Consider the following 111,180-nt stretch of genomic DNA (forward strand, 5'->3'; position numbering starts at 1 on the left):
GGACGGCTGACCCCCGCCTGCGCGGGGAGGACTCTTTCCGACCTGCAGCGTTGTGGCGAGTTTGCAATTCCTTGGCCGGCTAGGGCGCCTGCTCCCGTTAGCGCCGGACGGGCTGGCCAGAAGCAGCCTCGCCGCGGGACCCAGGTTACGGGCAGGGCCCGCTTCCCGTCCGGCGTGATGGGGGATTCGGGCAGGCCGGACGGTCGAGGTGATGGATTGTCAGTGGCGGCTGATAGCTACTTCTCCATGACTGAGAACGACCGCAGCACTACCGAGAGTGGCGGCTTGGCCTTGGATGCCAGGCTGTGGGGCAAGAGTCGGGGGTTGTCGCGCGAGTATCCGGTGGTCTGTCATCTGCTGGACACTGCGGCCGTCGTCGGGGTGCTGTGGGACGACCTGGTCGGGCCTGTGATGCGGCGGAGGGTCGCCCAGGAGATGGGGTTGCCGGAGGATGCCTGCCGCAGGGTGATCTGCCTCTGGGCCGGCCTGCACGACATCGGCAAGATCACGGCGTCCTTCCAGGCTCAGGTGCCGGAAGCGTTCGCCGGAGTTGCCGCGGATCCGGCGTACGTGGGCTCGGCACAGGGGCTGCGGCACGAGGTCGCAACCCACTGGGCGCTGCCGGGCCTGCTGGCCGCCTGGGGCTATCCGCAGGACGAGTTGGTGCGGTATTCGACCAGCCATCAGGTCGCGCAGCTGCTCGGTGGGCACCACGGGTGTTTCGGGCAGGCGCTCCAGCAGAGGGAGCTGGCCGATCCGGTCGGCTACCAGCCGGGCCTGGGGGCGGGTGGTTGGCACGCGCAGCGGGTGGTTCATGCCGAGGCGGTGCGCAGGTTGACGGGTGCGGTGGACGTGCCGGAGGGCGTGTTGTCGGCCGGAGCGGCCGTTGTGGTGGCGGGGTTGGTGGTGGTGGCCGACTGGCTGGCCAGTCAGGAGGAGACGATCGAGGCGCGGTTGCCGTTGCCGGGCTGGTCGGGGACGGAGGGGGAGTTGGCGGTGCACTGGGGCGGGGCTGTTGCGATGGCTCCGGAGTTGGTGCGGGGGGCGGGGCTCGGCAGGGCGTCGTTCCCGGTGAAGTCGTTCGCGGAGCAGTTCCCGTTCCCGGCGAATCCGTTGCAGGCGGATCTGGCGGAGCGGCTGCCGGGGTTGGTCCTTGGTCCTGGGTTGTTGCTGGTGACGGCGCCGACGGGGGACGGGAAGACCGAGGCGGCGCTGCATGCGGCGTCGGTGGTGGCGAGGGCGGCGGGTGCGGGTGGGGTGTACTTCGCATTGCCCACGATGGCGACGGCGGACGCGATGTTCGGGCGGGTCAGGCGGTTCGCGGAGGCGAATGTCACCGGTGAGCGTGCGCTGACGCTGTTGCACAGCATGGCGTGGCTGAGTCCGGCGTACGAGGAGGTGGCCGGCGGGGAGTCGCGGGTGCTGTCGGACGGCGCGACGAGTACCGAGGCGGGCCGGTGGCTGCGGACGGGTCGGCGCGGTCTGCTGGCACCGTTGAGCGCGGGGACGATCGACCAGGCGCTGACCGGTGTGCTGCCGGTGCGGTACAACGTGCTGCGCCTGTTGGGGCTGTCGGGCAAGGTGCTGGTGGTGGATGAGGCGCATGCATACGGGCCGTGGATGCACAGTCTGCTGGTGCGGCTGCTCGAGTGGTTGGGGGCGTTGCGGTCGCCGGTGGTGCTGTTGTCGGCGACGCTGACCGGTGTGGCGGCGAGCTCGTTGGTGGAGGCGTACCGGCGGGGTGCGGGGTTCCGGGATCCGGTGACGGTGGAGCCGTGTTACCCGGGTTGGCTGTGGGTGGACGCGGTGAGCGGCCGGGTCTCGGTGGCGAGGAAGGTGGGAACGGCCAGGCCACGGACACTGGTGGCGCAGACGCGGAGGGTGCGTTGGGATGTGCGGGACGATCCGGCGTCCGCGCCGGTCGTCGGGGGTCGCCGGGAGTCGCTGCGCCGGCTGTTGGCTCCTGTGGTGGAGCGCGGCGGCTGCGTGGTGGTGTGCTGCACGACGGTCGACGAGGCGCAACGGACGTTCCTCGATCTGCAGGCTGCGCTACCGGAGTTGGCCGAGGTCGAGGGTGGGCTGCGGTTGCTGCATTCGCGGTTCCCGGCCTGGCGGCGGCAGGAGATCTCGGAGGCCTGTGAGGTCCAGTACGGGAAGCCGGCGGCCGGGGTCGCGGCGACGGTGCGGCCGGGCTCGGTGCTGGTGGCGACACAGATCGTCGAGCAGTCGCTGGATCTGGATTTCGACCTGGTCGTGAGTGATCTGGCACCGTTGGCCCAGTTGCTGCAGCGTGCGGGGCGGGGGAAGCGGCACGCGCGTGTGGGCGGCCGGCCGGTGTGGGCCGGGGCTGATGACGAGGTGCGGCTGGTGGTGCTGGAGCCGCGGGGTTCCGAGGGCGGGGTGGAGGCTCCGGGGTCGTGGGGTTCGGTGTACGACGCCTCGTTGCTGGCCCGGACAGGCGGGCTGCTGGATCGCCGGGCGGGCGCGGGGATCGCGGTTCCGGGGGATGTGCAGGGCTTGGTGGACGAGGTGTATTCCGCGGATTTCGGCGACGGACTCAAGTCGGCGGCCGAGCGGGACCTGCTGGCGGGGCTGGACGCGTACCGGATCGCCGGAGAGACGGCCGAGAAGCAGCTGGCCGCGCTGGTGGCGGTGCCCGCGCCGCGCGACGTGAGTGATCTGTCCCGCCTGAGCAGTGTCGATCTGGGGGTGACTGAGGAGTTGTTGACGACGCGGCTCGGTGCGGACAGTGGCCGGGCGGTGTGCGTGTTCGTGCAGGCCGACGGGCGGCGGTGCCTGGATGCCGCCGGGACCGTGCTGTTGCCGGTGGGTGGGGTGCCGTCGAAGGAGCACGTGGCGCTGGTGGTGCGGCACACGGTGCCGCTGCCGGGCCGTTGGCTGGTCAGCCGGGGTGAGGAGCACCAGGTGCCCGTGTCCTGGCGGTCCCGGCCGGTCCTCGAAGAGCTGGTGCTGCTTCCGGTGCGGCTGGGCGCGGATGGGCGGTGGACGTGCAGGCTCGGGGAGCGGGAGATCGAGATCTCCAGCATTGGCATTTCCGTCAAGTAGCCCTCTGTGCGCCGCACTTGTGTGTAGCGTGAGATGCGTTGGTCCCGGCTGGACGGACGTCCTGCCGGGACCGGAGCGCCCCCGCTTGCGCGGGGAGATGTGGACCAGCCGGGAGATCTGTGTGCCCCGCACGGTTCACCCCCGCTCGGTGCGGGGATCCGCCGCAGCCTACCCAGGCACGGCCGTTCACACCCAGCCCTTGACCGGAGGCAGGATGCTGCCCGGAACCACCCGGCCGGACCCGTTCAACCTGTTCGACACATCCTGGATCCCCGTCGCGTGGACCCCGGACGCCCGTGCCGCCACCGCCAACTCTCCGTTGCCGGCCGAGGTCGGCCTGCGAGACCTCCTGCTGCGCAGCCACGAGATCGAGCGGATCACCGTGTCGATTCCGCCTGCCCTGTCCGCCCTGTACCGGCTGCTGTACGCGCTGACCGCCCGGGTCACCGGCCTGGACGAGGCCGAGCCGCCGGGTTCGTCGCAGCCATGGGCGCGTCGTCGGCGCAGGATCGTGAAGCAGGGGCATCTCGATCCGAACGGTATCGAGGAGTACGTGGCAAAGGTCCACGACAGGTTCGGTCTCTTCGACGCGGCGCGCCCGTTTCTGCAGGATCCCCGGCTGGCCGCCGAGTGCGACCCGGCGAGCAGCGCCGGGGTGAACAAGCTGGTCGTGAACCGGCCCTCGGGCAACAACCATGCCTGGTTCCGGCATGTCTCCGCGCGGCATCCGGACCTGCCGACGGCGGCGGAGGCTGTTCTGCATCTGCTGGTCTGGCACTACTACGGGCCGTCCGGTCGGTGCTCGAGCCGGACCTCCGGGGCGGTGACGGCCGCGAACGCGCTGGCAGGCCCGCTGCGCAGCACGCTGTCGTACCACCCGGAGGGTGACACGCTGTTCGAGACGCTGTTGGCCGGTCTGCCGGAGCCGCAGGACGCGGTGCGCCGCGGCGAGGATCTGTGTCCCTGGGAGTGGCCGGAGTTGCCGGACCCGGCGGGGGCGCCGCCGGCGGTGAGCGGGCCGTGCTCCCGGTTGACGGCCCGTTCGCAGCACGCGCTGCTTCTGGTGCCGGATGCGTCGGGGGAGCGGGTGGCGGACGCGTTCATCACGTGGGCGTGGCGGCCGAAGATCTCCCGGGGTGAGGATCCGTTCCTGATCTGGCAGGTCAGCAAGGAGGGCAACCCGTATCCGCGGCAGGCCGACTCGCAGCGGGCGCTGTGGCGGGATCTGGACGCGCTGCTGCTGAAGAAGCCGGCCGGCAGTGCGCAGGCGGCCCGGCCCTCGGTGTTCGGGACGGCGTCGGAGGTGTCGGAGTTCCTGCGGGTGCGGGCGTTGGGGTTCGAGCAGGACGGTCAGGCCAAGGACGTGCAGTTCGTGGACGCGTCGACGCCGCCGGTGCTCGGGCTGGTGGAGGAGGCGGATCTCGCGGCCGCATTGGAGGTCGGGCGGCTGCGGGTGCTGGGGGAGCGGTATGGGACCCGGTTGGACCGGGCGGTGAAGAAGGCCTGGGCCGAGTTCACGGACGCGCCGAAGATCCGTGACTGCACGTGGGCCGTCGACGCCGGCGCCCGGTACTGGCCGGCCGCCGGGGACGAGTTCTGGCGCCGCTTGGAGGGCCGGACCTTCGAGGACGCGGCCACGTCGTTCCGGCGGATCGCCGAGCGGGTCTACGACGAGGTCACGGCCAGTGCGCTCGGCACGATGCGTGGCGCGCAGGCCTGCTCGAAGGCGCGGACCGAACTGTACGGGGGGCCTGCGAAGGCGAAGGCCCCGGTCAAGGCCGGCGCTGCCGGTCGTGGTGGCACGACGGAGGACAAGTGAGCGATGTCAGCACAGCAGTTGTTCCCGCTCCGCGGGAGGAGCCGGCCAAGGACGTCCAGGCGCTGGCAGACGAGCGGGACCTCTCAGGAGCCGGCAACCGCAGCGCGGCCGAGCGCCACAAGGCCAGAGCGTTCATCCGCTGGGTCGACCGGCTGAGCTTCGAGGATCCCGGCGCGCGCTCCGCGCTGCGCCGCGGCCGAGGAAAGGACCTGGACGCAGTCCCGTTCATGCACCGCTTCGTGGCCGGCTGGCTGACGGAGGAGCAGCTGCGTGACCCGGATGTCGAGCGGGCGTACTACACGATGGCCTCGCTGATCGCCTCGCAGCGGCGGGAGCAGTACGCGGCGGCCAAGGGCATCGCGGACGGTGACGGGGCGGCGCCGCCGGTTGGCGGCCGGCACGGGCGCAGCCTCGGGGTGGCGTTCGCGGACGCGGTCGCCAAGGGTGATGCGGGGCTGCGGGAGTCGTCGGCGCAGACGCGGCTGAATCTGCTGGCGCGGCAGAGCGTGGACGGTCTGCACCGGCACCTGCCGGGTGCGGTGCGGCAGCTGCGCGACCGGCAGGTCGAGGTCGACTGGGCACAGCTGCTGGTGGACCTCAGCTGTTGGCGCCGGCACGCGGGGGCGGTGAAGCGGCGGTGGTTGCAGGACTACTACCGGGCGCGGCTGGCCTCCGAGTACAAGGCCGCGTTGGAGGCCGACCAGGAGCTCGCCGCGTTGCAGGCGGCCGGCGACGAGCAGTCGGACACTCCGGCGACAGAGAGCTGAACGGGCGGCCCGTCGCCGGGCCGCCACACATCCGCATCGACACACCACTTCTCGGGAGAAGAGCCATCATGGCGTCGACCAGCAGCAAGGCCGCGCGATTCATCGACATCCACGTCGTGCAGAGCGTGCCGTTCGCGAACCTGAACCGCGACGACAACAACTCCGTCAAGACCGTCCGCTACGGCGACACCGACCGCACCCGGGTCAGCAGCCAGTCCTGGAAGCGGGCGGTACGCACGTACTTCCAGCAGACCGCTGGCGAGCAGGCGTTGCGGACGAGGCGGATTGGTGCGCGGGTCGCCCGGCTGTTGGAGGAGCGTGGCTGGGAGGCCGCACTGGCGCAGCGGGCGGGCCAACACGTGGCGGCCGGCAGCAGCATCAAGTTCGAAGTGGGCAAGGACTCCGCGGCCGTGTCGACCAACGCCATGGTGTACGTGCCGGAGACGGCGGTGGCCGAGCTCGCCGATCTGGCCCAGGAGCACCGGGTCGCGCTGGAGGCGGCGAAGGACATCAAGAAGGCGGCCGACAAGAGCGTCCTGCCGCAGGACCGGATCGACAAGGTGCTGCGCTCGCGCAACGGTGTGATCAACCTGTTCGGCCGGATGCTCGCGGAGGTCGACGGCGCCGGCGTGGACGGGGCGGTGCAGGTCGCGCACGCGCTGACGACGCACGGTACCGACGTCGAGCTGGACTACTTCTCGGCCGTCGACGACGTCACGTCCGCCTGGGGTGACACGGCGGGCAGCGCGCACATGGGGCACGCCGAGTTCAGCGCCGGCGTGTTCTACCGGTACGCGACCGTCGACCTGGCCGACCTGCTGCGCAACCTCGGCGGCGACAGCGCTTCGGCGCGGGAGCTGGCGGCCGGCTTCGTGGAGGCGTTCATCCTGTCCCTGCCGCAGGCGAAGAAGACCGCGACGGCCCCGCACACCATCCCCGACCTGGTGCACGTCTCGGTCCGCTCGGACCGGCCCCTGTCCTACGCCGCCGCGTTCGAGAAGCCGGTGCGCTCCGACCGCGAGGACGGCGGCTACGCGGCGGCATCCCGAGGGGAGCTGGCCCGGTACGCGAGCGCCGCCGGCAAGCTGCTCGGCGGACGCGGAGTCGTACGAGCCGGCTGGGCCAGCCTGGAGGAGAAGGACCTGGACGGCCTCGGTACGCGCAGCGACTCCTTCGCCCACCTCATCGACGCCGCGCTGGACGCCGCGCTCGGCGAGGCGACCGCGTGAGCACCACACCCGCGGACGGGCCCGGGCTGCTGCTGCACCTGGCCGGGCCCCTGCAGTCCTGGGGCGAGCGCAGCCAGTTCAACGAGCGCGACACCGCACCGTTCCCGACCCGCTCCGGGGTCATCGGCCTGCTCGCCTCCGCCCTCGGCCGTCGCCGCGGCGAGAGCATCGACGACCTCGCCGAGCTGTCCCTGACGGTTCGCGCGGACCGCCCCGGCGTCCTGCTGCGCGACCTGCACACCGTCGGCGGCGGACTCAGCGGCCGCGACACCGTCACCACCGCGGAGGGCAAGAAGCGACCGGGCGCAGCCGCGACGCTGCTGTCCCACCGTTACTACCTGGCGGACGCGGCGTTCACCGCCGCCCTCACCGGAGACCCGGACCTCCTGGCGACCTGCGCACAGGCTCTGCGGGAGCCGGTGTGGCCACCCTTCCTTGGGCGCAGGTCGTGCCCGCCCGAAGGACCCCTGACGCTCGGCCTTCTCGAGCAACCGATGCACCACCTCGTACACCTGCCGCTCGCCACCCGCCGCCGAACCGGACCGGACACCGTGCAGATCATCTTCCACGGCGACCGGCCGCTCGACCAACTGGCCCCGCCAACGTCGAGCACGCCCGCCGCCTTCGACGGCAGCACACCCGCAGGCCAGATCAACGACGACCCGCTCACCTTCCACCCCCGCCGCCGCGCCCACCGCACCCGGCCCCGCTACCAGCGCACCCTCGCCGTGCCCGCCGAACGCTGCGCCGGCCACGGCACCGCGTACCTCGAGGCCCTCGGCGACTACCTCGACCAGCACGCCCTCCACCCCGAAAGGGGCCTTACGTGAACCTGTGGCTCACCCGGATCCTGCCCGACCCCAGGAGTCGCGACGCCCGCAAGGACGCCGGCAGTGCCGTCGAGACGCACCACCGCCTCATGGCCCTGTTCCCCGACGACGTGCCCAACACCGAAGCCCGCCGCGCACTCGGCGTCCTCTTCCGCACCGAACCGGCGCCCACCGGCCACCAGATCCTCCTCCAGAGCACCCACCAGCCGGACCTCACCCGGCTACCACCCGGCTACGGTCACTCACTGACCAAGGACATCACCCCCCTGCTCGCGGCACTGCGCACCGACCTGACGGTCCGCTACCGGATCGCCGCCAATCCGATCCGCAAGCCCGGGCGCACCACCCGCGAGCTCTACAACCTGAGTTCCGTGGTGCCCCTGTCCGGACCAGCGGCCGAGGAATGGTGGCTGCGCCAGGCCGAAGCCTCCGGCCTCAAGGCGATCACCGTCCACGCCCTCCCCCTGGACGCGGCCGGCGGATCCCGCCGACAGGACGGACACCGCATCAAGCACAACCGCACCCAGTTCGACGGCACCGCGATCGTCACCGACCCCGACCAGCTGCGAACCCGCATCGTCGAGGGCATCGGCAAGGGCAAGGCCTACGGCTGCGGGCTGCTCAGCCTTGCCCCGACCCGGGGCGGCGTGTGAACAGCGCGGCCGGCCGGCCGTCGGCGGCCCGCCGAAGACTGACCTCACCGACCGTGGCGATGCTGCCGAGGGTCGCGGACTCGCTGTCCTTCCTGTACCTGGACGTCGTACGGATCGTCCAGGACGACACCGGGGTCTGCGCAGAGGTGACCAGCCCTCAACGAGGTACCGAGACGGTCTACCTTCCGACCGCGGCCATCAGCTGCGTTCTGCTCGGCCCCGGTACTTCCATCACCGCACGGGCGCTGGCCACCTTCGCCCGCCACGGCACCACCGTCGTCATCGCAGGCTCCGGCGGTGTCCGCTGCTACGCCGGGGCCGTGCCCGAGTCGCTCAGCACCACCTGGCTCGAACGCCAAGCCCGGGCCTGGGCCGACGACGAACGGCGGGCGTCGGTGGCAACGGCCATGTACGAGCAGCGCTTCGGAGCCGGCACCGTTCCACACGGCACCGGCATCGAAAAACTCCGCGGAATGGAAGGACAGCGGGTCAAGGCCCACTACCGCCTCCTCGCCCAGCAGTACCGAATCGGCCGCTTCCGCCGCGCCTACGACCCGGCCTCCTGGGACACCCAGGACCCTGTCAACCTCGCACTCTCCGCCGCCAACACCTGCCTCTACGGCATCGTGCACGCAGCCATCGTGGCGCTCGGCTGCTCGCCGGCGCTCGGCTTCGTACACAGCGGCAACCAGCAGGCCTTCGTCTACGACATCGCGGACCTCTTCAAGGCAGAGCTCACCATTCCGCTCGCGTTCTCGCTGCACAGCTCCGCGACTCCGGAGCAGGATGCCCGGCGCGGCTTCCGCGAAGGGTTGCGGCTCTTCCGCCTGCTTCCTCGCATCGTCACGGATGTCCAACGACTGCTGGCTCCGGACGCCGAGATCGATCTCCCCGACCCGACGCAGCGCATGGTCGACCTCTGGGATCCGATCTCCGGTGCCATCCCAGGGGGAGTCAACTACTCCACCGAGGGCGGCAGCTGAGATGGCCTCGATGATCGCGCTCTCGGTCAGTGCAGTTCCTGAGCACCTGCGAGGTGCACTGACCCGGTGGCTCTTGGAGGTCTCCCCGCAGCTGTACGTCGGAACGGTCTCCGCCAAAGTCCGGGACGAGCTCTGGACCACCGTTGTCGGCTGCATCGACAGCGGAGTCGCGGTGCTCACGTACCCGGCAGCCAACGAGCAAGGCTTCGAGCTCCGCACGGCGGGCACACAGCGGAGACGTCCCGTTGATCTCGATGGCCTTACCTTGATCGCCTTCTCCCCAGGCGGAGAATCAGGTCAAGCAGTTGCAAAGTAGGTGCAACGCCCCAGCTCAAAAAGGGTCCTCCCCGCGCCAGCGGGGGTCAGCCGTACGAGGGCACCTCGTCCATGACTCTGCCGGCGTCCTCCCCGCGCCAGCGGGGGTCAGCCAGCCTGGCGCTGCACCCGGACGACGTCCAGACCGTCCTCCCCGCGCCAGCGGGGGTCAGCCACTGCAGGATGGCCCGCGCCGTTGGCTCGGGCTGTCCTCCCCGCGCCAGCGGGGGTCAGCCGGCGGATCTCACGCTCGGCGCGACCACCGACATGTCCTCCCCGCGCCAGCGGGGGTCAGCCGGCGGCGGACGCCGCGCAGCCGCCGGCGGAGATGTCCTCCCCGCGCCAGCGGGGGTCAGCCGGCGCTCGCTCCGATCGCCGGCCCGGTGCTCGGGTCCTCCCCGCGCCAGCGGGGGTCAGCCGCTGTCCGAGTCCAGCCAGAAGGCGGCGCCGAAGTCCTCCCCGCGCCAGCGGGGGTCAGCCGCAGCTGGCTTCCCAGACGGTCCCGACCACCGGGTCCTCCCCGCGCCAGCGGGGGTCAGCCGCCGACGGATGGTCCGGTGGAGGTGATCCCTCCGTCCTCCCCGCGCCAGCGGGGGTCAGCCGTCGACCAGGGCCGCCAGACCCCGCACCGTAAAGTCCTCCCCGCGCCAGCGGGGGTCAGCCGACATCGCCGGTGGCGATCGCGCTGACGATGACGTCCTCCCCGCGCCAGCGGGGGTCAGCCGCGCAGCACTTCGCCCCCTTCGAGTCGGGAGCCGTCCTCCCCGCGCCAGCGGGGGTCAGCCGATCCCCGGCGGCGCCGAAGGCATCGTCAACCAGTCCTCCCCGCGCCAGCGGGGGTCAGCCGGGCGGGGACCCGGCGAAGCTCGCCGAGGAGATGTCCTCCCCGCGCCAGCGGGGGTCAGCCGGAACGGCTGCAGCGCGGCGATCCGGTGCAACAGTCCTCCCCGCGCCAGCGGGGGTCAGCCGCGCTCCGAGGCCCAGTCCCAGTTCGCCCTCGCGTCCTCCCCGCGCCAGCGGGGGTCAGCCGCCCACCGCCGCCTGTACTGGTCCGTAGCCCCGGTCCTCCCCGCGCCAGCGGGGGTCAGCCGCGCGTCAAAACGATTGACGCCATGCGTCAAGAGTCCTCCCCGCGCCAGCGGGGGTCAGCCGGCGGCCTGAGTGCACACCGGCTACTACCTCGGGTCCTCCCCGCGCCAGCGGGGGTCAGCCGGCGCTCCGACGCCCCGGGCGCCTTCAACAGCGGTCCTCCCCGCGCCAGCGGGGGTCAGCCGGTCGACGCTCTGGCGAAGCAGGTCGCGGCGCTGTCCTCCCCGCGCCAGCGGGGGTCAGCCGCCGTCACCGTCGCGGGCGCGAGCGTCGTCCTGGTCCTCCCCGCGCCAGCGGGGGTCAGCCTCCACCAGCGGGAACGCCGCCCCGCAGTCCGCGGTCCTCCCCGCGCCAGCGGGGGTCAGCCGTAGCCGACGGGGACCGGCCGGAGTCGGGCCACGTCCTCCCCGCGCCAGCGGGGGTCAGCCGGCCGTCAAGGTCCAGAGCTTCCGCGACGGCACGTCCTCCCCGCGCCAGCGGGGGTCAGCCGCGGATCCGGGATCTTGTGACCGACCCCACCCCGTCCTCCCCCGCGCCAGCGGGGGTCAGCCGCCCGGCCCCGGGCTCGCCGCGTACCTGGAGGCGTCCTCCCCGCGCCAGCGGGGGTCAGCCGACATGGAGCACGGACACTGGACCCCGCCCAACGTCCTCCCCGCGCCAGCGGGGGTCAGCCGCACTTGCTGGTCTCTCATGACCTCTCCTCAGTGTCCTCCCCGCGCCAGCGGGGGTCAGCCGCCCCAGTGCCTCGACCGCGGAGGCGGTCAGCAGTCCTCCCCGCGCCAGCGGGGGTCAGCTGGCCGACATGACCACCGACGACTCCGCGTACACGTCCTCCCCGCGCCAGCGGGGGTCAGCCGCTCAAGGCGCGCGAGTTCATGAAGCGCGACAAGTCCTCCCCGCGCCAGCGGGGGTCAGCCGACGAACGTGCGGATCGGCACCATCGACAGCATGTCCTCCCCGCGCCAGCGGGGGTCAGCCTTCATAAGGCTCCCTCCCCCAGGTCATCTCATCGTCCTCCCCGCGCCAGCGGGGGTCAGCCGGGGGCCCATGGCCGACATGTCCACGGCACTCGTCCTCCCCGCGCCAGCGGGGGTCAGCCGTTGGGCACGTGGTACAGACCCATGTCGCTCGGGTCCTCCCCGCGCCAGCGGGGGTCAGCCGTCTCCGACGACGACAGTGGTCGCGGCCTGCTGGTCCTCACCGCGGCCGAACGGGATGACCTCGCGTCCTCCCCGCGCCGGCGGGGGGCAGCCGGGGAGCCCGGCGTTCGAGGCGTTCCTGGACTAGTCCTCCCCACGTCAGCGGGGGTCAGCCGTGACGGTGCGGCAGGCCTGCGTCATGAAGGAGGTCCTCCCCGCGCCAGCGGGGTCAGCCGTACAGGCGTCGCAGCAGCTGGGCCGCCTCGGGGGTCAGCTGTGACCGTTCGCGACAGATGGCGGAGCCGCCGAGACCATCACCGCCTCGCAAGCTGTCACCGAGATCGGTACGGCGTGGAGCGGCCACGGGGATGGCTGCTTGGCGCCTGCGTGCCGGTGCGGTGGTCCCGGTGGCGGGCTGCGGCCGGCGAAGTGGGCCGTGCGGGCTGATGGAAGATCAGCCCGCACGGCGGCCGACCGTGGTGCTGCACCCGCTCTCAAGCTGGTGCGGCCTGCCAGGTGGGCGGGAAGCAGCGGAATTCGGATCCTCTTCGCGGATCGGGACCTACGCGCCGGCCGTCTCCAGGGTGGCGAGCCAGAGCGGGCTGTCGACGTAGTGGTTGTCATACAGCTCGGAGGATTCCTTGATCTCCTGCGGGCTCGCCTCGCCGCGCATGACCCGGCCGAGCAGGCGCAGGTAGTCGAAGCGCGGCATGCCGGGTGTGAAGGTGAACAGCACATCGGCGGTGGAGCCGGGGGCCGCGGCGAAGGCGTGGGGGGTGTGCGGGGGGACGAGCAGGAAGTCGCCCTCGTTCAGGGTCTTCACCTCGTCGTCCACCAGTACCTGGAGCGCGCCGTCGATGACGAAGAACAGCTCTGAGGCTCGGGTGTGGAAGTGGGCCGGGGCGCCGACCGCTCCCTTGGCGAAGGTGGAGCGGTAGCTGGTGATCGGGCTGCCGTCGGTGCCGCAGTCGGCGAGCAGGGTCATCGTGCTGCTCGGGTCGCTGGTGGTCTCGGCCTCGGCGGCGCGGGTCAGGACGGGCTTCGGGGTGTTGGTGGTCATGGTGGTTTCTTCCCTGGTCGGAGGCCGTTTCGGTGTTCCGTTCCGGCCTTGTGTCCACATCTCTTCGGAGGCATTCATGGGTCGCTTGGAGAGCGCGGGTGGGGCCCGGGCTGTCGTCTGCGGGCGCTTCACGCGGCGGCGGGCTGGAGTTGGTGGGTCACCAGGGGGCGGACCTTGCGTAGGCGGCGTGCCGTTCGGCGGTCCAGGTCCGTGTGTCGGCGCCCATCGCTTGGACGGTGGCGAGTTCCTTTCGCTTTCCAGCGGCGTCCGGGCGGCCGAGCAGCGCGTGGTGGGCGGGTGGCCGGCGCCGGAGCGGCGCAGGGTCTTGCCGGTGCCGCGCATGTCCCAGCGCGCGATCGTGAAGTGCGTCTCCCAGGTCCGGGTGCGGGGTCCGTGGATGGCGTTCGAGGCGCCGGGGCCGCCGATAACCGAGGAGCAGCAGCGGGCCACCCGCGTCACGCGGCGCTGATGGCTGCGGTGACCGGCGCGGATCCGAGCGACGAGGGTGCGGCGTAGTCGCGCAGCCGGATGGGGCTGGTGCGGGTGTTCTCGGGGGATTGGGCGGCCAGCATGTCCAGGATCTCCTGGGTGGGGGCGGGCATGAAGAACCGCTCCGCGCCCTCACGCCCCAGGCGCTGATGCTCCGTCACGTAACCGCGCATCTCGCGCTCGTACGCGGCGAAGGCCGTGGTGTGGTCGCCTCCGGAGGCGGCGAGTTCGCCGGCCAGGATGTAGGCGCCGATCAGGGCCTGGGAGGTGCCGCGGCCGGAGGTCGGGCCGGCGCAGTAACCGGCGTCGCCGAGCAGCACGATCCGCCCCCTGGACCAGGTGTCCATCTCCACCTGGGCGTTGGCGTCGAAGAAGAAGTCGGGTGCCTGCGCCATCTCGTCGAGCAGGCGCGGGATCTCCCAGCCGTCGGCGGCGAAGCGTTCGGCGATGATCCGCTGCTGCCCGGCGCGGTCGTGGCGGTCGTACTCCAGGTGCTCGGCGGCGAGGTGGAAAGCGGCGCGGGCCTCGGTGTTGGAGCGGGCGGTGAAGATGTTGGCGGCCTTGCCCGGGGCGGCGTAGAGCCGGCCGGTGTTCTTGAGGCCGAGGTAGTTGTCCAGGCTGAAGATGGCGGTGTAGATGCCGAGGTGGCGGACGAACTGCTCCTCGGGGCCGAAGGTGAGCGCGCGGGTCCGCGAGTGCAGTCCGTCGGCGCCGACGACCAGATCGAAGCGGCGGGGGGCGCCGCGCTCGAAGGTGACCTCGACGCCGTGCTCGTCCTGGGTCAGGCTCGCGATGGAGTCCGCGAAGATGTACTCGACGTCGTCGCGGGTGGCCTCGTACAGCATCCTGGTCAGATCGCCCTTGAGGACCTCCAGGTCACCGGCGAAGATCACGGCGGGAAGGGTCGCGTACTGGCGGCCGTCGGCGTCCACCAGCGCCGCGTCGCCCATCGCGGTGTCCAGTGCGCGGATGCGCTCCAGCAGGCCCATCCGCTCCAGCACGTCCAGCGCCTCTCCGCGGAAGTCCACCGCGTAGCCGCCCTCGCGTACCGCTTCGGCACGCTCCACCACGGTGGGGGTGAAGCCGTGGCGGCGCAGCCAGTAGGCGAGCGCGGGGCCGGCCACGCTGGCGCCGGAGATCAGCACGGTGCGGGCGGCGGTGGGGGTGGTGGTCATCTCTGGTTCCTCTCTCAGGGGCTATGCGTACAACGTACGAGCGACAGGATCCCTTGTGAAGTGGGAAATTGAGGAAGGAGTCCTAGTGCACTAGGCTTCGCGTACTAGTACACCAAGGAGTGCCTCGTGTCCGCTCAGCCGCCGTACGCCAAGATCGCCGCCGAACTGCGGAACCGCATCGAGACCGGCGAGCTGCGCCCGGGCGACCGGGTGCCCTCCACCAGGGCGCTCACCCAGCGGTGGGGGGTCGCCATGGCCACGGCGACCAAGGCGCTGGCCGTCCTGCGGCAGGAGGGTCTGGTGCGAGGGGTGCCCGGGGTCGGCACCGTGGTCTGCGCCGTTCCCCGTGCGTCGCGGACGGACGGGCCGCCGTCGGGCCGGCGGACGGACGGTCCGGCGGAGGAGTCGACCGCGCGCCGGCGCCTGGTGCGGGCGGGGATCGCGATCGCCGACGCGGAGGGCGCGGCCGCGCTCACCATGCGGCGCCTGGCCGCCGAACTCGGCACCTCGGCGATGTCGCTGTACCGGCACGTGCAGAACCGGGACCAACTCCTCGCATTGATGGTCGACGCGGCCTACGCACGGGCACCCCTGCCCACTCCCGCCCCGCCCCACTGGCGGTCCCGCCTGGAGCTCTCGGCCCGGGCCCAGTGGCGGCTCTACCAGGAGCACCCCTGGCTCGCGGCCACGATGAACCTCGCCCGCCCGCTGCTCGCACCCAACGGCATGCGCCATGTCGAGTGGGCTCTGGCGGCCCTGGAGGGCCTCGGCCTCGACGCCGACACCCGGATGCACGCGGCAGTTTCGCTCTTCGGGTTCGTCCGGGGCTGCGCGGTCGACCTCGCCGCCGAGCAGGAAGTCGGCCGTACCAGCGGAGTCACCGGCGACCAGTGGATGCAGGTCCAGGAGGCCCGGATGGCCGCGCTGCTGTCGGACGGCACCTACCCCGCGTTCACCGCCGCCCGCGCCGACCCCGGCCTGGACCTGTCCGGCGAATCCCTGTTCACCTTCGGGCTCGACCGCCATCTCGACGGCTTGGCTGCTCTGATCGCCGCCGTGGAAGACGGCGGCCGCCGCTGACCGTAGCCGAGCGCGTGTCCAAGCGATGTCCCATCAGGTGACCGCCCATGGGGGAAGCTAACCGGCCGCTGACACCCGGGGCTGCCAGCCAGCATGAACAGGCCCCGCCAACTGCCTTGCACAGAAGTACCGTGAACTGCGCGGATTCCCCAGGCGATCCGCCAACTATCGCGAACGGTCACATCAGCCGGTAGCGGCTTGGAGGTGGACCGGGCCGGCGACGTTGAAGCCTCGTCGAGGACCACCGCGAGAGCCGGTGCGTCCGGCCCGGTCAGAACCGGTGCTGGCGGCTCGGTCGAGCGGCGACGAACTCGGCGATCTGCTCCTCGTCGGCGCTCTCGTTCTGTGCCCGGAAGAGCGCGGCGGCGTGCTCCGGCGTCTGCAACAGCCCGGAGATCAGGCTGACCTGCTCGCCGACAGCCCCCGCCCCGATCAGGCGCTGAGCGGTCGGTCCGTGCTGGGGCTGGGGCTGAGGACGTGGGCGTGGAAGAGGTCGGGGCGGGTGAGGTTGATGAAGTGGTCGGCGCCCTCGACCACGCGTCGGCGGGCGTCCGGTACGCCGGCGGAGATCCGGGCGGCGCAGCGGTGGGTGTAGGGGGTGTCGTGTTCGCCGACCAGGATCAGGGTGGGCGCCTGCACCTCGGTCAGGTGGGTGATGGCCGGGCGGGCGGGCTCCAGCGGTTCGGCGGGGTGCCCGAGGAGGAAGTCGGGGGAGCCGGCGTAGATCCGGGCGAGCCAGGCACGTTGGGCGGGGGTGGCGCGGGCGGCCCAGACGTCGAGGTCAGCGGTGATGGCGGCAGCGAGGTCGCCTCGGGCAACGGCTTCGCTGCGGGGCGCGAGGGCGTTCAGGAGGGCGTCCATGGCGGCCCGCTCGACGGGATCCGGGTCGGGGAGGTGGAGGGCGCAGCCGACCAGGACCAACCGGTCGACCCGGTCCGGGTGTTGGACGGCGAAGTCGAGAGCCTTGCGGCCTCCGTCGGACGAGCCGACCAGGGTGGCGCGGGGGATGCCCCAGGCGTCGAGAACGGCGAGCAGGTCGGCGGTGCAGGACCAGGGTTCGGTGGCGCGGGAGGAGTGGTGTCCCACGCCGCGGTCGTCGTAGCGGGTGACGCGGTGCCGGGCGGTCAGGGTGGGGAGATTGGGCTCCCACATCCGTAGGTCCATCGAGCCGGCGTTGAGCAGGACCAGGTCCGGGCCGGCGCCGGTGCGGGTGGTGTGGATCCGCCCGCCCGGTACCTTGACGTGCTGGTGGTGATCGGCACCCATCGTCTACTCCGCTCCGTGGCACGGGCCGTGTGCCCGGGCAGCAGAGCATGCGGCTGTTCCCGCGTTCAACCGACTTACGGGATCAGCCGGTGGCGGCCTGGAGGTGGACCAGGCCGGCCACGTTGAAGATGACGATGGTGTCGACGGCGGTGCCGGGCGTGGTGGGGGAGGCGGTGTTCGCGCCGGCGGGGAAGAGGATCCGCGGCCCGTCGCCGCCGAAGGTCGCATGCTCGCCCGGGTTGATCAGGATGCCCGCGGTGGAGAGGGCGTTCTCCGGCCCCTTGCTGCCTTGGAGGGTGGCCCGTCCGTACTCGGTCGTGCTGATCAGGTTCAGGTGCTCCGGGACGCTGCCCTCGTTGCGGACGGTGAGCGTCAACTCGGCCGCCCCGGAGGCCGGGTCGCGGTGCAGCACCGCGTCGGTCAGCTCCAGGTGGGCCCGGGAGCCGCGAACGGAGAGCGAGCCGATCGGCGCCGACGACGCCTGGGTGGACCCGTCCGGGGAGGCGGTGCCGGAGCTGCACGCCGTCAGCAGGGCGAGCAGCGCGGCTGCCAGCGGGAGGGCGCCGGGCTCGGGTCGCCCTGGGCAGGGCGGAATTGCGTTCCATGCCTGCATTATTGGCGTTCCTTATGCCGGGCACGGCAGCGCCGGGCCGGTATCAGGCTTCGCCGAATTCGCCGGTGGCGGTGGCGTGGACGAAGCGGGCCCAGGTGGTGGTGGGGAAGTGCAGGGCGGGGCCGTCGGGGTTCTTGGAGTCGCGGACGGGGACGGTGTCGCCGAGGTTGTAGGCCACCTCGACGCACTGGCCACCGTCGCCGCCGCTGTAGCTGCTCTTGAACCATCGTGGAGTGGACCGGCCGGTGGGCTGGGGGCTCATGTTGAGGAAACCTTCCATCGCGCGCCGGATCAGGAGTGCCGATTCGCGGGGCGAGAGTGCGTCGGCCGACAACCGATCATAGACCCCGGAGCGCTCCGCCAACTGGACCGGATCACGCGAGAAATGGCCCTTCCCGATGCTCTCGGTGTAGAGCCATTGGGTCGCATCCTCCAGTGTCACCAGGGTGAATGTCGAAGTGGAACGAGTCCGCTCTCCGAGGCTGAACGGCGCCACCTGCACGATGATGTTGGGACGTCTCGCGACCCGCAGCAAGTGGGCCAGTTGGCGGTGCATCACCTGCGGGCCGCCGACCACGCGCCGGATCGCCGCCTCGTCGAGCACCACCACGAGCGACGGGGGGTTGTCGGAACTCAGGAAACGGTGCTGCCGACTCAGCCGTGCGGCCACCCGCTCTGCGATCACGCTGTCGTCGGCGTCCTCGTCCTGGGCGCGGAACAGCGCGGCTGCGTACTCCGGCGTTTGCAACAAGCCTGAGATCAGGGTCATCTGATACTCGCGGAGCAGTGTCGCCTCGGCCTCCATCGCCGCGTACCGCCGGAACCAGTCGGGATGCTCCACCTCCGCGTACCAGGCCACCTCGTCCCAGGCGCGGGCGAGTCGGCCGCCGGTGTCGAGGATGGCGTCGCAGCGCTCGGCGAAGTCGCGTTGCGGCACTCGGTCCATGCTCTCGATCCGGGAGATCAGCGACGGGTGGCAGGGGACCCGGCGGGCCACCGACGTCGCCGTCTCGCCGGCTCCGGCGATCAGGTCGCGCAGGAGCCAGGAGAAGCTCTCCGGCCGCAGGGTGCCCCGACTGCGCACCTGCTGACGGTTCCTCATGGTGTGACCCCCTCGTCAACGCCACTGTTCGTGCGTCACCCTACTACTCCGTGTAAGCACTTGGTGGCGGAATGCTATGAAGCGGCGGCGGCGGAGGGGCGGCCCAGCTGCCACGCCCCGGCGAGGTGGAGGGCGGCGCCGACCGTGGCGCCGATGGCCATCCCGGGGTTGCCGTGGGCCGCTCCGATCGCGACATCGCCCAGCTGTGCGAGCCCCGAGATCGCCAGCAGTGGCGGCAGTCCACGCTGCCGGCCGGTGGCCACCATGGTCAGAACGGCTCCGCTGAGCGGCAGTTGGCGCGCGGCGTAGGCCTGGGCGTAGAAGTCGGCCCCCGCTCCGGCGTCGTGCAGCAGGAGGGTGGGCGAGGCGACGGCGAGCAGACAGGCGACGGCCGAGACGGCGGCGAACGCGGCATTGGCGACGAGCAGCGCGCGGCCCTGGCGGGCCTGGATGGCGACTGACATTTGGTCTCTCCATGAATCATTCGAGCTATGAACGATTCCTGAAGAGTAGCGTTGCCGCCATGGACGATGTCAATGCCAATGCGCTGACCGACACGCTCTCCTTCCGGCTCGGCGTGCTCGGTCCGCTGGTCTCGGCGCGGTTCGCCGGCGCCGTGGAGCCACTGGGCGTCAAGCCCAAGCACGTCGGGCTGATGGCCGTGCTCAGTGCCGGGGCGCCGGCCTCCCAGCAGGAGTTGGCGCGGGTGATGAGCGTGGTGCCGAGCCTGGTGGTGGGCCTGGCCGACCAGTTGGAGGAGCTCGGCGCCATCGAGCGGGTGCGGGATCCGGCGGACCGCCGGCGCCACCGGCTCTCGCTCACGGACGCCGGCCGGGAGCTGTTGGCCGCCTGCCTGGCCGCCGCGGCCGCCCTCGACGCCGAACTGACGGCATCCCTCGGGGTGCGGGACCGCGAGGTGCTGCTACGCCTGCTGGGCGTGCTGGCCCGCGAGGCGGGGCTGCCCGCCTGAGGGGTGCCCCCGACGCGCTACGGCCGTGCTGCCCGGGCCAGTTCGAGCTCGGCGGCCGGGAACGGCGTCCGCTTGCTCTCGGTGAGCAGGCGGCGGCGGAATTCGCCCATCAGGACGGCGGTGCGGGCATGCCGGTCGATGATCTCGGCGATCGCGCGCGGGATGCCGTCGGGCCGCCGGCCGGTGATCCACCCGTGCAGGAAGGCCTCGTGCTCCGTGCCGCCGCGCAGACCGTCGGGCAGGTGGTGGCGGAGCAGGTGGCTGGTGGTGTGGCAGTGGTCGTACCCGAGGTGGTCCGAGAGGAACTGCGCCTCGGTCGCCGACAGTTCGAAGCCGGCACTCAGGGCGAGCCCGAAGTCCGCGAAGTAGAGCAGTCGTCCGTCGGTCAGGACGTTGGCGAAGTGGGCGTCGAAGTGGACGAGTCCCTGCGCGCTCATGAAGGCGGCCCCGCGCGTCAGCGCCTCCTCCACCCACGGGTACGGCGAGTCCGCCGTGCTCCCGGGCGCGGTGGTCCGGCGGTCGTGCAGCCAGTCGGCGAGGGTCTGCGGGACGTGTTCGAGGAAGAGCACCAGACTGGACGAGGACCGGCCGATGGCCTCCAGTCGCTCGCGCACGGCCGGTGAGCCCTCCCAGTGCGCGACCGCCCCGTCGATGCCCCCGAAGTGGTCGGTGAACCCCTCCGGCGGGGAGTCCGGCAGGATGCGCCAGTGGTACATCAGCGGAAAGCCCTCGTAGGCGTTCCCGAGGACCCAGTTGGTGGTCATCACGTGCACGGCCAGCTCGCGCCAGGCCCCGAAACCGGCCGAGCCCACCCCGTACTGGTAGCACATCGGCAGCCCGAACAGGTTGGCCGTCGATCGCAGGTTCTCCGGCCGCAACTCGGTGTCCGTCAGGGGCACCCGCTTGACGAAGACCCGCGTGCCGTCGACGGCCAGCTCCGCCGACCTGCCGCCGATGCCTGCCCCCAACTGGTCGGCGGCCGAGACGAGTTCGCCGAGCCGGCGGTCGCTCAGCAGGGACAGGTGCGTGGCCACGGTCCCGTAGCTGGCGAGCCGCGCGGCGTGCCGCCGGTCCGGGTGGTGCATCGACGACTCCTCCGGGTCGGGACCAGAGCCCCGATGATCTCGTGAACGAGGCCCCTCGGAAAGTGCTATTCCTCGCCTTCCGCGTTCGCGGGTTCGGTGGAGGCCGCGACGAGGTTCTGCTCCAGGCGCTCCAGGGTTTCCAGGGCCGCGGTGCGCTCCTCGGCGGTCAGGCCCGCGGCGACGAGGTCCTCCAGCTGGCTCCAGCTCTGCTCGACCTCGCGGCGCAGGGCGTGGCTGGCCGCGGTGGGTTCGATCAGGGAGGCGCGCTTGTCGGTGGGGGAGGGGCGGCGGCGGACGAAGCCGGCCTGCTCCAGGCGCTGGACGGTGCGGGTCATGGTGGCGGCGTCGGAGTCCATCAGCCGCACCAGGTCGGTCTGGCGCTGGGCACCGAGTTCCCACAGGTGCATCATGACCAGCTCCTGGCCGGGGTGCAGGCCGATGCGGCGGAGCAGTTGTCCGGCGTACATGCGGTGCAGGCGGGCGAGCCGGAAGATCGCGTGGCTGATCGGCCCGCCGGCGGCGGCGGCCGGTACCGGGACGCTCGCCCCCGGCCCCGGTGTGGATGGTGTCATCATTCCTCGCTTCCCTGGTTGGGCAGCTAACGCTATCGCGCACCTGTGGGTCCTCCCTGGCGCTTCTGCCACGCCCGGACAAGTTTCCTGGTGAAGGCATGTGTCGTGCGTCACATGATGGCCAGGGAATGGCTCTCGGATATTTACTTGTTCGAGCAGGTAACTGTGACGGTGGATGGGTCGAGGCCACCGTGCGCCACTCCTCACGAGGGAAGAGATCATGACCACTGCTTTCGATCCGATCGTCCTGGGCGGCCGCCGCCTGGCCAGCCGTATCGCCATGGCACCGATGACCCGCAGCCGCGCCTTCGGGCCGGGCGCGGAGCCGACGGAGCTGATGGCGACGTACTACGCGCAGCGCGCCGGCGCCGGGCTGATCGTCACCGAGGGCATCCAGCCCTCGCCGGTCGGCCAGGGCTACCCGAACACTCCCGGTCTGCACACGCCCGGGCAGGTCGCGGCCTGGCGGACGGTGACCGACGCCGTGCACCGCGAGGGCGGGGTGATCTTCGCGCAGCTGATGCACACCGGCCGGATCGGCCACCCCAGCCTGCTGCCCGAGGGCTTGGTGCCGGTGGCGCCGTCGGCGGTGGCCGCCGAGGGCCAGGTGTTCACCGCCGAGGGCCCGAAGGACTTCGTGACGCCGAAGGAACTGGGCGAGACGGAGATCCGGCAGACGATCGACGACTTCGTCGAGGCGGCGAAGGGCGCCGTCGACGCCGGGTTCGACGGTGTGGAGATCCACGGCGCCAACGGCTACCTGGTCCACCAGTTCCTCGCGCCGAACACCAACCGGCGCGCCGACGCCTGGGGTGGCGACGTCGAGGGCCGGATCCGCTTCGCGGTCGAGCTCACCACCGCCGTGGCCGAGGCGATCGGCGGTCACCGGGTGGGCCTGCGGATCTCGCCCGGCAATCCGTACAACGACATCGCCGAGAGCGAGCCGGCCGAGGTGTACGAGGCGCTGCTGGAGCGGCTCGCCGGCTCGGACCTGGCCTACCTGCACCTGCTGGAGGGCCCGGACCGCGACCTGACCGCGCGGCTGCGCAAGGCCTGGCCGGGCACCCTCGTCCTCAACCCGTTCACCTACCCCGAGGCCACCGGCCCCGACGCCCTGGCGCTGATCGAGGACGGGGTCGCGGACATGATCGCTTACGGGGCGCTCTTCCTGGCCAACCCGGACCTGCCGGCCCGCCTGGCCGCCGGCGGCCCGTTCAACCCGCCGGACCCGGCCACCTTCTACGGCGGCGACCACCGCGGCTACACCGACTACCCCACCCTCTCCGCCTGAGCGGCGTGCCCACCGGTGCGGCCGAGGTCGTGACCGCACCGGTGGGTCACAGCGTGCCGTTCCCTTCCCCATCCGTCCCCACCCTTCCCTACCTGGGAGTTCCCGATGTCCACTGCGATCACCTTCTCCGAGTACGGCCTGCCCGAGGTGCTGCGGCCGACCGAGGTCACCCCGCCGGAGCCGGGTCCGGGCCAGGTCCGGATCCGGGTGCGGGCCGCCTCGGTGAACCCGCTCGACCTGAAGATCCGCTCCGGTCTGATGGCCCGGGTCGCCCCCGCGAACTTCCCGGTGATCCCCGGCCTGGACGCGGCCGGTGTTGTCGACGCCGTCGGTGCGGGAGCCGACGTGGCCGTGGGTGACGAGGTCCTCGGCGCCACCGTCGGCGGCAGCTACGGCGAGTACGCCCTGCTGGAGCGGCCGGTGGCCAAGCCCGGGGCGATGCCCTGGGAGGTCGCCGCCTCCCTGGTCACGGTCGGCCGCACCGCGCACCGGGTCCTCGGGCAGCTCGGTGTGCGGTCTGGGCAGACCGTGCTCGTGCACGGCGCGGCCGGCAGCGTGGGCTTCATCGCCGTGCAGCTGGCCGTCGCCCGCGGTATCACCGTCATCGGCACCGCCGCCGAGCGCGACCTGGAGCGCGTCACCGCCCTCGGGGGGACCGCCGTCCGCTACGGCGACGGCTGGCCGGAGCGGGTGGGTGCCGCCGCGCCGGGTGGCGTGGACTTCGTGTTCGACGCCTCCGGTGCCGGGGTGCTCGCCGACTCCGTCGCGCTGACCGGCGATGCGGGGAGGGTCATCACCATCGCCGACATGGCCGCCCAGCAGTACGGCGTCCGGTTCAGCGCCGGCAGTGGCGAGCAGGGCGACCAAGGCCTGTCGGAGCTGGTGCGGCTCGCGGTCGCCGGGGAGCTCACCGTGCCGATCTGGCGCACCTACCCCCTGGCGGAGGCCGCCCGGGCCCACGCCGACCTGGAAGCCCACCGCAACCAGGGCAAGGCGGTCCTGCTGCCCTGACCCCGGCTGCTGCGGGGAAGGCGCAAGGGGTCGATGCGCGCCCTGCCCGAAGCCACCTACGCCCGCACCGTCCTGGGCCCCGGCCCGGGCCTCGCCGCCGGGCACACGGTCGTCGGCGTCGACTACCCCGGCAGCGGTGACACCCCGCGCTCCACCTCGCCGCTGTCCTTGGACGACCTGGCCACCCTGGCCATCTGCACCATCCAGGACCGGTTCACCTCCACCCGCCTGTACCGCCAGCCGGCCGACGGCATCCCCGACGCCCGGCTCGTGGAGCTCCGCACCGGCCACCTGCCCATGGTGGAGCGGCCCGCGGAATGGCAGGAGCTGAGCACCGACTTCCTCGCCCAGCACAACGCCTGACGTCCCGGGAGTCCGATCGGCACGACTGCCGCGACTGCCGCGACCGCCGCCGCCGTCCGCGGTGGGTCTGGTCATGCCGTCGTTGCGAAGCGGACCGGCAGTCCGTATGCTCCCAGCTATGCGGACCGCCGGTCCGTTTCAGTGTGGCCGGCCCCGCGCGAGCAGAACGGAAGTCTTGACCATGACCGAGTCGATGGCACCCGCGGAGCTGTACCGCCACGGACTGCGCCTGCTGCTGGAGAAGGACATCCCCGCCTGGGTGGACCTCTGGGACGAGGATGGCGTCCTGGAGTTCCCGTTCGCGCCCGAGGGCTGGCCCGGGCGGCTGGAGGGCAAGGCCGCGGTCGCGGACTACATGCGCCACTACCCCGACCACATTGACCTGCACGACTTCCCCGAGGTGACGATCCATCAGACCACCGCCCCTGGGACGATCGTGGTGGAGATGCGGGGGGTCGGCCGCCTGGTGGGGACCGGCGCTCCGTTCGACCTGAGCTACATCGCCGTGGTCGCGGTGGAGGACGGGTTGATCACCTCCTACCGCGACTACTGGAACCCGCTCGCCGTCGAGCAGCCCGGCGCCGACTTCGCGGGAGCAACGGGAGCAACGGCAGCAACGGGAGCAACGGGGGCGGACCGATGAACGGCGACTCCGCCGCCACCTTGGTCATCGGTGCCACCGGCACCACCGGCCGCCGGGTCGCCGCCGGACTGATCGCCGAGGGCCACCGCGTCCGGGCCGCCGGCCGGCGCGCCACTCCGGTGACGGGCGCCCGGGCCGTCCGCTTCGACTGGGACGAGCCCGCGACCTGGGCGGGGGCCCTCGATGCGGTCGACCGGGTCTACCTCGTCCCGCCGATCGGCTCCTCGGACCCGGCCGCGGTCATGCTGCCGTTCCTACGCCGGGCCCGTGCGGCGGGCGTGCACCGGGCGGTGCTGCTCAGCTCGTCCGCGATCCCGGCCGGCGGTCCGGCGGTGGGCCAGGTCCACCGGGCGCTGCCCGGGCTGTTCGAGCAGTGGGCGGTGCTGCGGCCCTCCTGGTTCATGCAGAACTTCACCGGCTCCACCCCGCACGCGCTCAGCATCCGCGAGGAGGGCGCCGTCCTGACGGCCACGGGGGACGGCCGGGTCGGGTTCGTCGACGCCGGGGACATCGCCGCGGTCGCCGTCCGCGCCCTGATCGACGAGCCGGCCCCCAACACCGACCTGGTCCTCACCGGGCCGCAGTCGCTGAGCTACGCCGAGGCCGTCGCGATCATCGCCGAGGTCACCGGCCGGCCCGTGGTGCACCGGAAGCTGACGTTCGAGGAGCTGCGCGACCGCTGGGCGGCCGAGATACCGCTGGAGTTCGCCACCATGCTGGCCGGTATGGACCGCGCCATCGCCGAGGGCGCCGAGGACCGCACCACGGACACCGTGCAGCGCGTCACCGGCCGGCCGGCGGTCGCGCTCCGCACGTTCGCTGAGCGGGAGTTGGGGTGAGGCGGCCGCTGCCTGCGCGGGCCCGGCGCTGCGGCCCGGGGCCACGGGAGGCATGAGCCGACCCGTCGGGCGCCGTACCCGCCGGATAGCATGAGCCGTTCCAGAGGCCCTGGATCGACCGACGACCGGGGAGGACCCGTGGCCCAGCGGGCAGAGCGTACGGAGCGCGCCGACGCCCTGCGCAACCGGGAGGCGGTGCTCGCCGCGGCGGACGCCCTGTTCGCCGCCAGCAGCAGCCCCCACGGCGTGTCGATGGACGAGATCGCCGCAGCCGCGGGGGTGGGCAAGGGCACGCTGTTCCGCCGCTTCGGCGACCGGAACGGCCTGATCGGCGCGGTGATCGCCGCCCGTCTGGAGCCCGTGCGACAAGCCGTGCTGGAGGCGCAGCGCGCGGTCGGGGCCTCGCCGCGGCAGCGGGTGCTGGACCTGCTCGACGCCTCGCTGCGGTTCAAGATCGAGCATCGGCACCTGATGTCGGCCGCGGAGGAGGCCGGGCTCAGCAGCCCCTACCTGGCCGAGCACTACGGCTGGTGGCACGGCACCCTGCGGGCGGCGCTGGATCAGGTGCCCGGCGTCCACCATGCGGATTTCACCGCGCACGCCCTGCTGGCCGCCGTCCGCGCCGACCTGGTGGCGTACCTGATCGACGATCGGAAGATGACGCCCGGAGCCCTGCGGGAGGCGCTCGCGGCCCATCTCGACAACGTCCTCGGCGCCACCTGAGCGGGGCCCTGAGCGGGGCCCTGAGCGGGGCCCTCCGCGGAGCCCTGAGCGGCGGTGTCATGGCGCGGGCCGGGCGCCGGGGGCTCGAACCCCGGCGCCCGGCCCGCGTGCGCGCCCCTCAGTCGAGCGGTGAGATCACCGCGGCCGTGCCGTAGGCGCAGATCTCGGTGCCCAGGTCGGCGGCCTCGGTGACGTCGAAGCGCATCATCAGCACGGCGTTGGCGCCCCGGGCGCCGGCCTGCTCGACCAGCCGTTCCATCGCCTGGTTGCGGCTCTCCACCAGGGTCTTGGTCAGGCCCTTCAGCTCCCCGCCCACCAGCGACTTCAGGCCCGCGCCGATCTGCGAGCCGAGGTGCCGGCTGCGTACCGTCAGCCCGAACACCTCGCCGATGACCCGCTCCACGCGGTAGCCCGGCACGTCGTTGGTGGTGACCACCAGCACACTGTCGGACGGGCGCTGCCCGCCGCCGTAGTCGTCAAGATTGCTCATCCCACCACCCTCGCCGATGAACTCCGCGGCGCCCGGCTGACGCGCCGGGACGCCCACCGCCCCGCGGCACGGCGGGGTGGCGCGAAGAACCCGGCCCGCACCGGTGAACCCGGGCCCCGAGGGCCGTACTGTAGGCGCATGGGCGAGCGAAGCGATCATCCGCAGGGGCCGGGCGCGGCGGAGGAGTCCAACGCGCAGGACATCGAGGCCACCGTGGTCCTCGGCATCCGGATCACCGACTGGCCGGCCCTGCGAGCCGCCGCGCAGGCCGCGGTCGCGGAGCTGGACTTCGCCGGGATCGATCCCGCCCAGCAGCGGGCCGACCTGCTGCGCGAGGTGTCGGAGGATCCGAACGCGGCGCTCGGCGCGCTGCTGCACCCGGACCGGCTGGTGGCGGCCATCCCCGGCATCGAGGCGCTCGGCGGGACGCTGGAGATCAGCATCACCGACGACTTCGCCCCCGACTTCGCCGAGCTCTTCCCGCTGGACTCCGAGGAGGGCGACAGCGGCGACTGGACGCTCACCCCGCGCACCGCCTGCCTGCTGCACACCCAGCTGATCGCGCTGGCGGACGCCGGCTACGACGACCTCGACGAGCACCACGACGACCCGGTCACCGACGGCGACGAGGGCGACTGGACGGTCTTCTCCCGCCTCCCGCAACGCACTTGGGGCCTGCACCGGGCCTGGCGGCGCAGCCTGGCGCGGACCTTCGACGACCTGGCCGACGATCTGGCGCTCGGCGAGTGGCCGCTGCCGCGCTGCCTGGCCGAGGAACTGGCGCTGCGGATGGCGCTGTCCGACGCCCGGGCCCTGCTCGGTGCGCAGCCGGAGTCGGTCGCGGACATGATGGGCGACCTCCCGGCGGACCTGTACGACTACGACTGGGACGGCTGCGCGGACGAGCTGTTCGGCGTGTTCGGCCCGGACGACGGCGATCCGGAGCTGGACTCGCTGGAGCGCACCGAGCACCTGCTGGCCGCCACCCACCCCGAGGGCTGGTTCCTCGGTTACGAGGACGCCGAGGAGCGCGACCCCGGCCGGGGCCACCGCCGCTGAGCCCGCGCCGGGGCGCGGCTGGCATCCTGGTGGGGTGAGTTCACCTTTCGACGCCCCGAGCACCCCCGAAGAGCAGGCCGACCGCGACAGCCGGGAGCAGTACGTGCTCCCGCTGGTGGTGCGCCTGGAGCGGACCGATCCGCCGGCCAGGACGGACGCGCTGGAGACCTCGGCCCGGGCGGTGCTGACCCTGCTCGCCGACCCCCGGGTGACCGATGCCGACGGCGAGTGGGCCGAGCGGGTCGCGGCCTGGGAGGACGCCCGGATCCGCAAGGTGGTCCGGCGGGCCCGGGGCGGGGAGTGGCGCAAGGCCGGTGAGCTGCCGGGGATCACCGTCACCGGCGCGGGCGGTGCCGAGGTGCGGGTGTTCCCGCCGGTGCCGCTGGACGGCTGGCCCAAGGAGCTGGCCAAGCTCCAGGTCTCCGGCACCGACCTGGACGACGCCGAGCCGCCGGCCGCGGCCGCGCCGGGGCTGCCGGTGCTCTGGCTGAACCCCGGGCTGGAGATGAGCGCCGGCAAGACCATGGCGCAGACCGGCCACGCCGCCCAGCTCGCCTGGTGGCGGCTGGACGGCGCGCAGCGCAAGGAGTGGGCGGAGTCCGGCTTCGCGCTGGCCGTCCGCACCGCCGCCCCCGTGGCCTGGGCCGGGCTGACCACGGGCGGTCTGCCGCTGGTCCGCGACGCGGGCTTCACCGAGATCGCTCCCGGCAGTTGCACCGTGGTCGCGGACCACCCGGCGCTGCGGCAGGCCTGACCCGCTGCGCCGGTCCCGGCGCCGGTGCCTCAGGCCGGGCGGGTGGCCCGGACGGCGAGCCTGGCCTCGGCCAGGGCCAGGCCGGTGACGGAGAGCAGCAGCAGGCAGGTGCCCGCGGCGGTGGCCGGGGTGAGCCGCTCGCCGAGCAGCAGCACCGCGATGACGGTGGCGCTGACCGGCTCGATCAGCGCCACCACTGAGGCGGTGGTGGCCCGCACCACGGCCGCCCCGGCGAAGTACAGCCCGTACGCGAGTGCGGTCGGCACGGCGGCCAGGTAGGCCAGCAGACCGAGGGTGCGGCCGAGACCGGCCGGGTCGGGCCACAGGCCCTCGGCGGCCGCGAACGGCAGCAGGCACAGCGCGCAGACGGTGAAGGACCACAGCGTGGTGGCGTACGGGCTGCCGCCGTCGCCGGCCCGGCCGAGCCGCCGGGTGTGGATCGTGACGCAGGCGTAGCCGGTGGCCGACAGCAGCGCCCAGAGCACGCCGGCCGGCCGGACCTGGCCGCTGCCGCCGTCCCCGAGGACCAGGACGGCGAGGCCGCCGAGCGCGCCGGCGACCGCCACCGCCCCGGCGCCGCCGAGCCGTTCGCCCATGCCGAGGCGGGCGCCCAGGGCGATCAGTACGGGCGCGGCGCCGAGGGTGACGACGGTGGCCACGGCCAGGCCGGTCCGCTGGACGGCGAGGAAGTAGGCGGCCTGGAAGAGGGTGAGCCCGAGGCCGTTGACCAGGATCCGGCGCAGCCGGGTGCGGCGCGGCGCCGGCCGGCCGACGGGGCGCCGCTGCGGGCGGCCGCCGAGCAGCCGGGCGACCAGCAGCAGGACCCCGCCCGCCGAGCGCCAGAAGGTCAGGGCCATCGGGCCGAGGCCGCTGCGGCCGTAGAGCAGTGCGGCGGCCGCGCCGGCGGTGCCCCAGGCGGTGGCGGACAGCACGAGGTAGAGCAGGGCCCGCCCGACGGGCAGGGCGCGGTACTGGGACATGGGTGTTCTCCCACCGAAGACATGAGGTCGGTCGTGTGATCGCGTACGCGGGCAGCACCGACCGGCCCGGGGGTGATGATCACCCGGGAGCGGTCCTCAGTGGCCTTGCCGCCCGCTCAGGCGGCGGGAGGTGGCAGAACGGTCTGCGGCATGCCGGCCAGCCTAGGCCATGTCGCACCGTTCCCGCCGGGCGCGCGGCCTCTCCCGGATTGACAGCATGCTGCTGATTTGACAGGATGCTGTCCATGGATACCGGAGCGAACGAACCGAGCACGGTCTACCTCGCGGTGTACGACACGCTGGCCGACTGGGAGGTCGGGCACACCGTCGCGCACCTCAACTCACCCCGGTGGCAGCGCAGTCCGGGCAGCCTGGCGGTACGGACGGTGGGGCCGGATCCGGATCCGGTCACCACCATGGGCGGGGTGCGGATCCTGCCGGACACCACCCGGGCCGAGGTGTCGACCGAGGGCGCCGCGCTGCTGATCCTGCCGGGCGCCACCCTGTGGGACACCGGCGACCGGCTGGCCGGCTTCGGGAAGCTGGCGCGGCGGTTCGTCGAGGCCGGGGTGCCGGTCGCGGCGATCTGCGGGGCGACGGCGGGGCTGGCCCGGGAGGGCCTGCTCGACGACCGGGCGCACACCTCCGCCGCGGCCGGCTACCTGGCCGCCACCGGCTACGCGGGCGGCGGGCACTACCGGGAGGCCGACGCGGTGGCCGACCGCGGTGTGATCACGGCGGGGCCGACCGAGCCGGTGGCCTTCGCCCGCGAGGTCTTCGCGCAGCTCGGCCTGTACGAGCCCGAGGTGCTGGACGCCTGGTACCGGCTGTTCGCGCACTCGGACGCGAGCGCCTTCGAGGTGCTCGCGGCGGCCGGGCATGAGTGACGGCGAGCTGCTGTCCGGCACCGCGCTGACGGTCTTCCGGCTCAACGGCCAGCTCTTGGAGGTCTCCGAACGGCTGGCCCGCCCGGCCGGGCTGACCGCCGCCTGGTGGCAGGTGCTCGGCGCCGTGCTCCCCGAGCCGCTGCCGGTGGCGGGCATCGCGCGGGCCATGGGCATCACCCGGCAGAGCGTGCAGCGGATCGCCGACCTGCTGGTGGCCAAGGGGCTCGCCGGCTACCTGCCGAACCCGGCCCACCGCACCGCCAAGCTGCTCACCCCGACCGAGCTCGGGCGCGAGGCCGTCGGCCGGATCGGCCCCGCGCACGCGGACCTGGCCGGCCGGCTGGCCGCCGAGCTCGGCCCGGAGGGGTTCGCCGACACGCTCCGGGTGCTGCGCCGGCTGTCCGAGGCGATGGAGGCGGTCGAGGCGGGCTGAACCATCCGCCGACCGCCTCCGTGGCCGTTCTCCGGCGCCGTCGGGCGTCCCGGCCGGTCCGGTCGGGCAGGAACCTCGTCGCCGTCCGTGCGCCCGGGCGGATCGGCAGCGGCAGCGGCAGCGGGTGGTGGAGCACGGCGGCGACGATGCCGCGGGCGGACGGCGCCACCCGACCCCGGCCGCGGCCACCGCGAGGTGGCAGCCGGCCACCGACACCAGCCCGACCAGCAGGCCGGGCGCCCGGAGGAGCCTTGTCAAGCTCTTGTGAAGATCGCTAGCATCCTGATGGATCGACAGATCGACGGATCGACCCGACGGATCGGCAGCCCCGGCCGGCCGGTCCCTGGGGGCGCCGGAGAGGGGCAGCGGTGTCAGCGGCTTCGGCGTTACCCGGACGGCAGGAGGAGCTCGCCACCATCGCGCGGGCCGTCGAGGAGCTCTGCGCCGGCCGCGGCGCGGTGCTGGAGATCGCGGGCGATCCCGGCAGCGGGAAGACCGGCCTGCTGAACCGGCTGGCCCGGGTGGCGGCCGAGCGCGGCGCCACCGTGCTGCGGGCCCGGGCGCACGCCGAGGACGCCAAGCCGTACCAGGTGTTCCGCGATGCCTGGGATTCCGGCGACCCGACCGACCCGACCGACCTGGCCCACCCGGGAGGCCCGGCCGGCCCGGGCGGGCCCTGGTGGGACACCGCCGCCGACCGCGATCTGGTGCGCGCCCTGCGCGAGCGCTGCGGGCGGGCGGAGGGCCGGCCCGGTACGGTGCTGGCCCTGGACGACTTCCACCGGTGCGACCCGGCCTCGGTCCGGCTGGCCGAACGCCTGGTCGGCGACCCGTCGCCGCGGCCGTTCCTGCTGGCCCTCGCGCACCGGCCGCGGCAGACCCCGCCGGCGCTGCTCGCGGCGCTCGACGAGGCCAACCACGCGGGCACCCTGCACCGGATCGAACCCGGGCCACTGGACGCCGCCGCGGTCGCCGCCCTGCTCGCCGAGCTGACCGGCGAGGAGCGCGGCGCCCGGGGCGCGGAGCAGGCCGAGCGGCTGCGCGCGGCCTCCGGCGGGAACCCCCGCCTGCTGCGCGTCCTGCTGGCCGCCGGCGCAGACCCGGAGCTGTGGCCCGAACGCTCGGCCGTGGCCGCGGGCCCGCTGGTGCGTGCCGCGGCGCCGCTGATCGCCGAGTTCGAGGCCCTGTCGCCCGGTGCCGCCGAGCTGCTCGCCGCCGCCGCCGTCCTGGGCGAAACGTTTCGCCTGGGCGACCTCGCCCAGGTGGCCGGCCACAGCCTGGACAGCGCCGCCGACGCCGTCGCCGAACTCTCCCGCGCCGACCTGCTCCGACCCGGCGGCCCGGTCGGCGGCCCGGTCGGCGGCCTGGTCTTCCGGCACCCGGTCCTCGGCCACCTGGTGCACCACCGGATCGGCCCCGGGCCGCGGCTGACCCTCCACCGGCGGGCCCTGGCCCTGCTGGAATCCCGGGCCGCCGGGGCCGCCGCCCGGGCCCGGCACGCCGAGCACGCCCTGCTCGGCGGCGACCGGCCCGACCTGCTGCCGGTGCTCGTCGAGGGCGCCGCCGAGGTGTACGCGTCGGCGCCCGCGACCGCCGCCCGCTGGCTGGGGGTCGCGATGGAGTCCGTACCGGCCGGCGGCCCCGGCGGCGAGGCCCGGGTGGCGCTGGCGCTGGACCGCTGCCGGGCGCTCACCGCCGCCGGCCGGCTCGACGAGGCCCGCGCACTCGGCCACGAACTGCTGCGCACCCCGGGCGGGTTGACCGAGCGGCGGCGCACCGCCGCGCTGGCGGTCTGCGTCGAGGTGGAGCGCCTGCTCGGCCGCTACGCGGAGGCGGACGCGATGGCCCGTACCGTGGTCGACGCCCTGCCCCGGCCGCTGCCCGCCCCGCTGCCCGCCGAGACGGTGCAACTGGTCTTCGACCACGGCCTGGTGCACGCCCTGCGCGGCACCGCGGCCGAGGTCCGTGAGCTGGCCCACGAGGCCGCCGGGGCGGCCTCGGGCGGGGATCCGGACGGCCGGACCGCGCTGCGCGTGCTGGCCGCCTTCTGCGACAGCTACGCCGGCGACTTCATCCAGGTCGAGCCCGAGGTGGCGCGGTGCGGGCGGCTGGTCGACTCCCGGCCCGACACGGTGGCGGGCCGGGCCCCCGAGGTGCTCGCCCTGCTCGGCTGCGCCGAGCTCTACCTGGAGCGCTTCACCGATGCCCACCGCCACCTCAGCCGGGGCCTGGCCACCGCCGGCGGCGGCGCGCACAAGCACGTCGCGGTCAACCAGCTGATCGGCCTGTCCACGCTGGAGCAGTGGGCGGGCCGGCTGGACCTGGCGCAGCGCCACGCCCGCGAGGCCGAGCGGCTCGGCACCGAGATCGGCGCGCCGGACGCCGTCGGGCTGGCGATGGCGATGCGCGCCTCGGCGCTGATCTGGGCCGCTCCCCGGCGCCGGACCGCGGAGGCCGTCGCGCTGGCCGAACGGGGCCTGCGGCACACCGTCCCCGGCACCGGCTGGTGGGCCGGGTCGGCGCTCGGACTGCTGGCCCTGGCCCGCCTGGTCGGCGGGGACCCGCAGGACTGCCTGCGGACCTTGCTGGAGGGCGGCGGCGAGGACCTCGCGCGGCTCCAACCTCCCTCCCGGCCCTCGCTGTTCGCGCTGATGACCACGGCGGCGGCGCAGTGCGGCGAGCTCGGCCTCGCCCGCCGCAGCGCCCACGCCGCCGACGCGGCCGCGGACCGGCTCGGACGCCCGGCGTTCCAGCAGGCCCAGGCCGACCGGGCGGGCGCCGTGCTGGCCCTGCTCGACGGTGAGCACGCGCGCTCGGCCGAGCTGGCCATGGCGGCCGCGGGCGCCTTCCGCTCGCTCGGGATGCCGATCCTGCACGCGTGGACGGTGCTCGCCGCGACCCCGGCGCTTGCGCTGGCACACGGCCCGGCGGCGGCGCTCGGGCCGCTCGACGAGGCGCTCGGCGCGGCCCGGCGCTGCGGGGCGCTGCGGCTGTGCGAGGACGGGGCCCGGATCCGCAGCGCGCTGGCGGTCGGCGCGCCCGCCGCGCCGGCCCCGAGCCCGGTCGCCGCGCTCAGCACGCGGGAGCGCGAGGTGGCCGAACTCGCCGCCGCCGGACTGCCCTCACGGCTGATCGCCGAGCGGCTGGTGCTCAGCCCCCGCACGGTCGACACCCATCTCGGCAGCGCCTACCGCAAGCTCGGCGTGGGCTCCCGGCTGGCGCTGGCCCGGCTGCTGCAACGCCGCGCCGACCCCGGCGACGTGGCCTGAGAGCGGTGGTCGGTGCGGCTCGGGTGTGGTGGGTGGTCGGTCAGTGGGATGCCGTGCGGCGTCCGGTGCCGCGGCGTCCGAAGGCGAACCAGGCGAGGCTGCCGAGGAAGGGGGCGAACAGGACGATCGCCAGCCACAGGATCTTCGTGGCGTTGCAGAGCCGGGAGCGTAGGACGCTCACCAGGGCCGCGACCGCGAGGAGGAGGGCGGCGAGCGCGGCGGCCAGAGCCATGGTCATCACTCCTCCGGCCAGGACGAGTCGGCCGGTGTCCCCGATGGCCTGGAGCTGGACGGGTACTGGGGCGGAGGGCGCGTTCATCGGCGTGTTCCTTGCTCGGGTGCGGTGTCGGTCGGTTCCGTTCGACCACCCGAATCGTCGCCCGGTGCTGCCTCCGGTCACGTCCGTCTTTCCGCTCGTCGCGGGTTACCCGAAAGTCGTACCGGGCCTGCCCGGTGGTGTGATGTGTCGCCCCACGGGTGGGGCGCAGCCTGGAGACCGCTCGTCCGACGGGGACGAGAACCGGTGGAAGGGAGACGCCATGATCCAGGTACAGGGGTTGCGGAAGCGGTACGGCGACACGCTCGCCGTGGACGGGCTGTCGTTCACGGTGCGGCCGGGGGTGGTCACGGGTTTCCTCGGGCCGAACGGCGCCGGCAAGTCGACCACGATGCGTCTGATGCTCGGTCTGGACGCGGGGGAGGGGAGCACCACCTTCGGCGGTGTCCGGTACTCGGAGCTCGGATCTCCGGTCGCGACGGTCGGTTCGCTGCTGGATGCGGGCGCCGTGCACCCGGCCCGCAGCGTCCACCACCACCTGCGGATGGTGGCCGCCGGCGCGGGCCTGCCGGATCGGCGGGTGCGGGAGGTGGTGTCCCTGGTGGGTCTCGACGATGTGCGTCACCGCCGCACCGGTGGCCTCAGCCTGGGTATGCGGCAGCGGCTGGGTCTGGCCACGGCGCTCCTGGGGGATCCGGAGTACCTGATCCTGGACGAGCCGACCAACGGCCTCGACCCGGAGGGCGTGCTCTGGATGCGTGGCCTGCTCGTCAGGCTCGCCGAGGAGGGGCGGGTGGTGTTCGCCTCCTCGCACCTGTTGTCGGAGATGGCCCGGCTCGCCGAGGACCTGGTGGTGATCGGACGGGGTCGGCTGATCGCCGCGCAACCGGTCGGGGACTTCGTCGCCGCCCACACCCGCTCCGAGGTCGTCGTGCGCGCCGACCGCGCGGTCGAACTGGCCGCCCTGCTGCGGCAGGAGGGCGCGCAGGTGTGGGCGGACGAGTCCGACGTGCTGGTCGTGGTCGGGGTCGACGCCGATCGCGTCGGCGCGGTCGCCGCTGGGTGTGGGCTGGCGGTACGCGAGTTGCGTACGCGGCGCAGCAGCCTGGAGGACGCCTTCCTCGCGGCGACCGCCGACCTGACCCAGTTCCGGGGGGTGGCCGCATGACCGCCCGGAGTGCGGCCGCCCCCGTTGCGGTCCCGCCGCCCGTTGCCGCGGCCGGCCGGGGCGGTGCGTTCGGTCGGGCCCTGTCCTACGAGTGGGTTGCCCTGCGTTCGCTGCGCACACCGTGGCTGCTGTGCGGTGCGGCGGTGGCGGCGCAGGTACTGGTGGACCTGGCGGTGGGCCGGGACGGGGTGTCCGGGGTCCGGCAGTTCGCCGGCGGCATGGTGGGGGTGACCCTCGTCGGGTTCGCGCTCCTGGCCGCGCTCGGCGTCACCGTGCTGGGCGGGGAGTACCGGCACCGCACCATCACCCGGACCGTGCTGACGCTGGGTGACCGCCGCGGGATCCTGCTGGCGAAGGCGACGCTGACCGGCGCGGTCACCGCGTCCGTCGCCGCGGTCATGGTGCTGGTGAACGCGCTGAGCGTGCCGTTGCTCGGAAAGGCCTCGCTCCCCGTGGCCCGGGTGGTCGCGCTGGGCGGCGCAGCGGTCCTGTACGCGGTGCTGGGCGCGCTGGTGGGCCTGGCGCTCGCCGGGCTGACCCGGAACTCGACGCTGTCGATCGCCGTGGTGATCCTCTGGCCGGTCCTGCTGGAGAACCTGGTGGTCGTCACCACCGGTGTCAGCCAGGACCTGGTCCCGTTCGGCGCGGCCGCGGCGCAGGTCCAGGCGGGCGACGGCACGGGGCCGCAGTGGCTGCTGATGCTGCCGCTGGCCGCCCTCACCACGGTGCTGCTGACCGCCGCCGGCGTCCTGTTCGGCCGGCGGGACGTGTGACGGACCGGCGTCCCACTAGGATCCGGCCGGTGACGTTCTTCCTACCCCGGCCGGACCGCCGCTGGTTGTCCTGGTGGGAGAGCAGGCCCGGGTATCTCGCCGTCGATGTCGCGGTGACGGCCGTGTGCGTGCTGCCGGCTCTCTCCACCGAGGGCATCTCCTGGAGGCTCCTGGCCTTCCTCGTCGCTCTGCCGACCCTGCTGGTACGCCGTCGGTTCCCGTGGCTGCCCCTGGTGGCCACGCCGTTGTTCTGCTGGGGCTGGGGAGTCCTCCCGGTCATGGTGATCTGCTACACGGTGGCCCGGCAGTGGGGGCTGCGCCGGCGCACCCTGCTGGCGTTCCTCCTCGCTGCCGGCCTCACGGTGGTCTCGTCCTGGGATCCGGGGCCGAACGACGGTGTCCTGTACCAGCTCCTCGTCCCGCCCGCCTGGTTGGCGGTACCGGTCCTGGCCGGGCTGTGGATGCGCCAGCGGCACACCTTGGTGGACGCGCTGCGTGAACGCGCCCGGCAGGCCGAGCGGGAGCGGGACCTGCTCGCCGAGCGGGCGGTCGCCGCCGAGCGGCGGCGGATCGCCCGGGAGATGCACGACGTGGTCGCCCACCGCGTCAGCACCATCGCCCTGCAGGCGGGCGCGCTGAGCGTGACCGCCCCGGACGAGCGCACGATCGAGACGGCCGAGATCATCCGGTCCGTCAGCGCCCGGGCCCTGACGGAACTGCGCGAGATCCTGGACGTCCTGCGCCACGATCAGCAGGAGCCGGCGGACGGCGTGCACGGCGTCCCGTCGGACGGCTCCGTGCGGGCGGACGTGGCCGAGCTGGTGCGCGATTGCGTCGCTGCCGGCGGCAACATCCACCTGCACGCTCCCGCCGAACTCCCCGTGGTCGCCGGGGCCGTGCGCCGGGCCGTGTACCGGGTGGCCCAGGAGGCCCTCACCAACGCGGCCAAGCACGCCCCGCACGCCCGGGTCGACATCCGTCTCGCCGACGAGCAGGGCGAGCTGCAGCTCACCGTGAGCAACCGGCGCGGCGGCAGGCGCCCGTCCGGCCACGCGGTCCCCGGATCCGGGTACGGCCTGCTCGGCATGCGGGAACGCGTCACGCTCGTCCAGGGCACCCTCGTCACCGGCCCGACCCTGGAGGGCGGCTACCGTGTGCACGCAGCCTTTCCGCTCGTGCCCGCCGTGTCCAAGGAGCCCGCGTGATCGATGACCGCCCCGACTCCCTGGTGAAGGTCGTCGTGCTGGAGGACGAGGAACTCGTCCGCAGTGGCGTGCGGATGATCCTCGAAGCCGACCCGGGGATCGAGGTGGTCGCCGAGGGCGGCGACGGGGACGTCGCGGTGGACCTGGTCACCCGGCACCGCCCGCACGTGCTGCTCACCGACATCCAGATGCCCCGCGTCGACGGCCTGGAGGTCACCAGGCGAGTGCTCGCCACGCCCGACCCGCCCGTGGTTGCCGTGCTCACCACCTTCGACCTCGACGAGTACGTGCACGCGGCGCTGCGCGCGGGCGCGGCGGGTTTCCTGCTCAAGGACACCCCGCCCCGGGAACTGGCCCGTGCCGTGCACGTCCTGGCCCGCGGGGAGGCGATGCTGTCGCCGCGGGTCACCAAGCGACTGCTCAGTACCTTCTCCGCCGGTGACAGCGCGCAGGCGGCCCGCCGTCTGCTGACCCGGCTCACCGACCGGGAGCGTGAGGTCGCCGCCGCGGTCGCGCGGGGCCTGAGCAACGCCGAGATCGCCGGCGACCTCTACCTGAGCGCGTCGACGGTGAAGGTCCACATCGGACGGATCATGGCCAAGCTCGAGGCGGCCAACCGCACCCAGGTCGCCATCATCGCCCACGACGCCCGGCTCGCCTGACCGCGCCTGAGGTGGCCGCCGCGAGCGCCGCCGGGCCGGGAGTGTGCTCCTGGCCGGGTCGAGGCCCTGGTCGGGGGCCGATTCGGTAGTCCGATTGCGTAGGTCCACGGATGTCCGCAGGGTCGGGGCCGGGCGAGACTCGTCCGCGGCGGGGCGGCCCTGGTGCCGAGCCCCGGACCCTCGAACTACCCACCGTGGAGTCACCCATGAAGCTCAAGCAGGCCTTCGGTGCCGTCGCCCTCGGCGTCACCGTGCTCACCGCCGTCCCGGCGATCGCCCTGCCGCAGGCCGCCTTCGCCAGCGACTGCTACACCTCCTGCGACCCCTGGAACGACAGCAACCTCAACGACCCGATCGTGATCGGCCCCGTGCCGGAGGGCCCCGGCCCCGGCTTCCACGGTGGCATCGGCGGCGGCAGCACCGGCGGCGGGACGGGCGGCCCCGGCGCGTCCTCGGCGGTGGTCTACTCCGAGGGCCAGACCTGGGAGGAGAAGGAGTTCTGCCGCCGCAACACCAACAACATCCCCGAGAAGCTGACCACCTCGGTGCAGTACACCACCTCGTTCAAGGTCACCGCGACCCTCTCCTCCGAGGCGCTCGGTGTCCTCAAGACCTCGATCGGCGCCGAGCTCAACACCTCGCGGACCTCGACGCACAGCGTGGACGTCACGCTCGCCCCGGGCCAGAGCTACGGCGTGTTCGTGGAGTTCCAGACCAACGTCTACCAGATCACCACCTACGACGCGTCCGGCCAGCAGCACGTCGACTACATCAACGTGACCGCACCGACCGGCGTGGTCACCGACCACGCCTGCTGATGACCTCCGCACCAGCGGCGGCGGTGCGACGGGTGCGCCCCGTGGTGCCGCCGCCGGGCGCCGAGGCCGTGCCCGCCGGGGCCCGGGCGCGGGCGCTCGCCGCGCTGGCCGAACTGCGCGCCGCCGCCGGGTACCTCGGCGATCCCGACCTGTTCCACCGCCCGCGGCCGCGCGCGCGGCTGCACCACGGCCTGGTCGCCGCCACGGACCGGGCGCGGCTGGCCGAGCAGGTCGCCGCGGCCGCCGAACAGCGGGCCGCCGCCGGCCTGCTGGCGGTCGGATCGGTGCGCGCCGAGCTGATCGAGCGGCCCGGGCGCCGGCCGTGCTTCACCCCGGACGCGCTCGCCGAGCTGCACCGGCTGCTGGTGGCGGCCGACCCCGACATCCCCGGCGCGGGCGGCCTGCGGCGCACCACCGCCCGGGTCACCTGGCCGGACGGCAGCCGCTTCGTCATCGCGGTGGCACCCGGCCGCGCCCTGCACGGCCACCTGGAGCGCTGGTACCGCTGGACCGTCGCCGGCACCTCACCGGCCCTGGACGCCGCGGCGTTCGGGATGCTGCGGCTGTTCACCATCCACCCGTTCCCCGACGGCAACGGCCGGATCGCCCGGCTGCTGGCCCAGTGCGACCTGGTGGGCGCCGGGCTGCTGCCCGGCCTGCTGCTCGACCTGGACGGCTGGGCCGAGGCCCACCACACGGCCCAGGACGAGGCGGTCGTGGCGGCGGCCGAGGGCGACTGGGCCCGCTGGGGCGAGCTGTTCGCCCGGGCGGTGACCGAGACCGCCCGGCACCGGACCGGGACCCTCACGGCCTACCGGACGCTGCTCGAAGCCGCCGTGGAGCGGGCCGCCGGGGACGAGGCGGCCGTCGCGGTGCTCCGGCAGCTGCGCTGCTCCCCGGCGGTGTCCGCCGAGTGGCTGCGCGAGCGGATCCCGTACGATCCGCGGCCCGCCCTGGCCGCGCTGCGGGCGGCGCGGATCCTGGTCGCGCACCCGCGGTTGCCCGGCGCGCTGATCCACCCGGGGCTGCTGGCCGTCCTGGACGCGCCCTACCCGGGCGCGGTGACCGGCGCGGTCGGTCAGGCCGGGTAGGCGTGGGTCTGGGCCGCCTTGACGGAGGCCCAGACCCCGGCGCCCGGCGCGAGGTCGAGCTCGGCGACGGCGGCCGGGGTGAGGTCCGCCGCGAGCGGGAGCGGCCCGGTCAGGTCGACCCTGACCTGGTCGCCGTGCAGGTCGAGGCCGGCCACCGTGAGCTGCCAGACGTTACGGGCGCTGGACTCGGGCCGCTCCCGGTGCAGCGTGACGGCGGACGGCGGGAAGGCCACGAAGGCGTCGCCGGCGAGCTCCTCGGTGGTGGTCAGCACCGGTCCGCCGTCCGGGAGTTCGACCTGGTGGCCGCGGGCCGTGCCGCGGTAGAGGTTGAGCCCGACCAGCCGGGCGATGTAGTCGGTGCGCGGTCGGCGGGCGATCTCGGCCGGGGTGCCGGCCTGCACCTGGTGTCCGTCCTCGATCACCACCAGCCGGTCCGCCAGCACCATCGCGTCCAGCGGATCGTGCGTCACCAGCACCGCGACCGCCTCGAACTCGGCCAGATGCCGGCGCAGTTGGGCGCGTACCTCGAGCCGGGTGCGGGCGTCCAGCGCGGCCAGCGGCTCGTCCAGCAGCAGCAGCCGGGGGCGGACGGCCAGCGCGCGGGCCAGTGCGACCCGCTGGGCCTGGCCGCCGGAGAGCGTGCCGGGCTTGGCCGCGAGGTGCTCGGCCAGGCCCATCCGCTCCAGCCAGGGCTGCGCCTCGGCGCGGGCCGCGGCCTTGCGGCGGCCGTGGCAGCGCAGCCCGAAGGCGACGTTGTCGAGCGCGCTGAGGTGCGGGAAGAGCAGGTAGTCCTGGAAGACCACGCCGACCGGCCGCTCCTCGGCGGGGGTGTGCAGGCCGGCGGCCGGATCCTCCAGGGTGGTGCCGTCCAGCCGGAGGTGGCCGGAGGTCAGCGGGAGCAGCCCGGCCAGGGCCCGCAGCGCGGTGGACTTGCCGGCGCCGTTGGGCCCGAGCAGGGCCAGCACCTCGCCGGGTGCGGCGCTCAGGCCGAGGTCGAGGCGGAAGCCGGTGCGGTCCACCCGCAGGTGGGCGTCGAGGGCGGGTGCGGTCATCGGGCCGGCTCCTGGCGGGACGGGGGCCGGTGGCCCGGCGGACGGTGCGTCACACGGCGCTGCTTCACGTGGTGGTGCCTCAGGTGGTGGACAGCCAGCGCTCGCGCAGCCCGGCCAGCACGGCCACCGAGACCGCGAGCAGCACCAGGCTGAGGGCGATCGCCGCCTCCGGGTCGCGCTCCATGGCGAGGTACACGGCGAGCGGCATGGTCTGGGTGCGGCCGGGGAAGTTGCCCGCGAAGGTGATGGTGGCGCCGAACTCGCCGAGCGCCCGGGCCCAGGCCAGCACGGCGCCGGCGCCGATGCCCGGGGCGATCAGCGGCAGGGTGACCCGGCGGAAGGCGGTCAGCCGGGACGCCCCGAGGGTGGCGGCGGCCTCCTCGTACCGGGGGTCGGCGGCCCGCAGCGCGCCCTCCACGCTGATCACCAGGAACGGCATCGCGACGAAGGCCTCGGCGATCACCACACCGGTGGTGGTGAACGGCAGCGTGATGCCGAAGGCCGAGTCCAGCCAGCGCCCGACGATGCCGTTGCGGCCCAGCACCAGCAGCAGGGCCACACCGCCCACCACCGGCGGCAGCACCAGTGGCAGCGTGACCAGGGCGCGCACCAGCCGCCGCCCGGGGATCTCGGTGCGGGCCAGCAGCCAGGCCAGCGGCACCCCGAACACCAGCGACAGCGCGGTCGCCGAGGTCGCGCAGATCAGCGAGAGCCGCAACGCCTGCCACACCTCGGGGCTGGCGAGCTGCTCGGGCAGCGAGCTCCAGGGCGCCCGTACCAGCAGTCCGACCAGCGGCAGGACCAGGAAGGCCAGGCCGATCAGCGCGGGCACCAGCAGCGGGTACGGCACCCGGCGGGCGCGCCGGCGGCGGGTGGCCGTCGGCGCGCCGTCGGTGGGCGGTGCGGGTGCGGTCACGGGGCCTGGAAGCCCGCCGCGGTCAGCAGCTGCTTGGCCTCGTCCGACTGGATGTAGGCGACGAAGGCCGCCGCGCCCGAGGCGTTGGGGGCCTTGGTCAGCGCGGCGATCGGGTAGTCGTTGACGGCCTTGGCGGCCTCGGGGAAGTCCACGCCGTCGATCTTCGCAGCGTCGGCCTGCACATCGGTCTTGTACACCAGGGAGGCGTCCACCTCGCCCAGCTCGACCTTGGTGAGGGCGCCCTTGACGTCCTGCTCCAGGGTGACCGGGGTCAGGGCGACGGCGCCGGCCGCGAGCGCGGTGACGGCGGCCGAGCCGCAGGGCACCTCCTTGGCGCACAGCGCGACCTTCACACCGGCGAGGTCCTTCAGCCCGGTGATGTGCTTGGGGTTGCCCTTGGGCACCGCGATCGCCAGCGTGTTGCGGACGAAGACCTTGGAGCTCTCGGCGCCCTTGGCGTCGGTCACGGTCTTCATGGTCGCCGGGCTGGCGGCGGCGAAGACGTCGGCCGGCGCGCCGGAGTTGATGCTCTGGGCCAGCGCCGAGCTGCCGCCGAAGTTGAAGGTCACCTTGGCGCCGGGGTTGGCGGCCTCGAACGTCTTGCCGAGCGCCGTGAAGGACTCCTTGAGCGAGGCGGCGGCGAAGACCGTGACGGCGCCGGTGGCCTTGGGGGCCGCCGCGGCGGAGCCGGCGGCCGACGGCGCGGAGGAGGCGGCCGGGGTGGCGGCGTCGCTGCCGCAGGCGGTGAGCCCGGCGGCCAGGGCCAGCGCGGCGGCGGCGAGAGCGGTGCGACGTCTGATGGAGCTCATGGGATTTCCCCTTCTGCCGCGCCGACGGATACGGCGCGGAGGTGTGGCGGCAACGCTGATCATACTGTCGCAAATACGGCTGAAAAATCCGTTGTTTCATCGCACAGGCCAGGCACCGGACCGCCGGATGATCGCATGTGCGATAGCTCAACCGGAAAATCCCTGGCCATGCCGGGCGGCCGGCGGCGAGAGTGTCCGCACGACGCGGCCGAGCGGGCTCGCGCGGATGGGGGAGGAGCACCCGACATGTCGACCCTGCGGGTCACCGCCGAACGGCTGACGATCCATGAGCACCCGAACGCCGACGCCCTGGAGCTCGCCCAGGTCGGGCTCTACCGCGCGGTCGTCGCCAAGGGCGCCTTCCGGACCGGGGATCTCGCCGTCTACATCCCGGAGCAGGCCGTGCTGCCCGCCGCGCTGATCGAGGAGCTCGGCCTGACCGGCCGGCTAGCGGGCAGCGGGGCGGACCGGGTCAGGGCCGTGCGGCTGCGCGGCGAGCTCTCCCAGGGCATCGTCTGCCGCCCGGGCGCGCTGGCCGGTACGGACCTGGTGGCCGCCGCCGAGACGGGCCTGGACTTCGCGGAGCTGCTCGGGGTGACCAAGTGGACGCCGCCGATCCCGACCGCGATGAGCGGCGAGGTGGAGCACGCGCCGGACCTGCTGCCCTGGGTGGACATCGAGAACCTCAAGCGCTTCCCCGGCGTCTTCGAGCCGGGCGAGCCGGTGGTGGTCACCGAGAAGCTGCACGGCAGCTGCTGCCTGCTCACCTTCCACGCCGACACCGGCCGGGTGCAGGTGTCCTCCAAGGGCATCGGCGCCCAGGGGCTGGCGCTGAAGGAGGACGGGCGCAACCTCTACTGGCGGGCGGTCCGCGCGCACGGTGTGCCGCAGGTGGCGGCCCGGCTGGCCGAGCGGCTCGGCGCGAGCCGGGTGGGCGTCTTCGGCGAGGTCTTCGGCTCGGGCGTGCAGGACCTCGGCTACGGCGCCGCGGGTGCCGGTGAGCTGCCCGGGTACGCGGCCTTCGACGTCTGCGCGCTGATCGACGGGCAGTCGCGCTGGCTGGACGCGGCCGAACTGCTGGCGGGCGAGCTGCCGTTGGCGCCCCGGCTGTGGAGCGGGCCGTACGACGCCGGGAAGGTGCTGGAGCTGGCCGAGGGGCGGGAGACCGTCTCCGGGCGCGCGCTGCACATCCGGGAGGGCGTGGTGGTGCGGCCGGCGGTCGAGCGGTACAGCCCGGTGCTGGGCGGCCGGGCGATCGCCAAGGTGGTGAGCGGGGCGTACCTGACCCGCAAGGGCGGCACCGAGTTCGAGTGACCCGGGCCGGGCCGGCCGGCGCGCCCTTCTGCGGTGACGGTCCGTCAGTTAGCGTGGTGCGGATACGTACGTACGTTCCCACCTCGGAGGTGTCATGCCGGCCACCCGGACCCCGGGCCCCAGCGGGCTCCCGCTCCTCGGGTCGATGCTCGACCTGAAGCGGGACCCGCTGCGGGCCTATCTGGACGCCCAGCGGCAGCACGGTGACGTGGTCCGTTTCTCGGCCGGCCCGCCGGGGCTGCGGGCCGAGTTCTACATGGTCTTCTCCCCGGAGGGCGCCCAGCAGGTGCTGGCCACCCAGGCGGCCAACTTCCGCAAGGAGAACGTCTTCTACGAGGAGATCCGGCACACCTTCGGCAACGGCCTGCTGACCTCGCAGGACACCGACTACCAGCGCCAGCGCCGGCTGGTGCAGCCGCTGTTCACCCGGCGCCGGGTGGACGGCTACGCGGAGGCGATCGGCGCCGAGGCCGCGGCACTGGTCGAGCGCTGGTCGGCGGTGCCCGGCGGGGTGGTGGACGCGGTCGACGAGATGTCCCGGTTCGCCCTGCGGGCCGTCGCCCGGATCCTGTTCGGTGCCGACGTGGAGGCCGCGATCGCGGTCGTCCGCGAGCAGTTCCCGGTGCTCGGCCGCTACGTCCGCGGTCGGGGCTTCTCCCCGCTGCGGCTGCCCCGCAGCTGGCCGACCCCGGGCAACCGGGAGGCCGCCGCCGCGGAGCGGGCGCTCTACGGCGTCTGCGACGAGATCATCGCCCGGCGGGCCGGGCGCAGCTCGGACGACCTGCTCGGACTGCTCGCGGACGCCCGGGGCGAGGGCGGTGAGGCGCTGGACGCCACCGAGCTGCGCGAGCAGGTGCTGATCTTCCTGCTGGCCGGCCACGAGACCACCGCCACCTCGCTCACCTTCGCCCTGTACCTGCTGGGCCGGCACCCCGAACTCCAGGCCCGGGCCCGGGCCGAGGTGCGCTCGGTGCTCGGCGACGGGCGCCCGCCCCGGGCCGAGGACCTGGCGGCGCTGCCGTACCTGACCCAGGTGCTCAAGGAGGCGATGCGGCTGTACCCGGCGGCCCCGGCGATCGGCCGGCGGGCGGCCGCCGCCTGCGTGGTGGACGGGGTGCCGATACCCGCCGGCGCCGATGTGCTGGTGGCGCCGTACGTGACCCAGCGCCACCCGGAGCACTGGGTGGACCCGGAGCGCTTCGACCCGGACCGGTTCACCCCGGAGCGGGAGGCGCGGCGGCACCGCTACGCCTGGTTCCCGTTCGGCGGCGGCCCGCGGGCCTGCATCGGCCAGCACTTCTCGATGCTGGAGTCGGTGCTCGGTCTGGCCGTGCTGCTGCGGGCCTTCGAGGTGGCACCGGTGGACACCGAGGTCCGGCTGACCCAGGGGATCACGCTGGGCGTCGAGGGCTCGCTCCGGATCGGGCTGACCAGGCAGGAGTAGTGCGGTCGGGGCGTGCGGTGAGCTCTCCGCACGCCCCGACTGCCCCTGTGCGCTCTGGACATGACGGACCATCAGATGCTTGACGGCCGCACGGGTGCACCATTCGAGCACATCCCACCCTTGGCGTGGGCAGCTTTTCACATCTTCGCGTGACCGATTGCGGACTCTCGGTAGCGTCCAGCGCATCCGAGATCCCGAGCGCACATGCGGCAGGCATATGACCGGTCGCGCGGAGGCCCCGAATGGGAACGATCGACCACCTGAGTTTCGGCTGGCTCACCCCGACGCTCTCCTACCTGATGGCCTGCGTCGGCGCCGCGCTCGGCCTGCGCTGCACCCTGCGCGCCCTGGCCGCCGCCGGCCCCTCCCGGCGGAACTGGCTGCTCACCGCCGCCGCCGCGATCGGCACCGGCATCTGGACCATGCACTTCGTCGCCATGTTCGGCTTCGCGGTCGACGGCACCGAGCTGCGCTACCAGGTGCCGCTCACCCTGCTCAGCCTGCTGGTCGCGGTGCTGGTGGTCGGCCTCGGCGTCTTCATCGTCGGGTACGGCGCGCACCGCGGCCGCAGCCTGCTGCTCGGCGGCACCGCCACCGGCCTCGGCGTCGCCGCCATGCACTACCTGGGCATGGCCGCCGTCCGGATGCACGGCACCCTCTCCTACTCGGCCGGCACCGTCGGGCTGTCCGTGCTGATCGCCGTCGGCGCCGCCACGGCCGCGCTCTGGGCCACCGTCACCATCCGCACCCTGCCCGCGGCGGGCGGCGCCGCCCTGATCATGGGTGTGGCGGTCAGCTGCATGCACTACACCGGCATGGCGGCGGTGCACGTCCACATGCACCCGGCCCGGACCGAGCTGGGCGGCGCCACCCCGATGGAGTTCATCTTCCCGCTCGCGGTCGGCCTCGGCTCCTTCCTCTTCCTCACCTCCGCCTTCGTCGCGCTCTCCCCGACCGCGCACGAGCGGGCCGCCTACCGGGAGGCCGGCGAGATCGCCGTCGAGGACCTGCGCGCCACGGCACTCGACCGGGCGGCCTGACCACACCCCCTCCGCCGACCCCACCCCGAAAGGCAGTCACCCCATGCGCGTACGCCGCGGCACCTCCCGCAGTGCGCCGACGGCCGCGCCGAGCGCCGCCCGCGGCCCCGTCCGCCCCGGCGCGGGCGGGCAGCGCCGGGGCGCCCACGCCGGGCCGCCCGCCCGCGAGGAGGCACTCCCCGCACCGGCCCCACCGCGGCCGCCGCAGCTCGGCCGGCTGCGCCCCCGCACCGTCCGGGCCAAGATCCTCGCGCTGCTGATGGTCCCGGTGGTCTCGGTGATCGCCCTCTGGTCCTTCGCCACCGTCACCACCGCCCGCGACCTCGCCGCCCTGCGCCGCACCCAGGCCGTCGACCGCGAGCTGCGCGCCCCGGTGGCCGCCGCCGTCACCGCCCTGCAGGCCGAACGGGTCGCCGCCGCCGAGCTGCTGGCGCTGCCCGGCCCGGCCCGGGAGGCGGCGCTGCGGGAGGCCGCCGCCACCACCGACCGGGCGGTGGCCCCGCTCGCCCTCGCCCCCGGCTACAACCGGGCGGACGCCGAGGGGCTCGGCGCCCGGGCCGCCGACCGCGTCGACGCGCTCACCCGCGCCGTCGCCGGCCTCGCCGACCTGCGCGCCGGGCTGCTCGCCCGCACCGTCGCCTTCACCGACGGCTACGCCGCGTACGGCGCCGCCCTCGACCGCGCGCTGGAGGTCACCGGCGCCGTGGCCGCCCAGCAGGACCACGGCACCGGCTCCGACGCCCGGGTGCTGCTGGAACTCGACCGCTCCCGCGAACTCCTGGCGCGCGAGGACGTGCTGCTGCGCACCGGCCAGGCCGCCGGCCGGCTCACCGACGACCAGGCCCGCGAGTTCGGTGCCGCCGTGTACGCCCGGCGGCTGTTCGAGCAGGGCGTCGCACCCGACCTGCGCCCCGCCGACCGGGCCGCACTGCAGGCCGTCCTGGACGGCACCGACCACCACGACCTGGTCCGCTACGAGGACGCGGTGCGCGGCGCGGCCGACGGCCGGGCGGCCGCCGCGGCGGTCGGCCCCGAGCGGTGGGCGGTCGCCGCCGACGGCGCGGCCCGCGACCTGCGCTCGGTGCAGAGCGCGGCCGGCGCGGCCGCGGCCGAACGCTCCGACCCGTACGCGGACGGCCTGTTCACCTCCGCCGGGGCCGCCGTGCTGCTCGGCCTGCTGGCCGTGGTCGCCTCGCTGCTGATCTCGGTGCGGATCGGCCGCGACCTGGTCACCGAGCTGATCGGCCTGCGGAACTCCGCCCTGGAGCTGGCCGGGCGCCAACTCCCGGACACCATGCGGCGGCTGCGGGCCGGCGAGGAGATCGACGTGGCGGCCGAGGCTCCGCTGCGCCCGCACGGCGAGGACGAGATCGGCCAGGTGCACGGCGCGCTGGGCAGCGTCCGGCGGGCGGCGGTCACCGCCGCCGTCGAGCGGGCCGAGGTGCTCTCCGGGGTGTCCGGGGTGTTCGTCAACCTGGCCCGCCGCAGCCAGGTCCTGGTGCACCGCCAGCTGACCCTGCTGGACGCCATGGAGCGCCGCACCGAGGACCCGGCCGAGCTGGACGACCTGTTCCGGCTGGACCACCTGACCACCCGGATGCGCCGCCACGCGGAGGGCCTGATCATCCTCTCCGGGGCCGCCCCCGGCCGGGCCTGGCGCCGGCCCGTGCCGCTGATGGACGTGGTGCGGGCCGCCGTCGCCGAGGTCGAGGAGTACGCCCGGGTCGACGTGCACCGGCTGCCGTTCGCGGCGGTGGCCGGCCCCGCCGTCGCCGACCTCACCCACCTGGTGGCCGAACTGGTGGAGAACGCCACCGGGTTCTCGCCCCCGCACACCAAGGTGCACATCCGCGGTGAGCAGGTCGGCAACGGCTACGCGCTGGAGATCGAGGACCGGGGCCTGGGGATGGGCCCCGAGGCGCTCGCGGACGCCAACCGGCGGATCGCGGCCACCGAGCAGGTCGACCTGTTCGACAGCGACCGGCTCGGACTCTTCGTGGTCAGCCGGCTCGCCAAGCGGCACGAGGTGCGGGTCGCGCTGCGGCCCTCCGCGTACGGCGGCACCACCGCGGTGGTACTGCTGCCCACCGCGCTGCTGGCCGACCCCGACCCGGAGCCCCGGCCCGATCCCCGGTCGGAGAACCGGTCGGAGCCCCGCTCGGAGAACCGGTCGGACCGGGAGCCGCGTGCCCTGACCGGCGCCCGCCGGGCCCCGTCCCCGGCCGCCGTCCCGCCGCCGCCCGTGCGGCCCCCGCGGCCGGCCTTCCCCCCACAGGTACCCGCTGCCCGCCCGCCGGCCACCGCCGTGCCGTTCGGCGCCCGGGGCACCGACCCGGGGGTGCTGCGGCCCACGCCCTTCCGGGCCGCCGACGACGGGCCGGGCCGGGCACTGTCGCCCAGGCAGCCGCAGCCGCAGCCGCAGTCGCAGTCGCAGTCGCAGCCGCAGCCCCCGGCCCCCGAGACCCCCGCGGCCGCCATGACGGCGGAGGAGGCCGAGGCCGAGCTGCCCCGCCGGGTCCGCCAGGCCAGCCTCGCCCCGCAGCTGCGGGAGGCACCGGCCCCGCGGCCACGGACCAGGGTGGGCGCCCCGGCGCCGGCCGGCCGGGGGCCGGAGGAGGCCCGCGCCGCGATGGCCGCCTACCAGCGCGGCTGGGCCCGCGGCAACGCCACCGGCGCCACCGGAAGCACCGGGACCTCCAGCACCACCGGCACCACCGGCCATGAAGGAGAACGTCGATGATCGGCACCACCCACCACGCCGGAGAGCTCAACTGGCTGCTCGACGAGCTGGTCTCCCGGGTCGCCCGGGTCAGATTCGCCGTGATGCTCTCCTCCGACGGTCTGGCGATGGGCACTTCGGCCGGCATCGGCCGCGAGGACGGCGAGCACCTGGCCGCCGTCGCCTCCGGCTTCCACAGCCTCGCCAAGGGCGCCGGCCGCCACTTCGACGCCGGCGAGGTCCGCCAGACGATGGTCGAGCTGGAGCACGGCTTCCTGTTCGTGGCGGCCGCCGGCGAGGGCAGCTGCCTGGCGGTCTTCGCCGGGGCCGACGCCGATCTCGGCCTGGTCGCCTACGAGATGGCCCGGCTGGTCCGCCGGGTGGGGGAGCACCTGTACACGCCCTCGCGCAGCTCGGCGGGGGGCTGAGGCCGGTGCCGTACCCGCCGCGCTCCTACCCGCCCGGCTCCCCGTTCGGTCTGCCGACCAGCCGTACGCCCGACCACTGGTACGACGACGCGGCCGGCCCGATGGTGCGCCCGTACGCCGTGACCAAGGGCCGGACCAGGCCCAGCGGCCAGGAGTTCGACCTGATCGCCCTGGTGGTGAGCAACCTGCCGGCCGGCGCCGACCCGCCGGTCGGCCCGGAACAGGCCGTGATCCTCGACCGCTGCCGGGGCAACGCGCTCTCCGTCGCCGAGGTCGCCGCCGAGGTGGACCTCCCGCTCGGCGTGGTCCGGGTGCTGTTGGGCGACCTGTTGGACGCCGAGTACATCCGGGTCAGCCGCCCCGTCCCACCGGCCCTGCTCCCCGACGAGCACATCCTCCAGGAGATCATCCATGGCCTCCGCGCCCTCTGACCCGCTGTCACCGGACTCCCCGGTGCTGGCCCTGAAGATCCTGGTGGCGGGCGGCTTCGGGGTGGGCAAGACCACCCTGGTCGGCTCGGTCAGCGAGATCCGCCCGCTGCGCACCGAGGAACAACTCACCGCCGCCGGCGAGGGGGTGGACGACCTCGGCGGGGTCGAGCGGAAGACCACCACCACGGTCGCGATGGACTTCGGCCGGATCACCATCCGGGACGGGCTCTCGGTCTACCTGTTCGGCACCCCCGGGCAGGACCGGTTCTGGTTCCTCTGGGACGAGTTGGCCCAGGGCGCGCTCGGGGCCGTGGTGCTGGCCGACACCCGCCGGCTGACCGACTGCTTCCCGGCGGTGGACTTCTTCGAGCACCGGGGCATCCCGTTCGTGGTCGCCGTCAACCAGTTCGCCGGCAGCCGGACCTTCCACCCGCGGGAGGTCTCCCGCGCCCTCGACCTGGACGGGGCGACACCGGTGGTGCTCTGCGACGCCCGGCGGCGCAGCTCCGGCAAGGACGTGCTGATCAGCCTGGTGGAACACGCCGGCCGGGTGCACGCGGCCCGGCTGCTGGCCGAGGTCACCGGGTAGCCTCCGAAACCGAACTGACGCGGTGTCGGCGGGCGGCGGCGACGCAAAAGCTGTACGGACAACCCTGTTTGTTCCGGAGCCGTCCGCCCCGTGTTCGTCCGATGTCCCCCTCCCCGTGCGGCGTTGCCGTTTGGCTGGCGGCCGAGCGAGCGCGGTCCCGCGCCGCGGTGGTTGCGACGAGGGCGGGAAGCATGAGCAGGGGCACCGTTGCACCCGGAGGCGACAGCTCCGGGAGCCGGCGGGCGGCGGCAGGCCCGCCCCCGCGACGCCGGACGGCGGCCGCGGCCGCCGCGGCCCTGCTCCCGGTGGTGCTGGCGGCCTCCGCCTGCGGCGGCCCGGCCGGCGCCTCGGGCGCCGAGAGCGGTCCGCTGACGGTGATGACCTGGGCCCCCGACGGCACCGGATCGGTCGACCGGCCCGGGGTGACGGCGCTGGCCGAGCAGCTCGGCCGGGAGGTCAACGCCAAGGGCGGCCGGGCCGGCCGGCAGTTGAAGGTGCTCACCTGCAACGAGCACAACACCGCGGCCGGCGTCACCGACTGCGCCCACCGGGCGGTCGAGGCGCACGCCATCGCGGTGGTCGGCTCGTACAGCCAGTTCGGCGACACCTTCATGCCGCTGCTGGAGGCCGCCGGCATCCCGTACCTGGGCGGATTCGGGGTCTCCGGCGCCGAGTTCAGCAGCCCGCTGTCCTACCCGGTGGCGGGCGGCACGCCCACCCTGATCGCGGGCAGCGGCCGCCAGCTGATCGCCGCCGGCTGCCGGACGATCGCGCTGGTCCGCCCGGACAACGGCAACGGCGACACCCTCACCCGCTACCTCTCCGGTGCGGTGGCGCAGTCCGGGGTCAAGGTGACCGACGTCAAGGTGCCGGAGAAGGGTCTCGACGCGGGCGGGCTGGCACCGCTGGTGCAGAAGGCCGTCGGCGAGGACCGCGCGGGCGGCTGCGTGACGATGGCGCTGGGCCCCGAGCAGACCCTGCTGCTGCTGGACGCCTACCGCGCGCTGGCGCCCCGACGCACCCAGCTGGCCTCGGTGGTCGGCAGTGTCCAGCAGGCCGCGATCGACTCCACCGGCGGCGCCAAGAGCCCGCTCAACGGCTCCTACGCGACCGGCTGGTTCCCACCCGCCTCCGCCAAGGTCTGGGACGACCTGCGCACCACCGCGGGCGACGCGGCCGGCAGCGGCGGCAAGCCGATCGACACCTCGGACCTGGCGGTGCAGACCACCTGGGTCGCCTACCAGACCTTCCTGCAGGCCGTGGACCGGGTCTCCTCGGCCGGGCAGCCACTGACCGCCAAGGGCCTGCGGGCCCAGCTGGACAGTGGCGACACCATCGACACCGGGGCCACGCCCCCGCTCAGCTGGGGCCAGAGCGACATGCTGCCCAGCGCCGAGTCGCCCCGGCTGACCAACACCTGGGTGACCTTCCAGCAGGTGAAGGCCGGCAAGCTGACCGAGCAGCAGAGCGGCTTCATCGACGTGCGGTGGGTGCTGACCGGGGGCAAGCCGCCGCAGTGAGCCCGGGACGCTCCGTGGGCGACGCACCGAGCCGGCTCGCTGTCGGCCGATGCGGTCGGCGGCGTCGTACGCTCAAAATGTGATCACCTATCAGCACCGCAGGCTGGCCGAGCTCGCCGACGAGGGCCGCTGGGCGGAGCTGCTCGGCGCCTACCGGCGGACCCGAGCGGCCGCCGTGGCCCTGCACGGCCCGGCGGTGGGGATCGCCGAGGCGGCGCCGTTCGGGCACCTGATCGCCTACGGGGCACCGCCGGAGCTGGCCGCCCGGCTGTTCGACCCGGACGGCGGCCCGGACACCGCGGCCGGCCCCGGTGACCACGACGCCGGCCCGCTCTGGGAGGTGCTGGCGACCCGGCACTCCTGGCGGCGGCTGGCGCCGCTGCTCGACCCGGAGCCGGTCCGCCGGCTGGTCGCGCACACCCGGGTGCTGCTCGGTGAGGACCTCACCGCCGAGGCCGCCCCCGATCCGGAGGGCGTCCCGCTGGTGCTCGCGGCCTGGGAAGCGGCCGGCCGGCAGGAGGGCGGCCTGGTGCCCGAGTACCTGCGCGGCGGCGGCGCCCTGCGGGTGCCGGTGGCGCTGCCCGCCACCCGGGAGGGGCTCGGCCCGCTCGAACTGCCGTCCCCCGGCGAGCTGGTCCCCGGGCTGGTGGCCAGCCGGCTGCTGGCCGCGCTGGCGCCCTGGGCCACCGTCTCCTGCGTCCGCGGCACCGGGCCGGACGCCGCGGCCCGGACGGCGCCGCCCGGGCGGGTCGTCGGAGGCCACCTGCCCTTCACCGCGGCCTACCCGGTGCTGATCCGGGTCGGCTCCGAGCACCCCGCCCAGGGGGCGGCGGCCGGCCGGCTGGCGCTGTGGCGGGTGCTCGCCGCGATGGCCGGGGCGGACCGCCCGGAGCGCGCCGAGATCGAGGCCCTGGTGGCCCGGCTGCGCTGCTTCACCTGGCGCGAGGCCTCCGACGAACTCCGCTACCTGCACCTCACGCTGGAGGATCCGGCCACCGGGCTCGCCTGGGCGGTCAGCGGCCGCGCCGAACTCTGAGGGCTCCCACCGGTCCGGCGGCCCCGCCGTCCCGGTCAGCTGCCCCCGCCGGCCCGGAGCTCGGCGGCCCTGAGCCGGGCGGCGCGGCGGTCGGACTCGTGCGGCAGGGTCTGCGCCATCGCCTCCAGGGTCGCGGCCATCGCCTGCCGCCACTCGGCGAGCGCGGCCGACCCGGCGGAGCCGTCCGGGCGCCGCGCGCGAACCCGGTTCAGCTGCCGGGACGCCCGGGTCAGCGCCGGATCCACGGCCGGGCCGTCGGGGGCGGCCCCGGTCCGTTCGGCGACGGCCAGGTAGCGCTCCTCGGTGTCGGTGAAGGCGGTCAGCCGCCAGCCGCAGCCGGCCAGCAGCGGGCGCAGGTTCGGCTCGGCGCGCAGGTCGTCCGGGGTGATCGCGCGGCCGTGCCGGGCGGCCAACGCGGCCCGGCCGACCGGGTGGTAGAGGGCCAGCCGCCCGCCGGGGCGGGTCACCCTGGCCAGCTCGCGCAGGCCGGCGGCGGGGCCGGGCAGGTGGGAGATCAGTCCGGCGCCGAGGACCAGGTCGACGGCGGCATCGGGGAGCGGCAGCCGGGCGCAGTCCGCCACCACGAGGTCGGCGGCGGCCCGGTGCGCCCGGGCCCGGTCGATCATCTCGGGGGTGAGGTCCACCCCCAGCACGGTGCCGCGCGGCCCGACCGCCGCCCGCAGCAGCGGCAGCGCCCGCCCGGTGCCGCAGCCCGCGTCCAGGACGAAGTCGCCTTCCTTCGGCCCGAGTTCGGCGATCGCGCCGGCATAGCGCGGGCCGTCGTCGGGGAACTTGGCATCCCAGCCCGCCGCCCGGGCGGCGAAGAACTCGCGGGTGCGGGCCTGCTCTGCTGCGTCCGACATGGTGTGCTCTCCCTGGGGTCGTCCGAGGGCAGCCTAACGAGAGCCGCCCACCGGCCGTGTCCGGCGCCGGGTCCGGTCGTTGAGCGGGAGGGCGGGGCGCAGGGCGTCGGCGTCACCCGGTCGGGTGGAGTTCGGGTGGCGGTGCGCGGCGCCGGCCGGGGGTGGCATTAAGTTAGGGTTACCTAACTCAAAGGGAGCCCGCCGTGACCCGCACCGTCGACACCGCCGTACCCGCCGGCGACGCGATCCTGCGCCGCCAGCGCATCCGCGAGTCGGCCGCCCGCACCTACGCCCGGTCGTTCCCGATCGTCCCGGTGCGCGCGAACGGGATGACCGTCGAGGGCGCGGACGGCCGCCGCTACCTGGACTGCCTGTCCGGGGCCGGCACGCTGGCGCTCGGCCACAACCACCCGGTGGTGCTGGAGGCGATCCGCCGCACCCTGGACAGCGGTGCGCCGCTGCACCTGCTGGACCTCGCCACCGCCGAGAAGGACGACTTCACCACCGCCCTGTTCGCCAGCCTGCCGCGCGAGTTCGCGGCCGGGGCCAGGGTGCACTTCTGCGGCCCGGCCGGCACCGACGCGGTGGAGGCGGCGCTCAAGCTGATGCAGACCGCGACCGGCCGGCGCGGCGCGCTCGCCTTCACCGGCGCGTACCACGGCATGACCGCCGGCGCGCTGGCCGTCACCGGCAGCGTCGCCGTCAAGTCCCCGCTGCCCGCTGGCGGCGAGGTCACCCGGCTGCCGTACCCGTACCCGTACCGCTGCCCGTTCGGGGTCGGCGAGCGCGGCGCCGAGCTGTCCGCCGCGTACATCGAGCGGCTGCTGGACGACCCTTCGGGCGGGGTGGTGCCGCCCGCCGCGATGATCCTGGAGGCCGTCCAGGGCGAGGGCGGGGTGGTGCCGGCGCCGGACGGCTGGCTGCGCGAGATGCGCCGGATCACCGCCGAGCGCGGCATCCCGCTGATCGTCGACGAGGTGCAGACCGGGGTCGGCCGGACCGGGGCGATGTGGGCCGTCGAGCACAGCGGGGTGCTGCCGGACGCGATGGTGCTCTCCAAGGCCATCGGCGGCAGCCTGCCGCTCGCCGTGGTGGTCTACCGCGAGCAGTACGACGGCTGGCAGCCCGGCGCGCACACCGGCACCTTCCGCGGCAACACGCTGGCGATGGCGGCCGGCGCGGCCACCCTGCGGTACGTCGCCGCGCACGGCCTGGTCGCCCGGGCCGACCTGCTCGGCGCCCGGATGACCGCCCGGCTGGACGGTCTGAAGAGCAGGGTCGCGGCCGTCGGTGACGTCCGCGGTCGCGGCCTGATGATCGGGATCGAACTGGTCGACCCGGCCGGGGAGCCGGACAGCTGCGGGGCCCTGCCGCCGGATCCGGCGCTCGCCGTCCGGGTCCGCCAGGCCTGCCTGGAGCGCGGCCTGATCGTCGAACTCGGCGGCCGGCACGACGCGGTGCTGCGGCTGCTGCCCCCGCTCACCATCAGCGACGAGCAGACCGAGGCGGTGCTCGACCGCCTCTGCGACGCGATCGGGTCGGCGGCCGCCAGGTCCGGGCGGTGAGCCTGCCGCCCGGCGCCGAGCTCGCCGGCGGCGCCGCCGGCCCCGACGCGCTGCGCCCGCTGCTGGAGCTGGTGCTCACCGGGCTGGCCGTCGGTGCCGAGCAGCGCTCCGGCCCGATCCCGGCCGGTCTCCCGGGCCCGCTGGCCGAGCAGTTCGCCGGGGTGCTCCGGTACGGGCGCGGCGAGCCGGACCGGGACGCCCTGCTGCGGCTGACCGTCCACCTCGCCCAGGGCAGCGCCGACCCGGCCGACCCGGCCTGCGCCGCCCACCTGCACTGCCCGCCGCTGGCCGTGGCGGTGGCCGCGGACCTCGCGGTCGGCGCGCTCAACCCCTCCCAGGACTCCTGGGACCAGGCCCCGGCCGCCACCGCCTTCGAGACCGAGCTGCTGGCCGAGCTGGCCGAGCTGGTCGGCTTCCCGCCCGGCGAGGCGGCCGGGGTGGTCACCTCCGGCGGTACGGAGTCCAACCTGCTGGGCCTGATGCTGGCCCGGGACCGCACGCTCGGCGGCGAGGTCGAGCTGAACGGCCTGCCGGCCGGGGCCCGCCCGGTGATCCTGGCCTCCCGCGCCGCCCACTTCTCGGTGCAGCGCGCCGCCGCCCTGCTCGGGCTCGGCGAGCGGGCGGTGCTGACGGTGCCGGTCGACCGGGAGCTGCGGATGGACCCGGCGGCTCTGGCCGACACGCTCGCCGAGGCGGAGCGCTCCGGCCGGACCCCGATCGCCGTGGTCGCCACCGCCGGCACCACCGACACCGGCGCCGTCGACCCGCTGCACCAGGCCGCCGACCTGGCCGCCCGCCACGGCGCCTGGCTGCACGTCGACGCCGCCTACGGGGGCGGCGCCCTGCTGTCCGCCCGGCTCGCCCCGCTGCTCGACGGCATCGCCCGGGCCGACTCGGTCTCGCTGGACTGGCACAAGCTCGGCTGGCAGCCGGCCGCCGCCGGCGTCTTCCTGGCCCGCCGCGCCGAGAGCTACGCCTCGCTGGCCCGCCGCGCCGTCTACCTCAACCCGGCCGACGACGAGCAGGCCGGCTACCCGAGCCTGCTCGGCCGCTCGCTGCGCACCACCCGCCGCCCGGACGGCTTCAAACTCGCCGTCACGCTGCGCACCCTGGGTCCGGACGGCCTCGGCCGGCTGGTCGACGCCTGCCACGACCTGGCCCGGGCCACGGCCCGCGCGGTGCGCGCCGAACCGGCGCTGGAACTGCACTGCGAGCCGATCCTGACCACCGTGGTCTTCCGCTACCTGCCGGACGGGGGCGACCCGGTGACGGCCGACCGGGTCAACGCCGAACTGCGCCGGACCTTGCTGCGGGAGGGCCGGGCGGTGGTCGGCCGGACCGAGCTGCCCGGGGCCGGCCCGGGCCGGGTGCGGCTGAAACTCACCCTGCTCAATCCGTGGGCCACGGTGGCGGATACCGCGCGGTTGCTGGCCGACGTCGTTCGCGCCGGCCGGCTCTCCGCATAGTGGCCGATCCTCCCGGGCGGTGCCGCCTCACCCGCCCGGAGCTGGAGGAACGCCCACTGGCCGGGAGTGCGGCGGCTGTGTTCCGAGCCGATTCCCGAGGCCGTCCAACAAGCCTCTGTAGACATACCTTCCGGCAATCTGTCCAGCTGCTTTTGGTCGTCCAGCGTCGGTTTTCCGCCAACCGCCGGCCTCCGGTTGCGAGGGAGCGGAACGGCAGCGGTAACTTCGGGTAGCCGCCGCCACACCGGGAGCACACGGCACCCAGGGACTAGCGGCGCAAGGGGGATCCACCATGTGCCGCCGCGCCCGTGCGGCCACCGCGGTCACTGCGGCCCGCCGCCCCGGCACCTCGCCCGGGCCCGACGGCCGGACCGGTAGGCACCTCTCCGGCTGACCCGCCGGTCCTCGCATCCCCACACCTTCCCGCCGGCCGGCGCGGCACCCTGCCCCGGCCGGCGGTCACCCCCGCACTGCCTCGATCACCTTGCACCGCCCCGACCCTCTCCACCGTGCCCGGCCGCGCCCGGACGGTGGATCCAGCCCTGCGACGCGGAGGCCGCGGTATGAGCGAAACACTCCTGACCACCAGCTTCTCCACCTTCGAGGCACTCCCGTTCTCCGACCGCTGCCAGACGGTCTTCGACCGGGGCGAGCACCTGCTGATCGGTGTCAGCCCCGGGAACAGCTACTTCAGCCATCAGCGCCTCACCGAACTCATCCGTTGGGGGCGCGAGTTCTTCGAGGCGGTGGACGTGGTCCACGCCGACCTGCACGTCGACTCGCAGTACCGGGCGGCCGGCTACCCGGGCGAGCAGGCCGAGCGGCGCGCCGCCAAGGAGGTCAAGGCGACCCAGCGGCGGATCCGCCGGGCGGTGGCCGAGGCGGGCCTGGACGGCGTCCGGGCCCATGCGCTCTCCGATTTCCGCGCCGAGCCCGCCTACCGGCGGCTGCACGGCGCCGTGCTGGCCGCCCTCGACACCGATCCGGTGCTGCGCTCCGCCACCGAGGGGATGGCCCGCGGCTTCCTACGGGCCCGGCTGCCCGCGGGCGCCGACCCGGCGCCGTCCCAACTCGCCGCCGGCGTCGAGTACATCGCCGCCGAGCTGCCGTTCTTCCTGGACACCCCGGCGCTGCTGCGGGTGGCCTCCTCGATCTCCTGCTACCACGTCGAACTCCCGCTCACCCCGGTGCTGTTCGGCCGCGGCGACGGCCTGCGCGCGGCGCCCGCCCAGGGCTACGCCGTGGTCCGTCCGGTCGTCGCCGCCCGCCCGGTCGCCGCCTGACCCCCCGATCCGCTCGACCATCCCTGCTGAGGAGCGCAACCGTATGACCAGCACCACCGAGCCCCGCTTCACCTTCCCGCTCTCCCGGCGCGGCGACGCCCTGCCCGAGGAGGCGAGCCTGCTGCGCGACGAGCACCCGATCACCCGGGTCCGCACCATGACCGGCGACCAGGCCTGGCTGGTGAGCAACTACGCCCTGGCCAAGCAGGTCCTGGAGGACGAGCGGTTCAGCCTGAAGGACACCGCCAACCCCGGGGTGCCCCGGCAGTACGCCCTGACCATCCCGCCGGAGGTGGTCAACAACATGGGCAACATCAACAGCGCCGGGCTGCGCAACGCCGTGATGAAGACCCTCAGCCCGCGTGCCGACCGGGAGTTGGGCGGGTGGCTGGAGGCCGAGGCGCACCGGCTGCTCGACGCCTTGGTCGAGCAGGGGCCGCCGGCCGACCTGCGGGACGGCTTCGCCGAGCCCTACTCCGCGGCCCTGCACTGCCGGCTGCTCGGCCTGCCGGTCGAGGACCGGCGGCGGCTGATGTCCGGCATCGACCTCGCCTTCATCACCAGCCCGGCACCGTTCGAGGGCTCGGCGCCCAACTGGTACAAGGACCTGGGCTACCTGGTGGACCGGCTGAACGCGGACCCGACCGAGGGCCTGCTCGGCCGGTTCGCCGAGCTGCGGCGCTCGCCGGACGTCTCCGACCAGGTCGGCGACGACCTGCTGGCCACCGTCGCGCTCTCGCTGTTCGGCGCGGGGGCGGTCTCCACCTCGGCCTTCCTGCTGCACGCGATCATCGCGCTGGCGCTCCGGCCGGAGCTGGCCGAGCGGCTGCGCAAGGAGCCGGCCGTGATCGAGCGGGCGGTGGACGAGCTGCTGCGGTACAACCTGTCGATCGGCGACGCGCTGCCCCGGCTGGCCCTGGCGGACGTGCAGGTCGGCGAGGTGCTGGTGCGGGCGGGGGAGCTGGTGCTGGTGCTGATCGAGGGCGCCAACCACGACCCCGAGGTCTTCCCCGAGCCGGAGCGGATCGACTTCGACCGCCCGGCCAACCCGCACCTCGCCTTCGGCGCCGGCCGCCACTTCTGCCCCGCCTCCGCCCTCGGGCGCACCCACGCCGAGATCGCGCTGACCGCCCTGGTCGAGCGGCTGCCCGAGCTGCGGCTCGCCCTCCCGGCCGATCAGCTCGCCTGGCGCCCGGGCTTCATCAAGCGCCTCCCGGAGCGGCTCCCGGTGCTCTGGTGACCCCCGCGGGGCTCAGCCGACGGGAAGCGCCTTGACGCCCGACAGCAGTGGGATGAGCTTGTACTGCTCGTCCCCGGGGCCGCAGGAGGGTCTGGTGTCGGGGGTGTTGGAAATGTTCGTCCCGGCCCTGAACCGCCCGTCCCCGCTCGCCGCGACGGTCGTGAAGTGGTCCCGGCGGCCGTCGAACCAGTACATGCACTGGTGCAGGTTCAGGTACCGTCCGGCGGTCAGGTCCAGGGCCGTGGCGCTCGACAGCAGCGGGATGAGGTCCGCGACGCCGCCCCCACCGCCGCATCTCGGCGCGGTGTCACGGGTGGTGGAGACATTGGTGCCGGCCGTGAACTTGAAGTCCGTGGCGGGCACCGTCGTGGTGAGGTGGTCCTGGTTGAAGTCGCTGTAGTAGACGCACTGGTGCAGGTTCAGGTAGCGCCCGGTCGTCAGGTCGTAACTCTCGACGGCCCGGTAGACGTTGAGCTCGTAGGCCCCGTCCCCGCTCCCGCAGGCGGGGCCGGGGTCGCTGGCGCCGGAGACGTTCGTCCCGGCGCCGAACCGCCCGTCCCCGCTCGGCACCACGGTGGTCATCAGGTCGAAGCTGGTCGGCAGGAAGGGGCCGTTGTAGACGCACTGGTGCAGATTCAGGTACCGGCCCGCCGGGGGCTGCGGCGCGGTGGCGGCGGTGGCGGCAGGGGCCGGGCCGATCAGGGCGGCGACGGACAGGGCGGCGCCGGCGAGCGCGGCGGAGCGTGCGGAAGGGCGCATGGGGAGCGGTCTCCGTGATCCGGTGCGGCCGCTCCCGACGAGCGGCCGTCACGCAGGAGGCTTCCCGCGGTCCGCGGTGCTGCCGGCCGCCGCCCGGGAACTTCACCCGAACGACCGGTGGCCCGCACGGGCGGGGTCGGGGCCGCCGTTCCGGGGTGGTTCGTACGCGGGCCCCAGGCCGACACCGGCCTAGTCGTCGAGGCCGAGGAGTATGTCGCGGGCCCGCTCCCACATGGCCGGGTCGGCGGCGACCAGCAGGCCGTCCTCGCACCCCGGCGGCTCGGGCCGGTAGGGGGTGCCGTCGAGCCGGGCCGAGACCCCGCCGGCCTCGCTGACCAGGAGGGATCCGGGGGCGTGGTCCCAGGGGAGGGTGCGCCAGTAGAGGATGAAGTCCAGCCCGCCGTTGGCCAGCAGCGGGTACTCCATGCCCGCCGAGCGCAGGCCCTCCTCCAGCCGGCCGAAGGCCCGCGCCCTGGTGTGCAGCCGGTGGTGGGTGGCCGGGTCGAGGAAGCGGCTCTTCAGCAGCCCGTGCCACTTCTCCGGCAGGTCGGCGGAGGCCTCCCGGTGCAGCCGCTGCCCGTCCCGCCAGGCGCCGGACCCGAGTTCGGCCGCGTACGCCGTCCCGCTCACCGGCTGCCAGATCCACGAGGCGACCGTCCGGCCGTCCCGGACCAGGGCGGCCATCACGGCGAACTCGGGGCGCCCGGCCACGAAGTTGGCGGTGCCGTCGATCGGGTCGACCAGCCAGACGGCCGGTTCGGAGCCGAGCGCCCGGGCGAGCCCGGGATCGGCCGAGACCGCCTCCTCGCCGACCACCGGGACGGGGAGCAGCTCGCGCAGCCGCCGGGTGATGATCTGCTCGGCCTCGCGGTCGGCCACCGTCACCAGCTCGCCCGGTGCCTTCTCCATCACCTCGCCGGCGGCCAGCGCCCGGAATCGGGGCTCCACCGCCGCGGCTGACGCCTCGACGAGGATCTCCGCCACCTTCTCCATCAGCACCAGACCGCTCCTTTCGCCGGATACCACTGTCGCACGCCGCTGCGGCGCGGACCTGCGGCGGGATCCGTCCGGCCGGGCGGTCAGGGGGTGGCGGGGCGCTCCTGGACGGCCCAGCCGTTGCCGTCCGGGTCCTCGAAGAAGACGAAGGAGTTCCACGGCTCGCCCGGCCCGGGCGCCCACCGCCCGTCCCGCTCGACGTGCCGGACCTCGGTGACCGGCACCCCGCGCCCGGCCAGCTCCGCCCGGGCCGCCGCCACGTCGTCCACCACCAGCTGAAGGCCGCGCAGCGAGCCGGGCGCGCCCTGCGGGATGCCGGTGCCCAGGACGATCGAACAGCCCGAGCCCCGGGGCGTCAGCTGCACCACCCGGCCGTGCTCGCCGATCCGGGTGTCGTGGTCGAGCGTGAAGCCGACCTGCTCCCGGTAGAACCGCCCGGCGCGGTCCACGTCGGTGACCGGCACCACGACCACCTCCAGCTTCCAGTCCACGGCCCTGCTCCTCTCTCAGCCCCCGTCCCGGCCCAGGTAGTGGAAGCCGGGACGCGGGTGCATCAGGAACTCATGGTGCGAGATGTTCCACGCGTACGCCCCGGCCATCGCGAAGACCACCCGGTCGGCCGCACGCAGGCCGGCCGCCGGCGCCCGGTGCGCCAGCACGTCCTTCGGGGTGCAGAGCTGGCCGCACAGGGTGGCCCGGCCGGTGGAGACCGCGGGCCGCGGCCAGGGGTGCGGCCAGTCGGCGACCGGGCGGACGGCGAACGGCTGGTCGTGGCCGCGGGTGGCCGGGGTGCGCAGGTGGTGGGTGCCGCCGCGGAGCACCGCGAAGTCCTCGCCGTGGCTGTGCTTGACGTCCAGCACCTCGGTCGCGTACCAGCCGCAGTAGACGCTCAGCGACCGGCCGGGCTCGATCCGCAGGGTCAGCCCGGGGTGGCGCTCCAGCAGCCCGGCGAGGCCGGCGCCGAAGGCCTTCCAGTCGAACCGGGCGGCGGGGTCGGCGTAGTCCACCGCCATCCCGCCGCCGACGTTGACCTCCTCCAGCCGCAGGCCGTGCCGGGCGGCCAGCGCGGTCGACCACTCGACCACCCGGGTGGCGACCGCCAGCTGCTCGGGCGCCGCCAGGCCGCTGGCCAGGTGGGCGTGCACGCCGCGCAGCCGCAGCCGGGCGTACTCCGGGCGGGCGAGCAGCCGCAGGCAGGCCTCCACCCGGCCGGGGTCCAGGCCGAACGGGGTGGGGCGGCCGCCCATGGCCAGCGCGACCGAGTCCAGGGTGCCGGCGGGCACCGGCAGGTTGACCCGCAGCAGCAGGTCGACCGGGCCGGTCGCGGCGGCCGCCAGCAGGTGCAGGTCGCGCTCGCTCTCCACGTGCCAGCGGTGCACCCCGAGCGCCAGCCCCCGGGCGATCTCGTCCGGCGTGCGGCCGGGGCCGCCGAAGGCCAGTGCGGCGCCCGGCGCGGCCGCCCGGACGTGCGCCAACTCGCCCCCGGAGGAGACCTCGTAGCCGTCCACCAGGTCGTGCAGGGCGCGCAGCAGCTCGGGCGCGGGGTTGGCCTTCGCCGCGTAGTACAGCTCGACCCCCGCGGGCAGCGCGGCCCGGATGGCGGCCGCGTGCGCGCGCAGGGCGGGCAGGTCGTAGAGGTAGGCGGGCAACTGCTCGGCGTCGAGCGAGTCGGCCAGCCGTAGGACGGCCTCGCTCACCGCAGCGCCCCCTGCCGGCCGCGGGCGGCCTGGGCGAGCACCGACTCGGCCAGCGGGGAGGGCAGCCTGATGTACCCGGCCTCCCGGTCGGCCCGGCGCTCCCAGCGGGTCAGCAGGTTGGCCTTGGCCGGCAGCGGGACGCCGGCCAGCAGCGCCGCCAGCCGGGGCGGGCTGCCGTGCGCCACCGCGCACTCGGCGAGCACCGCGCGGACCTCGGCCCAGAGCGCGGCCTCCGCCTGCGGGTGCCGGTCGGCGATCGCGGCCAGCAGCTCGGCGAGGTGGTTGACCAGCAGGCAGTACACCACCCGGTCCCAGCCGCGCCGGGCGTCGTAGCCGATCGGGGCGGCCACCTCCGGCGGCAGCGCGGCCAGCACCGCGGCGTTGTGCTCGGGCACCAGCTTGGTGCCCTCCAGGTCGCGGAAGAGCACCTGGGCCGGGTGGCCGGCGCCGTCCACGCAGATCAGCACGTTCTGCAGGTGCGGCTCCAGCACCACCCCGTGGTCGAAGTAGGCGGCCAGCACCGGCGGCACCAGCAGCCGCAGGTAGGCGGCCCACCACCGCAGGGCCTGCTGCGGCCCCGCGCCGTCCAGCAGCACCGAGATGTGCGCCGAGCTGGTCGGGTACTCGTCCGCCACGGCCGCCGCCAGCAGCGGGGTCAGGCCCGGGAGCAGCGGACCGGCCGGCCCTTCGCGGACGATCACACCGAGGCCCTCGAACAGCGCGGTGTCCGGGGCGCCGTCCGGGCCGGGCAGGGCCAGTGTGCGGTAGGCGGGTTCGCGCAGCATCGCCGCGCCGGGGAAGCGCCGGCCCAGGTCGGCCAGCGGGCCGGCCAGCAGCCGGGTCAGCGCGACGGCGCCGCTCAGCTCGTACGCGGCGTTCTTGCGCAGGCAGTTGGTGATCCGCACGTTCAGGCTGAACTTGAGGAAGGCGCCGGCGCCGGCCAGCGTGCGCACCGAGGCGGTCGGGGTGAAGGGCTCCCCACCGGGGCCGAGGTCGAGCAGCTCGCCGCGTGCGATCGCGCCCCGCAGCAGCGGGTTCTCGCCGAGCAGCTCGTACTGCCAGGGGTGGGCCGGCAGCAGCCGGTAGCCCTCGGGCACCGGGCGCAGCCCGTCCAGCAGCGCGGTGGCGGCGGGGTCGCAGCTCTCCTCGGCGATCAGATCGGCGCGGACGGCGAGATGGCGCAGCGGGAAGGCGGCGCGGGTCTCGGGGGCGTAGTCCGACCAGGAACCGCGGGCGGCGGAGCGGGACTTGGGTGCGGGGTGGAAGCGGTGGCCGAACAGCAGGGCCTGCTCGGACTCCAGGTAGCGGTCCGCCCCGGGGGCCGGCCGGTCGGCCAGTGCGGTCGCCACCCCCGCGTGGCTGGAGGCCAGTTGGGCGAGGAACTCGGGGTTCGCGGCGCCGCTGCGCAGGGTGAGCTCGGCCTGGATCCGCTCGGCCAGCTCCTGCCAGTCGAGCTCGCGGCGGCCGGTCGGGGTCTCCTCCAGGACGGGACCGGTGAAGCGGTGCGCGCCGGTGAGCGCGGTGCGGCGCAGCGCGGCCCTGAGCACCACGCCGGTCCGCGGGAGGCGGAGCACCAGCCCGCCGTCCGCCACCGCGGTCTGGTGCTCGGGCCCGGAGACCTCCCGCAGCAGGCAGTTGAGCAGGGTGTGCGCCACGGCGTGCTCGGCGCTGGGCAGCGTGGTGGGTGCTGCCGACGCGGCGACGCCGGGTGCTGCCGACGCGGCGGGTCCGGGCTGCTGACGGGCGGTCCGGGCGGTCATCGTGGTCTCCAGCGGGTCGGGACGGCCGGGGGTCGGTTCACCCTTCGCCGGGGTAGTCACCCGGCGACTCCGGGGCGGCGGAGGTAGTTGGGGCCGGTGGTGTAGTGCTTGTTGATGTCGGCCGCCCCGGAGCGCTCCTTGCTCAGCAGGGTGCCGGCGGTGACCATCGCCTTCACCGGGAGCCGGTCGGCCTCCAGCAGGTGGGTGCGCAGCGGTGTGCCCGCCGGGCCGAGCCGGTCGACGGCCGCGGTGAGGGCGGCGCGCAGCACGCCGAGACTGCCGGCGAGCGGCGCCCGGCCGTGCTCGGCGAGCGCGAAGGCGAGGGCGGCGGTGCACAGATGGCCGGTGATGGTGGTGAACAGGTCGGTCAGCGCGCGGTCGTCCTCGACCAGGATCCGGCGGTCGTCGAAATCGGCGGCGTACGGGGCGAGTTCGCCCAGTCGGCGGGTATTGATCCGCAGGCCGTCGTTGTCCTTGAGCAGCAGCCGCAGCCGGGTGCGGCCGCCGGGCCGGTCGAGCACCAGCGAGGTGTTCTGCTGGTGCGACTCCAGTGCGATGCCGTGGCCGAACAGGGTGGTCTGCCAGTCGACGATCAGGGTCACCAGGTCGCGGTAGAGCTCGGGCACCGAGCCGGCGTAGAACCGCGTGGCGAGCTGGTCGACGACCAAGGCGCCCCCCGGGGCGGTGGCCGTCAGCGCGGCCAGCGGCACGGTGACGGCGCCGGCGAGGTCGGCCGGGTAGCGGCGCAGCAGGACGGCCAGCAGCTCGTGGCCGGCGTGCGCCCAGCACTGCTCGTCGGCGTGCAGGACCCGCCCGGCGAAGCGGGGTTCGCGCGCCAGCACGGCCTCCAGCAGCCGCTGGCCGGCGGCGCCGTCGGCCAGCGTGCCGGGCTTGATGGTGCGGCGGTTGCGCAGGCCCAGGGAGGCGGTGGCGAGCGGCAGCTTGAGGTGCTGGTGGGGTGCCCGGGCGACGGCGACGGTGCGCATCGAGAGCGTCGGCAGCACCGCCAGGTGGGGCCGGTCGGCGAGGACCGCGCCGGGCGGCAGCGGGCCGGGCCCGCGGTCGGCGGTCAGCGGGTGCACCGGGAGCGGCTCCAGGCCGGCCGGCAGGCCCAGCTGCTCGGCCGTGGGCCACCAGGAGGGGAGCGGGCCGCTGCCTCGTACGGTCGGCGCCGACGCCGGCAGGCCGATCCAGCGCAGCTCGAAGGATGGGTGGAACTCCGGTGCGTACGACCGCAGTTGGGCCTCGTCCAGGCCGGACCGGGCGCGGCCGGTCGGGTAGACCGGGTGGTCCAGGTAGGCGGCCAGGGTGTCGAAGGCGAGCGCGGGGCCGGGCCCGTGCCAGGCGGCGGTGTCGGCGCCGTAGCGGTCGGCGAGCGCGGCGCGCACCCGGGCCCCGGCCCCGGCGTGCAGCCGCACCGCGGTGAGCGCCTCGCGGCACTCCTCGGCGAACGCCCGGTGACCGCCGTGGTCCTCGGGGTCGGCCAGCGCCGCGACCTCGGCGAGGATCCGGGGGAGTTCGGTGAGCGGGGCACCGTCGGCCTCCAGCAGCGGCAGCCGCGCGGCGTACTCGCTCTGGAAGCCGTCCTCGGCGACCGGCAGGGCGAGCCGCCCGGCCCGCAGCCAGGTGCCGTCGGCGCGCTGCTCCGGTACGGCGCCGGTGCGCAGCCCCACCACGTCCTCGCGCAGCAGCGTGTCGAGCACCCGCAGGGTCAGGGCGTCGGCCTCGGTCACGGGGTGACCTCCCAGTGGTTGGCGGCGATGAACCGGGCGACCGCGCGGTCGGCGGCGGCCTGGTCGGGGCCGACCGCCCAGGCCACGCCCAGGTAGTCGCGGTTGGTGCGGTAGTGCGCGTGGCGCTCGCCGACGGCGCGGGTCGGCCGGTAGCCGAACCGGACGCCGTCGGCCTCCCAGGCCGCCGGCCCGGGGGCGGCGGTCAGGGTGCCGGCCCGGTCGGCGCAGACCGGCTGGTTGCGGGCCCGGCGGTCCTCGCGCAGGCGCAGGCCCGGCGGCAGCGGCCGGCCGAGGTGGGTGCCCAGCACCAGCTCGAAGTACGGTATGCCCAAAAGGTGTTCCAACATCAGGTCGCACTGGTCGCCGATGGCGCGGTAGTTGACCTCGACCAGCCGGACCCGGCCGTCCGGCTGGAGCACGAACTCGGTGTGGCAGGCGCCGAGTCCGACGCCGACGGCGTCCAGCTGGGCCAGTACCTGGGCGGTCACCGCCGGCGGGTGCGCGGGCACGTACTCCAGCAGCTCCTCGACGAAGTGCGGCGGCGCCGAGAGGGTGGTCCGGAAGCCGCCGAGCACCAGGCGGGTGGTGCCGTCGCCGAGCGTCTCCAGGGTGTGCAGGCCGCCCGCCAGGTACTCCTCGACCACCAGCGCGGCGCCGGGCCTGCGCTGCCGGATCTCCTGGCAGCGCGCGGCGAGTTCGGCGGCGTCCGCGACCAGGCTGACGTCCTCGCTGGCGACGCCCTCGCGGGGTTTGACCACGCAGGGAAAGGCCGGTGTCAGGGTGGCCGGGTCCTGCCCGGGGGCGAGTTCGGCGGACCGGACGGTGTCCAGGCCGGTCGCGGCCAGGTGCCGGCGCAGCTCGGCCTTGTTCTTGGCCCGCAGGGTCGCCCGCCAGTCCTTGGCGGGCAGCCCGAAGTACCCGGCGGCCAGCGCGGTCTGGGTCTGCAGGTGGTCGCTGTTGCTGAACACCGCGTCCGGGGCGGCGTGCCGGGAGATCAGGCCGACCACCTCGCGGAAGTCCTGCACCGGGCACTCCAGCACCTCGGGGGCCGGGTCGAGCTCGGCGTACGCCTCCCGGTGGAGCTGCGGGCAGTCGGTCAGCACGGTGACGGTCAGTCCGAGCCGGGCGGCGGCGGGCAGGAAGCCGAGGGTCACCGAGTCGGTGGGGTTCAGGGCGAGCAGGTAGAGCCGCATGGGTCCTCGCTGTGGTGGTCGGGCCGGACGGCAGGCCCGCCGTCCGGCCGGAGTGGGCTGCTTCGGCCTGGTGAAGACCCTCTAGTTCTTCACCAGGCCGGGCCCCCGTCACACCGGGGTCCGCCGGGTCGCGCTCCGCCCCGGCCCGCGCCGTCGGCCTCGGCTGCGGCGATCGGCCGGAACGGTCCAAATCTAGGTGAGGCAAACCTAAACGTGTCAAATCCTCAGATTCACTCCTGCGCCTGCCGACCCACCGTCAGTTATGCACTAAGGTGAGCCTCACCTTAGTCCTTGTCGGGAGTCCTGATGCTCCAACTGACGGCCGATCGGCGCAGCCGGGCCGACGAACTCGCCGAGACCTATCGGCTGCTGTTCGCCGCCTGCGACGGCGCTCTGCGGGTCGAACTCGCCGTGCGACCGCCGAGTGGTGGGCACTGGCGCGGAGCCGACACGCTGGCCTGCTCGGTCGAGGAGCTGGTGGCGGCGGAGAGCGCCAGGATCACCGCCGAGCACGGCCGGGCCCCGCGCACCCATGTGGCCGCCTCCCGGATCCTGCACCACTACCTGTGGTCGGTCTGCCTGCTGGTCAGCGGCCCCTGGTACCTGGAGCGCCAGGTGCCGCAGCTGCGCGCCGGCGACCTGTGGATCGACCCGGCCGACGGCCGCCTCGCGGTCCGCCCCGGCGAGTGGGTGGTCGGTGACGAGTCCGAGCTGCGCACCGCGCTGGCCGCGCACCTGGGGCCGGTGCTGGCCGCCTTCCAGCCGTACGTGCGGCGCGGCCCGCGGGCGCTGTGGGGCATGGCCGCCGACGACCTGCTCTCCGGGATCTGGTACCTCGGCCGGGTGCTGGGCGAGGAGGACCACGCGGTGGAGGCCGCCGCCGCCGTGCTGCCGGGCGACACCCCGCCGTTCCCCGGCGCCGCGGAGTTCCGCCGCCTGCCCGGCACCGAGGGCCGCAGCCACTGGACCCGCACCCGGGCGGGCTGCTGCCTCTACTACGCGGTCGATCCCGCCCAGGCCTGCCTGACCTGCCCGCGCACCGGCGACGAGGAGCGGGTGGCCCGGCTGGAGGCCTGAGCGGGGCGGACGCGGCGGGGCGGGCGCGGGCAGGTCAGCGGCGGCGGGAGACCGCGACGCCGGCGAGGCAGAGCGCCCCGCCGGCCAGGGTCAGCCAGCCGGGCACCTCGCCGAGCACCGCCCAGGCCATCAGGACCACCAGCGCGGGCACCGCGTACGTGGTCGCGCCCATCCGCCCGGCCGTGCTGCGGGCCAGGGCGTACGCCCAGGTGGTGAAGGCCAGCGCGGTCGGGAACAGGCCCAGGTAGACGACGCCGAGGGTGGCCGACGGCGGCGCGGTGGCCACCTGGTCGACCAGCTGCGGGGTGAACGGCAGGCAGGCCGCCGTCCCGACCAGGCAGCCGAAGGCGGTGACCTGGAGCGGGGAGGCGTGCCGCAGGGCGGGCTTCTGGGCGACCACCCCACCGGCGTAGGTGACCGCGGCGATCAGGCACAAGGCGATGCCCAGCACGGAACTCCCGCCGCCGCCCGAGATGGAGAGTCCGACCACCACCGCGCCGGCGAACGAGACCGCCATCCCGGCGAGCAGCTTCGGCGGGTAGCCCTCGCCCAGGAACCGGCCGCCGAGCAGCGCGATCAGCACCGGGCCGATGTTCACCACCATCGCGGCGGTGCCCGCGTCCACCTGCTGCTCACCCCAGTTGAGCGCCACCATGTACGCGCCGAACCAGAGCAGCCCGCTGGCCGCGATCCCCGGCCAGGCCGCGCGCGGCGGCGGGCCCTCGCCCCGGAGCGCCAGCAGCGCCGCCAGCGCGACCGAGCCCGCCAGCAGCCGCCCGAGGGCCAGCGCGCCGGGGCCGAAGTGCTCGCCCGCGCCGCGGATCGCGACGAAGGCCGAGGCCCAGAGCACCACCGTGGTGGTGGCGGCGGCGAGCGCCTTGCGGTCCGGGCCGGCCTTGGTCATGTCGGAGAGCGCCATCGGGCCAACCTACGGTGCGGCGAGGCAGCCGGGAAAGGCGATTTCGGCGGCGCCGGGCCCGGGGGAGAAGCTCACGCGCAGCGATCGCCGGGCGGCTCGCTCCTGAGCGATCGGTGCCCGTCAGGGCGCCGTCGCGGTGGCCGGGTGTCGGGTCGGGGGGTGGTCGCGGCGGTGGTAGCGGGTCTCGGTGGCGGTGGCGAGCGCCAGGAGGGCCGCCGCGGCGGCGGCCGCGCCGGTGAGCAGGAACGGTGCGGCCGGGCCGTGCCGGTCGGCCAGCCAACCGGCCAGCACGGTGCCGCCGGACTGGGCCAGGGTGATGCTGCTGACCAGGGCGGCCATCGCCTCGCCGAGGCGCTCGGCGGGGGCGGTGCGCTCGGTGAGGCCGAACATCGTGATCATCTGCGGGGCCACGGCCACCCCGAGGAAGCCGACCCCGAGGGCGAGTCCGGTGAGGGTGCCGGTCCAGGGCAGCGGCACCGAGGCGGCGAGCAGCAGCACCGCCCCGGCCTTGAGCCGCAGCGGCAGCCCGTACCGGCCGGGCAGCGCGGCGGTGGCCACCCCGGCGAACGAGCTGGTGAGGCCGATCAGGCCGTAGAGCAGGCCGGCCGCACCCGGCCGGCCGAGCTCCGCCGTGGTCGCGGTGACGCCGACCTGGACGGAGCCGAAGCAGACCCCCAGCAGGGCCATGCCGGCCAGCAGCAGGGCGAACGGGGTGCTCGACAGCCGTGCCGAGGGTCGCGGCCGACGGTCGCGGGCGCCGTCCGGGGCGGTGGGGGTGTCCGGGGCGGTGGGCGCGGTGGGCGCGGTCGGGTGCAGCGCGAACAGCGTGCCGCAGACCCCGGCCAGGGCGGCGCCGAGCACCATCCCCGCGGCCGGGTCCACCAGGGTGGCCAGTGCGCCGACCACGGCCGGCCCCGCGGTGAAGCTGATCTCGTCCATGATGCCGTCGAGCGAGATCGCGGCGGCGCCGGACTCCCGGTCGCCCCGGGCCAGTTGGATCCAGCGGCTGCGCGAGAGCGGGCCGATCAGCGGCACCGAGAGCCCGATCAGCGCGGCCGGAGCCAGCTGCCACGGCAGCGGCAGGCCCTGCTCGGAGGCGATCACCAGCGCCAGGATGGCCAGGGCGTTGACGGCCGCGGCCACCAGCCCGACCCGGCGCTGGCCGCGCCGGTCGGCGAGCCGTCCGACCGGCGGGCCGGCCACGGCCTGGGAGACGGCCAGGGCGCCGGCCACGGCCGAACCCCGCCAGACCGAGCCGGAGTTGTGGCTCACCAGCAGCAGGGAGCCGATCGGGCACATGGCGTTCGGCAACCTGCCGAGCAGCGACCACAGCAGGACGCCGCGGCCGGTCAGGCGGACGGCGGTTCGAAACGATGCGACAGCGGCCATCGACCGCCACCCCCCGGAGGCGGGGCCGCGTCGGGGCGCCCGCCTCCCGTCCGTCGGCCCTGGCTGGTCCGGCAGCGCGCGGGTGAGCCTCGAACCTACGGCGGCGGCGGGTCGACCGGGAAGCGTCGGATCGCCCAGCGGGGCGGGCGGTGCGCCGGGCGGGGTTGGAGGAGCCACCAAGGCGGATCGGGTGAATCGCCGACGGCTCCGCCTGCCCGATGGACCGTCACCGGGTGGGCGGAGCCGTGGCTTCGCCGATGACCGCGAGACCCCTCGCGCGGGCACCGAAGCAGCGGGCCGCCCTCTCGGGCGCCTGAGCTTAGGTAACCCTAACCTGGCGAGGTGCCGGGCGGCAAGCGTTTCGAGGCCGGGCTCAGTGCCGGCCGAGCCGCTCGTACTCGGCCCGCACCCGCCGGTCCATCGCCAGCGTGAACTGGGTGTCGGCCACCGCCCGGGCCAGTGGCCGGATCCGCAGCACCTGGTCGCGCAGCCGGGTCGCCTCGGCGGGGGAGAGCCGCTCCACCTGGTCGAGCCGGCCCAGCAGTTGTTCGGCGATCAGCGAGACGAAGGACTCGGCGATGGCGTCGGCGTGCTCCTGTGCGGTGCGGCTGGCCGCCAGCACGGCGGCCAGCGGCACGCCCTCGCCGACCAGGGCGGTGGTGGCCTCCATCAGTCGCCGGCTGATGTGGGTGATGCCGTCCGGCTCGACCGTGATGTAGCCCTGGGCGATCGACTCGGCGGTGTTCTCCTCGGTGAGCTGGTCGCCGAAGGCGGCCTGCAGCTCGGCCCAGTCGAGGTGCACCGGGGTCTCGTCCGACCAGGGGGCGGTGATCGCGTCCTGCAGGCCGATCAGCTCGGCGACGTCCCGGCCGCTCTCGCCGGCGCCGATCAGCTCGGCGATGCCCCCGAGGGCGTGGCCGCGCTCCAGGAGCTCGGCGATCACCCGCAGCCGGGCCAGGTGCTCCTCGCCGTACCAGGCGATCCGGCCCTCCTTGCGCGGCGGCTGGAGCAGCTTGCGCTCGCGGTAGAAGCGCAGGGTGCGCACGGTGATCCCGGCGGCCTGGGCCAGCTCCTCCACCCGGTACCGGCGCGCCGGCCCGGCCGCCTGCTCGATCTCCTCGGTCTCCTCGGTCTCCGCCACGCCCGCCAGCATAGGGTGGCCGGGCCCCGAACCGATGTGGTCCGCCTTCTTCCGAGAAGTGTCAGCAAGGGCTACCCTGCCAATCGTGCCAGTGATTACTGGCAGGGTTCTCTTGGACCCTGTCCACCCACCTCGCCGCAGGAGGTCCGCCGCATGGTTCCCCGCACCAAGCAGCCCCCCACCCCGCCACCGGTCGCGACACCGCACGTCAAGGTGGCCGTGGTCGGTTCGGGCTTCGGCGGCCTCGGCGCCGGTGTCCGGCTGCGCCGGGCCGGCATCACCGACTTCGTCATCCTGGAGCGTGCCTCCTCGGTCGGCGGCACCTGGCGCGACAACAGCTACCCCGGCTGCGCCTGCGACGTGCCCTCGCACCTGTACTCCTTCTCCTTCGCCCCCAACCCCGAGTGGCCGCGCAGCTTCTCCGGCCAGCCGGACATCCGGGCGTACCTGGAGAAGGTCACCGACACCTTCGGGCTGCGCCCGCACCTGCGCTTCGACACCGAGGTGCTGGAGCTGCGCTGGGAGGAGGGCCCGGCGCGCTGGCGGATCCGCACCTCCCGCGGCGACTGGACCGCCGACGCGGTGGTGTCGGCCGCCGGCCCGCTGGCCGACCCGCAGATCCCCGACCTGCCGGGCCTCGCGGACTTCCCCGGCAAGGTCTTCCACTCCTCGCGCTGGGACCACGACTACGACCTGGCCGGCAAGCGGGTCGCGATGGTCGGCACCGGCGCCTCGGCCGCCCAGATCGTGCCCGCGATCCAGCCGAAGGTCGGCCGGCTCACCGTCTTCCAGCGCACCCCCGGCTGGGTGCTGCCGCGTGCCGACCGGGAGATCTCCGCCCTGGAGAAGTGGCTGCACACCCGGATCCCGCCGACCGGCAAGCTGCGCCGGGGCACCCTGTTCGCCCTGCGCGAGCTCCAGGTGGACGCCTTCGTGCGCCGCCCCGGCGCACTGCGGCTGGTCCAGCGGATGGCCGAGCGGCACATCGCCCGCTCGATCGCCGATCCTGCGCTGCGGGCCAAGCTCACCCCGGACTACCGGATCGGCTGCAAGCGGATCCTGCTCAGCAACACCTACTACCCGGCACTGGCGGCCCCCAACGCCGAGGTGGTCGCCGCGGGCCTGCGCGAGGTGCGCGGCTCCACCCTGGTCGCGGCCGACGGCAGCGAGCACGAGGTGGACGCGATCGTCTTCGGTACCGGCTTCCACGTCACCGACATGCCCATCGCCCAGCGGGTGTTCGGCGTCGGCGGCCGGGCGCTGGCCGAGGAGTGGAAGGACGGCATGGAGGCGCTGCGCGGCTCCACCGTCCGGGGCTTCCCCAACCTGTTCTTCGTGATCGGCCCCAACACCGGCCTCGGCAACAGCTCGATGATCCTGATGATCGAGTCGCAGCTGAACTACCTGATCGACGCGCTGACCGCGCTGGACGCCGTGGGCGCGACCGCCCTGCAGCCGACCGAGCGGGCGCAGCGGCACTGGAACCTCGAACTCCAGCACCGGATGGGCCGTACGGTCTGGACCACCGGCGGCTGCCGGAGCTGGTACCTGGACGGCACCGGGCGCAACACCGTGCTCTGGCCCGGCTCCACCAGCTCCTTCCGCCGCGCCACCCGCCGGGTGGACCTGGCCGAGTACGAGCTGATCAAGCGCACCGCCCCCGCCGCCGCGCCGCTCGCCGAGGAGGTCCCGGTATGACCGCCGTCCCGGCAGCGACCGACCCGCACGTCCTGCCCGCGCCGACCGGCACCCGCAAGGTCCGCTCGGCCGACGGCACCTGGCTGCACACCGAGACGTACGGTCCGCAGGGTGCCCCCACGGTGGTGCTCGCGCACGGCTGGACCTGCTCGGTGCCGTTCTGGGCCCCGGTGATCCACCGGCTGGCCGCCGACCACCGGGTGGTGGCCTACGACCAGCGCGGCCACGGCGGCAGCGACCGGCCGCGGGGCGCGGCCGGCTACTCCACCGCCAAGCTGGCGGACGACCTGGAGGCGGTGCTCACCGAGCTGGTCCCGGCCGGCGAGCGGGCCGTGCTGGCCGGCCACAGCATGGGTGGCATGACCGTGATGGCCGCCGCCGACCGCCCGCAGGTCGCCGCCCGGACCAGCGGTGCGGTGCTGGTCAGCACCGGCGCGAGCGATCTGGTCGCCGAGCTCAGGGTGGTGCCCGCTGCGGTCCGCTCGGTGCGGCTGCGGCGCCGGCTGCACCAGCTGATCCTGGAGTCCCGGCTGCCGCTCGGGCCGGCCAACGGGGTGAGCCGGGCGCTGCTCAAGTACGCCACCATGGGCCCCGCGACGCCGGCGGCGCAGGTCGCGGCCTGCGCGAAGGTGGTGCACGCCTGCCCGACCGGCACCCGGCACCGCTGGTCCAAGGTGCTCGGCACGGTGGAGCTGACCGCCGGCCTGGCCGCGCTGGCGGTGCCCACCGCCGTGCTGGTCGGCACCCACGACCGGCTGACCCCGCCGGTGCACGCGCGCCGCATCCTGGCGGCCCTCCCGAACCCGCACGGGCTGGTGGAACTGCCCGGGGTCGGTCACATGGCGCCGGTGGAGCGCCCGGCCGAGGTGGCCGGCGAGATCCGCCGCATCGTCGAGCTGGTTTCCGCAGAGCAGAGGAGTGATGTCGGATGAGCCCGTCTCTGGCCGCCCAGGTGGTCGTGGTGACCGGTGCCGCCCGTGGCGTCGGCGCGCTGACGGCCCGCAAGCTGGCGCAGCAGGGGGCCCGGGTCGCGCTGGTGGGTCTGGAGCCGGCGGAGCTGAAGGCGGTCGCCGCCCAGTGCGGCCCCGACGCCTCGTACTGGGAGGCCGACGTCACCGACCTGGCGGCGCTGACCGCCACCGCGGAGCAGATCAAGGAGCGCTACGGCCGGATCGACACCGTGGTCGCCAACGCCGGGATCGCCATCGGCGGGCCGCTGCTGGACAGCGACCACCGGGCGTTCAGCCGGGTGATCGAGGTCAACCTGCTGGGCAGCGTGGCCACCGCCCGGGCCTTCCTGCCCGCGCTGGCCGAGAGCCGGGGCTACCTGCTGCAGATCGCCTCGCTGGCCGCGATCACCCCGGCGCCGCTGATGGCGGCGTACTGCGCGAGCAAGGCGGGGGTGGAGGCGTTCGCCCACTCGCTGCGTGCGGAGGTGGCCTATCAGGGCGTCAGGGTCGGCGTCGGGTACCTGAGTTGGACCGACACGGACATGGTCCGCGGGGCCGACCAGGACACCGTGCTGCGGCAGATGCGGGCCCGGCTGCCCTGGCCCGCCAGCAAGACGTACCCGCTGGAGCCGGCCGTCGACCGGCTGGTGGCCGGTATCGCCCGCCGCTCGGCGCACGTCTACGCGCAGGCCTGGCTGCGCGGGATGCAGCCGGTCCGCTGGCTGCTGCCGAGCCTGATCGCCGCCGTGGGGGCGCGTGACGTGGCGCGGCTGGCACCGGAGTTGAGGGCCACCGCGGCCGACCGGCTGCGCCCCGTGGGGGCCGGCGGGGAGGCGGACTCGGCGGCACACCGGCCCGCCTGACCCCGGGTCCGCGGAGCGGGCCGCCCCGGCCGTACGGGGCGGCCCGTTCCGCATGTCCGGGGGCGGTTTTCGGCCAGGGTGGCGCTGTTCCGGTGATGTTGCCCGGACGTAAAGCTTCCATCTGGCGTGACCCAACACCCGGTAAACATCCGGGCTTTGGGGGATTTGTCCGGAGGATTTCGCGGCCTGAACGCATCTGACGCGTACACGGCGGCAGTGCTTAACCTCTGCTCGGCGGCCCCAACCCGCCACCCCCCACATCCCCCGGGAGAGCAGATGTCTCGTCCTGCCCGCTCCGCTGCGCGTGTCGCGAACCGGATCCTCACCGTCACCGCCCTGGCCGCCGCGCTCGGCGCCGCCCAGTTCGCGGCGCCCGCCGCGTTCTCCACCGTCGCCGCTCCGGCCGCCGCGGCGCGGTGTGTCGACGGCCAGTCCCCCGAACACACCGACGCCGCCGCGCGCCAGGCCAAGGGCTCCAGCGCCCACGACCCCAACTCGCTCACCTCCGAGCAGGTCAAGGCGATGGACGCGGACCTGAAGACCACCGTCGAGCAGCTGCGCCGCTCCTCCGACGGCCCGGGCCTGCTGGGCAGCGCCGGCGCCGCGGCCGCCACCACCATCCCGGTGTACTTCCACGTGATCCACAGCGGCAGCACCGGCAAGCTCTCGGCCGGTGCGATCAGCAACCAGATCGCGGTCCTCAACGCGGCCTACGGCGGCCAGGGTTCGGGCAACACCGCGAGCCCGTTCAAGTTCCAGCTGGTCTCCACCGACTACACCGACAAGGCCGCCTGGTACAACGGCATCACGGACGGCACCTCCGCCGAGAAGGCGATGAAGACCGCGCTGCACAAGGGCGGCGCCAACACCCTGAACATCTACACCGCCAGCCTCGGCGACGGGCTGCTCGGCTGGGCCACCTTCCCGAGCTCCTACCGCTCCCAGCCGACCATGGACGGCGTGGTCATCCTGGACGCCTCGCTGCCCGGCGGCTCGGCGGCCAACTACAACCAGGGCGACACCGCCACCCACGAGATCGGCCACTGGCTCGGGCTCTACCACACCTTCCAGGGCGGCTGCAGCGGCAGCGGCGACTCGGTCGGCGACACCCCGGCCGAGGCCAGCGCGGCCTTCGAGTGCCCGACCGGCCGGAACACCTGTACCTCCACCGGCGTCGACCCGATCCACAACTTCATGGACTACACCTACGACTCCTGCATGACCCAGTTCACCCCGGGCCAGGTCACCCGGATGACCAACTCCTGGGCCTCCTACCGCGCCTGACCCCCGCACGCCGCCGCACGGCCGGCGCCGGACCGCTTCCCGCGGTCCGGCGCCGGCCTGCGTCGGGGCACCGTCGCGCACGGCGCTACCAGCCAGTACGGTCTGTCCATGACCACAGCTCTCATCACCGGCGCCACCGCCGGCATCGGCGCCGCCTTCGCCCGCCGCCTGGCCAGGGACGGGCGGGACCTGGTCCTGGTCGCCCGCGACAGCGAGCGGCTGGCGGCCACCGCCGAGGAACTCGCCAAGAAGTACGGCGTGCAGGTCGAGACGCTCCGCGCCGACCTGGCCACCGACGAGGGGATCAGCTCCGTCGAGGACCGGCTGCGGGACGCCGCCCGGCCGGTCGACATCCTGATCAACAACGCCGGCTTCGGCAATCGGGGCGCCTTCCTCACCGTCCCCGTGGAGCAGGAGCTGGACATGCTCAAGGTGCACGTCGAGGCGATCCTGCGGACCACCACCGCCGCGCTGCCGGGGATGCGGGAGCGCGGGCGCGGCGGCATCGTCAACGTCGCCTCGGTCGCCGCCTTCCTGCCGCGCGGCACCTACGGCGCCACCAAGGCCTGGGTGGTGAGCTTCACCCAGGGTGTCGCCCGCGACCTCGGTGGCAGCGGGGTGCGGCTGCAGGCACTCTGCCCGGGCTTCACCCGGACCGAGTTCCACCAGCGGGCCGGGATGGGCACCTCCAACGTGCCGGCCTGGGGCTGGCTGTCCGCCGAGCGGGTGGTCGACGAGTCGCTGCGCGACCTGGCCCGCGGCCGCTCGCTCTCCGTCCCCGGCAAGCGCTACAAGCTGGCGGTGGCGGTGGCCCGGCTGCTGCCCAGCGGCAAGCTCGGCGGCCTCTCCTCCAAGGCCGCGCGCACCTACCGCACCGACTGACCGGCCGGCCGGGGCGCCGTCGGCGCGGGCGCGGGTGGTGCGGACGGCGCGGGCGCGGGTGGCGCCGGGGCCAGGAATATGGCAAGGCTCATTATTAGTTTGTCTAACCATGAGCCAAGCTCGGTATGCTGGCTCCCTGCCCACCCGCGCCGATGGAGGCCGCCCCTTGCGACCCGACCGCAGTACCGACTGGACCCCACCCGAGGCCGTCCCGGGCGAGCCCAAACCGCCCGCCCAGCTGCGCCGGATCACGGCGCTGTTCCGCCCCTACCGCGGCCGGCTGGCCGTGGTCGGCCTGCTGGTGGCCGCCTCCGCGGTGGTCTCGGTGGCCACCCCGTTCCTGCTGCGCGCCGTGCTGGACACCGCGATCCCGCAGGGCCGCACCGGCCTGCTCACCCTGCTGGTGCTCGGCATGATCGCCGCCGCGGTGGTGAACAGCGTCTTCAACGTGCTGCAGACGCTGATCTCCACCACCGTCGGCCAGCGCGTCATGCACGACCTGCGCACCGCGGTCTACACCCACCTGCAGCGGATGTCGCTGGCCTTCTTCACCCGCACCCGCACCGGCGAGGTGCAGTCCCGGATCGCCAACGACATCGGCGGCATGCAGTCCACCGTCACCTCCACCGCCACCTCGCTGGTCTCCAACCTGACCAGCGTGGTCGCCAGCGTGGTGGCCATGGTCGCGCTCGACTGGCGGCTCACGGTGGTCTCGCTGCTGCTGCTCCCGGCGTTCGTCTGGATCAGCCGCCGGGTCGGCAACGAGCGCAAGAAGATCACCACCGAGCGGCAGAAGCAGCTCGCGGCGATGAGCTCCGCCGTCCAGGAGTCGCTGTCGGTGAGCGGCATCCTGCTCGGCCGCACCATGGGCCGCTCCGACTCGCTCTCCCGGGAGTTCACCCGGCAGTCCGACCAGCTCGCCGACCTGGAGGTGCGCTCCAGCATGGCGGGCCGCTGGCGGATGTCCACCATCGGGGTGGTGATGGCCGCGATGCCCGCGCTGATCTACTGGGCGGCCGGGCTGACCGCGGCCGGCGGCGCCCCGATCGTCTCGATCGGCACCCTGGTGGCCTTCGTCTCGCTCCAGCAGGGCCTGTTCCGGCCCACCGTCAGCCTGCTCTCCACCGGCGTGCAGGTGCAGACCTCGCTGGCGCTGTTCCAGCGCATCTTCGAGTACCTCGACCTCCCGGTCGAGATCGCCGAGCCCGCCCACCCGGTCCGCCCGGCGCAGTTGCGCGGCGACGTCACCTTCGAGGACGTCGAGTTCCGCTACCACCCGGACCAGGAGCGACCGACCCTGGCCGGCATCGACCTCAAGATCCCGGCCGGCGGCTCGCTCGCCGTGGTGGGGGAGACCGGCTCGGGCAAGACCACCCTCAGCTACCTGGTGCCCAGGCTGTACGACGTGACCGGGGGCCGGGTCGCCATCGACGGCACGGACGTGCGGGAGCTGTCCTTCGCCGCACTGGCCGACACCGTCGGCGTGGTCTCCCAGGAGACCTACCTCTTCCACGCCTCGGTCGCCGACAACCTGCGCTTCGCCAAGCCCGGCGCCACCGACGAGGAGCTGGTCGCCGCGGCCCGGGCGGCCCAGGTGCACGACATGATCTCCGCCCTCCCGGACGGCTACGACACCCTGGTCGGCGAGCGCGGCTACCGCTTCTCCGGCGGCGAGAAGCAGCGCTTGGCGATCGCCCGCACCATCCTGCGCAACCCACCGGTGCTGATCCTGGACGAGGCCACCAGCGCGCTCGACAACCGGACCGAACTCGCCGTCCAGCAGGCCATCGACGCCCTGGCCGCCGGCCGGACCACCATCACCATCGCGCACCGGCTCTCCACCATCCGCGGCGCCGACCAGATCGCCGTCCTGGACGGTGGCCGGATCGCCGAACTCGGCACCCATGACGACCTGCTGGCGCTCGGCGGGCGCTACGCCGCGCTGCTGCGCCGTGAGGGCGACCCGGTCTCAGTCTGACCCGCTCGCTGCGGCGGCGCCGTCCGCGCCGCTGGCCCGGGCCACCGCCCCGCTCACCGCGGTGAGGAAGCGCTGCGCGGTGTCCAGTTCGGCGGGCTCGAACTCCGCCATCGCCGCGACCAGCTCACCGATCACCGGCCCGAAGAACGACCGGCCCAGCTCGACGGCCCGCTCGGTCACGCGCAGCAGCACCCGCCGCCGGTCGGCGGTGTCCCGGGTGCGTTCGATCAGGCCGAGCCGCTCCAGCCGGTCCACCAGGGCGGTGGTGCCGGCCGAGTTCAGGCCGAGCCGCTCGCCGAGCCGCCCGGGGGTCACGGCTCGCCCGGCCCGGTCCGCGTCCAGCAGCTCGATCAGTGCCCGCAGGTCGGTCGGGTGCAGCCCGTGCAGCGCGGCGAACCGCCCGCCGAGGCGGTCCAGCTCCACCGTCACCGCCCGCAGCAGGTGCACCAGGCCCATGGCCTGGCCCCGGTCGTCCATCGCGCACCGCCCTTCCCCGAATCCACTCGCTTGCCTAGTATCTCGTTCGGCGAGACTCTTGGTCAACGAGGGAAACGGGGCTGCCATGTCCGTCGACGACTTCTTCCAGGCCTACGACACCCTGCGGGCCCGCTGGCCGCACGGCACCACCACGGTGGACCTCCGCTCGGCCTTCGGCACCACCCGGGTGCTGGCGTGCGGCCCCGAAGGCGCCCCGCCCCTGGTGCTGCTGCCCGGCGGCGGGGCCGGCGCCACCGCCTGGCTCGCCCTGGCCGCCGAACTCGGCGACCGCCACCGGCTGTACGCCGTCGACCGGATCGGGGAGCCCGGCCGCAGCGTGGCCGACGGCCGCACCCCGGCAACCCCGGCGGACCTGCTGGAGTGGCTCGGCACGGTCCTCGACGGCCTCGGCCTCGGACGCACACACCTGTGCGGCCACTCGTACGGCGCCTGGATCGCGCTGACGTACGCCCTGCACGCGCCCGCGCGGGTGAACCGGCTGGCGCTGCTCGACCCGACCCAGTGCTTCGCCGGCTTCCGGCCCGGCTACCTGCTGCACGCCCTGCCGATGCTGCTGCGCCCGACCGAGGCCCGGGCCCGGGCCTTCCTCGACTGGGAGTGCGCCGGCCTCGCGGTGGACGAGGGCTGGCAGCGCCAGTACGCGCTCGGCGTGGCCGACTTCCCGAGCGCCAAGGTGGTGGTCGGCCGCCGCCCGCGCGCGGCCGCGCTGCGCGACTGCGCGGCGCCGACCCTGGTGCTGCTCGCCGGGCGCGGCCGGGCGCACCGTCCGCGCGCGGTGCGGCGCGGCGCGCGGCTGCTGCCGGACGTCCGGGTGGAGCTGCTGGAAGGGGCCTCGCACCACTCGCTGCCGATGGCCGGCGCCGGGGAGGTCGGCGGCCGGCTGTCGGCGTTCCTGGCGGACCGGGGCCCGGCGGCTCAGGCCGCCTTGGGCAGCTCGTTGTAGCTGTCGGCGGCCTCCTGGCCGGACAGCTCCTGGATCGCGGCCATCACCTGGTCGGTCACCTGGCGCCGGGCCTTGGCCGAGCGGGCCTGGCCGTGCAGCTCGGAGAAGTCCAGCGGCTTGCCGAACCGGACCGTCACCTGCCGCACCCGGGGCAGCTTCCGACCGACCGGCAGGATGTCCTGCGGGCCCTCCAGCGCCACCGGCACCACCGGGACGCCGGCGGTCAGCGCGAGCCAGGCCACCCCGGTCTTGCCGCGGTAGAGCCGCCCGTCCAGCGAGCGGGTGCCCTCGGGGTAGATGCCGAAGGCCTTGCCGCCCTGCACGATCTCCAGCGCCTGCTCCAGCGAGGCGGCCGCGGAGCGGTAGGTCCCGCGCTCGACCGGCACCGCGTTGATGACGTTGGTGAAGAACGAGCGGACGATCGAGCCCTTGAGCCCGGTACCGGTGAAGTACTCGGCCTTCGCCAGGAAGAACACCTGGCGCGGCGCGGTCAGCGGGATCACCACGCTGTCGATGAAGGACAGGTGGTTGCTGGCCAGGATCACCCCACCCTTGCGCGGCACGTTCTCCAGCCCCTCGATGACGGGCCGGTAGACCGTCCTCGCCAGCGGCTTGAGCACGAGCTTGGTGATGAGGTTGATCATGGGCCCTCCCCGGCCGACCTGCTCACGGGCTCGGCCCTGCGGGGACCGAGGTCAGCTGGCAGGTTACGACATGGCCCCCCGGGCCCGTCCACTGTTTCCGGTCGGCGGACGGGTGCGATTCTCGTCACTCCCCGCACAGGGTCGGCCACGCGGTGAGGCGCCCGCGCGGTGACGGCGCGTCGGAGCCCGGCCCGGGGCGCCGGATCTGCCGGGAAGCCCGACCGGGCGGGGGGCGAGCGGTTAGCGTGTGGACGGAGGATCACCGACTCGCGTCGAGCCCCTGGGGGCGGCCATGCCGATCAACACTGCCCTGGTGCCGGTCTTCGCCGAGGAGGACCGGCACACCGACACCGTGCTCCTCTACCAGTCGCTCACCGGCGCCGCCGCCGGTCCGACCGTGCAAGTGGAGGCGAGCGGCCTGACCGGCACCGTGGTCGGACCGGTCCTGGTGCTGAGCGGCGCCGAGGCCGCGCTCGCGCCGGCCCGCGAGGTCCGGGTGGTCTTCACCGTCGACTCGCTGGCCGGCACCACCGAGCAACTCCTCGCCCACGGCGCCGAACTGGTGCGGGAGCTGCCGCCGACCCCGCTCGGCCGGGCAAGCCGACTGCGGCACCCCGACGGCCTGGTGGCCGAGTACCTGGAGCTGCGCCGTGCCTCGCCGGGCAGACCCTAGCCCTGGGCCCCGTCCCGTACCGGGAAGACCTGGCGGACCACTCGCTCGGCCGCACCGCCGTCGTCCCACGGGCAGAACTTCTTGCGGAACGCCGCCCGGGCGGCCGGCTCCGGGTCGCCCGCCAGCAGCGCCGCGGCCAGCTGCTCCTGGTCGGTGGCGACGGCGCCCGGCGGCTCGGCCATCAGGTCGAAGTAGACGCCGCGCACCCGCCGGTACTCGTCCCAGTCCGGGGTGAACAGCACGATCGGGCGGTCCAGCACCGCATAGTCGAACATCATCGAGGAGTAGTCGGTCACCAGCACGTCCGCGGCCAGGAAGAGGTCCTCGACCACCGGGTGGTCGGACACGTCCAGCACCCGGGCGTCCTGCGGTCCGGCCGTCAGATCGCCCACCCCGCCGTCGTGGAAGTAGTGGGTGCGCACCAGCAGGGTGAAGCCGGGGCCGAGCCGGTGGGCCAGCTCCCGCAGGTCGGCCAGCGGCACGTACCCGCCCTGGGCCTCCCGGTGGGTCGGGGCGTACAGTACCGCGGTGCTGCCGGGCTCGATGCCCAGGCTCTCGCGCACCGCCGCGCACTGCGGCCCGGTCGCCAGCGCCAGGCGGTCGTTGCGCGGGTAGCCGGTGTCGAGCATCCGGTAGCCGCCGGGGAAGGCCCGGGCGAACTGCTCGCTGGTGTGCGGGTTGGAGGAGACCAGGTAGTCCCAGCGGGACACCGCCTCGACCAGCCGCTCGAAGTCCATCCCGTCGGCCGCGACCGGGAACTCCTTCAGGTCCACGCCCATGGTCTTGAGCGGCGTGCCGTGCTGGGTCTGCAGGTGCACGCTGCCGGGCCGCTTGACCATGGTGTGCGGGAAGTTGACGTTGTTGACGAAGTACTTGGCGGTGGCCATCAGCCGCAGGTAGGCCGGGCTGTTGAGGAGCACGAAGGGCACGTCGGGCGGCAGGGTGGCGGCCCGGGCGCGGTCCTCCACCACCCACACGCCGCGGATCTGCGGAGCCAGTTCGCGGGCCTTGCGGTAGATGGCGGCCGGGTTGCAGGCGAACCCGCGGTGCCAGTAGGCGGCGTACACGGCCAGGTTCTCGTCCAGCGGGAGGCGCCGGAAGGTGTTGTACGCGGTGAACCGGGCGCTGCCGCGCACCGCCTTGCGCACGGCGGGGGCGAGCGCCCGGGTGCCGCGCCGCACCGTGCCCGGCAGCTGCCCGGTGCGCCGCAGCTCGGCGTACGAGCGCCGGGCGCCGCGGGCGACCAAACGGTACTGCAGCCCGCGGACGCCGCCGGGGAAGCGGTACCCGGCCGGGCGGTGGCGCCGGAAGTGGTCGGTGATCCGCCGGAAGAACTCCGCCCGCATCCCGACCGGCACCAGCCCCGGGGTGTCGTACACGGTGACGGCCTGCTTGACGGTGCGTTCGAAGACCAGGGTGCGCAGGGCGGGGCCGATCGCGGGGTGCCGGTCCAGGAAGGCGAAGATCGCGTCGTACTGGGCGAAGGCGTCGGCGTGCTTGGGGGAGGCGGTGCTGGTGATCGCCCCGGGGCGGCCGCGCCGGTAGGCGTAGCACGGGCGGTCCAGGTAGCGCAGCCGCTCGGCGGCCAGCAGCGCCGGGTAGGTGACCGAGATGTCCTCGTAGTAGCCGCGGCCGAACGCGACCTCCAGGCCGAGCAGGTAGTCGCGGCGGAAGACCTTGTTCCAGACCGCCATCACGGCGGTGAGCAGGGCGGGGTGCTCGGCCAGCGTGCAGCCCTCGACGAGCGGGGAGCCGGAGAGCAGGTGCCGCCAGGGGTTCGGCTCGGTGCCGCCGTCCTGGTAGACGTGGATGAAGTCGGTGAGCAGCACGTCCGCCGGCCGCTCGGCGTCCTGCTCGCGGCGCAGCTCGGCGAGCACGGCGTCCAGGGTGCCCGGCGGCAGCCAGTCGTCGCTGTCGACGAACCAGACGTACCGGCCGGTGGCCTCGGCCAGGCCGACCGTGCGGGCGCCGCCGAGGCCCTGGTTCTCGCTCAGGTGCAGCACCCGCAGCCGCTCGTCCCGGGCCGCGTGGGCGTCCAGGATCTCGCCGCAGCCGTCGGGGGAGAGGTCGTCGACGGCGATCAGCTCGACCTCGCCCGGGTGGGCGCTCTGCGCCACGAGGGAGTCGAGACACTGCGGCAGGTACCGCTCGACCCCGTGGACCGGCAGGACGATGCTGAGGAGGGGGCTCACGCTTGGGTTCTCCGCGACGGCTACTGGGCGGTTCTCGGCAGGTGCGCCGGTGCCGCCCACTGTAGCGAGCCCGGTCGCGCGGGCGATCGACCGGTGAGGTGCGGGGTGCCGGAGGCGGGCACCGGCGCGGGCGAACGGGTGCGGGGCGCGGGCGACCCGGCCCGGAAAACGCGACCGCCGGTGCCGCGCCGTGCGAGCGGCGGCACCGGCAGTCCGGTGTGGCGATCGGACCGACCCTCAACGGTCGACCGCCGGTCCCGTCCACCGCGGGGGAGTCGGACCGTCGCAGCGTCGAGACGGCCAAGCAGTGACTCACTGCAGTGTCGGAAGATCATTCATATGTCGAACACACTGGTCGATCGCCGTTCAGGCTTTTCGGCGATCCGGCCCTGGTAGAGATATTGCTTGGAGGTTTCGGCCCAGTCAATCCCTCTGATGTGTTCAGTTTCTGAATGATGTCGTAGGCATTGCCCACGATTGCCCCCGGGTCCTATATTGACGCGGAGTCTCATAAAGGAGCTCCCATGGGCCGGCCGCCACTCCCCGCCAGGCCGGTGGGCGCCGCCCTGCGGCTGCTGGTGCTCGGCCCGCTCGCGCTGGCCGCCGGAGCGGTCTTCCTGATCCTGACCCTCTTCGCGGACGCCACCGACGACCTCTTCGCCTGGCGGATGTCCCCGGTGACCGCCACCCTGCTCGGCGCCGGCTACGGCGGCTCCGGGGTGATGCTGGCGCTCGCCCTGCGGGCCCGCCGCTGGGAGAAGGTGCGGGTGACCACCGCGGCGAGCTCGCTCTTCATGCTGCTGATGCTCGGCGCCAGCCTGCTCGGCCGCCGCTCCCTGCACCTGACCGGCGGCCCGCCGCCGGCCGTCGCCGCCGCCTGGATCTGGCTCGGCGTGCACCTGGCGGCGCCCCTGCTCGGCCTGATCGCCCTCGGCGCGCAGTGGCGGGTCACCGGCGCGAAGCCGCCCCGCGCGCCCCGCCTACCCTGGTGGGTGGCCGCCCCGATCCTCTCCAGCGGCCTCACCGTCACCGCCACCGGCCTGCTGCTCTACGCCCTGCCGGACCAGGCCGCCCGGCACTGGCCCTGGACGGCTCGCCCGCTGGACGTCCGCGCGCTCGGGGCCTGGTGCCTCGCCTTCGGGATCGCCCTGCTGCTGGGCTGGCGGGAGGCCGAGCTCCGCCGGGTCCGGCACGGCATGGCGGCCCTGGTGGTCTCCGGCCTGCTCGGCCTGACCGGTCTGCTCCGGTACGGCGGGCGGATCGACTGGGACGGCCCGGGCTCCTGGCTGGTGGTCCTGGTGCTGGCGGCCTTCATCGGGCTCGGCCTCTCCGGCGCCGGGGTCTCGGTGCTCTTCGATCCGCCGGAGCCGGAGACCGGCCCGCAGGTCCAGCTGCAGGACAGCGCCGGGGTGCGCCCGGCGCGGCCTGCCTGATCCGGGCGCGGGTGGCGCGCGATTCGTCCCGTTCGATGCCTACTCGTGACCCAGGCCACCCGCACCTGGTGATGTGTCAGTTCCGGTCGCACGATACGGTGGCAGAACACCAGGACGGTTGCGCGAACTCCGTCTCACACGGATAGTCTTCGCCTCACGGCCCTGGCGCCTCGTAGGGGTGGGAATCGATGGAACACATGCAAGCACGGACACGGGCACGAGTGCCGGCGATCCAGTGCGGTGTCGGTACGACCGGCCGCCGGATCGAGCGGCACCTCGCCGTGCTGGGCGCACCCGCGCTCCCGGCGGTGGACACCGCCGAGGCCCTCGGCCTGATAAGGGAGCTGACGCCGCGCGGCGCCGGCACCCCGGCCACGCCGCGGCGTGCCGCCCGGGTGTCGCTGCTGACTCCGCTGCGCCGGCTGCGGCGCAGCCTGTTCGGCAGCCGGGGCTAGCCCCCGGGCGGGTCGACGGGCGGGAGGCGTGGCCGCAGGTGAACGGCCATGCCTCACTCTTCCATGTCCTCGTACCGATCTCCCGTTGCCGCCACGCCGAGGGCCGTGGTGATCCGGCGCAGCGGCGATCCGTCAGGATGGCGCCATGACGGACACCTTCCACTCCATCGTCTTCGAGATCACCACCGGCTCCGACGAGGCCGCCGTCGACATCACCGAGCGCTGCTCCTCCTTCCTCGCCGGTGCGGCGGCCGGCCGCAGCGGCCTGCTGAACGTCTTCGTCCCGCACGCCACCGCCGGGATCGCCGTGATCGAGACCGGCGCCGGCAGCGACCGCGACCTGCTGACCACCCTGCGCGACCTGCTGCCGTCCGACGACCGCTGGCAGCACCGGCACGGCAGACCGGGCCACGGCCGGGACCACGTGCTGCCCGGCCTGGTCGCCCCGCACGCCACCCTGCCGGTGATCGACGGGCAGCTCGCCCTGGGGATCTGGCAGTCGGTGGTGCTGGTGGACACCAACGGCGACAACCCCCGCCGCTCGGTGCGGCTCTCCTTCCTGGGCTGACCCGGCCGACCCGGCTCCGCGCCCGCCCCGGTCCGGCAGCCGGGCGCCGCTTGCGGGCGGCCGGGCGGCGGAGGTAGGAAGGCCACATGACGGACCAGGACGGATCGGCCGGCGCCCCCGGTTGTGAGCTCGCACCCGCCGGCGACCCCGCCCGCGGGCTGACACCGGACCCGGCGCTCACCGGGCCGCGGGCCGACTGCGTGCTGTGCGGCGAGCCCACCGAGTACCCGGCCGGTCAGCCGGGCAGCACGCTCTGCCCGGTCTGCACCTGGCAGCAGGCCCAGCGGATCGCCTGCGCGGGCTGAGCCCCGCCCCGCCGATCCCCGGCCCGCCGCCTCAGGCGTCCTCGCGGCCGGCCAGCCGCAGGGTGGAGCCGTGCCGGTGCTTGCGCACCAGCAGCTGGGACGGGATCCGGCTGCGCAGGTCGGCGACGTGGCTGACGATGCCGACGGCGCGATCGCGCTCGCGCAGGCCGTCCAGCACGTCCATCACCTCCTCCAGGGTGTGCTCGTCCAGGCTGCCGAAGCCCTCGTCGATGAAGAGGGTGTCCAGCGGCATCCCGCCGGCCTCGTCGGTCACCACGTCGGCCAGGCCGAGGGCGAGCGCCAGCGAGGCGAAGAAGCTCTCGCCGCCGGAGAGCGTCGCGGTGTCCCGCTCGCTGCCCGTCCAGGCGTCGACCACCCGCAGCGACAGCCCCGAGCGCTTGTTCCCGGAGACCAGGCCGTCGCTGTGGACCAGCGTGTAGCGGCCGCCGGACATCTTCACCAGCCGGTCGCTGGCCGCCGCGGCGACCTGCTCCAGCCGGGCCGCCAGGACGTACGACTCCAGCCGCATCCGCAGCGCGTTGTCCGCCGGGGCGCCCGCCACCAGACCGGCCAGCCGGCTGATCCGGCCGTACCGCTCCAGGGCCGGCGCCAGGCCGGCGGCCAGCTCGGCGAGCCGGCCGCCGAGCCGGGCCAGGGCCAGGCAGCGCTCCTGGGCGGCGCTCTCCTCGGCGGCGGCCCGGCGCAGCCGTTCGGTGGCCCGGACCAGCGCCTGCTGCGCCATCTCCTGGTCGACCGGCGGCTCGGCGGCCGCGGCGATCAGCTCGGGATCGGCGAGCCTGGCCTCGGCGGCGGCCAGCTCGGCCTGCAGCCGCTCCAGCCGGGCCCGCAGCGCGCCGCGCTCGGCGGCCGGCAGCACGGCGGCCGCGGCGGCCCCGGCGTGCTCGAAGCCGGCCGACAGCGCAGCCGCGTGCAGCTCCCGCTCGGCCTCGGCCAGCCGGTCGGCCGCGCCGGCGGCCGTCTGCGCGGCCGTCTGCGCGGCGGCCACCGCCTGCGCCTGCGCCGCGAGGGCACCGGCCCGGGCGGCGACCGACGGGGCGTCACCCCGGGCGGCGGCGATCCTGGTCGCCAGCTCCTCGCTCTCGGCGGTGAGCGCCTGCATCCTGGCCGCCAGGGCGGCCGTCCGCTCCCCGGCCTCCCGCAGCCGCCGCTGCCGGGTCTGCTGCTCCTGGGCCAACTGCTCGATCCGCTGACCGAGCTGGCCCAGGCCGTCGGCGGCCCGCAGCGCGACGGCCCGGCCCTGCTCGACCTCGGCCAGCTCGGCCGCCAGCTCGCCCGCGTCCCGGCCGCCGGCCGAACCGGCGGCGGCCGCCTCCTGCACCCGCAGCGCGGTCAGCGCGGCCTCCGCGGTGCCCTGCTCGGCCTCGGCCTGCCGCTGCGCCTCCCGGGCCCGCCGCTCGTCCGCCGCCGTCACCGGGGTGCCGGCCGGGCGGGCCGGGGCCGGGTGCTCGGCCGAGCCGCAGACCCGGCAGGCCTCGCCGGGGCGCAGCTGCTCGGCCAGCTCGGCGGCCATGCCGGCCAGCCTGCGCTCCTGGAGGTCCAGGGTGCGGGCCCGGGCCTCCTGGGCCAGGCCGCGCAGGTCCAGCACCGAGCGCTCGGCCCCGGTGATCTCGGCGCGTAGCGCGTCCCGCCGCCCGGCCGCGGTGAGCCGGTCGGTCAGCTGGGCCCGGCGCAGGTCCAGCTGCTCGACCCGGGCTTCGGCCGCGCGGGCGGCGGCCTGCTCCTCCGCCAGGTCCTTGTGCCGACCGGCGTAGTCGACCAGCCAGTCCTGGGCCTCCTCGGCCAGCTCCTCGGCCCCGGCCTGCTCGCGGGCCAGCTCGGCGCGGTCCGCGGTCAGCCGGGCCTGCCGCTGCTCGTCGGCCCGGGCCGCCTCCAGCCGGCCGAGCTCGGCCCGCAGCCGGTGCTCGGCCTCGGCCAGCTCGGCGGCCGGGGCCGCCCGGAGCGCGGAGTCGGCGGCCAGCGCGGCCCGCCGGGACCGCTCCTGGTCGGCGGCGGCGAGCGCGGCCGCGGCCGCTCCCGCCCGCAGCCGCAGCAGGGATTCGACCCCGACCGCGGCCTGGGCGGCCGCCAGCCGGTCGTGCTCGCCCGCCAGCGCCGCGGCCTGCTCGGCCAGGGCGGCCGTGCTGAGCGCGGCCTCCCGGTGCCGGCGCTGCCGGTCCGCCAGCCCGGCGGCGTGCTGCCGCCGGCGCTGTGCCGAGCCGTGCGCCAGCTCGGCGCCGGCCAGCGCGCTCGCCGCCACCGCGAGCTGCTCGGCCGCCCCGACCCGGAGCATCGCCGCCCAGCCGAGCACCGCGCCGGTGAGCTCGGCGGAGCCGGCCGCCGGGCCGTCCTCCGCGGGCAGCCACTGCGCGGCGGGCTCGGCCAGCGGGCCGGCCGCCTCCTCGGCCCGGGCGGCCAGGTCGCGCAGCTGCTGCCGGCCGCCGCGCACGGCGGCCTCCTGCTGCTGGCGCTGCTCGGCCAGCCAGCGCTCCAGCAGCTCGAAGCGGCGGGTGTCGAAGAGCCGGCCGAGCAGCTCGGCGCGCTGCCGGGAGTCGGCGCGCAGGAAGCGGGCGAAGTCGCCCTGCGGCAGCAGGACGACCTGGCAGAACTGGTCGCGGCTCATCCCGACCAGCTGCCGGATCTCCTCGCCGGCCTCCTGGTGGGACTTGCTGAGCGCCCGCCAGACGGCCGGGCCGCCGGCCGGGTCGGCGACCGCCTCGCGCAGCAGGGTGGCGGCCTTCTCCACCGTCCAGCCGGTGCCGCGGCGCTTGGGGCGGCGCTGCTCGGGGCTGCGGGTCACCTCCAGCCGGCGCCCGCCGAGGGTCAGCTCCAGCCGGACCTCGGTGAGCAGGTCGGGGGCGGCGTGGTCGCTGCGCAGCGGGTTGCCCTTGCGGGCACCGGGCACCTCGCCGAACAGCGCGAAGCAGACCGCGTCCAGCACGCTGCTCTTGCCGGCTCCGGTCGCCCCGCGCAGCAGGAACAGGCCGGTGTCGGCGAGCCGGTCGAAGTCGACCTGCTCGGTGCCGGCGAACGGGCCGAAGGCCGTGACGGTCAGCCGGTGCAGCCTCATCGGGCCTCCTCCTGGGCGCGCTCGGTGGCCCGCCGGACGGTCTCCAGCCCCTCGATCAGCCAGGCGTGCTCGACCGGGTCGACCGGCCGGCCCGGGCGGACGTGCCGGACGAAGCCCTCGGCCACCTCCAGGTCGCTGCGGCCGCTGACCCGGGCGGCGTACGAGGCCGCGCCGTCCCCGCCGCCGCCCTCGGGCTCGAAGAGCAGCTGGAGGGTGTGCGGGAAGCGGCGGCGCAGCTCCTCCATCGGTTGCGCCGGGCGGACCGGGTCGGTCAGCGTGGCCTGCACCCAGGACTGCTCGTGCCGGCCGAGCCCGGGCGCGGCCAGCAGCTCGGCGAGGGTGCCGCGGAGCCGGGCCAGCGGCCGGGGCACCGGGCAGTCGACCCGCTCGGCGGCCACCGTGCCGTCGGCCGCCAGGTCGACCAGCCACATCGACTTGCGGTGGTGCTCCTCGGAGAAGGAGTACGCGAGCGGGGAGCCGCTGTAGCGCAGGTGGGGGGCGAGGGTCTGGCAGCCGTGCAGGTGGCCGAGCGCGACGTAGTGGACGCCGTCGAAGACCGCGGCCGGCACGCTCGCCGCACCGCCGACCGTGATGTCCCGCTCGCTGTCGCTGGGCGCGCCGCCGGTGACGAAGGCGTGGGCCAGGACCACCGCCCTGGTGCCGGCCGGGCGGGTGGCCAGGTCCGCGCGGACGGCGTCCATCGCGGCCCCCAGCACCCGGTCGTGGCCGCCGCGGTCCAGGCCGAAGCGCTCCCGGACCAGCGCGGGCTCCAGGTAGGGCAGCCCGTACACCGCGACCGGGCCGTGCTCGTCGGCCAGCAGCACCGGGACGGCGCAGCCGTCGGGGTCCGTCCGCAGGTGGATGCCGGCCCGGTCGATCAGCCGGGAGCCGACGCCGAGCCGGCGGGCCGAGTCGTGGTTCCCGCTGATGAAGACCGTCGGCACGCCGAGCGCGGCCAGCCGGAACAGCACGTCGTCGAAGAGCGCCACCGCGTCCAGGCCGGGCAGCGCGCGGTCGTAGACGTCGCCGGCCACCAGCACGGCGTCGATGCGCTCGGTGCGCACCACCTCGACCAGGTGGTCGAGGAAGATCCGCTGGGCCTCGTGCAGGCTCTCGCGGTGGAAGGAGCGGCCGAGGTGCCAGTCCGAGGTGTGCAGCAGCCTCACGAGGGTGCCTCCACCCGCATGCTCGCCACGTCGGCTCCCTCCGTCTCACCCGCGGTCGGCAGGGCCCGGCCGACCAGCATCGAGTATCACAGGAACCACCGACAGCCCCGGCCGACGGCCGCGGCGGGCGGCCGACGGCCGCGGGTGGGGTGACGCTCGGTATGTTCCCCGGGCGGCGGTCAGGACTGTTCATCGTCCGTCTGTTCGGGGAAGATCAACAGACGGAGTGCGCGGCGGCCCCACCGAGCCCGCTCCGTGGCCCGGCGCCGGTCGCGGCCCGCCGACCGCAGGCCACCCGGCCCGCGACCCGAGCCGAAGGGAGACCGCATGGGCCGCATCGAGTACAGCGCGGAGATCTCCGACCTGCTCGGGCGCGTGCGGCGCCGCCCCAGCGCGGGCTGGCCCTGGCGGCCGGGCGAGGCGGTGCCCGGCGGGCTGCCGGTGAAGCAGTCCTGGGGGTGGCTGTTCGCCCCGGACGGTCGGGTGCTCACCCTGGTCAACCCGAAGGACGGCATCGTCAGCCTGCCCGGCGGCTCGCTGGAGGCGGAGGACCGCGGCGACCCGGGGGCGGCGCTGGCCCGCGAGTCGGCCGAGGAGGCGCAGGCGGAGATCGGTCTCCCCTATTACCTGGGTTACCTCTACGACCGGGTCGGCTCGGCCAACGGCGGCCACGAGTGCGCGCGGGTGCGGATGGCGGCCGCGCTGCGCCGGGTCGGCCCGACCGCGCCCGACCCGGCCTCCGGCCGGCACTACCGCCGGCTGCTGGTGGCTCCGGGGCTGGCGGTCGAGCTGCTCGGCTGGGGCGCGCCGGGCCTGCGGCAGGCGCGGGCGGCGGTGGCCTGCGCGGTCGCCCGGCTGGGTGTACCGGCGGTGGCGAACGAGGCGATCGAGGAACTGCCGCCGGCCGGCTGCCGTTTCCACGACTGAGCACCCGGCACCGGGAGCCGCATCCGACCCGCCCGCCCCGGCCGAGAGCGACCCGCCATGACCACCACCCCCGCCGGCCACCGCGGCCTCTTCCACCACGTCGAGCTCTGGGTGGACGACCTGGCCGCGGCCGAGGCGCAGTGGGGCCCGGTGCTGCTGGCGCTCGGCTGCGAGCCGTTCCAGCACTGGGAGCACGGCCGCAGCTGGCGGCTCGGGTCGGCGTACCTGGTGCTGGAGCAGTCGCCGGCGCTGCTCCCGGGCGGGCACCAGCGGCTGCGCGCGGGCCTCAACCACCTGGCGCTGCACGGTTCGCGGGCGGCGGTCGAGGCCGCGCTGGCGGCCGGCTGGCGGACCAGGGTGGACACCGGTGAGGCGGTGCACCTGATCGACGCCCAGGGCTTCGAGCTGGAGCTCGTCCTCGGCTGAGGCCGCACCGCACCGAGGGGCCGTCAGGCCTGCGGGGCGTCAACTCGCTTGCTCCCAGGTGTTCCCCGGGAAAATTCATCCGCCACCGCGCGGCAACTTTGGCATGACCACTATCCGGGTGGGCTACTGGCTGGTATCCAGAATGTGACCCACATCACTCTCCCGGAGGTGCTCATGCGCCATGTCCGTAGCCGTGCCCTGCCCGCAAGCCTGGCGGCGGTGCTGCTCTCGATCGCCACCCTGGTCGCCGCCACCGACGCCGGTGCGGCGGCGGGCCGGTACGCCGCGCTCGGTGACTCCTACTCGGCCGGGGTCGGGGCCGGCAGCTACCTGAGCGACAGCGGCAGCTGCAAGCGGAGCACCAACGCATACCCGTACCTGTGGAAGAACGCCCACGCGCCGTCCGCCTTCTCCTTCGTGGCCTGCTCCGGCGCCCGCACCGGCGACGTGCTGAACAACCAGCTCTCGGTGCTGGATTCGGCCACCACGCTGGTCAGCATCACCATCGGCGGCAACGACGCCGGGTTCGCGGACACCATGCAGACCTGCGTGCTGAACAGCGAGAGCGCCTGCCTGAGCGCGGTCGCCGCGGCCAAGAGCTACGCCACCACCACGCTGCCCGGCAAGCTGGACCAGGTCTACACGGCGATCCACAGCAAGGCGCCCAACGCGCACGTGGTGGTGCTCGGCTACCCGCACCTCTACAAGATCGGCGGCAGCTGCATCTTCGGGATCGGTGACACCAAGCGGGCCGCGATCAACGGCGCCGCCGACACGCTCGACGAGGTGATCGCCAAGCGTGCCGCCAACGCCGGCTTCACCTTCCAGGACGTCAGAGGCCTCTTCACCGGGCACGAGATCTGCGCCAGCGGGACGGTGTGGCTGAACAGCACCACCCTCCCGGTCGACGAGAGCTACCACCCCAAGGCGGCCGGCCAGTCCGGCGGCTACCTGCCGGCCTTCACCGCCGGGGCCTGACCTCGCGGGCCGGGCGGGGGTGGCCGGGCCCCGGCCGCCCCCGCCCGGGTGCGCTCAGCGCAGGTGGTCCACCAGCCCGGCGGGGCGCAGCCCGGCCGCGTCCGCCGCGTCCAGGGCGCGCTGCAGGTCGGCGGCCAGGGTGTCGGTGAAGTGCAGCAGTACCACGTCACCGGGTTGCAGCGGGCCGCCGTGGTAGACGTTGGACCGGCCCCAGCTGAAGTCGGCCGTGGCGGTGAGCACGTACCGGATCCCGCAGTCGGCGGCGGCCTGCAGGGTGTCCGCGTTCCAGGTCAGGTACGGCGGGCGGAAGATCGTCGGCGCGGTGCCGAACTGCCGCACCTGGGCGTCCCGGGCGGAGCAGATCTCCGCCTGCTGCTCGGCGGCCGACAGGGTGGTCAGGTCGCGGTGCGAGACGCTGTGGTCCTGGATCGAGGAGCCCGGCACCGCCGTGACCTGCCGGAAGTACGCCGGCTGGTTGGCGGCGGCCATCGGCAGCGGGAAGGCCGTGACGGGCAGTCGGCGGTCGGCGATCAGGGCGGCCGCCTCGGGGGTCGGCTGCCAGCCGTCGTCGATGGTGAGGAAGACGAGCCGGTCGGTGGTCGGCACGTTCCAGGTGGCCCGGGCCGGGGCCGGGGCGGCGCCGGTGAGTTCGACGTCGTCCGCCGCGAACGCCCCCTGGCCGTACCAGCCGTGCAGGTAGAGCCGGACGCTGGTGGTGTCGGCGCCGGTGGTGAAGGCGGTGGTGAGCCGCTGCCAGTCGTCGCCGGTGCCGGGCGTCCAGGCGGGGGCGACGTCATGGCCGGTGCCGGTGGCGCCGAGGAAGACGTAGGAGCCGCGCACCCAGGCGGACAGCGAGTAGTGGGCGCCGGGGCGCACGGACACGGTCTGGAAGCACTCGCCGGTGGAGTCGGCGCTCGCCGGGGTCACGGTCAGGGCCGAACTCCCGCTGTGCGCCTCGCCGGTGGTGCCGGCCTCGGTGCTGCCGCAGGTCCAGCCGGGGATCGAACCCCAGTCCCCGAGCGGCAGGGTGGAGATCTCGAAGCCGGGATTGGTGGCCAGGGGGAGGGCGGGGGGTGCCTGGTCGGCGCCGGTGGCCGGGGCGGTGAGCCCGAGGACGGCCAGGGCGGCGCTCGCCGCGCAGGCCGCGGCCCGGCGCAGAGCTGTGGACACGGAGCAACTCCTGTGTGGGGGAGGAGGAATAGTTGCTCCCGGAGGGGCGGGAGTGGGGTCGGCAGGCCGCACCCGGACCGAGTCAGAACAATGGACCGGACCAGTCGCCCCGTCAAGAGCCGTCACCCGGCGTAGAGTTCCTCGATGTCGTCGGCGTAGCGCTGCACGATGGCGTGCCGGCGCAGCTTCAGCGAGGGGGTCAGCAGGCCGTCCTCGGGGCTGAACTCCCGCGGCAGCAGCCGGAAGGCGCGGATCGACTCGGCCCGGGAGACGGCGGTGTTGGCCGCCGCCACCGCACGCTGCACCTCCGCGTGCAGCTCCGGGTCCACCAGCGCGGCCGAGGGGTCCAGTTGCTCCCGCCCGCGGGTCTTCAGCCAGTGCGCCAGCGCCTGCGGATCCAGGGTGATCAGCGCGGCCACGTACGGGCGGTTGTCGCCCACCACCAGGCACTGGGCCACCAGCGGGTGCGCCCGCACCCGCTCCTCCAGGGCGAACGGGGCCAGGTTCTTCCCGCTGCTGGTGACGATCAGCTCCTTCTTCCGCCCGGTGATGGTGAGGTAGCCGTCCTCGTCCAGCGAGCCGAGGTCGCCGGTGCCCAGCCACCCGTCGTAGAGGGCCTCCTCGGTGCAGCGCGGGTGGTTGAGGTAGCCGGCGAAGACGGTGGCGCCGCGCACCCAGACCTCGCCGTCCTCGCCGATCGCCACCGAGGTGCCCGGGATCGGCGGGCCGACGGTGCCGAACTTCGCCTTCCCCGGCGGGTTGACGGTCACCGCGGCGGTGCTCTCGGTCAGCCCGTACCCCTCGTACACGGTGATCCCGGCGCCCGCGAAGAAGAGGCCGAGCTCGCGGCTGAGGCTGGAGCCGCCGCACATCGCGGCGCGCACCCGGCCGCCGAACACCGCCCGCAGGCGCTGGTACACCAGCCGGTCGTACGCGTGGTGGCGCACCCGCAGCCGGGCGCTGGGCCCGGGCCCGCGGCCCAGGCTGCGCTGCTCCCGGGCGGCGGCCCACTCCACCGCCACCGCGGCGGCCTGGTCGAAGACCTCCAGCCGGCCGTCGCTCTCGGCGGCCTCCCGGGCCCGCTGGTGGATCTTCTCGAAGATGTACGGCACCGCGTGCAGGAAGCTCGGCCGGAACGAGGCCAGCGCCGGCAGCAGCGAGTCGGTGGTGAGCCGCCCGTGGTGGCCGATCCGGATCCCGCCGCGGACCGCCGCCACCTGCACCACCCGCCCGTAGACATGGGCCAGCGGCAGGAAGAGCAGCACCGCGGGCGCGGCCCCGCCGCCGTCCCCGAACACCTCCTCCCAGCCGGCCAGCAGGGTGTCCGCCTCGGCGGCGAAGTTGCCGTGGGTGAGCAGGCAGCCCTTGGGGCGACCGGTGGTGCCCGAGGTGTAGATGACGGTGGCCAGGCTGTCCGGGCCGACCGCGAGCCGCTGGCGGTGCACCAGGGCGTCCGGCACGCTGCGGCCGTCCTCGACCAGCGCGGCCACGCAGCCGCGGTCCAGCTGCCAGATGCCGGTGAGGTCGGGCAGCGCGTCGCAGATCGCGCCGATGGTCATCGCGTGGTCCTCGTCCTCCACCACGCAGGCCACCGCCTGGGTCTCGGCCAGGATCCAGCGGACCTGCTCGGCGGCGGCGGTCGGGTAGACCGGCACCGGGATCGCGCCGATCGACCACAGCGCATAGTCGAAGAGGGTCCACTCGTACCGGGTGGTGGACATCACCGCGACCCGGTCGCCGTACCGGACCCCGCGGGTGAGCAGCCCCTTGGCCAGGGCCAGCACCTCGTCGCGGAAGCCCAGCGCAGTCACCTGCTGCCACTCGTCGCCCTGCACCCGCCGGGAGAGCTGGACCAGCCCCGGGGTGCGCTCGGCGGCGTCGTACACGGTGTCGGCGAGACCACCGGTGGCCGCTCCGGCCAGGGCCGGGCTGCTGAACTCGCGCACGCTGCCCCCGATCCGACGCTCCGAGGCCGGCCGCCCCGGAGCCGGCCGAGGGCGGTCAGGGGGGTCGGACTGCTGCGAAGTTACCGGATCGCCGGATCGCTGCCCAGAGTTGCCGCCCACCTGATCGGGATCGGCACGTGCCAACCTCGGAGCGCGCCGACGCACAGCCGGACAGATGCCGCATCGGTCGCAAAGAAGGATGATCCGGGCAGCCTCGTCGGCAATGGGAATTCACCCTTCGAACAGGTGGTCAGGGAGTAGTAAGCTCACGCAGATCCAACGGCCCGGCCACGACGGCGGACCGGTCCTGCCTGCCCCGCAGGGCGCCTCCGGCCGCCCCGCCCGCACCCTGTCCGCGCCTGGCCCGCCCCTCCCGAGGAACCCATGCGTCTGCGCAGCAGCTCGATCCGCGCGAGGATCATCGCGCTGCTCATGGTGCCCATCGTGGCGCTCACCGGACTGTGGGTGTACGCAACGCTGATCACCACCTGGGACGTCTGGGGCCAGCTCGACGTCAGCGCCACCTACAAGGCCTTCGGCAGCCCCTCCGACCAGTACGCCCGCGATCTGCAGGCCGAGCGCTGGGCCGCCGTGATGCGGGTGGCCGACCACGGGTCCAAGGCCGCCGAGGAGTCCTACCAGCAGGCCCAGGCCGTCACCGACCGCGACCTGCAGCTGCTGCGCTACCAGTCGACCAGCGCCGACGCCGGCAAGCTCGACAGCGAGCAGCGGCGCAAGTTCCGCGAGGTACTACGGCTGGCCGAGCAGCTGGTCGGCATCCGCAGCCGGGCGGACCAGGCGAAGGACAGCTGGGAGACCGTCATCACGGACTACGGCGACCTGATCCAGCCGGTCTTCACCTTCCGCGCCGCCTTCGGCTCCACCCAGACCGGCGAGCTCTCCCGCCAGGGCACCATCCTGATCGAGCTGGCCCGGGCCCGGGAGTACCTTTCCCGGGAGGCGGCCGCCATGCAGGCGCTGCAGCTCACCAAGACCCCGGACGACCGCAAGGTGCAGGCGGCGCTGGACAACATGCACAGCCAGCAGGCGCTGTTCCGGATCTACCTGCCCGAGCTCGACCCGCAGGACCAGGACGACTACCAGGCCCTGCAGAGCGGTGCCGACTGGTACGCGCTGACCCGCTCCGAGCGCGCCTTCGAGGAGGCCGACAACCGGGTCAACGAGGTCAAGGGCAACACCGACGACCCCTGGCACGACACGGCCGACCGGGTGCTCGCCGACCTCTCCGCCCTGAACACCCGGCTGGACGCCGCCAACACCGACCGGGCCCGGTCCTACGCCATCAACTCGCTGGTCCGCGGCGGCATCGCGGGCGCCGTCGGCCTGGCCGCGGTGGTGCTCTCGATCCTCATCTCGTTCCGGATCGGCCGCAAGCTCGCCCGCGAGCTGGTCTCGCTGCGCAACGCCGCGCTGGAGCTCTCCGGCAGCCGGCTGCCCTCGGTGATGCTCCGGCTGCGCCGCGGCGAGGCCGTGGACACGACCGCCGAGGTGCCCCAGCTCAACTTCGGCGAGGCCGAGATCGGCCAGGTCGGCCGGGCCTTCAACGAGGTGCAGCGGGTGGCCGTGGAGGCCGCGGTCGAGCAGGCCGAGCTCCGGCGCGGGGTGTCCGCGGTCTTCGTCAACCTGGCCCGGCGCAGCCAGGTGCTGCTGCACCGCCAGCTGACCCTGCTGGACACCATGGAGCGGCGCACCGAGGACCCGGCCGAGCTGGAGGACCTGTTCCGGCTGGACCACCTGACCACCCGGATGCGGCGCCACTCCGAGGGCCTGATCATCCTCTCCGGCGGATCGCCCGGCCGGGCCTGGCGCAAGCCGGTGCGGATGGTGGACGTGGTGCGCGCCGCCGTCGGCGAGGTGGAGGACTACGCCCGGGTGATCGTCCGGCCGTTCCCGGGCACCGGCCTGCTGGGCAGCGCGGTGGCCGACGTCACCCACCTGGTGGCCGAGCTGGTGGAGAACGCCGCGGTCTTCTCCCCGCCGCACACCCAGGTCACGGTGCAGGGCGAGGTGGTCGCGCACGGGTTCTGCCTGGAGATCGACGACCGCGGCCTCGGCCTCAGCGAGCACGCGCTCCTGGACATCAACGAGCGGCTCGCGGTGGAGCAGGAGTTCGACCTCGCGGACACCGACCGGCTGGGCCTGTTCGTGGTCAGCCGGCTGGCCCGGCGGCACGGCATCCGGGTGCACCTGCGGCCCTCGCCGTACGGCGGCACCTCGGCCGTGGTGCTGATCCCGCGCGAACTGCTGGCCGACGCGACCGAGGTGAGCGGCGACCAGTTCGGCGCGCCGGCCAAGGCGCCCGCCCCGGCCGGTGACGGCGGGCACGGGCGGCCCGCCGCCGCGCCGCTCGGCGCCGACGAGCCGGTCCGTTCCGGGCCGCGCCCGGCCGGCGGCCCGCGGCCCTCGGCCGCCGAGCCCGCCGCCACCCCCGGCGGCCTGCCGCGCCGGCGCGGCGGCCCGGCGCTGGTGTCGGCGGACGGCGCCACCGGACGGCACCGGCGCGCCGACAGCCCGGTGGAGGCCCGCCCGGTGCCCACCAGCCCCGCCCACGCGGCCCCGCCGGTGGCCGGCGGCCTGCTGCCGCGACGGGTCCGGCAGGCCAACCTGGCGCCCCAGCTGAAGGACCCGGCGGCCGGCGAGTCGGCCGAGCCGACCCGCGAGCGCTCCCCCGAGGAGGCCCGGGCCACCTTCGCCTCCTTCCAGCGCGGCTTCCAGCGCGGCCGGGGCGACCGGCTCCAGCCGGCCTCGCTCACCGTCGTCCGGGAGCAGCCGGAGCCGGGCGGGCGGCCGCCCGTGCGTCCGCCGCTGGAGCCGACCGAGCGCAGGCCCGGCCCGCCCAGGCTCCGGATCGCCCTGCCCTCCGCCCCCGTGCCGTACGCCCTCCCGGCGGCCCCCACCCGGCCGGTACCGCCGCCGGCCGGCCCGGCCGCGCCCACGACTTCTGCACAGCCCGCAACACCCGCACAATCCGCACCGGCGGAAGGAACCGAATCATGACCGCGACAGCACAGCCGTCCGGAGACCTCGACTGGCTCCTGGACGAACTGGTGGGCCGGGTGGCGACCCTCAGGCATGCCGTGATCCTCTCCAGCGACGGCCTGGCCACCGGAGTCTCGGGCGGCCTCGGCCGCGAGGACGCCGAGCACCTGGCCGCCGTGGCGGCGGGCTTCCACAGCCTGGCCAAGGGGGCCGGCCGGCACTTCCAGGTCGGCGGGGTCCGCCAGACCATGGTCGAGCTGGACGAGGCCTTCCTGTTCATCACCGCCGCCGGCGACGGCAGCTGCCTGGCCGTGCTGGCGGACGCCGAGTCCGACGTCGGCCAGATCGCCTACGAGATGGCCCTGCTGGTGAAGCGGGTCGGCGAGCACCTCTCCGCCGAGCCGCGTACCGAGACCGCGCCGCCGGCGAGATGAGGGACCGATGAGCACCGAGGACGCCGCCACCGAGCCCGCGCTCGACCTGTTCGCCCCCCGTACCCCCGTGGACGACCGCTGGTTCGACGACGACGCGGGCCCGGTGGTGCGGCTGTTCTCGATGACCGGTGGGCGGGCCAGGCCCGCCGACGACGGCCTGTTCGACCTGATCTCCCTGGTCACCGCGGTGAGCGGGGCCGAACAGGCCGTCGCCGACCACCCGCTGGCCCCGGAGCACCACGCCATCCTGGAGCTCTGCCGCGACGAGCCGCTGAGCGTGGCCGAGCTGGGCTCCTACACCGACCTGCCGGTCAGCGTCGTCCGGGTGCTGCTCGGCGACCTGAACGACGCCGAGCTCGTCACCGTCACCCGACCCGTCCAGCTCGCCCTGCTTCCGGACGAGCGCCTGCTGCGAGACGTGATCAATGGCCTCCGTGCACTCTGAGCCGACCGCCCCCGCTCCCACCCGCCAAGGCCCGTGGGGGAGTACCGCCCTGAAGATCCTGGTGGCCGGCGGCTTCGGGGTGGGCAAGACCACCCTGGTCGGCGCGGTCAGCGAGATCCGGCCGCTGCGCACCGAGGAGCAGCTCAGCGAGCTGGGCCGCCCGGTGGACGACACCGAGGGGGTGGAGGCCAAGCGCACCACCACCGTCGCGATGGACTTCGGCCGGATCGACCTGCGGCCCGGGCTGGCCCTGTACCTCTTCGGCACCCCGGGCCAGGACCGGTTCTGGTTCGTCTGGGACGAGCTGGCCCGCGGCGCGCTGGGCGCGCTGGTGCTGGCCGACACCCGCCGGCTGGCCGACTGCTTCCCCTCGGTGGACTTCTTCGAGCGGCGCCGGATCCCCTTCGTGGTCGCGGTCAACTGCTTCGAGGGCACCGAGACCTACGCGCCCGAGGACGTGCGGACCGCGCTCGACCTCGACCCGGAGGTACCGGTGCTGCTCTGCGACGCGCGCAGCCGCGAGGACGGCAAGGAACTGCTGATCCGGCTGGTCGAGCACGCCGCCGACCGGGCCCGGGCCGAGCGGGTGGCCCGTGCGTGAGCGGCCGGATCGCCCCCGGCGGGGCACAGCAGCGGGTTCGTCTGGTTGAATAGGCGCATGAATCTTGTCGAGGGCAGCGCTGAGGGTCGTTTCGACCTTGAGCCGTTCTGGCCGTCCCGACAGCCGCATCTCTTCGACCAGACGTGTCCGGGTTCGCCTCGCGCGTCCCGGCACTCCGCGGCCTGACCTTCCGTCAGCCCGGCCCGGCCCGGTTCGACGCGCAGACGCTTCCACCCCAGTCGTCACGCGCGAAAGAGCGGCACCATGTCTTCTTCCACGGCCGTCCTGTCCATCCCCTCCGCGACCCCGCACCTGCGCGCGGTCCGCTCCGTCCCGTCCGGCGTCGAACGCCGGCGCGACCCCGTCCACCCGCCACGACCCGCGGCGCCGCAGCCGGCGCCCGTCCCGCTGGGCCTGACCGGCCTGCCCGAGGGGGCGCTGGTGGCGGCCCTGCCGCAGTCCGCGCTGCCGCAGGGCCTGCTCGCCCAGTACGGCGCCCAGTTGGGCGCCCTGCCCGGTCACCCGCTGGTCGGCTACCTGGTGCTGGTCCCGGGCGAGCCCGAGCAGCCCGCGCCCGCGGCCCCCGCGCCGCGGCCGGCGGTCCCCTCCGACCACGGCATCAGCGTCGACCCGGACCGCCGCAACGCCTACGTGGACGGCGAGTTGCTCGACCTCACCTACCTGGAGTTCGAGCTGCTGGCCCACCTCACCCAGCACCCGCACCGGGTGCACACCCGCGACCACCTGGTCTCCGCCGTCTGGGGCTACGGCCACGTCGGTGACGGCCGGACGGTCGACGTGCACGTGGCGCGGCTGCGGCGCAAGCTCGGGGCGCCCTACCGGGACGCCATCGTCACGGTCCGCCGGGTCGGCTACAAGTACTCCCCGGTGGTCTGAGCAACCCGCTCGGGGCGGGCCCGGCCGGGGCCCGCCCCGAGCTGCCTCAGGCCCGGCTGAGCAGATCGATCTCCGCCAGCTCCTCCTCGGTCAGCGGCGCGCCGTTCAACGCGTCGATGTTCTGGTCGAGTTGGGCGACACTGCTGGCGCCGACGATCACCGAGACCACCCGGGGGTCGCGCAGCACCCAGGACAGCGCCAGCTGGGCCAGGCTCTGCCCGCGCTGCTCGGCCAGCTTGGCGAGCGAGCGCAGCTGCCGCAGCTTGGCGCCGGTCAGCGCCTGCTCCTTGAGGAAGTGGCCGACCGACATCCGGGAGCCGGCCGGCACCTCGCCGCTGAGGTAGCGGTCCGTCAGCAGGCCCTGGGCGAGCGGGGAGTAGGCGATCAGGCCGGTCCGGGTGTCACCGATCGCGGTCAGCAGGCCCTCGTCCTCGGGCGCCCGGTTCAGGATCGAGTAGTTGGCCTGGTTGAGCAGCACCGGCGTGCCCAGCTCGCGCAGCACCGCCACCGCCTCGCGGTGCTGCTCCGCCGGGTAGTTGGAGATCGCGGCGTAGAGCGCGCGACCCGATCTCACCGCGGTGTCCAGCGCCCCCATGGTCTCTTCCAGCGGCGTGTCCGGGTCGTACCGGTGCGAGTAGAACACGTCCACGTGGTCCAGGCCCATCCGGCCCAGTGACTGGTCCAGGCTGGCCAGCAGGTACTTGCGCGAGCCGCCGTCGCCGTACGGACCCGGCCACATGTCCCAGCCGGCCTTGGTGGCGATGAACAGCTCGTCCCGGTATGGGCGGAAGTCCTGGGCGAAGAGCGTGCCGAAGTTCGCCTCGGCGCTGCCGTACGGGGGACCGTAGTTGTTGGCCAGGTCGAAGTGGGTGACGCCGCGGTCGAAGGCGCGGCGCAGCACCGCGCGCTGCACCTCCAGCGGCTGGGTGTCACCGAAGTTGTGCCAGAGGCCGAGCGAGACGGCGGGCAGCTGCACCCCGCTGCGTCCGGCGCGGCGGTAGGTCATCGAGCGGTAGCGCTCGTCGGCGGCGAGATAGCTCATGGGGTGCATCCTGCCAGGCAGCGGGCGCGGGCCGGGACCAACGGCCCTCGTGCCGGTCGGGCGCGCGACGTAGGCTGGCCGCACCGGCGCGCCGCCCCCGCGCGCCCTGCCGCCGAGGAGCAGCCGATGCGCGCCGACATCGCCGACCGCGGCGACCTGGACCGGCTGCTGCGCCGTTTCTACCGGGCGGCCTTCGCCGACCCGTTGATCGGCCCGTACTTCACCGAGATCGCCCGGCTCGACCTGGAGGCGCACCTCCCGCACATCACCGACTTCTGGGAGAGCGCCCTGCTGCGCACGGCCTCCTACCGCCGCAACGCCTTCGCCCCGCACGCCGGGCTGCACCGCGAACGGCCGCTGACCGCCGAGCACTTCGGGCGCTGGGTCCAGCTCTGGCGGGCGAGCGTGGACGGCCTGCACCAAGGGCCGGTCGCGGAGCGGGCCAAGGCACAGGGCGAGCGGATCGCCCTGGCCATGCTCCGCCGCACCACGGCCGCCGCGGCGGACGGCGGCCCGGGCGGCTTCGTACCGCTGTCGGCCGTGCTGCTGCGGAGCTCGCCCGCGCCTTCGCCGTTCGCCCCCGGGGCGCCCACCAGCCGGCTCTGACGACCGGCCCGGCCGACCCGAAGTGGGCCTTGTCCGGGCACGGGTTGCCGCATAGGCTCGCGGTGGATCAGCGGGACCGGCCGGAGGGGGAGCAGTCGATGCGCACGTGCCCTGCCCGCCGCAGCTGTTGCCGCCCTCGCCGCACCGCGCGCTGACGCCGGCCCGGATCGCCCGGCCGCGCTGACCACTCCCCGGTGCCGCCCCCCGCGAGCGTGGCCGTACCAGGGCCGTGAGCTCCCGCACGGGCGCGGCCGACCGCCCCGCCCGACAAGGAGACCGCCATGCGGTTCACCGTCTCGTCCCTCGTCTCCAACGGCCCCGACCCCGTCACCGGCCGGCAGCTCACCACCCGGGCGAAGCTGGCCAACGTGGTCGACCAGGCCGTGCTGGCCGAGCAACTCGGCTACGACGGCTTCGGGGTGGGTGAGCGGCACGGCGAGCCCTTCGTCTGCCCGGCCCCGCCGGTCCTGCTGACCGCCATCGCGGCCCGGACCGACCGGATCAGGCTGTTCACCACCGTGACGGTGCTGTCGATCCTGGACCCGGTCCGGGTCGCCGAGGACTACGCGATGCTCGACCAGCTCTCCGGCGGCCGGCTGGAGCTGATCATCGGCAAGGGCAACGACCCGCGCCACTTCGGCCTGTTCGGCCTGGACGAGGCGCACCAGTGGGAGCACCTGGCCGAGAACTACGAGCTGCTGCACCGGCTCTGGCGGGAGGAGAAGGTCAGCTGGCAGGGCACCACCCGGCCGCCGCTGGACGGGGTGACCACCTACCCGCGCCCGCTGCAGGACCCGATCCCGGTCTGGCACGGCAGCGCCACCAGCGAGCACTCCACCGATCTGGCCGCCCGCTTCGGCGACCCGCTGTTCTCCGCCAACAGCTTCCACCCGCTGGAGAAGTACGCGGCCCTGGTGGACCACTACCGGGAGCGCTGGGAGCACTACGGCCGCGACCCGCGCGAGGCGAGGGTCGGCACCAGCTTCGGCGGGCTGTTCCTGGCCAGGCGCTCGCAGGACGCGGTGGCCGGGTTCCGGCCGTACTGGGACGCCATGTTCGGCTCGGCGGCCGGCCGGCACAACAACTCGCCGTTCACCTCGCTGGAGGACGCGCTGGAGCGCGGCTCGGCGCTGGTGGGCAGCCCGCAGCAGGTGATCGAGAAGATCCACCGCTACCACGAGGCCTTCGGCAACGAGGTGGTCGGCATCGGGGTGGACGCCCTCACCGAGGACGCCCAGCAGGAGCAGCTGGAACTGTTCGCCGCCGAGGTCGCGCCGGTGATCCGCCGCGCGTTGCCGGCGCCCCGCGGCTGACCGCCCACGGCCCGGGGGCCGCCGCCGATGCCTTGGTGGGAGCCCGGCCGCCGGATCGCATAGGCTCGTCACGACCCGGAACGGGCGGGCGCGAGGAGGGCTGGTGCGGTACGGCGGCGACGCCTCGGCGTCCGTGCACGGAGCGGGCGGACCGGGCGCGGCATCGGGCCAGGACCCGGTCCGGATCTCCCTGCTCGGACCGCTGGCCGCCTCGGTCGGCGGCCGCCCCGCCGCGCTCGGCGGCCCCCGCCAGCGCGCCGTGCTGGCCCGGCTGCTGGTGGCCCGCGGCCGGGTCGTCCCGGTGGACCGGTTGATCGAGGACCTGTGGAGCGGCCGCCCGCCCGCCAAGGCGGCCGCCTCGCTCCAGGCGTACGTGTCCAACCTGCGCCGCCTGTTGGAGCCGGGCCGCGGCCCGCGCGAGCCCGCCCGGCTGCTGGTCAGCCGCGCCCCCGGGTACGCGCTGGAAGCCGCCGCCAGCGCGGTGGACGCCTGGGACCTGGAGAGCCGGGTGCGCGAGGCCCGCCGGCTGCTGCCGCCCGCCCAGCGGGTGACCGAGCACTGGCGGGAGCCGCTCTCCGCGACCGTCCAGGCGGCCCTCGCGCTGCGGCAAGGGCCGGTGCTGGCCGAGTTCGCGGACCAGTCGTGGGCGCTGGCCGAGATCACCAGGATCGACGAACTCATCACCTCGGCAGCCGAGTTGGAGGTGGAGGCGCTGCTCGCCGAAGGCCGCCCGGCGGAGGCGGTCCCGCGCGCCCGGGAGCTGGTCGAGGAGTATCCGCTGCGCGAGCAGGGCCCGCGGCTGCTGGCACTCGCGCTCTGGGGCGCGGGGCGCCAGGCGGAGGCGCTGGAGTCGCTGCGCCGCGCCCGCGCGCTGCTCACCGCGGAGCTCGGCCTCGACCCGCACCCCGCGCTGGCCGAGCTGGAGACCGCGATCCTCCAGCAGCGGCCCGACCTGCCGACCCCGGCGCCGCCCGCCCCCGCGCCGGCCGGGCCCACCGGCGGTCGCGCCGGGGACGACCCGCCCGATCCGCTCTTCGTCGGCCGGGTCGAGGAGCTGGACACCCTGCGTCGGGCCGCCGCGGAGGTCCGTGCCGGCGGCCGGGCGGTGGTGCTGGTCACCGGCGAGGCGGGAGCCGGCAAGTCCACCCTGCTCGGCCGGCTGCGCACCGAACTTCGGCGCACCGACTGGCTGGTGGCCGCCGGGCGCTGCCCGGAGACCGAGGGCGCCCCGCCCGCCTGGGCCTGGACCGAGGCGCTGCGCGAGCTCTCCGGGCAGGCCCACCTGCCGCCCGGCACCGCCGCCCGGCTGGCCCCCCTGCTCGGCGGCGAGCCGGGCCGGCCGGCCGTGGCTGCCCCGGCCCCCGCCGACCCGGCCGCCGCCGACCCGCTGGTCGGACGGTTCCGGCTGCACCGGGCCGTCGAGGACTGGCTTCGGCAGGTCACCGCCGAGCGGCCGGTCGCGCTGATCCTGGACGACCTGCACGAGGCCGACCAGGAGACCCGGGCGCTGCTGGCCGCGCTGGCCGGGGCCGGGCTGCCGGGCCTGCTGCTGGTCGTCGCGCACCGCCCCGGCGAGGGCGAACTCACCGACACCCTGGCCGTGTTGGCCCGCCGCTCGCCGTACCGGCTGCCGCTGGCCGGGCTCGCCGAGGAGGAGGCCGGCCGCCTGATCGAGTCGGTCTGCGAGACTGCCGTCGACGCGCCCACCGTCCGGGCGCTCGCCGAACGCACCGGCGGCAACCCGTTCTACCTGCTGGAGAGCGCCCAACTGCTGGCCGGCGAAGGCGCGTTGGTGGCCGTCCAGGAGGTGCCGCAGGGCGTCCGGGACGTGCTGCGCCGGCGCTTCTCCCGGCTGCCCAGGGCCGCCGTGGAGACCCTGCGACTGGCCGCCGTGGTCGGCCGCGAGGCCGAGGTGGACCTGCTGATCGCCGCCTCCGGGCAGGGCGAGGAGCGGCTGCTGGACGCCCTGGAAGCGGCCGTGCTCGGCGGCCTGCTCACCGAACCCCGTCCCGGCGCCGTCCGGTTCATCCACGCCCTGGTCCGGGACACCCTCTACGCCGACCTCAGCTCGCTGCGCCGCACCCGCCTGCACGGCCGGATCGCCGAGGCGCTCCGGGCCCGGCACCCCGACCAGCTGACCGCGCTGGCCCACCACTACTCCCGGGCCGCCTCCGGCGCCACCGCCGAACTCGCCGTCGACCACTGCGTGCGGGCCGCCGAGGCCGCGGAGCGGCGCTACGCCCACGAGAGCTGCGCCGCCCTGCTCCGGCAAGCCCTGGACGCGCTCGGCCTGGCGCCCGAGGGCGAGGACGACCGCCCGGCCCGCCGGATCGCCCTGCTCGGCGCCCTGCTGCGGGCCCAGGTCCGGGCCGGCAGCATCGCGGCGGCCCTGGACACCCGGGCCGCCGCCCTCGCCCTGGCCCGGGAGAGCGGCCGGGAGGACCTGCTGATCGAGGCCTGGACCGCCTGGACCGAGCCGACGCCCTGGGTGGCGCACCCGTACGGCACGGTCGACCAGGCCGCGATCGAGGCGCTCACCGCGCTGCTGCGCCGCACCGACCTGCCCCCGGTCACCCGCTGCCGGCTGCTGGACGCGCTGACCTACGAACTCGACTGCACCGGCAGCCAGGGCGGCCGGGAGGCCGGCGCGGAGGCGGTCCGGATCGCCCGCGAGGTGGGCGACCCGCGGCTGCTCGCCCGCGCTCTGGCGGCCCAGGCCCGGGTCCACGACTTCGAGCACGCGCTCGGCCTGCGGACCGAGATCGCCGAGGAACTCGCCGCTCTGGCACTGGAGTTCGACCTCCCAGCGTACCGGTGGCACGCCGAGCACCTGCGGGCCACCGCGGCCGCCGTCCGGGGTGACCTGCCGGCGCTGCGCGGCCACATCGAGGAGGGGCTGCGGCTCGCCGAGACGTACGGCCTGCCCGAGCTGGTCGACGTCGGGCTCTGCCAGCAGGGCATGATGGCGCTGGCCGCGGGCCGCCCGGCCGAGGCCGAGGCCCTCTACGCCCGGGCGGTGGACGGCCTGCGGGCCCGGCGTTCGCTGCACAGTGACGGCTTCGAGGCGGTCTACCGGCTCACCCTGGCGATCCAGGCCGGCCGGTTGCACGAGGAGCTGCCGCTGGTCCGGCAGGCCGCCGCGGTGTACGGGCCGCTGGTGGACGACGTGCTGGCGCTCGCCCTGGCCGAGGGCGGCCGCCCGGCGGAGGCCAGGGCCGCCCGCACCCCGGGCCGGCCGATCGCGCTGGACTACTACCGCTCGTTCTTCCTGGTCCTGCGGGCGATGACGGTGATCGCGCTGGACGAGCGTGCCGAGGCGGCCGAACTGCTCGTGGAACTCGGCGAGGTGGACGACCTGGTGGCCGGCGCGGCCAGTACCTCGATCGCGCTGCGCCCGGTCGCGCTGGCCCGCGGCGAGCTGGCCCGCCACCTGGGCCGCACCGCCGAGGCCGCGGCCCACTTCCGGCACGCCGCCGAGGTGGCCCGGCGCTGGGAGTCCCCGCACTGGGAGGCCGAGGCCCGCACGGCCCTGGCGGAGCTCGCGCCGTAGCCCCGGTCGGTGGTCGGCGGTCGGTGTTGGCGGTCGGGGGTCGGCGGGGAGCGGGGCTGTCGGGGGCCTGTGCCAGGGTGGCCGCATGCTCGACATTTCGGTGGAGACGGAGAACGACCAGCGGCACCTGCGGGTGACCGAGGAGCAGCTCGGCGCCCTGGTGCGCCGGATCGGGGGCGAGGGCGACCGGTTCCTGGTGGTCCAGCGGATCCCCGACCTGCCCGACGTCTTCCTCCAGGTGTGGCACGCCGACGGGGGCGGCTACACGCTGGAGCACCGCGACGGCGCGGTCGACCGGCACTTCCAGGTGGAGCTCGACGGGCCCGGCCCGGTGGTCGCCGCGATGACCGGGTGGGCGCGCCAGGAGGCGCGATGGTCGGCCGGCCACGCGTGGTCGCGGCTGGACCTGGGGCCGGTGCCCGGGCCCGCCCCCGCGCCGGAGCCGGCCGAGGACGAGCACCGGCTGCTGGTGGAGCGCCTCCGCGAACTGCTGGTCGGCGGTTGCACCACCCGGGCGGAGCTGGCCGCGACGGCCGAGGAGTACCTGGTCCGCGCCGACCGCCGGCCGCTGTCGCCCGAGCAGGCGCGGCAGCTGGCCGACCGGATCTGGCTGGAACGCGTCGAGGAGCAGGCCGGCTGGGAGGGCGAGACCGACGCGGAGCGGCTCACCCGGGCGTTCGCGGCGCTGGAGGCGGTGGGCGTCACGGCCCGGGAGAACTTCACCTGCTGCCGTACCTGCGGCGAGTCGGAGATCGGCACGGCGGGCGCGCCGGACGCCCGCGGCTTCGTCTACTTCCCCACCCGATGCACCGACTCGGCCGCCGCCGGGCACGGGCTTGACCTGCTGTACGGCGGCTTCGACGGCGCGGCCGGGACCACGGCGGCGATCGGGCGCGAGGTCGTGGCGGCCCTCGCCGCGGTCGGACTCCCGACCCGGTGGGACGGCGACCCCGCGCGGGCCGTCACCGTCACCCCGCGGGACCGGCGGCGCCGGCTGGTCGGCTGAGCCCGGCCGGTGGGTGGCAAGCGGCTGCCAAGTCGGTTCCAAGCCTGACCGGCCATGCTGATCCGGACTACCGCACCGGATCAGCCGAAAGGCCCGTCATGTCCTCCCTCCTCGGCCGTCTCGGCGGCGCCGCAGCCGCCAGACCCTGGCACACCGTGCTCGGCTGGGTGCTGCTGCTGGCCGCCCTGTTCGGGCTCGCCGCCGGCTTCGGCGGCACCCCGCGCGACGACTACCGGGTGCCCGGCACCCGCTCCACCGCCGGCCTCGACCTGCTCCGCGAGCGCTTCCCGGAGATGTCCGGCGCCAGCGCCCGGGTGGTCGTCCACGACCGGCACGGGCAGCGCGTCCCGACCCCGGTGCTGGACGAGCTGCGCACCCGGATCGGCGGCGTCCGCGGCGCCGGCCCGGTGGCCCCGCCGGTCTTCTCGGCCCAGGGCGACACCGCCCTGATCGCCGTCAACTACCTGATACCGGTGACCTCGTTCAAGGGCTCCGAGGGCCTGGACGCGCTGCGCGAGGCGGCCCGCCCGGCCCAGGACTCCGGCCTCCAGGTGGAGTTCGGCGGCCAGCTGCCGGAGAACTTCACCGCCCCCGACGGCACCGCCGAGATCATCGGCATCGTGGCCGCCCTGCTGATCCTGGTGCTCTCGCTGGGCTCCCTGGTCTCGGCCGGCCTGCCGCTGGTGGTCGCGCTGGCCGGGCTCGGCGCCGGCACCGCGCTGACCACGCTGCTCGCCGCGGTCACCGACATCAGCCCGACCGCCCCCACCGTGGCCAGCATGGTGGGCCTCGGCGTCGGCATCGACTACGCGCTGCTGCTGGT

The 111,180-nt window shown here is 74.8% G+C and carries 99 protein-coding genes, 1 pseudogene and 1 CRISPR repeat array (1 of these 101 cut by a window edge); of the genes and pseudogenes, 66 read left to right on the plus strand and 34 right to left on the minus strand.

The window, feature by feature from the left end:
- Positions 1-246 precede the first annotated feature (246 nt).
- From cas3 to cas2e, 8 genes are all read left to right on the plus strand, one after another.
- Positions 247-3,066 (plus strand): CRISPR-associated helicase Cas3', encoded by a 2,820-nt coding sequence (gene cas3 / locus AB0K43_RS00490; RefSeq protein WP_363634337.1) that lies wholly within the window; start codon positions 247-249, stop codon positions 3,064-3,066.
- Positions 3,067-3,280: 214 nt separating this feature from the next.
- Positions 3,281-4,885 (plus strand): type I-E CRISPR-associated protein Cse1/CasA, encoded by a 1,605-nt coding sequence (gene casA, locus AB0K43_RS00495; protein ID WP_363634338.1) that lies wholly within the window; start codon positions 3,281-3,283, stop codon positions 4,883-4,885.
- Complete coding sequence (casB, locus tag AB0K43_RS00500) at positions 4,882-5,652, plus strand: type I-E CRISPR-associated protein Cse2/CasB (protein ID WP_363634339.1); 771 nt, start codon at positions 4,882-4,884, stop codon at positions 5,650-5,652. The genes casA and casB overlap by 4 nt, the downstream gene beginning before the upstream one ends.
- A 68-nt stretch (positions 5,653-5,720) precedes the next feature.
- Positions 5,721-6,881 carry a type I-E CRISPR-associated protein Cas7/Cse4/CasC gene (gene cas7e / locus AB0K43_RS00505; RefSeq protein ID WP_363634340.1) on the plus strand — a complete coding sequence of 387 codons (1,161 nt, stop codon included), beginning with the start codon at positions 5,721-5,723 and terminating at the stop codon, positions 6,879-6,881.
- Complete coding sequence (gene cas5e / locus AB0K43_RS00510; RefSeq protein WP_363634341.1) at positions 6,878-7,711, plus strand: type I-E CRISPR-associated protein Cas5/CasD; 834 nt, start codon at positions 6,878-6,880, stop codon at positions 7,709-7,711. Before cas7e ends, cas5e begins: the two co-directional genes overlap by 4 nt.
- The gene (gene cas6e, locus AB0K43_RS00515) at positions 7,708-8,364 is read left to right on the plus strand and encodes a type I-E CRISPR-associated protein Cas6/Cse3/CasE (protein ID WP_363634342.1); all 657 of its coding nucleotides are present in this window, start codon (positions 7,708-7,710) and stop codon (positions 8,362-8,364) included. Before cas5e ends, cas6e begins: the two co-directional genes overlap by 4 nt.
- A gap of 59 nt (positions 8,365-8,423) precedes the next feature.
- Positions 8,424-9,347, plus strand: coding sequence for a type I-E CRISPR-associated endonuclease Cas1e (cas1e, locus tag AB0K43_RS00520; protein ID WP_363634679.1), 924 nt, complete (start codon positions 8,424-8,426; stop codon positions 9,345-9,347).
- 1 nt (position 9,348) lies between these two features.
- The gene (gene cas2e / locus AB0K43_RS00525; protein WP_363634343.1) at positions 9,349-9,663 is read left to right on the plus strand and encodes a type I-E CRISPR-associated endoribonuclease Cas2e; all 315 of its coding nucleotides are present in this window, start codon (positions 9,349-9,351) and stop codon (positions 9,661-9,663) included.
- A gap of 24 nt (positions 9,664-9,687) precedes the next feature.
- Positions 9,688-11,912: a CRISPR direct-repeat array (repeat unit 29 nt; unit sequence GTCCTCCCCGCGCCAGCGGGGGTCAGCCG).
- Between the two features lie 540 nt (positions 11,913-12,452).
- Here the strand turns inward: cas2e and AB0K43_RS00530 are convergent.
- Both AB0K43_RS00530 and AB0K43_RS00535 read right to left on the minus strand, forming a co-directional pair.
- The gene (locus AB0K43_RS00530) at positions 12,453-12,950 is read right to left on the minus strand and encodes a cupin domain-containing protein (RefSeq protein ID WP_363634344.1); all 498 of its coding nucleotides are present in this window, start codon (positions 12,948-12,950) and stop codon (positions 12,453-12,455) included.
- Positions 12,951-13,405: 455 nt separating this feature from the next.
- Positions 13,406-14,614, minus strand: a complete 1,209-nt coding sequence (locus tag AB0K43_RS00535) for an FAD-dependent monooxygenase (protein ID WP_363634345.1) — start codon at positions 14,612-14,614, stop codon at positions 13,406-13,408.
- Positions 14,615-14,740: 126 nt separating this feature from the next.
- On the opposite strand from AB0K43_RS00535, the gene AB0K43_RS00540 reads away from it, so the two are divergent.
- Entirely contained in the window at positions 14,741-15,694 is a 954-nt protein-coding gene (locus AB0K43_RS00540; protein ID WP_363634346.1) for a TetR/AcrR family transcriptional regulator C-terminal domain-containing protein, read from the plus strand.
- A gap of 271 nt (positions 15,695-15,965) precedes the next feature.
- On the opposite strand, the gene AB0K43_RS00545 is transcribed toward AB0K43_RS00540, so the two are convergent.
- From AB0K43_RS00545 to AB0K43_RS00565, 5 genes are all read right to left on the minus strand, one after another.
- Positions 15,966-16,130, minus strand: a complete 165-nt coding sequence (locus AB0K43_RS00545) for a Scr1 family TA system antitoxin-like transcriptional regulator (protein WP_363634681.1) — start codon at positions 16,128-16,130, stop codon at positions 15,966-15,968.
- Positions 16,127-16,960: an alpha/beta fold hydrolase gene (locus tag AB0K43_RS00550; RefSeq protein ID WP_363634347.1), complete on the minus strand. Its 834-nt coding sequence runs from the start codon at positions 16,958-16,960 to the stop codon at positions 16,127-16,129. Before AB0K43_RS00550 ends, AB0K43_RS00545 begins: the two co-directional genes overlap by 4 nt.
- Before the next feature lie 82 nt (positions 16,961-17,042).
- Complete coding sequence (locus AB0K43_RS00555) at positions 17,043-17,573, minus strand: hypothetical protein (protein ID WP_363634348.1); 531 nt, start codon at positions 17,571-17,573, stop codon at positions 17,043-17,045.
- 43 nt (positions 17,574-17,616) lie between these two features.
- Positions 17,617-18,675 carry a Scr1 family TA system antitoxin-like transcriptional regulator gene (locus AB0K43_RS00560; protein ID WP_363634349.1) on the minus strand — a complete coding sequence of 353 codons (1,059 nt, stop codon included), beginning with the start codon at positions 18,673-18,675 and terminating at the stop codon, positions 17,617-17,619.
- 74 nt (positions 18,676-18,749) lie between these two features.
- On the minus strand, positions 18,750-19,139 hold the full coding sequence (locus tag AB0K43_RS00565; RefSeq protein ID WP_363634350.1) for a hypothetical protein: 390 nt from the start codon (positions 19,137-19,139) through the stop codon (positions 18,750-18,752).
- Between the two features lie 59 nt (positions 19,140-19,198).
- On the opposite strand from AB0K43_RS00565, the gene AB0K43_RS00570 reads away from it, so the two are divergent.
- Positions 19,199-19,645: a MarR family transcriptional regulator gene (locus AB0K43_RS00570; RefSeq protein ID WP_363634351.1), complete on the plus strand. Its 447-nt coding sequence runs from the start codon at positions 19,199-19,201 to the stop codon at positions 19,643-19,645.
- A gap of 17 nt (positions 19,646-19,662) precedes the next feature.
- Here AB0K43_RS00570 and AB0K43_RS00575 read toward each other — a convergent pair whose 3' ends face one another.
- On the minus strand, positions 19,663-20,730 hold the full coding sequence (locus tag AB0K43_RS00575; RefSeq protein ID WP_363634352.1) for a protein kinase family protein: 1,068 nt from the start codon (positions 20,728-20,730) through the stop codon (positions 19,663-19,665).
- A 65-nt stretch (positions 20,731-20,795) separates the two neighbouring features.
- Positions 20,796-21,305, minus strand: a complete 510-nt coding sequence (locus AB0K43_RS00580; RefSeq protein ID WP_363634353.1) for a MarR family transcriptional regulator — start codon at positions 21,303-21,305, stop codon at positions 20,796-20,798.
- A 217-nt stretch (positions 21,306-21,522) separates the two neighbouring features.
- Here AB0K43_RS00580 and AB0K43_RS00585 point away from each other — a divergent pair, with 217 nt between their 5' ends.
- The 6 genes from AB0K43_RS00585 to AB0K43_RS00610 all read left to right on the plus strand — a co-directional run bounded on the left by AB0K43_RS00585 (position 21,523) and on the right by AB0K43_RS00610 (position 26,172).
- Positions 21,523-22,593 (plus strand): alkene reductase, encoded by a 1,071-nt coding sequence (locus tag AB0K43_RS00585; protein WP_363634354.1) that lies wholly within the window; start codon positions 21,523-21,525, stop codon positions 22,591-22,593.
- A gap of 105 nt (positions 22,594-22,698) precedes the next feature.
- Positions 22,699-23,604, plus strand: coding sequence for an NADP-dependent oxidoreductase (locus AB0K43_RS00590; RefSeq protein ID WP_363634355.1), 906 nt, complete (start codon positions 22,699-22,701; stop codon positions 23,602-23,604).
- 33 nt (positions 23,605-23,637) lie between these two features.
- Complete coding sequence (locus tag AB0K43_RS00595) at positions 23,638-23,967, plus strand: hypothetical protein (RefSeq protein ID WP_363634356.1); 330 nt, start codon at positions 23,638-23,640, stop codon at positions 23,965-23,967.
- A 181-nt stretch (positions 23,968-24,148) separates the two neighbouring features.
- Positions 24,149-24,610: a nuclear transport factor 2 family protein gene (locus AB0K43_RS00600; RefSeq protein WP_363634357.1), complete on the plus strand. Its 462-nt coding sequence runs from the start codon at positions 24,149-24,151 to the stop codon at positions 24,608-24,610.
- Positions 24,607-25,449 carry an NAD(P)H-binding protein gene (locus tag AB0K43_RS00605; RefSeq protein ID WP_363634358.1) on the plus strand — a complete coding sequence of 281 codons (843 nt, stop codon included), beginning with the start codon at positions 24,607-24,609 and terminating at the stop codon, positions 25,447-25,449. Before AB0K43_RS00600 ends, AB0K43_RS00605 begins: the two co-directional genes overlap by 4 nt.
- 138 nt (positions 25,450-25,587) lie before the next feature.
- Positions 25,588-26,172, plus strand: coding sequence for a TetR/AcrR family transcriptional regulator (locus AB0K43_RS00610; RefSeq protein ID WP_363634359.1), 585 nt, complete (start codon positions 25,588-25,590; stop codon positions 26,170-26,172).
- Between the two features lie 118 nt (positions 26,173-26,290).
- Here AB0K43_RS00610 and AB0K43_RS00615 read toward each other — a convergent pair whose 3' ends face one another.
- A complete protein-coding gene (locus AB0K43_RS00615; RefSeq protein ID WP_363634360.1) occupies positions 26,291-26,662 on the minus strand; it encodes a YbjQ family protein in 372 nt (123 codons plus the stop codon).
- A gap of 138 nt (positions 26,663-26,800) precedes the next feature.
- Between AB0K43_RS00615 and AB0K43_RS00620 the strand changes: the two genes are divergently transcribed.
- Both AB0K43_RS00620 and AB0K43_RS00625 read left to right on the plus strand, forming a co-directional pair.
- Complete coding sequence (locus AB0K43_RS00620) at positions 26,801-27,721, plus strand: hypothetical protein (protein WP_363634361.1); 921 nt, start codon at positions 26,801-26,803, stop codon at positions 27,719-27,721.
- A gap of 34 nt (positions 27,722-27,755) precedes the next feature.
- A complete protein-coding gene (locus tag AB0K43_RS00625; RefSeq protein ID WP_363634362.1) occupies positions 27,756-28,475 on the plus strand; it encodes an aminoacyl-tRNA hydrolase in 720 nt (239 codons plus the stop codon).
- 29 nt (positions 28,476-28,504) lie between these two features.
- Here AB0K43_RS00625 and AB0K43_RS00630 read toward each other — a convergent pair whose 3' ends face one another.
- Complete coding sequence (locus AB0K43_RS00630) at positions 28,505-29,455, minus strand: EamA family transporter (RefSeq protein WP_363634363.1); 951 nt, start codon at positions 29,453-29,455, stop codon at positions 28,505-28,507.
- A gap of 245 nt (positions 29,456-29,700) precedes the next feature.
- Here AB0K43_RS00630 and AB0K43_RS00635 point away from each other — a divergent pair, with 245 nt between their 5' ends.
- The 3 genes from AB0K43_RS00635 to AB0K43_RS00645 all read left to right on the plus strand — a co-directional run bounded on the left by AB0K43_RS00635 (position 29,701) and on the right by AB0K43_RS00645 (position 34,044).
- Positions 29,701-30,342, plus strand: a complete 642-nt coding sequence (locus AB0K43_RS00635; protein ID WP_363634364.1) for a DJ-1/PfpI family protein — start codon at positions 29,701-29,703, stop codon at positions 30,340-30,342.
- On the plus strand, positions 30,335-30,775 hold the full coding sequence (locus AB0K43_RS00640) for a MarR family winged helix-turn-helix transcriptional regulator (protein ID WP_363634365.1): 441 nt from the start codon (positions 30,335-30,337) through the stop codon (positions 30,773-30,775). The genes AB0K43_RS00635 and AB0K43_RS00640 overlap by 8 nt, the downstream gene beginning before the upstream one ends.
- A 368-nt stretch (positions 30,776-31,143) precedes the next feature.
- Positions 31,144-34,044, plus strand: coding sequence for a LuxR family transcriptional regulator (locus tag AB0K43_RS00645; RefSeq protein ID WP_363634367.1), 2,901 nt, complete (start codon positions 31,144-31,146; stop codon positions 34,042-34,044).
- A 40-nt stretch (positions 34,045-34,084) separates the two neighbouring features.
- On the opposite strand, the gene AB0K43_RS00650 is transcribed toward AB0K43_RS00645, so the two are convergent.
- A complete protein-coding gene (locus tag AB0K43_RS00650; RefSeq protein WP_363634368.1) occupies positions 34,085-34,363 on the minus strand; it encodes a PLD nuclease N-terminal domain-containing protein in 279 nt (92 codons plus the stop codon).
- A 220-nt stretch (positions 34,364-34,583) separates the two neighbouring features.
- On the opposite strand from AB0K43_RS00650, the gene AB0K43_RS00655 reads away from it, so the two are divergent.
- From AB0K43_RS00655 to AB0K43_RS00680, 6 genes are all read left to right on the plus strand, one after another.
- Entirely contained in the window at positions 34,584-35,489 is a 906-nt protein-coding gene (locus tag AB0K43_RS00655) for an ATP-binding cassette domain-containing protein (RefSeq protein WP_363634369.1), read from the plus strand.
- Complete coding sequence (locus tag AB0K43_RS00660; RefSeq protein WP_363634370.1) at positions 35,486-36,262, plus strand: hypothetical protein; 777 nt, start codon at positions 35,486-35,488, stop codon at positions 36,260-36,262. Before AB0K43_RS00655 ends, AB0K43_RS00660 begins: the two co-directional genes overlap by 4 nt.
- A gap of 29 nt (positions 36,263-36,291) precedes the next feature.
- A complete protein-coding gene (locus AB0K43_RS00665; RefSeq protein ID WP_363634371.1) occupies positions 36,292-37,467 on the plus strand; it encodes a histidine kinase in 1,176 nt (391 codons plus the stop codon).
- Complete coding sequence (locus AB0K43_RS00670; RefSeq protein ID WP_363634372.1) at positions 37,464-38,129, plus strand: response regulator transcription factor; 666 nt, start codon at positions 37,464-37,466, stop codon at positions 38,127-38,129. The genes AB0K43_RS00665 and AB0K43_RS00670 overlap by 4 nt, the downstream gene beginning before the upstream one ends.
- Before the next feature lie 206 nt (positions 38,130-38,335).
- A complete protein-coding gene (locus AB0K43_RS00675) occupies positions 38,336-38,947 on the plus strand; it encodes a DUF6426 family protein (RefSeq protein ID WP_363634373.1) in 612 nt (203 codons plus the stop codon).
- The gene (locus AB0K43_RS00680) at positions 38,947-40,038 is read left to right on the plus strand and encodes a Fic family protein (RefSeq protein ID WP_363634374.1); all 1,092 of its coding nucleotides are present in this window, start codon (positions 38,947-38,949) and stop codon (positions 40,036-40,038) included. Before AB0K43_RS00675 ends, AB0K43_RS00680 begins: the two co-directional genes overlap by 1 nt.
- Here AB0K43_RS00680 and AB0K43_RS00685 read toward each other — a convergent pair.
- The 3 genes from AB0K43_RS00685 to modA form a co-directional block, all read right to left on the minus strand.
- Entirely contained in the window at positions 40,026-41,090 is a 1,065-nt protein-coding gene (locus tag AB0K43_RS00685; RefSeq protein WP_363634375.1) for an ABC transporter ATP-binding protein, read from the minus strand. The two genes, AB0K43_RS00680 and AB0K43_RS00685, sit on opposite strands and share 13 nt — an antisense overlap.
- A gap of 79 nt (positions 41,091-41,169) precedes the next feature.
- Entirely contained in the window at positions 41,170-42,006 is an 837-nt protein-coding gene (locus AB0K43_RS00690) for an ABC transporter permease (RefSeq protein ID WP_363634376.1), read from the minus strand.
- Complete coding sequence (gene modA, locus AB0K43_RS00695) at positions 42,003-42,815, minus strand: molybdate ABC transporter substrate-binding protein (RefSeq protein ID WP_363634377.1); 813 nt, start codon at positions 42,813-42,815, stop codon at positions 42,003-42,005. Before modA ends, AB0K43_RS00690 begins: the two co-directional genes overlap by 4 nt.
- A gap of 246 nt (positions 42,816-43,061) precedes the next feature.
- On the opposite strand from modA, the gene AB0K43_RS00700 reads away from it, so the two are divergent.
- The 9 genes from AB0K43_RS00700 to AB0K43_RS00740 all read left to right on the plus strand — a co-directional run bounded on the left by AB0K43_RS00700 (position 43,062) and on the right by AB0K43_RS00740 (position 53,336).
- The gene (locus AB0K43_RS00700) at positions 43,062-44,129 is read left to right on the plus strand and encodes an RNA ligase (ATP) (protein WP_363634378.1); all 1,068 of its coding nucleotides are present in this window, start codon (positions 43,062-43,064) and stop codon (positions 44,127-44,129) included.
- Positions 44,130-44,223: 94 nt separating this feature from the next.
- Positions 44,224-45,573 carry a cytochrome P450 gene (locus tag AB0K43_RS00705; protein WP_363634379.1) on the plus strand — a complete coding sequence of 450 codons (1,350 nt, stop codon included), beginning with the start codon at positions 44,224-44,226 and terminating at the stop codon, positions 45,571-45,573.
- Between the two features lie 242 nt (positions 45,574-45,815).
- Positions 45,816-46,613, plus strand: a complete 798-nt coding sequence (locus AB0K43_RS00710) for an MHYT domain-containing protein (protein WP_363634380.1) — start codon at positions 45,816-45,818, stop codon at positions 46,611-46,613.
- A 43-nt stretch (positions 46,614-46,656) separates the two neighbouring features.
- The gene (locus AB0K43_RS00715) at positions 46,657-49,353 is read left to right on the plus strand and encodes an ATP-binding protein (protein ID WP_363634381.1); all 2,697 of its coding nucleotides are present in this window, start codon (positions 46,657-46,659) and stop codon (positions 49,351-49,353) included.
- Positions 49,350-49,760, plus strand: a complete 411-nt coding sequence (locus tag AB0K43_RS00720) for a roadblock/LC7 domain-containing protein (RefSeq protein ID WP_363634382.1) — start codon at positions 49,350-49,352, stop codon at positions 49,758-49,760. The genes AB0K43_RS00715 and AB0K43_RS00720 overlap by 4 nt, the downstream gene beginning before the upstream one ends.
- 101 nt (positions 49,761-49,861) lie before the next feature.
- Complete coding sequence (locus AB0K43_RS00725; RefSeq protein ID WP_363634683.1) at positions 49,862-50,191, plus strand: DUF742 domain-containing protein; 330 nt, start codon at positions 49,862-49,864, stop codon at positions 50,189-50,191.
- Positions 50,172-50,780 (plus strand): ATP/GTP-binding protein, encoded by a 609-nt coding sequence (locus AB0K43_RS00730; RefSeq protein ID WP_363634383.1) that lies wholly within the window; start codon positions 50,172-50,174, stop codon positions 50,778-50,780. Before AB0K43_RS00725 ends, AB0K43_RS00730 begins: the two co-directional genes overlap by 20 nt.
- A gap of 191 nt (positions 50,781-50,971) precedes the next feature.
- The gene (locus AB0K43_RS00735) at positions 50,972-52,300 is read left to right on the plus strand and encodes an ABC transporter substrate-binding protein (RefSeq protein WP_363634384.1); all 1,329 of its coding nucleotides are present in this window, start codon (positions 50,972-50,974) and stop codon (positions 52,298-52,300) included.
- A gap of 79 nt (positions 52,301-52,379) precedes the next feature.
- Positions 52,380-53,336 carry a hypothetical protein gene (locus AB0K43_RS00740; RefSeq protein ID WP_363634385.1) on the plus strand — a complete coding sequence of 319 codons (957 nt, stop codon included), beginning with the start codon at positions 52,380-52,382 and terminating at the stop codon, positions 53,334-53,336.
- Positions 53,337-53,608: 272 nt separating this feature from the next.
- On the opposite strand, the pseudogene AB0K43_RS00745 reads toward AB0K43_RS00740, so the two are convergent.
- A pseudogene (locus AB0K43_RS00745) lies at positions 53,609-54,199 on the minus strand (class I SAM-dependent methyltransferase); the annotation flags it as partial.
- 203 nt (positions 54,200-54,402) lie between these two features.
- Between AB0K43_RS00745 and AB0K43_RS00750 the strand changes: the two are divergent.
- From AB0K43_RS00750 to AB0K43_RS00765, 4 genes are all read left to right on the plus strand, one after another.
- Positions 54,403-55,764 carry a diaminobutyrate--2-oxoglutarate transaminase family protein gene (locus AB0K43_RS00750; RefSeq protein WP_363634386.1) on the plus strand — a complete coding sequence of 454 codons (1,362 nt, stop codon included), beginning with the start codon at positions 54,403-54,405 and terminating at the stop codon, positions 55,762-55,764.
- Positions 55,761-57,230 (plus strand): aminotransferase class I/II-fold pyridoxal phosphate-dependent enzyme, encoded by a 1,470-nt coding sequence (locus AB0K43_RS00755; protein ID WP_363634387.1) that lies wholly within the window; start codon positions 55,761-55,763, stop codon positions 57,228-57,230. Before AB0K43_RS00750 ends, AB0K43_RS00755 begins: the two co-directional genes overlap by 4 nt.
- 563 nt (positions 57,231-57,793) lie before the next feature.
- Positions 57,794-58,513, plus strand: coding sequence for a tRNA-dependent cyclodipeptide synthase (locus tag AB0K43_RS00760; RefSeq protein WP_363634388.1), 720 nt, complete (start codon positions 57,794-57,796; stop codon positions 58,511-58,513).
- Positions 58,514-58,556: 43 nt separating this feature from the next.
- A complete protein-coding gene (locus AB0K43_RS00765) occupies positions 58,557-59,753 on the plus strand; it encodes a cytochrome P450 (RefSeq protein WP_363634389.1) in 1,197 nt (398 codons plus the stop codon).
- 12 nt (positions 59,754-59,765) lie between these two features.
- Here AB0K43_RS00765 and AB0K43_RS00770 read toward each other — a convergent pair whose 3' ends face one another.
- From AB0K43_RS00770 to AB0K43_RS00800, 7 genes are all read right to left on the minus strand, one after another.
- On the minus strand, positions 59,766-60,512 hold the full coding sequence (locus tag AB0K43_RS00770; protein ID WP_363634390.1) for a hypothetical protein: 747 nt from the start codon (positions 60,510-60,512) through the stop codon (positions 59,766-59,768).
- Between the two features lie 189 nt (positions 60,513-60,701).
- Positions 60,702-61,505, minus strand: a complete 804-nt coding sequence (locus AB0K43_RS00775; protein WP_363634685.1) for an inositol monophosphatase — start codon at positions 61,503-61,505, stop codon at positions 60,702-60,704.
- Positions 61,506-61,591: 86 nt separating this feature from the next.
- Positions 61,592-61,999 carry a VOC family protein gene (locus AB0K43_RS00780; protein WP_363634391.1) on the minus strand — a complete coding sequence of 136 codons (408 nt, stop codon included), beginning with the start codon at positions 61,997-61,999 and terminating at the stop codon, positions 61,592-61,594.
- Between the two features lie 15 nt (positions 62,000-62,014).
- On the minus strand, positions 62,015-63,205 hold the full coding sequence (locus AB0K43_RS00785; protein WP_363634392.1) for an alanine racemase: 1,191 nt from the start codon (positions 63,203-63,205) through the stop codon (positions 62,015-62,017).
- The gene (locus AB0K43_RS00790) at positions 63,202-64,965 is read right to left on the minus strand and encodes an IucA/IucC family protein (RefSeq protein WP_363634687.1); all 1,764 of its coding nucleotides are present in this window, start codon (positions 64,963-64,965) and stop codon (positions 63,202-63,204) included. Before AB0K43_RS00790 ends, AB0K43_RS00785 begins: the two co-directional genes overlap by 4 nt.
- A 56-nt stretch (positions 64,966-65,021) precedes the next feature.
- Complete coding sequence (locus AB0K43_RS00795; RefSeq protein ID WP_363634393.1) at positions 65,022-66,698, minus strand: IucA/IucC family protein; 1,677 nt, start codon at positions 66,696-66,698, stop codon at positions 65,022-65,024.
- Positions 66,695-67,891: an ATP-grasp domain-containing protein gene (locus AB0K43_RS00800; RefSeq protein ID WP_363634394.1), complete on the minus strand. Its 1,197-nt coding sequence runs from the start codon at positions 67,889-67,891 to the stop codon at positions 66,695-66,697. Before AB0K43_RS00800 ends, AB0K43_RS00795 begins: the two co-directional genes overlap by 4 nt.
- A 306-nt stretch (positions 67,892-68,197) precedes the next feature.
- Here AB0K43_RS00800 and AB0K43_RS00805 point away from each other — a divergent pair, with 306 nt between their 5' ends.
- A complete protein-coding gene (locus tag AB0K43_RS00805) occupies positions 68,198-68,968 on the plus strand; it encodes a (2Fe-2S)-binding protein (protein ID WP_363634395.1) in 771 nt (256 codons plus the stop codon).
- A gap of 34 nt (positions 68,969-69,002) precedes the next feature.
- On the opposite strand, the gene AB0K43_RS00810 is transcribed toward AB0K43_RS00805, so the two are convergent.
- From AB0K43_RS00810 to AB0K43_RS00820, 3 genes are all read right to left on the minus strand, one after another.
- Positions 69,003-69,887: a DMT family transporter gene (locus tag AB0K43_RS00810; protein ID WP_363634396.1), complete on the minus strand. Its 885-nt coding sequence runs from the start codon at positions 69,885-69,887 to the stop codon at positions 69,003-69,005.
- A 120-nt stretch (positions 69,888-70,007) separates the two neighbouring features.
- A complete protein-coding gene (locus AB0K43_RS00815) occupies positions 70,008-71,276 on the minus strand; it encodes an MFS transporter (protein WP_363634397.1) in 1,269 nt (422 codons plus the stop codon).
- A 373-nt stretch (positions 71,277-71,649) separates the two neighbouring features.
- Entirely contained in the window at positions 71,650-72,417 is a 768-nt protein-coding gene (locus AB0K43_RS00820) for a MerR family transcriptional regulator (protein ID WP_363634398.1), read from the minus strand.
- Between the two features lie 153 nt (positions 72,418-72,570).
- Here AB0K43_RS00820 and AB0K43_RS00825 point away from each other — a divergent pair, with 153 nt between their 5' ends.
- From AB0K43_RS00825 to AB0K43_RS00850, 6 genes are all read left to right on the plus strand, one after another.
- Entirely contained in the window at positions 72,571-74,115 is a 1,545-nt protein-coding gene (locus AB0K43_RS00825; protein WP_363634399.1) for an NAD(P)/FAD-dependent oxidoreductase, read from the plus strand.
- On the plus strand, positions 74,112-75,047 hold the full coding sequence (locus AB0K43_RS00830) for an alpha/beta fold hydrolase (RefSeq protein ID WP_363634400.1): 936 nt from the start codon (positions 74,112-74,114) through the stop codon (positions 75,045-75,047). The genes AB0K43_RS00825 and AB0K43_RS00830 overlap by 4 nt, the downstream gene beginning before the upstream one ends.
- Positions 75,044-75,928, plus strand: a complete 885-nt coding sequence (locus tag AB0K43_RS00835; RefSeq protein WP_363634401.1) for an SDR family oxidoreductase — start codon at positions 75,044-75,046, stop codon at positions 75,926-75,928. Before AB0K43_RS00830 ends, AB0K43_RS00835 begins: the two co-directional genes overlap by 4 nt.
- Positions 75,929-76,204: 276 nt before the next feature.
- Positions 76,205-77,212, plus strand: a complete 1,008-nt coding sequence (locus tag AB0K43_RS00840; protein ID WP_363634402.1) for a zinc metalloprotease — start codon at positions 76,205-76,207, stop codon at positions 77,210-77,212.
- A 108-nt stretch (positions 77,213-77,320) separates the two neighbouring features.
- Positions 77,321-78,094 (plus strand): SDR family oxidoreductase, encoded by a 774-nt coding sequence (locus AB0K43_RS00845; RefSeq protein ID WP_363634403.1) that lies wholly within the window; start codon positions 77,321-77,323, stop codon positions 78,092-78,094.
- A 166-nt stretch (positions 78,095-78,260) separates the two neighbouring features.
- Entirely contained in the window at positions 78,261-80,072 is a 1,812-nt protein-coding gene (locus tag AB0K43_RS00850) for an ABC transporter ATP-binding protein (RefSeq protein WP_363634404.1), read from the plus strand.
- Here the strand turns inward: AB0K43_RS00850 and AB0K43_RS00855 are convergent.
- Positions 80,064-80,549, minus strand: a complete 486-nt coding sequence (locus AB0K43_RS00855; RefSeq protein WP_363634405.1) for a helix-turn-helix domain-containing protein — start codon at positions 80,547-80,549, stop codon at positions 80,064-80,066. The genes AB0K43_RS00850 and AB0K43_RS00855 overlap by 9 nt on opposite strands.
- Before the next feature lie 85 nt (positions 80,550-80,634).
- Between AB0K43_RS00855 and AB0K43_RS00860 the strand changes: the two genes are divergently transcribed.
- Entirely contained in the window at positions 80,635-81,513 is an 879-nt protein-coding gene (locus AB0K43_RS00860; protein WP_363634406.1) for an alpha/beta fold hydrolase, read from the plus strand.
- On the opposite strand, the gene AB0K43_RS00865 is transcribed toward AB0K43_RS00860, so the two are convergent.
- Positions 81,486-82,157 (minus strand): lysophospholipid acyltransferase family protein, encoded by a 672-nt coding sequence (locus tag AB0K43_RS00865; RefSeq protein WP_363634407.1) that lies wholly within the window; start codon positions 82,155-82,157, stop codon positions 81,486-81,488. The genes AB0K43_RS00860 and AB0K43_RS00865 overlap by 28 nt on opposite strands.
- A 292-nt stretch (positions 82,158-82,449) precedes the next feature.
- Here AB0K43_RS00865 and AB0K43_RS00870 point away from each other — a divergent pair, with 292 nt between their 5' ends.
- Positions 82,450-82,830 carry a hypothetical protein gene (locus tag AB0K43_RS00870; protein WP_363634408.1) on the plus strand — a complete coding sequence of 127 codons (381 nt, stop codon included), beginning with the start codon at positions 82,450-82,452 and terminating at the stop codon, positions 82,828-82,830.
- Here the strand turns inward: AB0K43_RS00870 and AB0K43_RS00875 are convergent.
- Positions 82,827-85,022, minus strand: coding sequence for a bifunctional glycosyltransferase family 2 protein/CDP-glycerol:glycerophosphate glycerophosphotransferase (locus AB0K43_RS00875; protein WP_363634409.1), 2,196 nt, complete (start codon positions 85,020-85,022; stop codon positions 82,827-82,829). The genes AB0K43_RS00870 and AB0K43_RS00875 overlap by 4 nt on opposite strands.
- A 524-nt stretch (positions 85,023-85,546) precedes the next feature.
- On the opposite strand from AB0K43_RS00875, the gene AB0K43_RS00880 reads away from it, so the two are divergent.
- The 4 genes from AB0K43_RS00880 to AB0K43_RS00895 all read left to right on the plus strand — a co-directional run bounded on the left by AB0K43_RS00880 (position 85,547) and on the right by AB0K43_RS00895 (position 87,783).
- Positions 85,547-86,455 (plus strand): hypothetical protein, encoded by a 909-nt coding sequence (locus tag AB0K43_RS00880; RefSeq protein WP_363634410.1) that lies wholly within the window; start codon positions 85,547-85,549, stop codon positions 86,453-86,455.
- Positions 86,456-86,643: 188 nt separating this feature from the next.
- Positions 86,644-86,910, plus strand: a complete 267-nt coding sequence (locus AB0K43_RS00885) for a hypothetical protein (RefSeq protein ID WP_363634411.1) — start codon at positions 86,644-86,646, stop codon at positions 86,908-86,910.
- Between the two features lie 145 nt (positions 86,911-87,055).
- Positions 87,056-87,478: a YjbQ family protein gene (locus AB0K43_RS00890; protein ID WP_363634412.1), complete on the plus strand. Its 423-nt coding sequence runs from the start codon at positions 87,056-87,058 to the stop codon at positions 87,476-87,478.
- An 86-nt stretch (positions 87,479-87,564) separates the two neighbouring features.
- Entirely contained in the window at positions 87,565-87,783 is a 219-nt protein-coding gene (locus AB0K43_RS00895; protein ID WP_363634413.1) for a hypothetical protein, read from the plus strand.
- A gap of 31 nt (positions 87,784-87,814) precedes the next feature.
- Here the strand turns inward: AB0K43_RS00895 and AB0K43_RS00900 are convergent, their stop codons facing one another.
- Positions 87,815-90,850: an SMC family ATPase gene (locus AB0K43_RS00900; RefSeq protein WP_363634414.1), complete on the minus strand. Its 3,036-nt coding sequence runs from the start codon at positions 90,848-90,850 to the stop codon at positions 87,815-87,817.
- Positions 90,847-92,016 (minus strand): exonuclease SbcCD subunit D, encoded by a 1,170-nt coding sequence (locus tag AB0K43_RS00905; RefSeq protein ID WP_363634415.1) that lies wholly within the window; start codon positions 92,014-92,016, stop codon positions 90,847-90,849. The genes AB0K43_RS00900 and AB0K43_RS00905 overlap by 4 nt, the downstream gene beginning before the upstream one ends.
- Before the next feature lie 327 nt (positions 92,017-92,343).
- On the opposite strand from AB0K43_RS00905, the gene AB0K43_RS00910 reads away from it, so the two are divergent.
- The 3 genes from AB0K43_RS00910 (at position 92,344) to AB0K43_RS00920 (ending at position 94,347) form a co-directional block, all read left to right on the plus strand.
- Positions 92,344-92,943 carry a hypothetical protein gene (locus AB0K43_RS00910; protein WP_363634416.1) on the plus strand — a complete coding sequence of 200 codons (600 nt, stop codon included), beginning with the start codon at positions 92,344-92,346 and terminating at the stop codon, positions 92,941-92,943.
- Positions 92,944-93,000: 57 nt separating this feature from the next.
- Entirely contained in the window at positions 93,001-93,369 is a 369-nt protein-coding gene (locus AB0K43_RS00915) for a glyoxalase (protein WP_363634417.1), read from the plus strand.
- A 174-nt stretch (positions 93,370-93,543) separates the two neighbouring features.
- Positions 93,544-94,347: an SGNH/GDSL hydrolase family protein gene (locus AB0K43_RS00920; RefSeq protein WP_363634418.1), complete on the plus strand. Its 804-nt coding sequence runs from the start codon at positions 93,544-93,546 to the stop codon at positions 94,345-94,347.
- Between the two features lie 54 nt (positions 94,348-94,401).
- On the opposite strand, the gene AB0K43_RS00925 is transcribed toward AB0K43_RS00920, so the two are convergent.
- A complete protein-coding gene (locus AB0K43_RS00925; protein ID WP_363634419.1) occupies positions 94,402-95,517 on the minus strand; it encodes a polysaccharide deacetylase family protein in 1,116 nt (371 codons plus the stop codon).
- Between the two features lie 122 nt (positions 95,518-95,639).
- Complete coding sequence (locus AB0K43_RS00930; protein ID WP_363634420.1) at positions 95,640-97,463, minus strand: AMP-binding protein; 1,824 nt, start codon at positions 97,461-97,463, stop codon at positions 95,640-95,642.
- Positions 97,464-97,847: 384 nt separating this feature from the next.
- Here AB0K43_RS00930 and AB0K43_RS00935 point away from each other — a divergent pair, with 384 nt between their 5' ends.
- From AB0K43_RS00935 to AB0K43_RS00955, 5 genes are all read left to right on the plus strand, one after another.
- Positions 97,848-100,481, plus strand: a complete 2,634-nt coding sequence (locus AB0K43_RS00935; protein WP_363634421.1) for a nitrate- and nitrite sensing domain-containing protein — start codon at positions 97,848-97,850, stop codon at positions 100,479-100,481.
- A complete protein-coding gene (locus AB0K43_RS00940; protein WP_363634422.1) occupies positions 100,478-100,897 on the plus strand; it encodes a roadblock/LC7 domain-containing protein in 420 nt (139 codons plus the stop codon). The genes AB0K43_RS00935 and AB0K43_RS00940 overlap by 4 nt, the downstream gene beginning before the upstream one ends.
- 7 nt (positions 100,898-100,904) lie before the next feature.
- Positions 100,905-101,342 (plus strand): DUF742 domain-containing protein, encoded by a 438-nt coding sequence (locus AB0K43_RS00945; protein WP_363634423.1) that lies wholly within the window; start codon positions 100,905-100,907, stop codon positions 101,340-101,342.
- On the plus strand, positions 101,323-101,943 hold the full coding sequence (locus tag AB0K43_RS00950; protein ID WP_363634424.1) for an ATP/GTP-binding protein: 621 nt from the start codon (positions 101,323-101,325) through the stop codon (positions 101,941-101,943). Before AB0K43_RS00945 ends, AB0K43_RS00950 begins: the two co-directional genes overlap by 20 nt.
- A 264-nt stretch (positions 101,944-102,207) precedes the next feature.
- Complete coding sequence (locus tag AB0K43_RS00955; protein WP_363634425.1) at positions 102,208-102,840, plus strand: winged helix-turn-helix domain-containing protein; 633 nt, start codon at positions 102,208-102,210, stop codon at positions 102,838-102,840.
- A 46-nt stretch (positions 102,841-102,886) separates the two neighbouring features.
- On the opposite strand, the gene AB0K43_RS00960 is transcribed toward AB0K43_RS00955, so the two are convergent.
- Entirely contained in the window at positions 102,887-103,882 is a 996-nt protein-coding gene (locus AB0K43_RS00960; RefSeq protein WP_363634426.1) for an aldo/keto reductase, read from the minus strand.
- Positions 103,883-104,008: 126 nt separating this feature from the next.
- Between AB0K43_RS00960 and AB0K43_RS00965 the strand changes: the two genes are divergently transcribed.
- From AB0K43_RS00965 to AB0K43_RS00985, 5 genes are all read left to right on the plus strand, one after another.
- Positions 104,009-104,488 carry a group III truncated hemoglobin gene (locus tag AB0K43_RS00965; RefSeq protein WP_363634427.1) on the plus strand — a complete coding sequence of 160 codons (480 nt, stop codon included), beginning with the start codon at positions 104,009-104,011 and terminating at the stop codon, positions 104,486-104,488.
- A 281-nt stretch (positions 104,489-104,769) separates the two neighbouring features.
- Entirely contained in the window at positions 104,770-105,801 is a 1,032-nt protein-coding gene (locus AB0K43_RS00970; RefSeq protein WP_363634428.1) for an LLM class flavin-dependent oxidoreductase, read from the plus strand.
- 103 nt (positions 105,802-105,904) lie between these two features.
- Positions 105,905-109,351: an AAA family ATPase gene (locus AB0K43_RS00975; protein ID WP_363634429.1), complete on the plus strand. Its 3,447-nt coding sequence runs from the start codon at positions 105,905-105,907 to the stop codon at positions 109,349-109,351.
- A gap of 85 nt (positions 109,352-109,436) precedes the next feature.
- Positions 109,437-110,357, plus strand: a complete 921-nt coding sequence (locus AB0K43_RS00980; protein WP_363634430.1) for a hypothetical protein — start codon at positions 109,437-109,439, stop codon at positions 110,355-110,357.
- Positions 110,358-110,455: 98 nt separating this feature from the next.
- On the plus strand, positions 110,456-111,180 hold the beginning of the coding sequence (locus AB0K43_RS00985) for an MMPL family transporter (protein WP_363634431.1). The gene runs 1,414 nt beyond the window's last position; only the first 725 of its 2,139 coding nucleotides appear in the window; its start codon is at positions 110,456-110,458; its stop codon lies off the right edge, out of view.

It is taken from the genome of Kitasatospora sp. NPDC049258 (assembly GCF_040678895.1).
GTDB lineage: Bacteria > Actinomycetota > Actinomycetes > Streptomycetales > Streptomycetaceae > Kitasatospora.

What these genes read in the sequence shown, in the direction of transcription:
- cas3 (WP_363634337.1), top strand. Translation starts at nt 247, where the DNA reads ATGACTGAGAACGACCGCAGCACTACCGAGAGTGGCGGCTTGGCCTTG.
- casA (WP_363634338.1), top strand. Translation starts at nt 3,281, where the DNA reads ATGCTGCCCGGAACCACCCGGCCGGACCCGTTCAACCTGTTCGACACA.
- cas7e (WP_363634340.1), top strand. Translation starts at nt 5,721, where the DNA reads ATGGCGTCGACCAGCAGCAAGGCCGCGCGATTCATCGACATCCACGTC.
- cas1e (WP_363634679.1), top strand. Translation starts at nt 8,424, where the DNA reads ATGCTGCCGAGGGTCGCGGACTCGCTGTCCTTCCTGTACCTGGACGTC.
- cas2e (WP_363634343.1), top strand. Translation starts at nt 9,349, where the DNA reads ATGGCCTCGATGATCGCGCTCTCGGTCAGTGCAGTTCCTGAGCACCTG.
- AB0K43_RS00530 (WP_363634344.1), bottom strand. Translation starts at nt 12,950, where the DNA reads ATGACCACCAACACCCCGAAGCCCGTCCTGACCCGCGCCGCCGAGGCC.
- AB0K43_RS00535 (WP_363634345.1), bottom strand. Translation starts at nt 14,614, where the DNA reads ATGACCACCACCCCCACCGCCGCCCGCACCGTGCTGATCTCCGGCGCC.
- AB0K43_RS00550 (WP_363634347.1), bottom strand. Translation starts at nt 16,960, where the DNA reads ATGGGTGCCGATCACCACCAGCACGTCAAGGTACCGGGCGGGCGGATC.
- AB0K43_RS00555 (WP_363634348.1), bottom strand. Translation starts at nt 17,573, where the DNA reads ATGCAGGCATGGAACGCAATTCCGCCCTGCCCAGGGCGACCCGAGCCC.
- AB0K43_RS00560 (WP_363634349.1), bottom strand. Translation starts at nt 18,675, where the DNA reads ATGAGGAACCGTCAGCAGGTGCGCAGTCGGGGCACCCTGCGGCCGGAG.
- AB0K43_RS00565 (WP_363634350.1), bottom strand. Translation starts at nt 19,139, where the DNA reads ATGTCAGTCGCCATCCAGGCCCGCCAGGGCCGCGCGCTGCTCGTCGCC.
- AB0K43_RS00570 (WP_363634351.1), top strand. Translation starts at nt 19,199, where the DNA reads ATGGACGATGTCAATGCCAATGCGCTGACCGACACGCTCTCCTTCCGG.
- AB0K43_RS00575 (WP_363634352.1), bottom strand. Translation starts at nt 20,730, where the DNA reads ATGCACCACCCGGACCGGCGGCACGCCGCGCGGCTCGCCAGCTACGGG.
- AB0K43_RS00580 (WP_363634353.1), bottom strand. Translation starts at nt 21,305, where the DNA reads ATGATGACACCATCCACACCGGGGCCGGGGGCGAGCGTCCCGGTACCG.
- AB0K43_RS00585 (WP_363634354.1), top strand. Translation starts at nt 21,523, where the DNA reads ATGACCACTGCTTTCGATCCGATCGTCCTGGGCGGCCGCCGCCTGGCC.
- AB0K43_RS00590 (WP_363634355.1), top strand. Translation starts at nt 22,699, where the DNA reads ATGTCCACTGCGATCACCTTCTCCGAGTACGGCCTGCCCGAGGTGCTG.
- AB0K43_RS00595 (WP_363634356.1), top strand. Translation starts at nt 23,638, where the DNA reads ATGCGCGCCCTGCCCGAAGCCACCTACGCCCGCACCGTCCTGGGCCCC.
- AB0K43_RS00600 (WP_363634357.1), top strand. Translation starts at nt 24,149, where the DNA reads ATGACCGAGTCGATGGCACCCGCGGAGCTGTACCGCCACGGACTGCGC.
- AB0K43_RS00605 (WP_363634358.1), top strand. Translation starts at nt 24,607, where the DNA reads ATGAACGGCGACTCCGCCGCCACCTTGGTCATCGGTGCCACCGGCACC.
- AB0K43_RS00615 (WP_363634360.1), bottom strand. Translation starts at nt 26,662, where the DNA reads ATGAGCAATCTTGACGACTACGGCGGCGGGCAGCGCCCGTCCGACAGT.
- AB0K43_RS00620 (WP_363634361.1), top strand. Translation starts at nt 26,801, where the DNA reads ATGGGCGAGCGAAGCGATCATCCGCAGGGGCCGGGCGCGGCGGAGGAG.
- AB0K43_RS00630 (WP_363634363.1), bottom strand. Translation starts at nt 29,455, where the DNA reads ATGTCCCAGTACCGCGCCCTGCCCGTCGGGCGGGCCCTGCTCTACCTC.
- AB0K43_RS00635 (WP_363634364.1), top strand. Translation starts at nt 29,701, where the DNA reads ATGGATACCGGAGCGAACGAACCGAGCACGGTCTACCTCGCGGTGTAC.
- AB0K43_RS00640 (WP_363634365.1), top strand. Translation starts at nt 30,335, where the DNA reads ATGAGTGACGGCGAGCTGCTGTCCGGCACCGCGCTGACGGTCTTCCGG.
- AB0K43_RS00650 (WP_363634368.1), bottom strand. Translation starts at nt 34,363, where the DNA reads ATGAACGCGCCCTCCGCCCCAGTACCCGTCCAGCTCCAGGCCATCGGG.
- AB0K43_RS00655 (WP_363634369.1), top strand. Translation starts at nt 34,584, where the DNA reads ATGATCCAGGTACAGGGGTTGCGGAAGCGGTACGGCGACACGCTCGCC.
- AB0K43_RS00660 (WP_363634370.1), top strand. Translation starts at nt 35,486, where the DNA reads ATGACCGCCCGGAGTGCGGCCGCCCCCGTTGCGGTCCCGCCGCCCGTT.
- AB0K43_RS00675 (WP_363634373.1), top strand. Translation starts at nt 38,336, where the DNA reads ATGAAGCTCAAGCAGGCCTTCGGTGCCGTCGCCCTCGGCGTCACCGTG.
- AB0K43_RS00680 (WP_363634374.1), top strand. Translation starts at nt 38,947, where the DNA reads ATGACCTCCGCACCAGCGGCGGCGGTGCGACGGGTGCGCCCCGTGGTG.
- AB0K43_RS00685 (WP_363634375.1), bottom strand. Translation starts at nt 41,090, where the DNA reads ATGACCGCACCCGCCCTCGACGCCCACCTGCGGGTGGACCGCACCGGC.
- modA (WP_363634377.1), bottom strand. Translation starts at nt 42,815, where the DNA reads ATGAGCTCCATCAGACGTCGCACCGCTCTCGCCGCCGCCGCGCTGGCC.
- AB0K43_RS00700 (WP_363634378.1), top strand. Translation starts at nt 43,062, where the DNA reads ATGTCGACCCTGCGGGTCACCGCCGAACGGCTGACGATCCATGAGCAC.
- AB0K43_RS00705 (WP_363634379.1), top strand. Translation starts at nt 44,224, where the DNA reads ATGCCGGCCACCCGGACCCCGGGCCCCAGCGGGCTCCCGCTCCTCGGG.
- AB0K43_RS00710 (WP_363634380.1), top strand. Translation starts at nt 45,816, where the DNA reads ATGGGAACGATCGACCACCTGAGTTTCGGCTGGCTCACCCCGACGCTC.
- AB0K43_RS00715 (WP_363634381.1), top strand. Translation starts at nt 46,657, where the DNA reads ATGCGCGTACGCCGCGGCACCTCCCGCAGTGCGCCGACGGCCGCGCCG.
- AB0K43_RS00720 (WP_363634382.1), top strand. Translation starts at nt 49,350, where the DNA reads ATGATCGGCACCACCCACCACGCCGGAGAGCTCAACTGGCTGCTCGAC.
- AB0K43_RS00725 (WP_363634683.1), top strand. Translation starts at nt 49,862, where the DNA reads ATGGTGCGCCCGTACGCCGTGACCAAGGGCCGGACCAGGCCCAGCGGC.
- AB0K43_RS00730 (WP_363634383.1), top strand. Translation starts at nt 50,172, where the DNA reads ATGGCCTCCGCGCCCTCTGACCCGCTGTCACCGGACTCCCCGGTGCTG.
- AB0K43_RS00735 (WP_363634384.1), top strand. Translation starts at nt 50,972, where the DNA reads ATGAGCAGGGGCACCGTTGCACCCGGAGGCGACAGCTCCGGGAGCCGG.
- AB0K43_RS00760 (WP_363634388.1), top strand. Translation starts at nt 57,794, where the DNA reads ATGAGCGAAACACTCCTGACCACCAGCTTCTCCACCTTCGAGGCACTC.
- AB0K43_RS00765 (WP_363634389.1), top strand. Translation starts at nt 58,557, where the DNA reads ATGACCAGCACCACCGAGCCCCGCTTCACCTTCCCGCTCTCCCGGCGC.
- AB0K43_RS00770 (WP_363634390.1), bottom strand. Translation starts at nt 60,512, where the DNA reads ATGCGCCCTTCCGCACGCTCCGCCGCGCTCGCCGGCGCCGCCCTGTCC.
- AB0K43_RS00775 (WP_363634685.1), bottom strand. Translation starts at nt 61,505, where the DNA reads ATGGAGAAGGTGGCGGAGATCCTCGTCGAGGCGTCAGCCGCGGCGGTG.
- AB0K43_RS00790 (WP_363634687.1), bottom strand. Translation starts at nt 64,965, where the DNA reads ATGACCGCCCGGACCGCCCGTCAGCAGCCCGGACCCGCCGCGTCGGCA.
- AB0K43_RS00800 (WP_363634394.1), bottom strand. Translation starts at nt 67,891, where the DNA reads ATGCGGCTCTACCTGCTCGCCCTGAACCCCACCGACTCGGTGACCCTC.
- AB0K43_RS00805 (WP_363634395.1), top strand. Translation starts at nt 68,198, where the DNA reads ATGCTCCAACTGACGGCCGATCGGCGCAGCCGGGCCGACGAACTCGCC.
- AB0K43_RS00810 (WP_363634396.1), bottom strand. Translation starts at nt 69,887, where the DNA reads ATGGCGCTCTCCGACATGACCAAGGCCGGCCCGGACCGCAAGGCGCTC.
- AB0K43_RS00815 (WP_363634397.1), bottom strand. Translation starts at nt 71,276, where the DNA reads ATGGCCGCTGTCGCATCGTTTCGAACCGCCGTCCGCCTGACCGGCCGC.
- AB0K43_RS00825 (WP_363634399.1), top strand. Translation starts at nt 72,571, where the DNA reads ATGGTTCCCCGCACCAAGCAGCCCCCCACCCCGCCACCGGTCGCGACA.
- AB0K43_RS00830 (WP_363634400.1), top strand. Translation starts at nt 74,112, where the DNA reads ATGACCGCCGTCCCGGCAGCGACCGACCCGCACGTCCTGCCCGCGCCG.
- AB0K43_RS00835 (WP_363634401.1), top strand. Translation starts at nt 75,044, where the DNA reads ATGAGCCCGTCTCTGGCCGCCCAGGTGGTCGTGGTGACCGGTGCCGCC.
- AB0K43_RS00840 (WP_363634402.1), top strand. Translation starts at nt 76,205, where the DNA reads ATGTCTCGTCCTGCCCGCTCCGCTGCGCGTGTCGCGAACCGGATCCTC.
- AB0K43_RS00845 (WP_363634403.1), top strand. Translation starts at nt 77,321, where the DNA reads ATGACCACAGCTCTCATCACCGGCGCCACCGCCGGCATCGGCGCCGCC.
- AB0K43_RS00855 (WP_363634405.1), bottom strand. Translation starts at nt 80,549, where the DNA reads ATGGACGACCGGGGCCAGGCCATGGGCCTGGTGCACCTGCTGCGGGCG.
- AB0K43_RS00860 (WP_363634406.1), top strand. Translation starts at nt 80,635, where the DNA reads ATGTCCGTCGACGACTTCTTCCAGGCCTACGACACCCTGCGGGCCCGC.
- AB0K43_RS00865 (WP_363634407.1), bottom strand. Translation starts at nt 82,157, where the DNA reads ATGATCAACCTCATCACCAAGCTCGTGCTCAAGCCGCTGGCGAGGACG.
- AB0K43_RS00870 (WP_363634408.1), top strand. Translation starts at nt 82,450, where the DNA reads ATGCCGATCAACACTGCCCTGGTGCCGGTCTTCGCCGAGGAGGACCGG.
- AB0K43_RS00880 (WP_363634410.1), top strand. Translation starts at nt 85,547, where the DNA reads ATGGGCCGGCCGCCACTCCCCGCCAGGCCGGTGGGCGCCGCCCTGCGG.
- AB0K43_RS00885 (WP_363634411.1), top strand. Translation starts at nt 86,644, where the DNA reads ATGGAACACATGCAAGCACGGACACGGGCACGAGTGCCGGCGATCCAG.
- AB0K43_RS00890 (WP_363634412.1), top strand. Translation starts at nt 87,056, where the DNA reads ATGACGGACACCTTCCACTCCATCGTCTTCGAGATCACCACCGGCTCC.
- AB0K43_RS00895 (WP_363634413.1), top strand. Translation starts at nt 87,565, where the DNA reads ATGACGGACCAGGACGGATCGGCCGGCGCCCCCGGTTGTGAGCTCGCA.
- AB0K43_RS00900 (WP_363634414.1), bottom strand. Translation starts at nt 90,850, where the DNA reads ATGAGGCTGCACCGGCTGACCGTCACGGCCTTCGGCCCGTTCGCCGGC.
- AB0K43_RS00910 (WP_363634416.1), top strand. Translation starts at nt 92,344, where the DNA reads ATGGGCCGCATCGAGTACAGCGCGGAGATCTCCGACCTGCTCGGGCGC.
- AB0K43_RS00915 (WP_363634417.1), top strand. Translation starts at nt 93,001, where the DNA reads ATGACCACCACCCCCGCCGGCCACCGCGGCCTCTTCCACCACGTCGAG.
- AB0K43_RS00920 (WP_363634418.1), top strand. Translation starts at nt 93,544, where the DNA reads ATGCGCCATGTCCGTAGCCGTGCCCTGCCCGCAAGCCTGGCGGCGGTG.
- AB0K43_RS00935 (WP_363634421.1), top strand. Translation starts at nt 97,848, where the DNA reads ATGCGTCTGCGCAGCAGCTCGATCCGCGCGAGGATCATCGCGCTGCTC.
- AB0K43_RS00940 (WP_363634422.1), top strand. Translation starts at nt 100,478, where the DNA reads ATGACCGCGACAGCACAGCCGTCCGGAGACCTCGACTGGCTCCTGGAC.
- AB0K43_RS00945 (WP_363634423.1), top strand. Translation starts at nt 100,905, where the DNA reads ATGAGCACCGAGGACGCCGCCACCGAGCCCGCGCTCGACCTGTTCGCC.
- AB0K43_RS00950 (WP_363634424.1), top strand. Translation starts at nt 101,323, where the DNA reads ATGGCCTCCGTGCACTCTGAGCCGACCGCCCCCGCTCCCACCCGCCAA.
- AB0K43_RS00955 (WP_363634425.1), top strand. Translation starts at nt 102,208, where the DNA reads ATGTCTTCTTCCACGGCCGTCCTGTCCATCCCCTCCGCGACCCCGCAC.
- AB0K43_RS00960 (WP_363634426.1), bottom strand. Translation starts at nt 103,882, where the DNA reads ATGAGCTATCTCGCCGCCGACGAGCGCTACCGCTCGATGACCTACCGC.
- AB0K43_RS00965 (WP_363634427.1), top strand. Translation starts at nt 104,009, where the DNA reads ATGCGCGCCGACATCGCCGACCGCGGCGACCTGGACCGGCTGCTGCGC.
- AB0K43_RS00970 (WP_363634428.1), top strand. Translation starts at nt 104,770, where the DNA reads ATGCGGTTCACCGTCTCGTCCCTCGTCTCCAACGGCCCCGACCCCGTC.
- AB0K43_RS00980 (WP_363634430.1), top strand. Translation starts at nt 109,437, where the DNA reads ATGCTCGACATTTCGGTGGAGACGGAGAACGACCAGCGGCACCTGCGG.